This window comes from Actinacidiphila sp. bgisy160 (genome assembly GCF_965342435.1).
Taxonomy (GTDB): Bacteria; Actinomycetota; Actinomycetes; order Streptomycetales; family Streptomycetaceae; genus Actinacidiphila.
This window is the reverse complement of record NZ_CBDRCM010000012.1, coordinates 56,884-149,555: the sequence shown is the minus strand read 5'-3', so window position 1 is coordinate 149,555 and position 92,672 is coordinate 56,884. Positions and strand designations below refer to the sequence as shown.

Genomic DNA, 92,672 nt, shown 5'->3' with positions numbered 1-92,672 from the left:
GGACCCCGCCACCGGTCGCCCGTCGCGGGTCGCGGGTCGCGGGTCGCGGGTCGCGGGTCGCGGCACACTGGCGGCATGGACACAGGCGGCGGGATGCCGATCGTCGGTTTCCTGCCCCCGGCGACCCGCGGATCCGCGCCACCATCGACGCGACCGAGCGGAGGCTCACCGACGACGCAAGGCTGGTCCACCGGTACCGCACCGGGGAGTAAGTGGACGGCCTCGCCGGCGAGGAGGGCGCCTTCCTGCTCCGCACCTTCTGGCCCGGCCCAGGCGCCGGCCCTGGCGGGCCAGGCCGAACGGGCCGGCGAGGTCTCCGCCCGGGCGGCGGCGTACGTCGACGACGTGGGCCTCCTGGCGGGGAGATCGGCCCGGAGACGGGTGAACTGCTCGGCAACTTCCCCCAGGCGTTCGGCCACATCGGTCTCGTCAACGCCGCGTGGGCGATCAGCGCGGCCCGGCAGACCATTGCGGTGTGACGATCCGTCACCATCTTTTCGCCCGCACGGAGCCGGCGGGGGCAGGGCGGGACAGGACGTACGAAGCGGGCCCGGGGCCTTTCATCGGGGGCCACTCCGGGGCCCCGGGCCGCTGCCTTCATCAGACACCCGCCGCCGGGTTCCTGCGAGCCGGACTGACCCACCCGGGCTCAACCGGGCAGGAGGCGGGTGGTGCGACAGAGCGTCCGGAGCCCTTCGCGCCCCGTGAGCCCGTGGGCAGCGCCGTGCCACGGGTCCCACGACCACACGATCGGCGCCGGCCGGGAAGGGGGCCCGGCCGGCGCCGGATCGGAGCGGGGCCGTTCTCCTGCACGGGACTCCCTGGGGGCCGGACCGCTTCGCGGTCCCCATGGAGTCCTGTGGCAGGTCTCCCGCGCCTGATTCAACCGTGAACCGGAAGTCGTCATTCCCCGTCCGGTCCGGAGACCGGGTGACGCCGCTCCCAGTCGGCGGCGAGCAGGCCGAACAGCAGGTCGTCGGTCCACTCACCCTTGATCCAGGTGTGAGCCTGGCGACGACCCTCCGGCCGGAACCCCACACGCCGCAGCAGCCGCGCCGAGGCGGTGTTGCGGGCGTCGCACTCGGCGCAGACGCGGTGCAGACCGCCGTCGGTGAACAGCCGGTCCAGCAGCGCGGTGACGGCCTCGGTGGCGTAGCCGTGGCCCTGGTGCGCCCGGGCGAGGGTGAAGCCCAGGTCGGCCTGTATCCGGTTGTCGTGCAGGCAGACGCCGATGTCGCCGATCAACTCGCCGGTGGCGGTGAGCTCCACCGCGTACTGGAACCAGCCCGGCTCCCGCGGATCCCCCGCGGCGAACCCCGCGATCAGGTGAGCGGCCGCCTCCACGGACACGGGCTCGCTCCAGCTCTGATACCGCGCGACGGCCGGATCGGAACGGTAGGCCGCCAGGGCCGCCGCGTCACCCGGGCGGAACCGGCGCACACGCAGCCGCGAGGTCTCCAGGAACATGCCCGCGATGGTCTCACGGCGGGGCCATGCCTCCATGCGCCCCGCCCGGCGTGGTCCGGCCGTTGCGTTGGTGCTCACCGATCGCAGGCACGATGCTGGTCAGTGGACGTCCTGGCCGAGCCCGGTTCCCGCGCCCCAGCGGGGGGAAAGAACCTAGCGAGGGCGAGATGACAGCCATGGAGCCACTTCCCACCGCCGCCGGTGGACAGCCGGAGTCCCGGGGCACCGACGGCGGCACCGCCTACACCGCCACCGCCACGCTCGACGACCACGGGATCGTCACCGGCTGGAGCGCCCAGGCCCACCATCTGCTCGGCCACACGCCCGCCGAGATCATCGGCCATCCCGCCACGCTGCTGCTCGCCGGACCACCGCCGCACACGCCGCCCACCGCGCCGCGCTGGGCCGGGACCCTCGCGCTCCGGCACCGCGACGGACACACCCTGCGTCTGCGCCTGCTGGCCCACCACCGGGAGTCCGCCGGCACGGGCGGCGGCGCAAGCCCCGGCCACAACGGCGGCGGCCACGGCAGGAGCGGCTGGCTCGTCGTCGCGGCGGTTCCCGGGTCCTTTGGCGACCCGCCGGCGCACGACGCCGTCCGTGGCTGGGCGTTCGGCCAGTCCCCCTGCCCCCAGGCGGTATTCGACACCAACCTGCGCCTGACGCGGGCCAACGCCGCCTTCGAGGACACGCTGGGGCTGCGCGAGGCCGAGATGCGCGGCCTGCGGCTGCCCGACCTCGCCCCCGGTGACACCGCCCGGCAGGCGGAGACCCACATGCGCAGTGTCCTGACCAGCGGCCACCCGCAGCACACCCCGGCCCCCTTCACCGCGGACGGCTCCCTCGCCACCGGACACGACGGCAGCGGCCGGGGCACCGGGCCGGGGGACACCGACCGGTCGCGGGAAGGGGCGGACGCGGCGGAGGGCGCCGACGGGGAACACGCCCTTCGGGCGACGCTGACCCCGCTCGCCGACCCGGCGGGGACCATACGCGGGGTGGTGTTCACCACCCACCCGGCCGCCGAGGACCCCGAGGTCAGGCGCCGTTCGCACCTCCTGCACAGCGCGGCCACCCGCATCGGCACGACCCTGGACACCACCCGCACCGCGCAGGAGCTCACCGACCTCGTGGTGCCCGAGCTCGCCGACTACGCCGCCGTCGACCTGATCGAGCCCTCCACCGGCCGGCACACCGCCGGACCGGACGGCCCGGTGACCGTGACCCGCACCGCCGCCAGGTCCGTCCTGCCCGGCACCCCCGAGGCCCTCATCGCCCTCGGCGACACCGCGACCTATCCCCCGGGCTCCCCGCCCGCCCAGACCCTGGCCACCGGGAAGGCCGCGCTGTACGACATCACCGAGGCCACCCTCGCCCGCTGGGCCGTCCAGGACCCGCGGGCCGCGTGGATCCGCGAAGCGGGCACCCACTCGGTCATCGCGGTCCCCCTCACGGCCGGCGGCAGCACCCTCGGTCTGGCCGTCTTCAGCCGGCACCGCAATCCCATCCCCTTCACCGCCGACGACCTCGCCCTGACCGAGAAGCTCGCCGACCGGGCCGCCGCCGCGATCCACAATGCCCGCCGCTACGCCCGCGAGCGCACGACGACGATGACGCTGCAGCGAAGCCTGCTGCCGCACACCCTGCCCGAACAGGCCGCCCTGGACGTCGCCACCCGCTACCTCCCCGCGACCACGCACGCAGGCGTGGGCGGCGACTGGTTCGACGTGATCCCCCTGTCCGGCACTCGCGTCGCGCTCGTGGTCGGGGACGTCGTCGGGCACGGCATCCGCGCGTCGGCCACGATGGGGCGGCTGCGCACCGCGGTGCGGACCCTCGCCGACGTGGACCTGCCGCCGGACGAACTCCTCACCCACCTCGACGACCTGGTGATCCACCTCTGTTCCGACGACGCCGGGGAGAGCCAGGACGCGGAGACCGCCGGTGGGATCGGCACCACGTGCCTGTACGCCGTGTACGACCCGACCACGCGCCAGTGCAGCCTCGCCCGCGCCGGGCACCCCCCGCCCGCCGTGGTGACCCCCGACCACGCCGTCCACTTCCTGGACGTCCCGGCGGGCCCCCCGCTGGGCCTGGGCGGGCTCCCGTTCGAGACGATGACCACGAACCTCCCCGAGGGAACGGTCCTCGCCCTCTACACCAACGGGCTGCTGGACCCGCACCACCACGACATCGACCAGTCCCTGGACAAGATGTTCACGGCCCTCGCGCACCCGGCCCGGTCGCTGGACACGGTCTGCGACCGGGTGCTGACCACGCTCATCACGCACCGTCCGACGGACGACATCGCCCTCCTGGTCGCCCGCACCCGCACGCTGGCGCCGGACCACATCGCCACCTGGGAGCTCCCCAGCGACCCCGCCACCGTCGCGCGGGCCCGCCACCACACCACGAGCCAGCTCGCCACGTGGGGCCTGGAGGAGACCTCGTTCACCACCGAGCTGCTCGTCAGCGAGCTGGTCACCAACGCCATCCGCTACGGCAAGCCGCCGATCCAGCTGCGTCTGATCCACAACAACACGGCGCTCATCACCGAGGTCACCGACACCAGCAACACCACCCCGCACCTGCGTCGTGCCCGTACGTACGACGAGGGCGGTCGCGGTCTGCTCCTCGTGGCGCAGCTCGCCCAGCAGTGGGGCACCCGTCACCATCCCCGCGGCAAGACGATCTGGACCGAACAGGCCCTGACGCCCGCCTGACGGCGGCTTGACGACCGCCTGTGGGCACGTACCCCCACCCCGTATCGCCGGTGGCCGTCCGCACACCTTGGAAGATACCCCCATGGGGTATAGGTTGGAGCGGCGCGGGCATCCGGCACGCGTCCCTCGGACACGCAACCACGGAGCAGTCTTGAACACCGGAACGAAGATCACCGCCTTCGCCGTCGCCCTGGCGGCCTCGTTCGGCACCGCCTACGGCGTGGGCGCGGCCTTCGACCCGGTCCGTGCCCCGGCGGACGGCGCGAACGCGCCGGGAACGCGGCACGCACACGACACCGCCGACGGCGAGGGCGAGGCACGTCCCGCGGGCGGCCTGGCGATCAGCGAGGCGGGCTACACCCTCGACCTCCTCACGCCACGCGTCGGATCCGGCCGCCCCGCCGAGGTGCGCTTCCTCATACGGGACGCCGACGGCGGGCCGCTCACGTCGTACCGGCGCGCCCACGACAAGGAGCTGCACCTGATCCTCGCCTCACGCGACCTGACCCGATACCGCCATGTCCATCCGGTCAGGTCCGCCGACGGCACGTGGCGTACCTCCGTCAGCCTCCCCCGCGCCGGAGACTACCGGGTCTTCGCCGACTTCACCCCCGCCGCGAAGGGCAGCCGGAACCTCACACTCGGCGCGGACCTCTCCGTGTCCGGCGACTACCGGCCCGCCGTGCCCCCGCCGGTCTCCCGGACGGCGATCGTGGACGGCTACACCGTGACGCTCGACGCCCTGCAGCCCGGCGCCGCACGGGAGTTGCGGCTGACGGTGACGAAGGACGGCCGCGAGGTCACGGACCTGCAGCCCTACCTCGGCGCCTACGGCCACCTGGTCGCCCTGCGCGCCGGCGACCTGGCCTATCTGCACGTGCACCCGGGCGGGGCCCCGGGCGACGGCGAGACCGCGCCCGGGCCGGACGTCTCCTTCACCGCCACGGCCCCGAGCGCGGGCACGTACCGGCTCTTTTTCGACTTCAAGCACGAGGGGAAGGTCCGCACCGCCGCGTTCACGATCACGGCCGGTCCGGCCGGCGGGCACGCAGAAGCGGACGCGGTGAGGGACGGCGGCGGCACCGGCGGCCACGGCCACTGACAGCGGGCGGGGCCGGCGGGCGGGGCCGGCGGCCCCTCAGGCGGAGCGGCGCCGCAGGCGGCGGGCACCCAGGACGGTTCCCGCGCCGGCGATCAGAGCACCCCCGGCGACGCCGGCGAGCGCGGTGACGTCGGGCCGGTGCCCGCCGGACCCGGTGTCCGCCAGCGCCGGGCGGCCGGACTCGGCGGCGGTGGCGGCCTGGAGGATCAGGTCGGCGACGACGTCGGGCCGCGCGATCAGGGACACGTGGCAGGTGTCGATCTCCACGGTGTGGGAGTGGGCGCGCTTCGCCTGGAAGCGCTCCTGGTCGGGGTTGATGGTCATGTCCTGGCGGCCGACGAGGGCCCAGGACGGAATGGTCTTCCATGCCGCGACCCTGGCCTTCTCCGAGAACGCGGTGGTGGCCGCGGGCCGCTGGGTGACCCCCAGCAGGTTCGCCTCGCTCTCCGGCAGGCAGGCGGCGAACACCGGGTGCACCTTGTCGCGCTTGAGGTAGAGGTCGGTACCGCTGACGCCGCCGCCCGCCCGGTACGGCACGGACTTGGTGGCGGTGCCGAGGGCGCTGGGGAACCGCTCGGCCAGCGACATCCCGCTCTCACCGACGTCCGGCATCAGCGCCGAGACGTACACCAGCGACTTCACCTGAGGGTTCCCGGCCGCCGCACTGCTGATCACCGCGCCGCCGTAGGAGTGGCCGGCCAGGACGATGGGGCCCTTGATGCTCGCCAGTTCGGAGGCGATGTAGGTGGCGTCGCTGTACAGCCCGCGCAGCGGGTTGGCGGGGGCGATGACGGGGTAGCCGCGGCGCTCGAGCCGCTCGATCACCCCGTTCCAGCTGGAGGCGTCCGCGAACGCCCCGTGGATGAGGACCACCGTCGGTTTCGTCCCGGTCGTGTCCCCGTCCGCGGCCGCGGGAGCCGCGGCGGACGCGCACAGGGCCAGGGCGCAACCGGCCGCGGCGACGTGGGCGCGGCGTATGTGACGCCGGGAGCGGGAATCCGTTGTTGCCGCCATGCCGTATCTCGCTTTCCTCGGTGCTCAGGGCGGGGGCCCTACGGCACCTGAGTGTTCACGGCTCCGCGGCGACAGGCCCGGCCGTCTGTGCCGTCCGGGTCACGGGCATGGACCGTCGGGGGGAAAACGCCGCCATGGGGGTGTGGGACCCGCGGCGGGCGCCGTGCGGCCGGGCGGCGGGGCGGGCGTCAGGAACGCTTCGTCCGCGCAATGACCGGCAGGAGCGGAGCGGCGCACGCGACCACGCCGCCGACCAGCCGGCCCCCTCCGGGCAGGCCGGCGATGCCGCTGCCCGCGCACGGGACCAGGCCCGCCCCCACGGTGACGGCGCTGCGGCCTACGGCGCTGCCGTCTCGGCGGCGGCGGCCGGCGGTGCTGTCGGGCATGCGGATGTCCCTCCTGTAGTGGGACGTGTGCGCCGATGGCCCGTGCGCCCGGCGGCGAGCGCGGCCAGGCCGGCGGAAAACCTCCGGGACTGCGATGCGGCGGTCCGGCCCCGCGGCGCGGGAGTTCCGCGGGGGCGGCCGAACCCAGGTGCGGCGACGCCGGCCGGCGTCAGTCGTGGTCCAGGGAGCGGTGCGGATGCGCCGGGTAGACGCCCATGATGCGCACCTCGGAGGAGAAGAAGCGTAGTTCCTCCAGGGCCAGTGCCACGCTGCTCTCCTCCGGGTGACCCTCGATCTCGATGTAGAAGCGGCTGGCCTTCAGCCCCGCGCCCACCTGGTAGCTCTCGATCTTGGTGAGGTTCACCGCGTTGCTGGAGAAGCCGCCGAGGGCCTTGTAGAGCGCGCTCGGGATGTTCCGCACGGAGAAGAACAGGCTGGTCATCATCGGCGTGCCCGAGTCCGGCGGGAGCTGGGCGTCGCGGGCGAGGACGACGAAGCGGGTGGTGTTGTCGGAGGTGTCCTCCACCGCGCCGCGCAGCACCTGCAACCCGTACAGGTCCGCCGCTCCCGGCGGGGCGAGCGCCGCGTGCCGCGGATCGCCGAGCTCCGCGACCTCCCGGGCGGCGCCCGCGGTGTCATCGCTCACCAGGGTCTGCCAGCCGCCCTCGCGGATGATCTGCCGGCACTGCCCCAGGGCGTGCACATGGCTTCGGACGCACGCGACGTCCTCCAGCGTTGCTCCGGGCACGCCCATCAGGTCGAAGCGGATCGGCAGGAAGTACTCCGCGATGATCGAGAGGCCCGCCTCCGGCAGCAGATGGTGGACGTCGGCGACACGGCCGGCGGCGGAGTTGTCCACGGGGATCACCGCCAGGTCCGCGGTCTCCAGCGCGACCGCCTCCAGCGCCTGCTCGAAGGTCGTACAGGGCAGTTCACGGCTGTCGGGGTACAGCCTGCGGGCCGCGGCGGCCGAGTTCGATCCGGGTTCTCCCTGGTAGGCGATGGTCACCATGTGCGCGTCGGTATCTCCGGATCGGTGGGCTGTGCGTGCGGCGGGGCCGTCCTCGCATGGTACTGCGCGTCGTGCGAGCAGCCCCTTCCCGTCCGAGGGCCGGACGGCCGCGGCCGGAACGGAACGCCTGCTCACCCGCGGTGCGGGCGGGTGACCCCGGGCGGGCCCCCACCACCTGGGGGATGCCGCGCCGGCCGCGGCGGCCGGCGCGGCGATCACCCGGCAGCGGCGCCGTACGATCGCCGAAGGTGCCGGTCGGGCCGTCCTGGCCGACCGTGCGCCGGTAAGGTCCACGCATGCGCGAAGTTGCGACCGGCGTCTGGCACTGGCGGGCGCCACACCCGGACTGGACGCCCGAGGACCGGTGGCCGCGGGAGGTGTCGTCGTCCGCCGTCGACGACGGCACCCGGCTGCTTCTCCTCGACCCGCTGTCCGTGCCGCCCGCGCTCCTCGCGCTCGCCGCCGACCGCGAGCCGGTGGTGGTGCTCACCGCGCCCTGGCACGAGCGGGACACGCGGAGCCTGGTCGAACGGCTCGGCGCACGGGTGTTCACGCCCCCGCCCGACACCGCCGACGACCTCGTGCGGAAGTTCGGCGTCACCCGCGAACAGGCCGGTGCCGGCAGCCCCGACCTCACCTGGCTGCGCACCGGGGACGACGGCGAGGGCTGCCTGTACGCGGCGGGCGACCGGCTCCCCGTGGGGGTGGAGGCGCTCGCCGGAAGGGAGCACAACGACCTGGTGCTCTGGGACAGCCGTGTGCGGGCGGTCGTCCCGGGCGACACCCTGGTCGACTTCGGCCGCGGCCTGCAGATCAACGACTGGCTGCGGGACGGCGTGACGCGCGAGCAGGTGGTCGAACGGCTGCGGCCGCTGCTCGCGCTCCCGGTCGAGATCGTGCTCCCCGCGCACGGCGCGCCGGCCGACCGGGCGGCGCTGGAGCGTGCGTTGTCGCTTTGAACCCACCGCGGACGGAGCAATAGCCGCATGGTGACTGGGCGTCCGCCTGCTTCGGGCCGGAATTCCCCTGCTGCTCCTGACTCCGTGATCACGGCACGCGGCGCCCCCACCCCGTCCGGCGCAATCGCCACGGCCTCCGGCCTGCGCGGCGATCACGAACGGGGCAGCCTGGGAAGCGGAGCCCGCCCGGTCGCCCTCGCACGCCGACCGGGTGGGCCGCTGCCTCGGAGCGGGATGACCTGGCGGGCCGCGGCGGTTGTATGGGGGGAAGTGCACGTCACGCGAGGGAGCGGCGGACATGACCGCACAGGACGTCGAACGCACCGGCTTCATCGAGCAGTGGGAGCGCTGGCACCGCGGCAAGGAAGAGGTGCTCGCCGGTCCGCACGGCTTCCTGGCGATCACCAGCCTGCGATGGCTCGGCCCGCGACCGGAACGCTTCGACGACGCCCCCGGCGCCTGGTCGGTCGCCGACGACCACGTGGTGGTCGAGCTGGACGACGGCGAGGAGTTGACCGTCGACGGGACGAGGGTGGGCGGCCGGTACGACTTCGGCGTCATCGCCGAGCGCGACAGCGTGTACGCCGGGTTCGGCGACGCGGTCGTCGAGGTCGCCAAGCGCGGCGGGCACGACATCCTGCGGCCGCGCCACCCGGACAGTCCGCTGCGCACCGGCTTCACCGGCACGCCCGCCTACACGCCCGATCCCCACTGGGTCCGCGAGGGCCGGTTCGTGCCGTACGACGCCCCGCGTCCGGTGACCGTGGGCGCGGCGGTCGAGGGCCTGGAGCACGTCTACGACTCCCCCGGCCAGGTGGAGTTCGACGTGGACGGCGCGACGTACCGGCTCACCGTCTTCAACGGCTCCCGGCCGGGCGCCGTGATGGCCCTGTTCACGGACACGACGTCCGGAGTGACCACGTACGCCGCGAACCGCTCCCTGCAGATCGACCCGCCGGACTCCGCGGGCGGGGTGAGCCTGGACTTCAACCGCGCGGCCAACCTGCCCTGCGCGTACACCGACCTCGCCACCTGCCCCCTCCCGCCCGCCGGCAACCGGCTGCCGTTCGCCGTCGAGGCGGGCGAGAGGATCCCCCTGGAACGGGGCGGACAGGCCTGACCCCGGCCGCTCAGCCGCGCAGGACCTCCCGGCCCAGCCGGCGCCGGGCCGGGTCCAGCGCGGCGTCGACCTCCTTGTTCCGCGCGGCGTCCGGCACGATGGCGGCCGGATGGTGCTCCCGGCGCTCCACGGCGGCGCGGCGCCCACTCACCGGGACACCGGGGCACGGACCCCGCGGTTCCAGCACGATGGCGTCGTCGCGGTGCAACCGCGCGTGCCCGGCGGTCACCACGGCGGCACCGGGCAGCTAGGCCGCGCCGACCGGACCCGCGCGGACGACCGCCGGACCACCGGGCACGGCCTGCCGCCGGACTTGCCCGGCGGCCGCATGACGTCGTCGGAGCTCGCCGGAATCCACGCCCCGTACCCTGGCTAGTCGCCGCGCGGCGGGGTGATGTCGTACGAGATGCGCCCGGCGGGCAGGTAGAACAGCGCGATGAGGGCGCCGCCGCGGACCTCGGGGTAGTGGTGGCTGCCGGGGGCGGGGGCGGTCCAGCCCGGACCCTGCCAGCCGCTGGGGCCGGCCAGTTGCGCGCCGCCGTCGACGGGGGCCACGAGGTTGATCTCGCCGTAGGGGTGGGCGTGGTACTGGCCCCGGTAGCGGGCCGCGCTGTTCATGTAGACCGCGGTGATGCTGAAGTACTGCGTCTCCGCCGAGGGCGGCGCGATGAGGCTGCGCCGGTAGTTCGGTCCGTCGACCTCGACGTTCGCCGCCCAGCCCGCCTCGACGCCGAGCCTGATCAGGCGCGCGAGGTGGCCGTACAGCTCGCTGTGCGGACCGTGGGTGTCGTTCAGCCACGCTTCCAGCTCCTTGCCCGCGGTGCGGTTCCTGACCTCGTCCAGGAACGGGATGCTGCGCTCGATGAGCTCTCGCCGGTGGTCCATCGTCCGTCCTCCTCGGCACGCGGGTGGCCGTCGCACCTCTCGGAATCAGCGTGGCAGCGAGTTTCGTTATAGTCAATGGTTGTAACCTAACTACGACCCACGCCGGCGCACGCGGGCGGCGGAATCCCCGCCCACCGACCGTCGTTACGAAACTCCCATCCGTAATGAAATGTCCACCCTGGCCCGTCTCCGACGGCACGGCCGGTGGGTCAGGCGAGGAGGTAAGGCCCGTGCACCAGCGGTTCCGGCGTGTGGAGCGCATCGCTCCGGTCGTGGTCGCCGCGGGGGCGCCCCACGGGCGGGGACGGGCCGGGTCCTGGCCGGCGTGGCGCATGCCCGAGGTGGGTGCCCCCGTCGCACTGGTCCTGATCATCACGGCGATCGGTCTCGTCGCACCCGCCGACGTACATCTGGCGTCGCTCCTCATCGCCGCACCCGCCCTGACAGCGGCGGTCTCGACGGCGCGCGCCACCACCTGGGTGGCCACGCTGTCGCTGGTGGCCGCGGTGATCTGCGACGTCCACGACGGCCTGGCCCGCTCCGCCATCCTGCCGATACACATCGCCGCGCTGCTCGTGGTCTCCGTCTTCCTCATCGCCTTCTGCAGCGCCCGTGACCGCAACCGCCGGGAGACGAGCCAGTTGCGGGCGATCTCCGAGGCGGCGCAGCAGGTCGTCCTGCGGCCCCTCCCGCACCGGATCGAGAACCTGCGCCTCGCCTCGGTGTACCGGGCGGCCGAGACGATGGCCGAGGTCGGGGGCGACCTCTACGCCGCGGCCCGGACGCCGTACGGCACCCGGCTCCTCATCGGCGACGTCAAGGGCAAGGGCCTGAAGGCGTTGGACGACACGGCGGCGCTGCTCGGCGCCTTCCGCGAGGCGGTGCACCAGCACCCCACCCTGCCCGGCCTGGCCGCGGCGCTCGAAGGCAGCGTGCGCCGGCACGTGGCCGAGGCGTCCGAGGCGGACGCGGACGCGCCCGAGCGGTTCATCACCGCGCTGCTGGTGGAGTTCCCGGCCTGCGGGGGCCTCATGCGGACGGTCAGCTGCGGGCACCCCCTGCCGCTGCTGCTGCGCGACGGCCGCATCACCGCGCTCGCGGGCCCGGCGCCCGCGCCGCCGCTCGGGCTGGCCGGCCTCGACCCCGCCGCGTACCGGGAGGGCCGCTACCCGCTCCTCCCGGGCGATCTGTTCCTGCTCCACACCGACGGTCTCACCGAGGCGCGGGACCGCTCGGGCGCCTTCTACTCCGTGACCGACCGCGGGATCCCCCGGTCGGTCACGGCCGCGTGCGACCCGGAGTCCCTGCTCGAGGAAGTCCTGGCGGACCTGCTCCGCCACACGGACGGACAGCTCAACGACGACGTCGCGCTGGTGGCCGTGCAGTGCCCGCCCGCCGCCTGACACGGCGCGGCACCGGCCCCGATCAGGACGCCGTGACGTCGAGTTCGATGCGGGGACCGCCGGTGTCGGGCAGCCACAGGGGCTCGCGCACCCGGGCCCGAACGGCCCGCCCCACCGGTTGCGCGACGAGACCTCGTGGACCGGACGCCGGTCGGCAGCGACCCCCCAGCGGCCCAGCGGACACCCGAAGGCCGGCATCGCGATCATCCGCCGGCCGTCCTCGGTGGGCACGCCCAGCAGCTCGCAGACGGTGCCGGCCTCGTAGCGCGGCACCGCGGTCAGCACTCCGCCGATGCCCCCGGCGCGCGGCCGGCAGCGAACTCCGGATGGCCGGGCAGATGCCGGCGCCGCCATGGTCGTCCACCGCGAAGACGAAGAGGAGCAGCGGGATCTCGGTGAAGTGCCGCGGCGTCCTCGTGCGGTGCCGCACCGAGCCTGCCGGCCGCGATGTCGGCGTACTCCTGCCGCCGGCAGGACGCGTAGAGCGCGGCGAGCCCGCCTTGAGCCCGGGGCCGTCGACGGCGAGGAAGTGCCGGCGTTGCACGTTGCCGCCGTTGGGCACCCGGATCGCCGCGTCCAGGATCCGGCACCGGCTCTCGATCGGGATCGGGTCGGGCTTCATGCGGCGCATGATCCGGGCCGTGCAGAGCGCCTCGTGAACATCCACCGGCCGGCTCCCTGTCACAGAGACCGTCCGTAACACGAACCGCCGTCGCCCGCCCGCTGCCCGGGCCGGGTCAGCAGGAGCCGGACGGGCGCGCCGCGATAGCCGGCCAGAGGGTGTCGGCCACGCGCTCCGCGACGTCCGCACCGGAACCACCGGTGCGCAGGTAGTCCGCGAAGTAGCTGCCGAGGCAGAGGGTCACGACGGTGTCGAGGTCGACGTCCCCGCGAATCTCGCCGCGCTCGCGGAGCCGCAGCAGGATCCGCGCCAGCTCCTCGCACCGGGGGCCCACGCCGTGCTCCCGCATTTGCTCCAGCAGGCCGGGGACGCGTTCGGCCTCCGCCATGAAGTTGCCGTGCAGCGCCATCGCGCCCCTGTTGTGGTAGCGCGGGTCGAGGCGGCGCACGCCCTCCCGGAACGCCTCGGCCGCGGGCAGCGCCTCCATGTCGACGTCCGGGTACGCCTCGCGCTGAGCGCGGAGGCCGTACCGCAGGGCGTCGACGACCAGGTCGTACTTGTTCGCCCAGCGCCGGTACAGCGTGGGCCGGGTGACCCCGGCGTCGGCGACGATGTCCCCGATGGTCATCTGCGAGTACCCGTCGGCGACCAGGCGCTTGCGCGTCGCCTGGATGATCGCCTCCTCGATCGCCGGGTCCCTCGGCCGGCCACCGGCCCGCGAGGCGGCGCCGCGGCCGGTCCCCTTGGCGTCCCCGGCGCTTCCGGCGCGGTCGTTGCCGCTCATGCGCGGTCCTCTTCTCTGCGGACACGCCCCACGCACTCGACAGCGGGGCGTTACATTACATAAGTGTAATGTAACGGTCTCTCGCCTCACCATGGGAACGGCCCTCGTACGGTGATACCGGCCGGAAAGGTCACGGACACCATGTAAGACGCCGGCCGGTCCGCCGCTGGGGGTGCCGGGCGGGAGCGGCGCGGCTATCGTACCGACTGGACGGTATGAGCCGATCCCCCGCGAGCCCTCGAGGAGCCCCGCATGCCGCGCGCGAAGTCCAACGGTATAGAGCTCGAGTACGACACTTTCGGCAGCGCGGGCGATCCGGCGCTGCTGCTCGTCATGGGCCTCGGTGCCCAGATGACGCTGTGGCGGCCGGAGTTCTGCTCCGCGCTCGCGGACCGCGGCTTCTTCGTCGTCCGCTACGACAACCGCGACGCGGGGCTGTCGACCGGTCTTGACGAGCACCCCCTCCCGGACATCGGCGCCATCCTGTCGGGCGACGCCTCCAGCGTCCCCTACCTGCTGGCCGACATGGCGGACGACGCCGTGGGGCTGCTGGACGCGCTGGACATCCCGGCCGCGCACGTCGTCGGCGCCTCGATGGGCGGCATGATCGCCCAGCAACTGGTGATCGACCACCCCGACCGGGTGCTGTCGCTGTGCTCGATCATGTCCACCACCGGCGACCGGTCGGTCGGCCGGGCCTCGGCGGAGGCCATCGCGGCGATGCCCGGCTCGAACGGCGTCCCCCTGACCCGCGAGGACGTCGTCGACGAGGCGGTGCGCCGGGCCGCCGTGATCGGCTCCCCCGCCTACCCGCCGGCTCCGCAGGAGCTGCGCGAGCGCATCACCGCCGCTCACGACCGCGCGTACCGCCCGGAAGGCTACGTGCGCCAGTACGCCGCGATCCTCGCCTCGCCCGACCGCACGCCGGGCCTGCGGCAGGTGACGGTGCCGACGGTGGTCGTGCACGGCGAGCAGGACCCCCTGATCGACCACAGCGGCGGCCGGGCGACGGCGGCCGCGGTCCCCGGCAGCGAACTGCTGCTGATCCCCGGCATGGGCCACGACTTGCCGGAGCAGGTGTGGCCGGCGGTCGTGGACGCGATCGCCCGCAACGCCGCCAGGGGCGCCTGAGCCCGAACACCCCCACCGGGTCCGGCAACGTCGTGGGGGCCGGGCCCGGGGGCTACCGCACCGACGCCGCCGGCGGGCGCTCGCGCAAGGCGCCGTAGCCGATGAAGTACGCGGGCACCCGCTTGAGCCAGGGCGTGGAGTTGAGCAGGCCGGCGAGGCGCCCGGCGCGGTCGGCGTCGCCGAGCGGGGATCGCCCGGCCAGCACCGGGGCGATGAAGCGACGGTGCGCCAGGCGCTGCAGGGCCTGCGTGGCGGCCGTGGTCGGCCACCGGCGGAGCTGGACGGCGCGCACGTCCCGCAGCCCGACCCTGCCGCGGCGCAGCGGCTCCACGAGATGGCGGGCGGTGGCGACGGCGTCCTCGACGGCGAGGTTGATGCCGATCCCGAACACGGGCGACATCGCGTGGGCCGCGTCGCCGATGCACAGCAGCCCCGGGCGGTGCCAGCGCTCCAGCCGGTCGCAGCGCACGTCGAGGAGCTTGATCTCGTCCCAGGAGCGCACCGCTCGCACCCGGTCGCCCAGCCACGGCACGGCGGCCGAGAAAGCGGCGAGGAAGTGGCCGAGGCCCGCGGCCCTGCGGTCGGCGTCGCTGCCCTTGGGGATCAGCGCGGCGCACTGCCAGTACTCGCCGCGGTCGATCATCGCGGTGAGGAAGCGGTCACCGACCCCGGCCACCAGCCCCTGCGGGTCACCCGGGTGCCGCGGCACCCGGAACCACCACGCGTCCATCGGGCAGCCGAACTCCCGCAGGCCCAGTTCCGGCCGCGACCGGGCCAGCGACGCGCGACCGTCGCAGGCCACGGTCAGGGTGGCCCGCAGTTCGCCGCCGCGGCCGTCCCGGGTGCGGTACCGCACGCCCGTGATCCGGCCGCGCTCCTCGATGAAGGAGGTCGCCTCGGTGCCCATGCGCAGCGTGAACGCCGGCTCGCGGCGCGCCTCGTCCGCCAGGAGGTCCAGCAGATCCCACTGCGGCACCATCGCCACGTAGTTGTACGGTCCCCTCAGGGTGCCGACGTCCGAGACGGTCACCAGGGTCCGCCCGGGGCCGATCGGCAACTGGACGGTGGCGACGCGGCGCTGGGGCAGCGCGGCGAAGCGTTCGGCCAGGCCGAGCTCGTCCAGCAGGGCGAGGGTCGAGGGGTGCACGGTGTCGCCGCGGAAGTCGCGCAGGAAGTCGCCGTGCTTCTCCAGGACGGTGACCTCCACCCCCGCCCTGGCCAGCAGCAGGGCGAGCACCATGCCCGCCGGGCCGCCGCCCACCACGCAGCACGTGGTCCGTTCCATCGCAGCCCGCCCTCCGCCGTCGCTCGACCCCGACACAACGGGACATATTATCCTTGAACGGTGCACATTAATGCCGTCATGAGGTGCCACGCACTCCCGGAGGCCTGATGAGCCAGCAGCCGGTCACCCTGCCCTTCACCGATCCGGCCTTCGTCGCCGATCCCTTCCCCCTCTACGAGGAGCTGCGCCGGGAGGGCCCGGTGCGCCGCGCGGTCATCCAGGGCGAGCTCGAGGCCTGGCTGGTCACCCGGTACGAGGACGGCCTGGCGGCCCTGACCGATCCGCGGCTGAGCAGCGACGTCCGCGACGCCGCGGACCCGCGGCTCATGGCACGGCTGCCCACCACCGAGCGCGAGTCGATGATCCGCACGATGCTGCGCGCCGATCCGCCCGACCACACCCGGCTGCGCCGGCTGGTCTCCAAGGCGTTCACCGCCCGCCGCGTGGCCGAGCTGGAGCCGCGCGTCCAGGCCATCACCGACGAACTGCTCGACGCCATCGTCCCGGCCGGGCGCGCCGACCTCGTCGAGGACTTCGCGGTGCCGCTGCCAGTCACGGTCATCAGCGAACTGCTCGGCGTGCCCGTCTCCGACCGCTACGACTTCCAGCGGTGGACCGACGACATGGTCCTCCAAGGGCCCCGGCCACCGGACCCGGCCAAGATCGAGGCGGCCTGGCAGCAGATGCACGGCTACCTCACCGGGCTGCTGGACGCCAAGCGGGCGCACCCCGGGGACGACCTGCTCAGCGCGCTGATCGCCACCCACGACGACGAGCAGCGGCTGGACCGCCACGAACTCATCGCGATGGCCTTCCTGCTCCTGGTCGCCGGGTACATCACCACCGTCAACCTCATCGGGAACGGCATCGCCGCGTTGCTCACCCACCCCGACCAGCTGCGCTTGCTGCGCGAGGACCCGGAGCTGCTGCCCGGCGCGATCGAGGAGTTCCTGCGCTACGACGGACCGGTCAACCCCGGCATCGCGCGCTTCGCCCGCGAGGACCTGACCATCGCGGGGGTGGCGGTCCCGCGCGGCGCGACCGTCGTGGTCGCCTCCGCCATCGCCGACCGCGATCCGGCGCGGTTCGCCGACCCGGACCGCCTGGACATCACGCGGGCCGACAACGCCCACCTCGCCTTCGGCCACGGCATCCACTACTGCCTGGGCGCGCCGCTGGCCCGGCTGGAGGGCAGGATCGCCATCGGTACCGCCCTGCGGCGTCTGCCCGGCCTCGCGCTCGCCGTGCCGGCCGACGAGCTGCGCTGGCGGCCGCGCGTGCTGCGCGGCCCCTCGCGGCTGCCCGTCACCTTCGGTTCCGCCCACGGAGAGCACGTCCCGTAGCCCTCCGGCCCGTAGCCCTCCGAACGCGCCCCGCCGGGCGAGCCGCGAGGGGCTCGCCCGGCGGGGCGGATTCCGGCGGGAGCCGGTCAGATGCGGGAGCCTCCGGTCGGGCCCCTCACGTCCGAGGACTTCCCGCGGCCGACGCCCGGCCGCATCGAGGCCGCCGCCAGCGCGAGCAGCAGCGCGATGACGCCGACCACCACGTTGTTGATGATCGTGCGCATTGTGCTGACGTCGCCCGCGATGCACCACGGCGAGATGATCGTCCAGAGGCCGATGATGGCCGCGGCCCATGCCATCGAGTGAGTGCGCTCGAAGGCCCTGCCCACGCCGCCCATGAGCATGGCGTACGCGATGCCGACGATGAGGTTGCCGACGGCTATCGTCGACAGGCCGTTGAAGCCCACGATCCAGGGGGACGCCGCCAGGTAGGTGCCGGTCACCAGGCCCATGGCCTCGATCGCCTGGCCCCGGTTGGTGGCGGTCGTCCGTTCGTACTCCGCACGCAGCGCCAGCAGGTCGGGGTGCTGCTCGATACTCGGTCGCGTAGAGGCCATCTAAACCATCCCCACTCATTTCGGACGTTTCACCCCACACTTACCCACGATGCGGCGGTCAAGACGTGGAGATTCGCGCCGGACCGTTCAAGCGGCCCGCTCCCCCTGCTCAGGCCTCTCGTCCCGCCGAGCAGTCGACGCACAGCCGGCTCAGGGGCAGGGCCGTCAGGCGCTCCCGTCCGATCGGCTTGCCGCAGGCCTCGCAGGATCCGTAGGTTCCCTCATCGAGACGGCGCAGCGCTTCGGAGGCGTGGCGGATCCGGTCCGCGGATCGCGCGGCCTCGGCATCGAGCCGATCCGCCACCGTCGCCTTGTCCGCGGCGTCCGCGGCGTCCAGAAGGCAGTCGGCGGCAAGACCGGCCCGCGCCCGCTCCGTCCCGGCCAGGGCGTCACGTGCCTCGCGCAGGACGGCCGCCAGCTCGGTACGGATCCGTTGCCGGTCCTGCTCGTCCGGGTCGGATGGACCGGGGCGGTCCCCCGGGGGCTCCGTGGACATCGGCCGTCTCCTCCTCGGAGTTTCAAGAATCCGGTCGGGGATCTGTGGGCGATTCCGGGTACTGGGAGAGTGAGATGCGAACGCCCGCGTTCCGGCCGGCCAGGTACCCGGGGGAGCCGACGGCGACCGTCCCGGGGCTGCGGAGGAACCCGACATGACCGCGGACTGCCTCACCACCATTGTCACGATCACGCACAACCGGCGCGGGCAGCTTCTCGAGACGCTCGGACGGCTGACCTCTCGCCTACGACCTGGCGGCCCGCGGCTGGGCCTGCTGCTACTGCCCCCAGGTGCGGTCGGTCCACCAGCCGTCCCCGGGGCCGCGCCCGGGCCCTGCGGCGCACGTGGCACCTGGCGGCCGATGCCGCGGGCTACCCTGTCGCGCGCGACGCTCTGACCGGCGTGCTCACGCGCCTTCCCGCGGCTCTGCGTGACCGGCGCAGCCTGCCGGCACCGGTGGAGGCCGCGGCCGCGCTGCTGGAGCGTTGAGCACACGCCGGTCAGAGGATCTGCTCGGTGTCGATCCGGGCGTCCACGCGCTTGTAGGCCTCGGGCTGCTGGGTGAGCACCGGCAGTCCGGTGGACAGCGCCAGGTGCGCGGCGTGGGCGGTGGAGATGTCCGTGGCGCGCTCGTGGGCGATCTGCGCGACGGACCAGCAGGTGGCCTCACCGAGCGCCCGGAAGACGAAGCACGGTGCGGCCAGGGCGTCCTGGAGGCGTTCGTACACCTCGCCGAGGACGGACTCGGTCAGGCCCTGGGCGAAGGGGACCGCCGGGACGTACAGCGGCACCGCGGTCTGCGCCGAGCGGATGACCCGGGCGACCATGTACGGGCGCCCCAGGGCGAGGGCCCGGACGGCGGTGTGGTCGAGGATGTACCCGCCGCTCACGCCGCCTGACCCGGGTCGGCAGGAGGAGCGGTCTCGAAGCCGCGCCGCGCGTCGGCGGAGGCGACGGCCTCGAGGGCAACCTCCCACTCACCGGGGTTTTCCTGGCGGGCCCGGGCGGCGAGCCAGTCCACGGCGCGCAGGGCGCGTTCGGTGCGCTGGAGCCGTTCGGTGACGGCCGCCTCGATGAACGCGGACCGGTTGCCGCCGGGGCCGCCGGCCAGCTTGTCGACCGCGGCGACGGTGTCCTCGTCGAGGGTGATGGTGACCTTCTGCTTCGCCATACGGTCACCTTACTGAGGTATGGCCGTGCGGGCGACGATTGTCACCCGCCCGGACGACCGCGTGGCGGACCCCGATGGGACGATGTCCCCCGCACGTACGCACCCAGGGGAGGCTCCACCCGCCATGTCGCTCATCCATCACACGACACTCACGCCGACCAAGCTCGAACTGCTCACGCGATGGCTGCCCCGGCAGACCTGGTACGCGGGCGCGGGGCGGGAGCCGGAGCTCGCGAAGGCCGGCGGCTTCCGCCTGGACGACCCCCTGGGCGAGGTCGGGGTGGAGTTCATGGTGGTCACCGACCAGGACGGCGCCGCCTACCACGTGCCCATGGCCTACCGCGGCGCGCCAGTGGCCGGCGCCGAGGGCGCGCTCATCGGCACCACGGAGCACGGTGTGCTGGGCAGGCGCTGGATCTACGACGGCGCGCACGATCCGGTGGTGGTGGCCCAGTTGATCGCCCTGGTACGCGGTGAGACCGTGGCGCAGGCCCAGAGCGTCAGCGACACGCCCGACCCGACCGTCGCCCGCCACTACGCGGGACCGGCGGACGCCGTCGTGTCCGGCGCCGGAACCGTGGCCGACGGCCCGCAGGCCGCGACCGACGTGACCGTCGACGCCGGCCCGGCCGGCCGCCTGGTCCTCCGCGTGACGCGTGTACTGCGGCCCGGCGCGGGGGGCGGTGTCGCGAACGGCGCGCTGGGGCACGTCGACGCCCGCTGGCAGCAGCCTGACGGCACCGAGGCCCGCTCGGTCTTCGCGAGCCTGCGGAAGGCCGCAGAGGCCTGAGCCGAGGGCAGGGGTCGCCGAACCGCCGTGCGTGGCCGGCGGTTTCGATAACCTCCCGGCATGAGGATCACGGGGGCCCTGGCGGTGGGAGCCGTCTTCGGGATGCTCACCTCGCTCGTCAACGCGCTGTCGTCGCCGTACTCGGAGCTCGGGGCCCGGATCACGGGCACCCCCTGGGGCGGCAGCGCCAAGGTCCTCAGCCTGCTGCTGGACGCGGGCTGGTCCTGGGCCGCCCTCGCGGTGGCCGCGGGCCTGCTCGCCCGGACGCCCGCCGGCGGCGCGCTGGCCGGACCGCTGTCGCTGGTCATCGCCACGGCGACGTACTACGCCACGGACCACCTCCTGGTGGACGCCGGCACGGACGTCCTGGTCTGGGCGGTGGTCGCGGTGTTCCTCGGACCGTTCCTCGGCATGACGGGCGCGGCCGTCCGGCGCCCCGGACTGCCCGGCCTCCTGGCCGCGTTGACGGTTCCGGTCGGTGCCGCCGTCCAGATGGCCGTCCTGCCGCCCCGGCCGCACCTCACGGTGACCCCGGCGATCGCCGTCGCCGAGGCCCTCGTCTGGACGGCCTCGGCGGCAGGCGCGGCATGGGCCCTCCACCGCTTCCTCGCGGAGAGGCGTACCGTCAGGGCACGGTGACGACGGCCCTCGCTCGCCGAGCGGCGGGATGCCGGCTGACGGAGACTGGGTGGAACACGGTCGTGCTGCCGTGATCGTCGACCGGGTCTCCCCAGGGAGCGGACATGCGCATCGACCTCACCGGACGGACCGCCTTGGTGACGGCGTCGACGCAGGGCATCGGCGCGGCCATCGCGGCCGGGCTGGCACGGGCGGGTGCCCGCGTCGGCGTGAACGGCCGCGACCCGGACCGGGTGGACCAGGCCCTCGAGGAACTGCGGGACGAGATACCGGACGGCGAGTTCGTCGCCGTCGCAGCCGACGTGGCCACCGAGGAGGGTGCCGGACGGGCCCGCGAGGCGGTGCCGGACGTCGACATCCTCATCAACAACCTCGGCGTCTACGGCGCCAAGGACGCCCTGGAGATCGACGACGCCGAGTGGCGCCGGTACTTCGAGGTCAACGTCCTGTCCGCCGTCCGCCTCACCAGGATGTACATGCCGCGGATGCTGGACCGGGACTGGGGCCGCATCCAGTACATCTCCAGCGAGTCCGGCGTGGCGATCCCCGTCGAGATGGTCCAGTACGGCATGACGAAGACCGCCATGCTCGCCCTCGGCCGCGGCTTCGCCAAGAAAGCCGCCGGTTCGGGCGTCACGGTGAACTCGGTCCTGGTCGGCCCGACCCGCACCGTGGGCGTGGAGGAGTTCGTCCGGGGGCTCGTCGGAAGCGAGTTGCCCTGGGAGGAGGCGCAGCGCCGCTTCATGCGCGAGCACCGCCCGCAGTCGCTGCTGCAACGCCTCATCGAGCCCGCGGAGATCGCCAACATGGTCGTGTACCTCAGCTCCGACCTCGCCTCGGCCACCACCGGCGGCGCCGTGCGCGTCGACGGGGGCTGCGTGGACGCCGTCATCCCCTGATCCGGCGTCAGCCGAGCGGCCGTGTCATCCGTGCCGTCCGCTCCAGCCAGGAAATCGCCACCGTGCAGCGGCGCGCGACGACTTCCTCCGGCTCGCCGTTGAGGAGGGCGAAGGACACCTGCTCCAGGCCGAAGGTGAGGTACCACGTCCACGCCCGGTGCAGGGCCGCCCGGTCGACGGCCGCCGCCACCTTGTCCCAGCCGTGCCAGGCCAGGCAGGCGGCGTCGACGGCCGGATCGAACGGCTGGGCCAGGTCCCAGTCCAGTACGCCGAGCACGCGGCCGTCACCGCTCCAGTGCAGGTTGTCGCCTGCGAGGTCACCATGGACCAGGGACGGTTCCACCACGGGCAGGTCAACAGCGGCACCCACGCGGCGCAGCGCCTCGGACCGCCACGTGCGCGGCAGCCGGGGAACGACGTCCCGCTCCATCATCTCGGCCCACCGGTCACCGCCCGCGTACTCGTGCGCCGCGCCCAGCAGGCTCCGGAGGTCTCCGCAGTCCACCTCGCGCAGCGCCCGCAGCAGCCGGGCGAGTTCCTCCGGCTCCCCGCCCCCACTCCTCGGGGCGGGCGCTCCCTCAAGCCAGGACAGCGCGACAGCGGTGTGCCCCGCCACCCGGACCACGCCGGACAACGGGCGCGGCACCGCGAAGGGCAGGTCCAGCGCCCCCAGGCGGCGCGGCAGTTCCACGTTCCGGGGCAGTGCCGCGACCGCGGTGGGCTTCCTCGCGACGCGTACGACCGCGGCGCCGGGAAGCAGCACCACATGGTGCGAACCACCGCCCGCGAGGGTCGCGCCGGTCAGGTCCTGTCCCGGCAACAACAGGGCGGCGGCGACGGTCAGCAGTTCCTCGGGCACGACGGTCAGCAGTTCCTCGGGCGCGTGACCGACCATCACCGCAGCGTAGGGCCCCCGCGCGCGGCGCGGTAGCCTTGCGATCATGGCGGACTGGAACATGCGGCCGGCCGCGGCGACGGACGTCGAGGCGGTGGCGGAGCTGCGGGCCGTGGTGCTGCGGGCCGACCTGGAGCGGCTCGGACGGTACGACGAGCACCGCGTGCGGCAGCGCCTGCGGGACGCATTCGTGCCGGAGCACACCTGGGTCGTCGACGTGGACGGCGCGTTCGCCGGCTGCGTCGCGCTGCGGCCGGCCGAGGGCGCCCGCTGGCTGGAGCACTTCTACCTGGCCCCGCGGCTGCAGGGGGGCGGCATCGGCACCGCCGTGCTGCGGGAGCTGTTGCAGCGGTGCGACCGCGACGGCGTCCCGGTCCGGCTCAACGTGCTGCGGGGCAGCGCGGCCCGGCGGCTGTACGAGCGGCACGGGTTCACCGTCGACACCGAGGATCCGGTCGACGTGTTCATGGTGCGCGAGCCCGCCGCCGTGCGCGGCGCCTGATCCCGGGGGCCGCCGCGGCGGCCCGGTCAGCCGCGCAGCCCGATGCGGGGCGGCGTGGCCGTGCCGTGCAGCCTCCTGGCGTAGGCACGGTAGCGGCGGCGGCACCGGATCGGCATGAGCACACGGACTCGCAGCGGGGCGCCCTTCAGGAGTCCCTCGCGCCGACGCGGATGCCAACCCGGCGCGGCCACCAAGAACGGGGCCGCTGTCAGGCCCTCCGCGGTCGCATCAGCGCGAGGTCCTCGCCCCAGGCGTCCAGCACAGCGCCGTGCCCGGCCCGGCGGGCCGCGGCCTCGACGCGGGCGAACAGCCCCCGCTGCGCGGACACGTCCCCGGTCGCCGAGATGGCGTCCGCGGCGTCGAGCAGCACGCGGGTGTCCCAGCCCGGCAGCGGGAACCGGGCGAGTTCCCACTCCAGGTACTTGTTGTAGGGGCGGGGGCGCCGGTCCAGGGCGAAGAGCGTCTCGAGCAGGAGGCCGACACTGTCGGCGGCATCGAGCCGTGCCGCGAGCGCGTGACCGTCGCGGTCGTTCTTCAGCGAGCGGTAGAGCGAGTTGACGTAGGCGTCGAGCCACCGGCCCGCGTCCCTGAACGCCTCATCGGCGTCGAGCCGCGCCTTGGTCGCCACGATCCGGGCGATCCCTCCGTGGAGCCGGTCGAGAACGATCCGGGCGCGGGCGAGGGCGTAGCGCTCGAACCCCGGCATGCCGGCGGCGCGGAACTCCTCCAGGGAGACGATGACGAGGTCGAGTTCGGGACTGCGGTGCCCCGCGAAGCGCGTGAGATCCGTCGTGGCGCCGTCGGCGACCACGACGTACAGGTCGTGGTCGGAGTGTTCGGTGGTCATGCCCTCGTGGGCCCGTGAGCCTTTGAGGACGAGGCCGACGACAGCGGGATCGGCGGTGGCGACGTCGACGAAGGCCTCGTAGGCATGGGGCTGCTGCGAGCTCACTGCGCGGCCCCGCCTCTTCCGTAGCCCGATTGGGCGTCGATCCGGGCCGCCGTCCGCACGCCGCCCTCCGTCCAGTACTGGCCGGGCTTCGGTTTCGCCGCCGAGATGACGTCCACGTGGAGCGCCTCGCTCCAGCCGTCCGGGCCGGGGGTGACGTAGTCGACCTCGATGCGGCGGGGGACGGTGGCGGGCTGCGGAGCGCTGTGCCGGAACCCCTTGCCGGTGAAAAGTTCGGCCTCCCCGGGGCGGGCGGCGGCCGTGGTGGGGCCGGACGCCCACCACACCGCCTTCAGGGCCGCCGGGCCCACGGCGTCGGCGTCGGCGTCCCGGACCACGAGACGTTTCTCCGGCTCACCAGGGCAGCTGGGGCCCTTCACGGTGATCGCCTCGCCGCCTGCCCGGGCGCCGGACAGCGGCGGTCCCGGGTCCGAGCGGCTGAGGGCACACCCCGGGACGAGCACCGGCAGCGCGGCAGGCCCCGCGACCGCTCCGGCCGTTCTTCCGGACATGGGTTGCTCCGTCCCCCTCTGCCGACGGTGATCGCCCGTCGACCGGCGGCCCACTGTACGGACGGTTCGGCCACCATGCCCAGGGGATTACGCCCACGGGTCTCCGCCGACCATTGAGGAGCCGGGCGAACGGGCGTTGCCGGTGCCGGATGTCACGATCGAGGGGTGAGGGACACCGACTTCGACTGGCGGTCCTTCCTCGTGCGCTGGAGCGGGGAGTGGGCCGATGCCCAGGATCCCGGCGCGTCTCCCTCCGAGGAGTACCGCCACCGGTCAGTCCACACCCTGATGTGCGCGGGCCTGGTGCGGCGGTGGGGGCCGGTTCGGCGGTGCGGTGAGGTGCTCGCGGGAAGACGTCGACGCCGCCTCGGTGACCGCGTTCGGCGATCTCGCGGATCAGCCGGGTTCCGGTCCCCGCAGGAGCCTCTGAACGCCGCGCCCGTAGACAGTGTCTCCCCCGCGCGGCGGCGGCTCGCGCTGGTGGCGAGCGTCGCGGGCGCCGCGATCGTCGCCCTGGACGGCGGCGTCCTGCTGGTGGCGCAGCCCAGCCTGCAGCGGGACCTCGGCGCGAGCGTGGCCGAGATCGTCATCCCGGGCACGGGCGATCCGGGGCACCTGGTGAACAACGTGGCGGCGGGCGCGCTGCCGCTGACGGACGAGGAGACGGCGCTCATCGACCGGCCGCCCCGCCCGCTGACCCGGGCGGGGCCGCGCCGGCCCGGCTCGGCCCGGCCCGGCGTGGCGGCGGTCAGTCGTGCGGGACGACGGCCACCGGCGCCTTGGCGTGGTGCAGCACGGCGTGGGTCACCGGACCGATGTGCAGGCCGGCGGCAGAGTGCCGGACGCGGCGGCCGACGACGACGAGTGAGGCGTCGGCCGCCGCCTCGATCAGGTGATGCGCGGCCCCGCCGACCAGGGAGTGCTCCGCGACGTCGACGGCGGGGTACTTGGCCCGCCACGGCGCCAGCGCCTGGGTGAGCGCCTTGGCCTGGGCGTCGGTCAGCTCACGCTCCAGGTCCAGGGCTATGGCGGCGGGGTTGTAACCGTATGAGGCCGGCAGGTTCCAGCCGTGAACGACGCGGAGACCGGTCCCGCGCAGCATGGCGGCCTCGAAGGCGAAGGCCAGCAGGTCGTCGTGGGGGCGGGCCAGGTCGATGCCGAGCACCACGTCACGGAAGGGGGTGTACTGAGAGACCAGCCCGTCGAGGTCCGGGCGGTGCTCGTCCTTGCCCGTCTGACCGGCCCGTACCAGGACGACGGGCCGCACGGCCTGGGCGACGGTCGCCGAGGCCACGGAGCCGACGAGGAACCCGGCGAGCGCGCCGAGGCCGCGGGAGCCCAGCACCAGCAGCTCCGACTCCTCGGCGGCGGCCGCGAGGGCGGCCGCGGGCTGCCCGCTGACGAGCCCCGCGGAGATCTCCAGGTCCGGGTGGCGCAGGGCGAGTTCGGCGGCGGCGTCGCGCGACACGGACTCGGCCCACTGCCGCTGCGCGTCGGGGTCCACCGCGGCCACCGCCCCGGCCAGCGGGGCGTAGACGGAAGAGTACGGCTGCCACTCGTGGACGTGCAGGAGCCTCAGGCTCAGTCCGCGACGCTGGGCCTCGCGGGCGGCCCAGTCCGCGGCGGCCAGGCTCTCGGGCGATCCGTCGAGACCTGCGGTGACCGTACGGGACATGACGTGCCTCCTGGCGAACGTGACGAAGGGCGTGGGCTGTTCACCCCCAGCTTCCCGTCGGCCTTGGGCCTCCGGCAGGGGCCACCGGGCCCGCCCGGGGGCCGATCGGCCCATGGGCGCCGGCACCGCTCGATCAAGCCTACGGGGGCCTGCCCTGGGCCGCGGCGCGGGGTCGGCGCCGCGGCCGGGGCGGCGACAGCGGCCGGGGACATCGCGCCGGGGAGTGCTGGGCGCCGCTGTCCACCCACGGCCTCGGCAGGAACGGGCACTGGCCATCCGCCGACGAACACCCGGTGCGTGTCCGGGGTCGGCCAGGTCGAAGAGGCCCGCGGCAGGCGTCACCAACCCCGCGGCCGTGGGCCGGCCGGTGGAGCGGAGGTACGGCGCGGATCCCCTTCGTCCCGGCAACCGTGACCGGCCGCTCAGGCCCCAGCACCGGCCACGGCCCGCTCCGCCCTTGCCGACCGTGTAGCCCACCGCCTTCCCCACAGCCGGACCGCGCACCACCGGCGACCGGACAGCCCGCCCGGCCCCGACAGCCCGGCCGCCATCCGCACCCGCCCAGGGAACGGCACGTGGCCGGTGGGCAAGCGTGAGCAGACGCCGCGTCACGGCCGCCCACGCTCCGCCTGTGGGGGCACCTCGCAGCGGTGGCCAGGCAGACGTGCGGCGGACCCCGCGCCGAGCGATGCGGGCGCAGACGCGAGTCGCCGCGGGGGTCACCGGCCGAAGGCGGGCGGGCGAACCCGCGCCTCACTGCACCCCGATCGCGCCACCGCCACCCCCACCGACCGGACCCGGCGCCGCATCGTGGCCGGCCGGGCGTCCCCCGCCCTCACCGCCCGGCGGTGGACCCCCGCACCACGACCACCGGGCAATGCGCGTGATGCAGCACCGCCTGACTGACGGAGCCGAGCACCAGTCCGGCGAAGCCGCCTCGTCCACGGGCGCCGACGACGAGGAGCTGGGCGGTCCGGCTCTCCTCGATGAGGGTCTCTCGGGTCCCGCCGTGCACCGTCCTGGTCCGGACCGTGACGCCGGGGTGGCGCTCGCGGCGTCCCGCGATCGCCTCCGCGACCAGGCGTTCCTCGGTACGCGCGAGTTCGCCGGGCTCGCTCGCGTACGGCATCGTGGGGTCCAGCGGTGGCGCGGGAACGGGCGTGTTCCACGGGGTCCACGCGTGCAGGGCGAGGAGTTCTGCGCCCCGCAACGCGGCCTCGGCGAAGGCGAAGTCGACCGCGTCCGCGCCGGCCGGGGACCCGTCGACGCCCAGCAGGACCGGGCCGCCGGCGGCCGGCTGCTCCCGGACCACCATGACCGGGCACTGCCCGTGCGCGGCGAGGTGCACCGCCGTGGAGCCGAGCATCAGACCGACGAAGCCGCCCATGCCGCGGGATCCCACGACCACGAGTTCGGCGGCGCGCGACTGGGCCTCCAGCACGGTGAGGGGCTCGCCGGTCACCACGGCGTGGGAGACCTCCACGTCCGGTGCCACGCTGCCGGCGCGTTCCACGGCCTCCGCCACCACGTGTTGAGCGGCGTTGCGCAGGCCGCCGTCGGACGGGCCCAGACTCGAGGGCCCCAGCGGCACATGCATGGCGGGCCACAGGAAGGCGTGCACCACCCGCAGTCCGGCGCCGCGCCACCGGGCCTCGCGGGCCGCCGTCTCCACCGCGGCGAGGCTCGACGCCGAGCCGTCCGCTCCTACGACCACCAGCCCGCTCACCGCGCCTCCTCGTCCGCCCTGCCCGCCGTCTGCTTCCAGCCTCCCCCGGGGGCGGGCCGGCGTCCCGGTACCGTGCGCCCATCAGGGGTACCGCCGGGGCTCAGGCCCTGCGGTGCCCCCATGAGGGCCCGGTCTCCTCCCACTCGCGGCCCCACGCGGCGGCGCGGTGGCGGTCGATGCGGAGGCGGACGACCCAGCGTCCGGCGAGGACCAGCGCGCAGGCGCCCGCCGCGGCGACCGTGCCGAAGACGACGCCTTGGGCCTCGGCCTGCTCGGGGGTGAGCCGGTTCTGCTGCAGACGGCCGTTCGCGTCCAGCCAGACGAACGTGGTGGATCCCGCGGGGCTGCCCGGTTCGACGCGGGCCTCACCGGTTCGGGTGGAGCCGTCGGGGGCCGTCCACCGGACGGTGGTGAGGACCTTGCCGATGGAGCCCGTGTACGGGTTCTCCACGGCCTTCGCGGCGTCCTCGGTCAGGACGGCCGCCGCCAGGTGGGTGCCCTGGCCGCGCCGGAGCTCGGAGTCCTCCACCGCGGCCGCCGTGGCCACGCCGGCCGCAGGGGCCCCGGCGGCGATCAGCAGCGCCGTCGCCACGCCTGTCCAGGCCTCCACGACATCGGAACGCCGCCGCATCGGATTGCGGCGCCAGCGCCAGAACACCGCCCTGCCGCCCATGGCCGTGCTCCCTTCCCTGTCCGACGACCGTCGCACGCGCCGACGCTCCCGCAGCAGGGGCCACCCGGATCATTTCCGCCGTGGGACGGGGCCGACCGGCCCATCCCCGCGTGCGCGCCCGGCCTCGACGCCCCCGCACCGGGTGTGACGACCGTCACTCGCCGGCGATCGAACTTCCCGCGCCGCCCCGCGTCCTGTCGGTGTCCTCGACACCTTCCGGATACGGAGTACCGATGCCCACCCCTCTGACCGACCCCCTGTCCCCCGGCACCCATACCTTCGAGGTGGACGGAGTGGTCCAGCGCTACCATGTCCACGGCACCGGCCCGGTGTGCATCGCGCACTCCGGCGGGCCGGGCGTCTTCTGGGAGTACCTGCGCATGCCCGAGGTCGAGCGGCACCTCACGGTCGTCTACCCGGAGCCGGTCGGCACCGGTGGCTCGGGCCGGCTCCCCTCGCACCCCCACGGCTACACCCGTGAGCGCTACAGCCGGTTCCTGGACGCACTCGTCGACCACCTGGGCACCCCGCGCGTGCACCTCATGGGGCACTCGCACGGCGGCTTCGTCGTCCAGTACCACGCACTGCGCCGGCCCGCGCGCGTCGCCGGCATCGTCCTCTACGACAGCGCGCCGGTCACCGGCCCCGAGCACGGCGCCGAGGCGATGCGCATGGTCCAGGAGTTCGCCGCCCGGCACGCGGGCCACCCCGGTCTGCCGGAGGTCCTGGGGGCCCTCCAGGGGGTGTCCGCGATCTCCGACGACGTGGAGATGACGGCCGCCCTCAAGGGGCTGCTGCCCGCGTACTTCGCCGACTACTGGGGCAGGGAGGAGGAGTTCGCGCCGCTGCGCGCCGCGGTGGCGGGTACGCACATCTCGGGACTGGATGAGCACCTCGTCCCCGATGCCATCGACGACCGGGGGCAGCTGGGGGCTCTCACCGTGCCGGCGCTGGTCGTTGCCGGCCGGTACGACGTGATCTGCGGGATGCGGTGGGCCGGTGAACTGCACGAGCTGATCCCCCAATCTGAACTCGTGGTCCTGGAGAACAGCGGGCACTTCGGCCACCTCGAGGAGCCCGGGCGCTTCGCGGAGGCGGTCGTGGGCTTCGTGACCGCCCGGGAGCGGGTGGTCCCCGCCTGACGGTCCGGCGGAACGAGAGCGACGCGGGGGGCGCGTGGCTGCCGCGTCGCAAGGCTGATGGGGCTCGCCCGGCCGGCGGGGCCCGGGCCGGCCGGTGACGGAGACGCCGTGGCGTCCCCGGTCACCGCCGGCCCGGACCGTCACCGGGTCACCCGGGCCGCGGTTCAGGTGATGACGTCGTACTCCCCGTAGGAGTGCTGGGGCGTCATCGTGGCGTCGAGCCCGTTGGTGACCCACGTCCCGAGGACCATCTCCGCGGTGATGCCCGGCCCGAAGCCGGCCAGCAGACCTCGGTGCCCGTCCAGGGCGGAGCCCTCCTCGAACATCCGGTACAGGGCGTCGAGGACGACGGCGCTCGCGATGTTGCCGTACTCGGTCAGCGTGGCCCGGCTGAAGCGGAACGACTCCGGGGGGACGCCGAGGAAGCGGCACAGGTCGTCCAGGATCCGGGGGCCGCCGGCGTGGATGATGTAGAAGTCCAGCTTGGCGGCGTTCCACGCGTGGTCCTCGGCGACCTGGCGCAGCACCGGGGCCAGGGGCTCCATGGTGCCGGGCACGCGCTTGTCGAGCTGGAAGTGGAAGCCGGTCTGGCGCACCGCGTAGGAGATCCACTCCTCGGTGTTCGGGATGAGGTAGGAGGCGTTGCGCTCCAGCCGCATCCCGGTGCCGCCGCTGCCCCGGACGACGGCGGCGGCGATGCCGTCGCCGAACAGCCCGTTGGACAGCAGCGTTCCGACGCTGAGGTCCGTGGGTTGGTAGCACAGCGAGCAGAACTCGCATGCCACGATGAGGGCGTTGGCCTCGGGGTACGCCGTGCAGAAGTCGTGGGCGCGGTTGATGGCCGCGCCTCCCGCCGCGCATCCGAGCTGCGCGATCGGCAGCTGACGGGTGTCGTGACGGAAGCCCATCTTGTTGATGAGCCACGCGGTCAGCGACGGCATCATGAAGCCCGTGCACGATACGTACACGATGAGGTCGATGTCCTCGGGCTCCAACTCGGCCTGGTCGAGGGCCTGCCGTATGACGGCCGGTACCCTTGCCTTCGACTCCGCCTCATAGATCTGGCTGCGTACGTCGAAGCCCGGATGTTTGAGCACCTCTTCGATCGGCTGGATCAGGTGCCGCTTCTGAACGCCCGTGTGCTCGATGAGCTTGAGGGTCAGGTCGAGTTGCGGGTGGTCCTTGTGCAGCCGTCGTGCCAGCTCAAGCGTTTGTTCGCAGGTGATAACGTTGTCGGGTACCGAAATCACCGGCTTGCACAGAACAGCCATGGGTGGCTCCATTTCCTGCCCCTCGGCGGGCTATGGTCCCTGTGGTGCGCTGCTCCGGGATTTCCGGAGCAGGCCCGTACCTGTCACGAAAATGCGGTAGGGGGTACGGGCGCATTTCATCTGCGCGCCCAAGGGGCGGCGACTTTCAGGAGGTCCCGGCAAAAGTCGGTTCACAAAGGGGGACCGGCTGTCGTCGCGGTGGAATCATGGCCTGTTCAGATTTGCTTCCACCAGGAAAACGTACGTCACTTGGGCGGATTTCGCATGTCGGAGCGGCCCGCACCCGCCGCCACGAGGGAGAACGGTACGGAACCGGCCCCGCACCCGAAGGGGTGCGGGGCCGGGGCGGGACCGGACGGAACCGGGCCGGACAGGTCACCAGGCGACGTGCAGGGCCACCGGGTAGCGCCAGATCGACGTGGCGCTCCACCGGACCTCGTCGGCCGGCTTGGCCAGCCTCAGGTCCGGGAAGCGGCGCAGCAGCTCCCTGAAGGCCACCTGGAGCTCCATGGTCGCCAGCGGCGCGCCGAGGCAGTGGTGGCCGCCCCAGCCGAAGGTCATGTGGGGCGTGCCGGTCCGGTCCAGGTCCAGCTCGTCGGGGCGGTCGAACTTCTCGGGGTCGCGGTTCGCGGTCAGGTAGGAGACGTGGACGACGTCACCGGCCCGGATCAGCACGCCACCCATCTCCACGTCCTCGGTGGCGATCCGCGGGATGCCGACGCCCTTGCGGAACGGGATGTAGCGCAGCATCTCCTCGATGGCCTGCGGGATGCGGTCCGGCTGCTCGCGCAGCAAGGCCAGCTCGCGCGGGCGGGTGAGCAGGGTGAAGGCCATGTTGCCGATCTCGTTCGACGTGGTGTCCTGGCCCGTGATGAGCAGGACCATGGCCATGACGGCGAGTTCCTTGTCGTTGAGGATCTCGTCGCCGTCACGGGCCGTGGCCAGCACGCTGACCAGGTCGTCGCCCGGGTGGGCTCGCCGCTGCGCGGTGAGCTTCGTGAAGTACTCCCGCAGGTAGGCCTTGGAGCGGACGGCGTTGTCCCGGTTGTCGGGGCTGAAGTCCATCATGGTGCGGGCGTGGCCGCGCAGCTCCCAGCTGTCCTCATCGGGGATGTCGAGCACCTCGCAGATGGCGGCCAGCGGGAGCGGCGCCGCGAGGTGCTCCACGAGATCGGCCGGCGAGCCGCTCTCCTCCATGCCGTCGAGGAGTTCGCCGACGACCCGCTCGATGCTGGGACGCATGTGCTCGACGTTCCGGGGGGTGAAGCCCTTGGAGACCAGCGAGCGCAGCCGGCTGCTGTCCGGCGGGTCCATCACGTTGATGGCCTCGTCCTGGACGATCGGCTCCGGCGTCATGCGCGGGAAGTCCTTGCCGACGACGGCGGCACGGCTGAAACGCCGGTCGGTCGTCACCGTTCGCACGTCCTCGTACCGTGTGACGAGCCAGGCCTCGCCCTCGCCGTGCGGCAGCTTGATGCGGGAGATCTGCTCGTTCTCCATGAAGTACTTGAGCTGCGGGTCGAATTCGAGGGCTTCGGCGAAGTCGAAGGGGCAGTTGTGCGCGGAGGAACCGGATTCCATGCGAATACTCCAGTGCACCTGGGCGTCGGGGGGACATATCACAACCAATCCCCAGCGCGCGCCGGTGACCACCGCAGGCAGCCCATCCGGGCGAACCGCGCCCCACGAGGGCGCCGCGCCCCCGGGAACAGGGCGCGGCGCGTGCTCGGTCCCACCGGCCGTCAGTAGTAGTGGCGGCGCCCCGCGACGGCGTGCCCCATGGCACCCAGCACCCAGAGCACGAGGCCGATGACCACGAGGATGACTCCCAGGGTCCACAGGATGGAGATTCCGGTGAGGAATCCGATGATGAGCAGGATGATACCGAGGATGATCATGATGTAACTCCCTTGCACGGCCCTGGTCGCCGTTGCGCGTCCCGGGCCGGTGGCACCACCGGCGCGGACCCCGGGGCGTCGGCCGCGTGATGCGCGGTGACGCGGGGCCCCGCTCCGACGGGACCGGCCGTCGACGTCGCCGGCTGTTCCTACCTGCGGCGCGAACCCGCCGGCATTCGCGTTCACCCCCATTCGTACACGGATCGGCTACCCAGGTCCTCGCGGTTCATGACCGCGGGATTCGGCCGGAGTGGAGTCGGCCGGTCGCCGGGCTCCGGATGAGAGCGCTCTCAACAGCGCGAACGGCGTCGACGGGATGCTCTGGCCTCGGCGCGAGGCGCCACAACCCCAAGGAAACAACGTCTACTTAACGGTTACGGCTCTGTACGCACCGGCCGCGGCAGCCGGGGCAGCCTCCAAGCAGTGAAGGCAGGAAACCGCGCGCGACTTCTTCTGCTCCATGTATTGACCGCGGTTCGCCCTGGCGAGAAGGTGTTCCCGCCGTATGAGAGCGCTCTCACCACCGAATCGCACCTTCCCCGGCACCGATCCCGAGGAGGCATCACACCCGTGTCCGCGCGTACGACCACCGGCAGGCGGTACGCCGCCAGACCGCTCACCCTGATGGTGGCCGCCGCAGCCACCGTGACCGCGCTCTGCCTGGGCCTGCTCGGCTCGGCCAGGGCCGCCGTCCCCCCGCCGCCGTCCGGCTGGACCACCGTCTGGAGCGACGACTTCAGCGAAGCCGCCAACACCCTCCCGTCCGCAGACAACTGGATCATCGACACCGGTACCAGCTACCCCGGCGGCGCCGCCAACTGGGGCACCGGCGAGGTGCAGACCTACACCTCCGACACCGCCAACCTCCGCCAGGACGGCTCGGGCAACCTGCGCATCACCCCGATCCGGGATTCCGCGGGGAACTGGACCTCCGGGCGCGTCGAGACCCGCCGCAGCGACTTCGAGCCCCCGTCGGGGGGCAAGCTCCGCATCGAGTCCCGCATCCAGATGCCGAACGTCACCGGCGCGGCCGCGGCGGGCTACTGGCCGGCGTTCTGGACGCTGGGCGCGCCGTACCGGGGCAACTACTGGAACTGGCCCTCCATCGGCGAGTTCGACCTGATGGAGAACGTGAACGGCGTCAACCAGGTCTGGGGCACCCTGCACTGCGGCACCAACCCGGGTGGCCCCTGCAACGAGACCATCGGCCTCGGCGCCACCCGTGCCTGCCCCGGCAGCGCCTGCCAGGGCAACTTCCACACCTACGCCTTCGAGTGGGACCGCGGCGTCAGCCCCCAGCAACTGCGCTGGTACGTCGACGGGGTCCAGTTCCACTCGGTGAACGCGGGCCAGATGGACGCCGCCACCTGGAACGCCGCCACGGGCCACGGCCACTTCATCCTGCTGAACGTCGCCATGGGCGGGGCCTTCCCCGACCCCGTGGCCGGCTACAAGACCCCGACGGCCTCCACCGTCTCGGGCGTACCGATGCTGGTCGACTACGTCGCCGTCTACAGCTCCGGCGGTGGCGGCACGCAGCCCCCGACGGACCCCCCACCGACCGGGGACACCGGCAGCGCGTACGGCACCCTCCAGGCCGAGTCGTACACGCAGCAGTCCGGCACCACCGTGGAGACCACGACGGACAGCGGCGGCGGCAAGAACCTCGCGTCGCTCGCGAACGGCGACTGGGCACTGTACTCCGGTGTCGACTTCGGGACGACCACGGCCCGCCAGTTCAAGGCCCGGGTCGCCTCCGGGGCCGCCGGAGGCGTCAGCGGCCTGGTCGAGGTCCGGCTGGACAGCCGGAGCAACGCCCCGATCGGCAGCTTCTCCGTCGCCAACACCGGCGGCTGGCAGAGCTGGACGACCATCCCCGCCAACATCTCGGGCGTCACCGGCAAACACGACGTGTATCTGACCTTCACCAGCGGCCAGCCGGCCGACTTCGTGAACGTCAACTGGTTCACCTTCAGCACCACCTGACACCCCCACCGCCCGCGGCGCCCCGGCCGACCCCTGGCCCGGCCGCCGCGGGCGGCACCTCCCGGTTGTCAAGCCCCGCCCCCGCCGACCAATCCCCGAGGGGTGGTCGCGGTCGGCACCTGGCCGACGCCGCGGGGTGTCGGCATGCTCTCCTCACGTGGATCTTTTCCGACGCCCCTCGTGCTGGTCGTCGCACTCGCCTCCTGGATCCGCGGAGATTCTCGGCGCGCGGGGGGTTGTCCGTCTCTCGGCACGGACCAAGATCTTGCTCAGCCAGGGCCTGGCCTTCGCCGGAAACGTGACCGGCCGCCAGGTCCTCGACGACTGCGCGGCTCCGTCCCACTGCTCGCCGACTCCGGCGCGTGCTGAGGGCCGGCGGTCGACTGATCGTGTCCGCCGCGGCCATCCCTTCGTGATCCACACCATGCGGCGCATGGCCGGGCGGAAGCCCGACTACCCCGGGACCGTCCGGGCGTCCCGGCGTCGGTCCCGGACCTCGGGGCGTGGCCGGAAGCCGGCCGACGTGTAGGTGGCGACGGCTCCGGCATTGGAGCTCGGGGTGCAGACGATCGCGCTCGACGAGCCCAGTTCCCGGAGTGCGGCCGCCGCGGCGACGGTGATCGCCTTGCCGTAGCCGTTGCCGCGGTGTTCCCTGTGCACGCCCATCGGCTCGAGCAGCCCGGGCTTCTGCGGGCCGGCCGACCACACCGTCACCGCCGCCACCGCGTCGCCCCGGTCGTCGTACGCGACCAGGCAACGGGCGTCGGCGTACGGGGACCCGGCCGCCATCGCGTGCCAGCGCTCGTCGGTGAACGTCGACCCGTCGAACGAGGCACGCTGGACGGCGGCCCGCACGTGCGCCTGCTCCGGCCCGATCGCCTCGATCCGCACGCCTGGGTCCTCCACCGGCTCCGTGAGGTCGCGGCGCAGCGGCGTCCACGGCTCGTCGGTGTTCCAGCCGTCCGCGGACAGCACATCCTGCACCAGCGCGGCTATCGGCGCCTCGACATACACCTTCCCGGGTGGCAGTACGCCGCGCTCCGGATCGGCCACGTCGTCAGCCAGCTGCCGCGCCAGCTCCTCGTCCCGCTGGGCGTCGGGCGCGATCGTCAGGCGCAACAGCCCGGGGCCGTCCAGCAGCCCGACGGCGAGAATCCGTCCGCCCCGCCCCCATGTCCGCACCGCCGCGGCCGTCGCCTCCGCACCGAACCGCCAGAACCAGCCCAGGTCGCCCGGATGCAGTTGCATCGGCGCCCCGTCGTACTGCCACTCCCGCAGCACGTCCAAGACCCGGCCCAGCCCGTCAACTTCCGGCCTGCCCAAGACAATCGCCATGCCCCCGATGACACACCACCACACCGCCCTCGCGCATCCGGTTTCCCCGGCGGGCGGTTCAGTGGCGTGGTGAAGGTTCGACCCGCGGCCGGGCACAGGCCGTCACGTATCCCTGGGGCGGGCGATGAGCAGGGCGACGTCGTCGCGGTCGGCGGGGTGTCGGAGCGCGGCGAGGAGGCGGTCGCAGGTTTCCTCGACCGGCTCGTCGGGGGCGTCCAGGAGGCGCAGCAGGTCGTCGAGGCGCTCGTCGATGGCGTGGTCGCGGGTCTCGACCAGACCGTCGGTGTAGAGGACGAGGCGGTCCCCCGGGACGAGGTCGACGGTGGTGCTCTCGAAGGGCACGCCGCCGACGCCCAGGGGGGGTGCCGGTGGGCAGTTCGAGCAGTTCGGGGCCCTTGCCGGCGCGCACCACGACCGGGGGGAGGTGGCCCGCGCCGGCGAGGTGGCAGACGCCGCGGCGGTGGTCGTGGACGGCGTAGACGCAGGTCGCGATGTAGGGGTCGAGACCGTGGGTGATCCGGTCGAGGTGGCCGAGGACCTGGGCCGGGTCGAGGTCGAGACCGGCGAGGGTGGAGGTGGCGGTGCGCAGGCGTCCCATGGTGGTGGCGGCGGGGACACCGCTGCCCATGACGTCGCCGATGACGAGGGCGACCCTGCCGTCGTCGAAGGGGATGACGTCGTACCAGTCGCCGCCCACCTCGCTGCTGGCCTGCGCGGCGCAGTAGCGGGCGGCGAGTTCGAGGCGGGGGTGGGCGGGCGGGAGTTGCGGCAGGAGGCTGCGCTGGAGGGTCTCGGCGGTGCTGCGGAGCTGCTGGTGGAGGCGGGCGTTGTCGATGGACACCGCGGCACGGGAGGCCAGTTCGCAGGCGAGGGTCTGGTCGTCCTCGTCGAAGGGCTGGGGGATGCGGGCGCGGGCGAGGCCGAGGACGCCGAGGATGCGGCCGCGGGCGATGAGCGGGACCGCCATGGCCGTGTGGACGCCCGCCCGGGCCAGCAGCGGGGCGGCGTCGGGGTCGCGGGCGATTCGCACCAGGCTGCGCTCGTCGGCGTGGGTGATCAGGCCGGGGCGGCCGGTGTCCAGGCACCGTGCGGCCAGGTGTTCGGGGCCGTAGGAGACGAGGCGGCCGGGCCCGCCGAAGGCACCGGCGGCGACACCGGCCTCGCTGCACTTGGTGGTGAGCGCTCGGAAGCGGGGGCGGTCGTGGCCGGGCTCGCCGCCGTCGTCGCGCAGCGCGGAGTCGAGGACGTCGACCGCGGCGAAGTCGGCCAGTTCGGGGACGACGACGTCGGCGAGTTCCCGGGCGGTGTCCTCGACCTCCAGGGACATGCCGATGCGAGCCGAGCTGTCGGCGATCACGGCGAGGCGCTGCCGGGCGCGGTCGGCCTCCTGCGCCGAGCGGTGCCGGTCGGTGACGTCCACCACGGAGGTGGCGACGCCCAGGACGTGCCCGTTCCGGTCCTCCAGCCGGAAGTAGGACATCGACCAGGCGTGGTCGGTGCCGGGATCCGCGGGCGTCCGGCCGACGACGTACCGGTCGACGATCGGTGTGCCGGTCCGCAGGACCTGCCGGAGCGCGTCCTCCGCCATGCGGAACCTGGCGCCGGGGAGCACTTCCCGGAAGGGGCGGCCGACGTGCTCGCCCTCGGTCATGCCGTGCATTTCGGCCAGGGCGGGGTTGACGGAGAGGTAGCGCAGGTCCGTGTCGAGCACCCCGAGCCCGATCGGGGACTGGGAGACCAGCCGGAAGGAGAGGGCGAGGCCGCGTTCCAGGCGCTGCAGCACAGGCCGGTCGGTGGCTATGCCCAGGGCGTAGACGCGGCCGCGGCTGTCCGTGAGGCGGACATTGCGGAACTCCGCCAGTCGGGTGCTGCCGTCCTTGTGGCGCACGGGAAACGCTCCCGACCAGCTGCGACCGGTCTCCAGCACCTCCGCGAACAGCCTCATGGCGTCGTCACGGTCCTGGGGCCGGACGAGCAGCGGCGCCGCGTACTGCCCGACCGCCTCGCCCGCGGTGTAGCCGAACAGTTGCTCCGCCTGCGGGCTCCACATGTCGATGCGCCCGTCCGACTCGAGCAGGACCGCGGCGACCCCCAGGAGGTCCATGAGTCCGCTGGGGCCCAGTGCCCTGGCCTCGAGCTGATCGGCGCCGAGCGGCGGCCGCGCTTCGCTCATCGCAGGCTCCCTCTTCGCCCGCCCCTTCGCCGATCTCTTCCTCGCTCTCCGTACGTCCGCCTACCCCGGCTCCGGCGAGCGAGTCCTGCCCGTGGCCGCCGCCCGTGCCGCCGGGGTGACCACGTTTCCCGGGCCCGCTCCCGGGCAGGCGCCCCTGTCGCACGAGAAGAGAAGAGAAGAGAAGAGACGAGAAGAGCCGAGAACAGCACAGAAGGCTCAGAAGACCTGGAAGAGGGGAAAGCGCCATGGCCGCAGAGTTCCCGGGCGGCCGCCGCGTCCTGGCGGTCGTCACCAACTACGGGGTCGAGCAGGACGAGCTGGTCGTCCCCGTCGAGCACCTCCGTGACAGGGGCGCCGACGTCACCGTCGCAGCGACGCGGCACGACGCCGTACAGACCCTGGTCGGGGACAAGGATCCCGGCAAGGTCGTGGAACCGGACACCACCCTCGACGAGGTGGACCCGGCCGGTTTCGATCTGCTCCTCATCCCCGGCGGCACGGTCAACGCCGACAACCTCCGCCTCCAGGGGAAGGCGATGGACGTCGTGCGGGCGTTCGCCTCGTCCGGACGCCCGATCGCGGCGATCTGCCACGGCCCGTGGGCGCTGGCCGAGGCGGGAGTCGTGAAGGGCAAGACGCTGACCTCGTACGCCTCGGTGCGGACCGACTTGCTCAACGCGGGCGCCGCGTCCTGGGTCGACGAACCCGTGGTGCGCGACGCCTCCGCCGGGTACCCGCTGGTCACCTCGCGCACGCCCCAGGACCTGGACGCCTTCCTGGGCGAGGTCGACAAGCTCCTGGTCGGCTCCTGAGCGCGGTCGCCGTCAGGGCTCGATGAGGCCGGCCCGGATCGCGTAGCGCGTGAGTTCCAGGCGGTCGCGCAGACCGAGCTTCTGCAGGAGGTTGGCGCGGTGGCGTTCGACGGTCTTGACGCTGATGAAGAGCACGTCGGCGATCTCCTGGGACGTGTGGCCCTCGGCGACGAGCTTCAGGATTCCTCCTCGCGTTCGGTGACGGCGCGGACGGGCAGGGGCTCGCCCTGGCGGGCGCGTTCGAGGTAGTTGCGGATCAGGGTGGTGACGGCGCCGGGGTAGATGAAGGGTTCGTCGCGCACGGCGGCCCGGCAGGCCTCGACCAGGTCGCGGTCCGCGACGGACTTCAGGACGTAGCCGCCGGCCCCGGTCTTGAGGGCCTCGAAGAAGTACTGCTCGTTGTCGTACATCGTCAGGATGAGGATGCGCAGGCCGGGGCGGAGCCTGCTCAGTTCGCGGGGCGGCCTGCAGGCCGGTCATGCGGGGCATCGCGATGTCCAGGACGGCCAGGTCGACCTGCGCCTCGCGGGCCCTGGCGACGGCTTGGGCGCCGTCGCCGGCCTCGGCGACGGCGGTCAGGTCGGGTTCGCCATTGGGTGCCGGCCCCGATGGTTCCGCAGGCGGGCGCGGGCGACGGTGGAGGAACAGGGCCCACCCGACACCGGGAGGAGGACACCATGCCGCGCCCGCACAAGGCCATCGAGGACATCGAGGCGGAGATCCGGCGTACCGACCCCTGCTTCGCCGAGGGGTTGCGGACCGGGCGTCCGTGCGCGCCGCGGGAGTACCGGCGGAGGCTGGGCCGGCTCCTGCTGGTCGTGGCGCTCGCCTGGATCTTGATCGGCATCATGCTGCCACAAGGGTTGCTGATGGCGGCCGGACTGGTCCTGGACGGCATCGGAGCGGGCGTCCTGGACCCCCGGCACGACACTGTCGGGCGGGGTCGCCGGCGGGTGTGATTCGGGGCGCGGGGCGGGGGGATCCGGGGATGGACGGGTGTCGCGCAGCTCCGAAGGTTGTTCGCGGGGCCCGCGTGTGGCGCCGTTGCGCACGGCTCGGGCGGGCTATTGTGTCGCCGACCGAAAAATTGCGCAAATCGTCACAATTGGGAGCCCTACGTGATCGAAGGCATCGGCAGGCGCCGTTTTCTCGCCGCGGGGGCGGCCGTCGTCGGGGTGGGTGCGGCGAGCAGGGCTTGGGCGGGCACACCGCTGGCCGATGTACCACCGGGTGGGGTCCTGCGGAGCGAGGCCCGGCTCCCCCGCCCGTACCAGGTACCCCTGCCGGTCCCGCCGGTCCTCGAGCCCGCCCTGCGGACCGCGACGACCGACTACTACTACCTGACCCAGCGCGTCGCTGAACTGGAGATCCTCCCGGGACTGCGCACCAACTGCTGGACCTTCGACGGTCTTTTCCCCGGTCCCACGCTCGTCTCCCGCTCGGGGCGCCGCGCTGTCGTCACGCACCGCAACGAACTCCCCCAGCCGACCGTGGTCCACCTGCACGGCGGCCACACCCCCGAGGACAGCGACGGCTACCCGATCGACCTGACGATGCCGGTCGGCAGCCGCATGTCGTACGCCGACGCGATGGCGGGCATGCCGGAGATGCACGACTCACACGGCAAGCTCAGTCACGGCCAGCGCAACTACACCTATCCGATGCTGCAGCGCGCGGCGACGCTCTGGTACCACGACCACCGCATGGGCTACACGGGCCCGGCGGTGTACCGCGGAATGGCCGGGTTCCACCTGGTGACCGACGACGAGGAGGACGGGCTCGACCTGCCGCGCGGCTCCCGCGACATCCCGCTGCTGCTCGCTGACCGGGCGTTCGCCGAGAACGGGGCGCTGATGTACCCCGCCGTCGACCCGGGCATGCGCAAGCCGGGCGTCGTGCACGCGCACCACTTCGGCGTGATGGGCGACGTCATCCTGGTCAACGGCGCCCCCTGGCCCGTGCACCGGGTCAGGCGGCAGCGCTACCGGCTGCGCCTGCTCAACGGCTGCAACGTCCGGGACTTCCGCCTGGAGCTGGACCCGCCGCCGCCGGGCGGCAAGGGCCTGCTCCAGATCGGCAGCGACGGCGGACTGCTGGGCAGCCCGCTGGCCCACGACAGCCTGCGCATCGCCCCCGCCGAACGCTTCGACGTCATCGTGGACTTCGCCCGCTACCGGCCCGGCACCAAGGTGCGCCTGGTCAACCGGTTCGGCAGCGGCAGCACCGCGCGAGTCATGCGCTTCGACGTCTCGCCGTCCTCCCGGAAGCCGCACGACGACACCCACATCCCCAAGCGGCTGTCGCGCTACCCGGCCACCGTCCTGGACCCCCGCAAGGCCGTGGCGCACCGGACCTTCGCCTTCCGGCACTCGCGCGACGGCTGGACGATCAACGGTTTCCCGTACAAGCCCGGCCGCTCACTCGCCGACGTGAGGCTCGGCAAGGTCGAGATCTGGAAGTTCACCTCGGTGTTCTTCCATTCCGTGCACGTGCACCTGGACGCCTTCCGGGTGCTGTCCCGCAACGGCAAGAAGCCGGGCGCGTACGACGCGGGCTGGAAGGACACGGTGGCGACGGGGCCGGGCGAGACCGTGGAGGTGGCGGTCCGCTTCACCGACTACACGGGCAACTTCATGATCCACTGCCACAACCTCGAGCACGAGGACATGGCGATGATGGCCGACTTCACCACGCACTGAGGCACGGCGGCCCAGCTCCGGTCCGGCGCGGCGTCACTACGACGCGGCCGGGCCGGACGGCTGTCCGGGGGCCGTACCGCCGGGCGGGGGACTCTCGCCTCCCGGTGGTCCGGGGGTGCCGGGGGCCGGGCTCTGCGGGGCGGGTCCGGTGCCGGGCGGCGGGGACTGCGGGGCGGTCCCGCCCGGTTCACCCGCCGGCGTGGAGGGGCCCTCCTCCGGGGCGGCCGGTGAGCCGCCCCGCGGCGACCCGGACGGGCTGCCGGGCGGCGCGTTCTCCGGGGGCGTCGTCCGCTGATCCCCGGAGGCCTTGCCGTCACCACTGTTCCGGGTGAACCACTCGCCGGTGTCCGCGTCGCGGACCACGAACTTCTTCACCGGCTCGGACGCCGGGGCCACCACCACGGTCCTCGACGGCTGGTAACCGGGCCACGCGTGGCCGACGGTCGTGGCGCCGTCCTTCTGCTCGACCGGCCGGGTCAGCGGATTTCCGCAGGCACAGCGCACCCGGGGCAGGCCCCGGTCGTCCACCAGGACCGCGGTCCCGGCCTGCAGGACCGACTGGAAGGCGGTGGGCCGGCCGCCGCGGTAGCCGTGGTTGGTGACCCGGGTGTCCGCGCGCAGCTGGAGCGGGGTCAGATCCCTCAGGTACGCCGGGACGCCGGAGGGCGCGAGGCCCAGCACCCTGGCGAACGCCTTGTTCTTCGAGGGGTCCGACGACAGGGCGCTGATCTGCTTCTCCACGTCGCAGCTCGCGGCGTCACGCGTACCGCCGTACAGACCGGGCATGCCGCCGCTGTAGACCTGCCGCACGGTGCCGCCCGTCGTCGACGGGGTCGGCAGGGCCGGTGTCGCGGAGGGAACGGCGGTCTCCTCGGCCGTCGACCGCGTGAACGGGTTCGGTCCCGCGCTGCCCGCCGTCTGCAGGAACAACTCACCCGGCTTCCCGCCCGAGACCCCTCCGGGCCGGGTGAACACCACGGCCAGTGCCACCGCGGCCACCACGACGGCGGTGAGCGCGGCCACCTTCGGCACCGAGCGCCACCAGGGCCGTTCGTGGCCTCCGCCGTCCCCGCCGCCGTCTCCCCCGCCGCCTCCGCCGCCGTCCGGCGGTCCGCCAGGTGGCGGCGGCGAGCCCACGACGACCGTCGGCGTCCGGCGCCGCGGTCCGGACGAGTCCTTGCTGGGGGGCCGCGACTCGTCCGTGCCGTCCGGTCCGGACAGCGGGCCCGCGGGCGGGCCCTCGGGGCGGGCGAGCGAGGGCGGTAGAACGCTCACAGGGCTTTCCTCCACTCGTCCCGCACCGTCACCCCGGCCGGACGGCTCCGCCGGCCGCTTCGCAAGCCCCACCTGCTGACCATTGTGTGCGCCCCCCTCACAGTCCCCGCAAGCCGACGTGTGCCGGGGACGGCAGGCGTGCGCGGTCTCCGCGGCAGCCCCGGGAGGGGTGCGCGGCCGCCTCTTCCGGGGGACCATGGAATCCCGCCGGCAAGGGCGAGCGGGGACGGCGGACCGACCGGCCGGAACGGCAGGCGGAAGAGGCGCCCACCATGAGCGACACGGATCGGTACACGACCGGCCCGGAGCGGCTGGACGGGGTCGCGACGGGCCCGAGCGGGTTGCTGGACCTCCTGGGCGTGGCCGCGGTGCTCCTGGAGGGCGACGGCCGGGTGGACATGTGGAGCCCGCAGGCCGAGGAGCTGTTCGGCTACACCGCGGAGGAGGCGGTCGGCCAGTACGCCGCACGCCTGCTCGTCCACGACACCCACCGCAAGCTCGTCGTCCGGCTGTTCTCCGAGATCATGAGGACCGGCCAGAGCTGGGCGGGGTCCTTCCCGGTGCGCCGCAAGGACGGCACCCGGCTGCTGGTGGAGTTCCGCAACATGCGGCTGATGGACAGCCTCGGGGACTACTACATCCTCGGGCTCGCCACCGACCAGTCCACCCTGCGCGAGGTGGAGCAGGAGGTCGCACTGAGCACACGGCTGATCTCGCAGTCGCCGATCGGCATCGCGGTGCTGGACACCGCGCTGCGCTACCTCACCGTCAATCCCGCGCTCGCGCGGTCCCACGGCCTCTCGGTCCAGGACCACCTGGGGCGGCCGTTCCGCAGCGTCCTGCCCGGCGCGGAGTACCGGGCGGTGGAGACGGAGATGCGGCAGGTACTGACCTCCGGGAAGCCGATGGTCGACCGGTACATCGTCGCGCGTACCCCCTCCGCCCCGCGGAGCGAGCACGCCTGGGCGCTGTCCTTCTACCGGCTGGAGGATCACAGGGGCCACGTACTGGGCCTCGCCGAGGTCGTCGTCGACGTCACCGACCGGCACCGCGCGGCCGCGGAGGCCGACCGGGCCCGGCGCAGGCTGACGATGATCGCCGACGGCTCCGCCCGGATCGGCACCGCCCTGGAGGTGGAGCGCACGGTACGGGAGCTGGTCGAGGTGGTCGTGCCCGACCTGGCGGACCTGGCGGCGGTCGACATCCTCGACGGCGTCCTGGACCAGCGCGCCCCCGCCGCGTCCCTGGACCCGCCGGTGTTCCGCTCCCTCGCCGTCAGGGCCGCCTACCCGACGGACGCGGCCCGGGCCGCCCCCGCCCAGGGAGACGTGGTCACCTACCACGCCGAGCACCTCTCGGCGCTGTGCGTGCGCACGCTCCGCCCGCACCTGATCGCCCACGCCGGTCAGCACGACCTGGAGCGCATCACCCCCGATCCCGAGTCGGCACGGCTCCTCGCCGACGCCGGCGTGCACTCCTGCATGGCGATCCCGCTCATCGCCCGTGGCGAGGTCCTGGGTGTGCTGGGCATGAGCCGTGCCCGTACGCACGCGTCCTTCGACGAGGACGACCTCACCCTCGCGTGCGAGCTGGCCGCGCGTGCGGCCGTGTGCGTCGACAACGCCCGCTGGTACCAGCAGGTGCGCAACATCGCCGAGACCCTGCAGCGCAGCCTCCTCCCGGAGCCCCAGCCGTACCACCCCGGCCTGGAGGTCGCCGCCCGCTACCGGCCCGCGCAGGCCAGGAGCCAGGTCGGCGGCGACTGGTACGACGTCATCCCGCTCGACGACGACCGCACCGCACTCGTCGTCGGCGACGTCATGGGCAGCGGCATCGAAGCCGCCACCACCATGGGCCGGCTGCGCACCGCGACCTCGACGCTGGCCGAGCTCGACCTGGACCCCGCCAAGGTGCTGGGCCACCTCGACAAGATCACACACGGCCTCGACCCGTACATCGCGACCTGCGTGTACGCGCTGTACGACGCGCGCAGCTCCAAGTGCCATCTGGCGACCGCCGGCCACCTGCCGCCGGTCCTGGTGCGCGGCGACGGCTCCCCGGAGCTGCTCGACCTGCCCACGGGGACGCCGCTGGGCGTCGGCGGCGTCCCGTTCGAGAGCACCAGCGTGACGCTCGCGCCCGGCGACCGTCTGGTGCTGTACACCGACGGTCTCGTGGAGACCCGCGACGACCCGATCGACGAGCGCCTGGAACTGCTCCTGTCGCTGCTCGGCACGCCGGACGCCTCGGTGGAGGAGACCTGCGACCGGCTCCTGCGGGAGCTGCGGGGCGCCGACGACCACGACGACGTCGCCCTGCTGATCGCCCGCGCCGACCGCACCGCCGCCCGTGGGAACACCTGTGATCAGGTGCCGCCGGGCGGGTGGTGACCGCGCCCCCGGGTGGGCTCGGCACCGGCAGGGTGGAATGCATGGGGTTCGGCCCCGGCGCACGCCCGGGTCGTACTGCCGCACGGAAAGGCGTGAGGGAATGGGACACGGCGGAAACGTGATCGCTGAGCTGCTGGCCGACCACCGCGAGGTCGAGGAGATCTTCGATCGCATGCAGTCGATGTCGACCGGCGACCCGGCGCTGCGGGAGCTGGTGGACGAGGTGACCATCGAGCTGGTGCGGCACTCGGTGGCGGAGGAGCAGTACCTCTACCCGGCCGTCCGCGAGCACGTCGAGGGCGGTGACCGTATCGCGGACAAGGAGCTCGCGGACCACGCCAGGACCGAGGAACTGCTGAAGGAGCTGGAGCAGCTGCCACCGAACGACGGCCGGTTCCACCCCTTGCTGATGCGGCTGATGGACGAGGTGACCGCGCACGTCCAGGACGAGGAGGGCACGCTCTTCCCCGAGCTCAGCAGCGCCTGCTCGCCCGAGGCGCTCGACGACCTGGGCGACAAGGTGCGCCGCGCCAAGTCCCTCGCCCCTACCCGTCCCCACCCCGCCGCGCCGGACACCCCTCCCGCCAGCAAGATCCTCGCCCCGGGCGCGGGCCTCGTCGACCGTGCCCGCGACTTCGTGACCGGCCGCGGCCGGTCCTGAGCTCGGGGAGCGGCGGCGCAGGGTCCCTGTCCCCCCGGGACCCTGCGCCGGGTCCCCGCGGGACGGGACGTGATGCGGCTCATGTCGCGAAAGCGCCGTTTTGCGTACGCTGGGCGCGCCGCGCACCGGACGGGCGCGGCACCCACGCGCGCGGAGGACGGTTCGTTCGGCATGCACAGTGAGTTCTCGTCGGTCATCGCCGCCGCCACCCGGTGGCTGCTGTCCGCCTATCCGGCGACCGGTGGAGCGCTCAGCCGTGCCCTGGCCGAGGCGCAGGCCCGCCAGGCCGCCATGGTCGCCGCGGCCCTGCGCTACCCGACGGCCGTGGACGCCGCCCTGCTCGGGCTGCTCCCGCCCGGCGGCGCCGACCGGCTGGAGTGGGTCGCCGACGCCGGGGTCGCCGAAGAGGCCGGCGGGCACGCCGCAGACACCGGGGACGGCTGGCGGACCTGGGTGGACGAGGTCGTCGTGAGCTGGGCGGCCTGCCTGCTCTCCGACCCCGGTCTTGCCGCCTCCGCGGTGACGGCGCTAGCGGCCACCGAGCACGGCCCCTCCCTCGCGGGCGACGCCCTCCGGCTCACCGCCCCCCGCGCCCACGACCGCGCCGCGGCCACCCTCCTCCGGCACCCGGACCTGGTGGCCCCGATAGCGGGCCTGCACCGCGCGGAACTGGCGGCACTACTGGCTGCGGAGCCGCTCGACAGCTTCCCGGCGTAGCGACCGCTTTCGCGGCGCCTGACCCGTTCGCCAGCGCACCGGGAGCGGCAATCGCTGTATCCGGGCGCGGCACGGTGGTGAAGACCCGCGGGCGGCTCAGCCGCGCGCGAACTCCAGCAGGTCGGCGTTGAACCGTTCGGCGAACTCGGGCACCATCGCCAGCCCGTGCGGGGCGCCCTCGTACACCTTGTAGACCGCTCCCTTGACCAGCTTCGAACTCTTCGCGCCCGCGGCCACGATGGGCACGATCTGGTCGTCGTCACCGTGCACGATCAGCGTCGGGACGTCGATCTTCTTGAGGTCCTCGGTGGTGTCGGTCTCGGAGAACGCCTTGACGCAGTCGTAGGCACCCTTGATGCCCACCGACATGCTCCACAGCCAGAACTCGTCGCGGGTGCCCTGGCTGACGGTCGACCCGGCGCGGTTCGCGCCGTAGAACGGGCCACTGAGGTCCCGGTAGAACTGGGACCTGTCCTTGGCCACGCCCTCGCGGATCTCGTCGAAGACCTCGATCGGAAGGCCCTCGGGATTGGCCTCGGTCTTCAGCATCAGCGGGGGGATGGCGGCGAGCAGCACCGCCTTGGCGACCCGGCCCGTTCCGTGCCGCCCCATGTAGCGCGTGACCTCGCCACCGCCGGTCGAGTGCCCGACCAGGATGACGTCGCGCAGGTCGAGTTCCTCGATCACGGCGGCCAGGTCGTCGGCGTAGGTGTCGAGGTCGTTGCCCTCCCACGGCTGACCGGAACGCCCGCCGCCACGGCGGTCGTGGGCGACACCCCGGAAACCATTGTCCACCATCCACTTCATCTGCGGGTCCCAGGCGTCCGCGGTCAGCGGCCACCCGTGGGAGAAGACGACCGGCCGGCCCGTCCCCCAGTCCTTGAAGAAGATCCGGGTCCCGTCCTTCGCTGTTGCATACGGCATGATCCTGAGTCCTTCCGGGGGTCGGCCCATTGCTCAAACCGTAATCCGGAGGCGGTGTCCCGGCGCGTCGAGACGGGCCGGGAGAGGAGGGAGGGGCTCGGCCGCCCGGTGCGACGGAGGCGTCCAGCGGCGGGCCGGCTTCGCGGGCCACGGTGGTCAGGGTCTCGCCGGCCGGGGCCCGCTCGGCGCGGACGGCGCCGCGACCGCCGCCGGGCGGGACGCCCATCGCGCGCTGGAGGAGGCCACCGACCGCGCCGCCGGGCGGCCCTGGGAGGCGATGGGCCCCTAAGGCGTGTCGTCAAGTGCCCGCCGGCCCCGCGGCGCCTGGCACGGCACCTGGCTGCGTTGTCGAATCCTCCGAGTAGCCCACTACGAGGACGACTCTCCGCCTTGCGATGCACCGCACCAGACACCGCGGGGCCCGCCCTCCGGGCGGCCGGCGCTCATTCGACGACACGCTCTCTAGGCCGTGGAGCGCCTGGTCAGTCACGGTGTTGTCGGCGCCTGCGCGGGCCTGTGCGGGGCGTTGCCCTACCCGAACCCGATGGGGGTGTCCGAACCCCCGCGAGGGTCTCGGGCCGAGAGGAGCCCGGCGATGCAGGCGTCCCAGTCGATGCGGCTGCCCTCGGTGCCAAGCGGGACGAGTTCCGCAGTGGCGGCCAGGAACCGCGCGAGTGCACCCGTGGCGACCTGCAGGACGGCCGCGCCGCCGGGGCCGGCGAGGGTGATCAGGGTGTGGGCGTGGTCGCCGGGTTCGACGTGGACGTCGCCGTCCCCGGCCGAGGCCGCGAGCCCGGACAGCAGCAGCTCGCGGGAGAGCACCCAATCCGCCTCGCCGGTGCCGTCGCCGTGACTGAAGCGCATCCGCACGGCGTAGGGGTCGTCGGGACGGTACTGGCAGTCCGCCGACAGATCGAGGACCCGCCGGGTCCCGGTGATCAGCCGCAGGGACATTTGCTCCGTGAGTGCTCGCATGGACGCCCCCTCGTGGTCCCGGTTCGGCCGGGTTCGCAGGTCGTTGCCCTGCGCTTGCCCCGTGACGCGTGGTCCGGGCCGGGATGGCGGGGAAGATTTCGTGAAGGCTCGGCGCACCCGCCGCCGGGCGGCGTGAAGCCGAGGTGCCGGTGTGGCAGTGGTCCGCGACGGCGTTCTCCCAGTGCCTGGCCGCGGCCTCCGGCGGCGGTCCACATGGGGGCCGCGCCGCGGGCACGTCGTCGCCGGCGCCGTTGGACGCAGGCGTGCAGGCGGCGGCCGTCCCAGGTGAGGACGGGGTCGGCGGCGCTGCGCGCGTGGGTGTGGGACTCGTGGACGGTGGCGGGGGCGTCCGCGGTCCAGCCGAGGGCGGCGAGGTGGTCGGCGCGTCCAGCGCCCGTCCCCGAGCGGGCTCCTGAGCAGGGCAGGCGAGGAAAACGGCCGTTCGCCCGGGTACCGGGTCGCGAACGCCGGTCCGGAGCCATGCCGTCGACGGCCCGGGAAGTCCGCTGCGGCAGCGGTACCCCGGCGACGGCAGGCGTGCTCGGACGCGGCAGCCCCCGCATCGCGCAGTGGGCCTCAGGTGCCCGTGCGGCTCCCGGGCCGCTCGCACGGCCGCCCACCAGGCCGCGGCCCGGGCGGCGGCGCGGGCCTGCGGGTGGTCCGGTCAGACCTCCGCGGGTGCCTGCGCGTCCTTCAGACGCGCGGCGACCGTCGACAGGAACTCGTCGGACAGCTCGGGATCGGCGACCGCGCGCGAGATCAGCAAGGCGCCGACCAGGGCGCTGAGCGTGAGCATCGCGTCGGCCCGCGCCTCGTCGGGGTCCTCGCCCCGCGCGGTCTCGCCGATGAGCGCGAGGTAGTCGCCGACCTGCTTCTCGTACGCCTCCTTGAACGCCGCGTCGCCGCGACCGGCCGCGGCGCCGAGGGTCACCAATGCGCAGCCGGTACCGGGGGCGTCCCGGTGGCGGGCGCTGAGGTAGGCGTCGATCAGCCCCGAGCGGGGGGCCTCGGGGTCCTTGCGGGCGGCCTCGGCCATCTTGGCCTCGCCGTCGGCGAGGGCGAGCGCCGCCGCCTGACCCATCAGGTCGTCACGCGACGCGAAGTGCTTGTAGAACCCGCCGTGGGTGAGTCCGGCCTCGTTCATGAGGTCGGCGACGCCGGGGCGGGTCATGCCCTCCTCGCGGATCCGGCGGGCGGCGATCCGCAGGACCTTCTCGCGCGACTCGGCCTTCGCTGCCTGCGAGTGACCCATCGCCTGACCTCCCGGGTGTGCGTCGGGCCGCCCCGACCGAATGTGGATGACGGCCATCATACACCCTCCCCGGAGCCCCGCCCGGGGCTTTGACATGCGGGATGACACCCATCATCCTCGAGATGTGGATGACGGTAATCATCCACACACCGGCACGCGCCTCCACCGGAGCAGGCCCGCCGCCTCTCCCCCTCCCGCCCGCGAACCCTCCGCGAGGACCCATGACCACCGCAGCAACCCGCCCGGACGTCAAGCGGGGAACCCTCCCCGTGTTCGCCACGGCGACGGCGATCACGGTCGCCAACATCTACTTCACCCAGCCCCTCCTCGACCAGATCGCCCACGACTTCGGCATCTCCGCCTCCGCCGCCGGGCTCGTGGCCACGGCGGGGCAGATCGGCTACGCGCTGGGCATCGTGGCCGTCGTCCCGCTCGCGGACCGGGCACGGCTGCGCCGGCTGTCCAGGGTCCTGCTCGCGGTGACCGCCGTCGCGCTCCTGGCGGGCGCCGTTGCCCCGTCCGTCGCCCTGCTGGGCCTGGCGACCCTCGCGCTCTCGGCGAGCACCGTGCTGCCGCAGGTGATCATGCCGACGGTCGCGTCCATGGCCGCACCCGGCAGGGCCGGACGGGTCCTGGGGGCGGTCGGCACGGGGCTGACGATGGGCGCCCTGCTCTCCCGCACCGCCTCCGGACTCATCGCCCAGGCCGCGGGAACCTGGCGGGCGGGCTTCCTCGTCGCCGCGGCGGCCACGGCGGCACTGCTGCTGGTCCTTCCCCGGTACATGCCGGCCGGACGACCGGCGGGAGCCGCGACCTCGGGCGGCTACGGGCGATTGCTCGCCTCGCTCCCCCGGCTGCTGGTGGACCACGCCCCGTTGCGCCTGTCGGCCGCGCTGGGAGCGACGGCCTTCGCCTCCTTCTCCGCCTTCTGGTCCACGCTCGCCTTCCACCTCACCGCCCCGCCGATCGGGCTGGGCCCGGCCGTGGTCGGCCTCTTCGGCCTGTGCAGCGTGCCGGGCGCGCTGGCCGCCCGCTACTCGGGGCGGCTCACCGACCGGTGGGGGCCGCTGGCGGTCAACACCGTCGCGGTGGCCTCGGCCGTGGCCGCGTTCGTGCTCTTCGGGGTCGCGGGGCGGTCACTCGTCGCCCTCGCCGTGGGCTGCAACCTGCTCGGCTACGGGGTCACCAGCGGCCAGACAGCCAACCAGGCCCGCATCTTCACCGCGGGGCCGGGGATGCGGGGTCGGCTCAACACGGTGTACATGTTCGCGGTCTTCGGCGGTGGCGCCACCGGTTCGGCCGTCGCCGGAGTGCTCTTCTCATCCTTCGGCTGGCACGGCGTGGTGGCCAGCGGCCTGGGCTTCCTGCTCCTCGCGGCCCTGACGCTCGCCTGGCACGCCCCCCGGGCCCGCCGTGCGGGCACCCGGCGGGGCGACGGCAGCGGACCCACCCGGACGGACGCGGACACCGCCGCGACTCCCGCCGTACGCGGGTGACCGGAGCACGCGCGGAGCGCGGGCCGCACCGCCCGCGCTCCGCGACTCCATGAGGGAGCCGGCCGTCACCGGCCGTCGCCGCGGCGCTCCCAGGTCAGGACACCGGTGCGGAGCGCGCCCCAGAGCCGGACGGGGCCGGGCAGGCTCAGCCGGAGCATTCGGCCGTCCAGGTCGGCGATCCGCGTCTGGGCACCGCCCACCCAGTTGGGGAACAGGCTCAGTTCGACACGGTGCACGACCGTGTCCCCGGCCGGGACCTCGAAGGTGCCGGCGTAGGCGAGGTAGCCCGCGGCCGCCGCGGCCAGTTCCCCGGGCAGCCCTTCCTCGAGCCGCCCATGCCGGAAGTCCGGCCGCCCGGCCCGCATGATCTGGGCCGCCATGTGGCCGTCCCGGCCGTACGTGATCAGGCCCCGGGGCCGCGGCCCGAAGGGCTCGACGACCTCCCCGGTCCCGACGTCGGTGGCCTCGTAGGACACCAGCCGCCAGCCGCCGATCAGGGATTCGCGCAGTTCATCGGGAGACATCGCCGTACCTCGCTGTCGTGCGGGCACCCACTGGGCGCCGTCGATGGCCGCCGGCCCGCATCCCCCGCCCGCGCTGCGCTGCGCGCACCCACTCGGCGGCCCGGCGTCGTTCCTTGACTTTCAGGATGACGAGAGTAATCCTGAATGAGGATGATGCAAATAATCCACACTGGGAAAGGACGCATCATGACCGACACCTACGACCCCACGCGGACGGCGATCCTGCTGGTCGACCCCTACAACGACTTCCTGTCCGAGGGCGGCAAGGTCTGGCCCGCGCTGGAAGGCGTCGCCACCGAGGTCGGCCTGCTGGACAACCTCCGCGCCGTCGTCGGCGCGGGGCGCGCGGCGGGCCAGAAGGTCTTCTTCGTCCCTCACCGCCGCTGGCGGGAGGGCGACTACGAGGACTGGCAGCACCCCAACCCCACGCACCGCATCATCCAGGAGCGGCACACCTTCGCCCTCGGCACCTGGGGCGGCGAGTTCCACCCCGACTTCCGGCCCGCCGAGGGCGACGTGGTCGTCCAGGAGCACTGGTCCCAGAGCGGCTTCGCCAACACCGACCTGGACTTCCGGCTCAAGCAGCACGGGGTCACCCATGTGATCGTCATCGGGCTGCTCGCCAACACCTGCATCGAGTCCACCGGCCGCTACGCCATGGAACTCGGCTACCACGTGACGCTCGTCCGCGACGCCACCGCGGCCTACCGCCCCGAGATGATGCACGCCGCCCACGAGCTCAACGGCCCCACCTACGCCCACTCCATCACCACCACCGCCGACCTGCTGAAGACGCCGGAGAACGGAGACCACTGACATGCGACTGACCGGAGAGATGCTGATCGGCGCCTCGTCCGTCCCTGCGTCCGAGGGCACGATGAAGGCGCTCGACCCGGCGACCGGCGAACTGGTCGGACCGGAGTTCGCGCTCGGCGGGGCGGCCGAGGTCGACCGCGCCGCACGGCTGGCCGACGAGGCCTACGACACCTACAACCGCACCGGCCTCGTGGAGCGCTCCGCGTTCCTCGACTTGATCGCGGACCGGCTTGACGGGATCAAGGGCGAACTGGCCGAGCGGGCGGCCCTGGAGACGGGCCTCCCGGTCGCGCAGTTGGAAGCCGAGGCGGCCAAGTCCGCGGGGCAGTTCAGGCAGTTCGCCGAGGTCGTGCGGCAGGGCCGGTTCCGGCAGGCCGCCGTCGACACGGCCCAGCCGGGACGGCGGCCCAGGCCCCGTATGGACCACCGCCTGCAGAAGATCGCCATCGGACCGGTGGCCGTCTTCGGCGCCAGCAACTTCCCGATCTCCTACTCGGTCGCGGGCGGCGACACCGCCGCCGCGCTCGCGGCGGGCTGCCCGGTGATCCTCAAGGCCCACAACGCCCACCCCGGCGCCTCGGAACTGCAGGGGCGCGTCATCCAGGGCGCCGTCGCCGACTGCGGGCTGCACGAGGGCGTGTTCTCGATGCTCCGGGGGGCGGGCAACGCGATCGGCGAGGCCCTGGTGGAGCATCCACTGGTCAAGGCGGTCACCTTCACCGGTTCCGAGGCCGGCGGCATGGCCCTGTACCGGCGGGCGCAGCTGCGCCCCGATCCGATACCGGTCTTCGCCGAGATGACCAGCGTCAACCCGACCTTCGTCCTGCCGGCGGCGCTGGCGGCGCGCGGCGGCGAGATCGGCGACGGCTTCGCCGAGCGCATGCTCGTGAACGTCGGCCAGGCCTGTCTGAAGCCGGCCGTGCTGCTCGCCGTCGACGGCCCGGGGTACGCCGAGCTGCGCGAGGCGGCCGCGGCGCGGGTCGGTGCCATGGGCGCGCGGACGATGCTCACCCCCGGCATCCACGACGCCTACGGCCGCGGGGAACGGCGCCTGCGCGAGTCCGGGGCCGCGACCGTGGCGGCCGGGCCGGAGCCCAAGGGCGCCTACCAGGGCCGCGCGCAGCTCCTCGAGGTCGACGGCGACCGCTTCCTGGCCGAATCCGCGCTGGCCGAGGAGGTCTTCGGACCGGCCGCGCTGCTCGTCCGGCTGAGCAGCACGGAGCAGATGACGGAGGTGGCCCGCGGCTTCCGCGGCCAGCTGTCGGCGACGATGCACCTGGAGGAGGCGGACCACCCGCAGGCCGCGCGCCTGCTGCCGGTCCTGGAGCGCCGTACCGGCCGGATCGTGGTGAACGCCTTCGCCCACCCGCAGGAAGTCGGCCACGCCACGATCCACGGCGGCCCGTTCCCGGCCACGACCGACAGCCGCTTCACCTCGGTCGGCATGAGCGCGATCGACCGCTTCCTGCGGCCCGTCACCTACCAGGGCTTCCCCGACGCGCTGCTCCCCGAGGCGCTGGCCCCGGCCAACCCGCTGGGGCTGTGGCGGCTGGTCGACGGGCACCTCACCCGCGACTGACCCGCCGGGCGCGGCCCGGTCGCGGGAAGCGCGCGGGTTCCCCCCGGGTGCGGGCGGTCCACGGGTGGTCCTCGCCGAGATGGCGCACCCGGTCCTGGAGGACCTGGCGCAGCAGCCGGGCGGCGCGCGAGGCGGCGCGCGCCTCCCCCACGCACGTCGCGTACCACTGCGGGGGCAGCTGCCCGGGGGCCGCGCCTGCCTTGTCCAAGGCGGCCATGGCGTGGTGCAGGTCGCCGCGCTGGTAGGCGGTCGCGCCGATGTCCAGGGCGCCGCTTACGGCCGCCCGAACAGCGGGGTCAGCGCGGTCCGGGCCAGACCCGCGAACATCCTGACCAGGTAACCCGCCGCGCCCGTGACGTGTCCGCTTCCGGCACCCGTCGCGTACTCCCCCGTTCCCCCGGTCCGCCCTGCGTGGTGTGTTCCCGATGGCGCCAACGGCTACCCGCCGGGGGCGTGGTAGCGGGCGGAGGCCAGTGAGAAGTCGAGGAAGCCGCGGGCCCAGGCGTGGATGCCGTCCGCGTACTGGCTGACCGCCGCCAGTTGCGCCGGGGTGAGGTCGGTCGCGAGGGCGGTGGCGTACAGGTCGCGCGTCGCGGTGCGCAGGGCGGCGACTCGGCGGGCGTGCCACAGCCGTGTCTCGTCGATCGCTTCCTCCAGCGTCAGGCCGTGGTGGTGGCGCAGGACGAGGACCAGGTTGGTGGTCTCCCCCGAGAGCAGCTCCTTCTCCACCGAGAACAGGTCATTGGTCCAGCCGATGACGTCGGCGGCGGCCTCGCGCAGGGCGCGGCAGGCCGGTGAGAACCAGATCGCCGCGGGCAGCTCCGACTCCTGGGCGTACTCGATGAGGTCGAAGCACCAGCCGGTCGCACCGGAGACCCGCCGCCAGGAGACGTACGCCTCCGGGGTGGGCACCTCGTGGTCGGCGCGGATCCGGATCATGTCCTGGTTGGTGCGGATCCACGCGATCAGGTGGCGGCGGAAGCGGTCGCCCCAGGCGGCCCCCATGGCCCCGGTCACCCGCGGCATGATGTCGCCGAGCACGCGGACGGCCGGTGGCGCCGAGGCGGGAACCGCGCGCCCGCAGCCGCCGACGGCACCGGCCATGGCCTCCAGTTCCACGCCGGTACTCGGGGAGGGACCGGCGTCGCTGCCGTCGTCGACGGCGAACATCCACAGCGTGAGCCGGGCCAGTTCCGTCAGGCGGGCCGGCGCCGCCCAGGGCCACACGTGTGCCGCCATGGCCACCTGCCGCTCCCGGCCGGCCTGTCCCGAGGTCAGCGGGGACAACAGCCCGGCCCGCCGGGCCCAGGCCATGACATGCGGCTCCACCTCCCCCAGGCCGGGGTTGAGCCGCGACGGGCCCGGTACGAGGACGGGCCCCGCGGCCCGCCCCCGCGTGACCCCGCTGTGCGCGGCCCGTCCCCCCGGACCGTCGATACGGACGAACGCGGACGTCTTCCCCACCGAGATCCCCCCTTCCCGAGCCGTCGGCGGCCCGGCAAGGACTACGACTTCCAGCCATCCCCGTCCGGGTTCCTACCCAGCCTTCGACGACCGAACGCCAGGAACGCACGGTCGGTTGGCGTCAGGACGCCAACGCGGGCGGCAGGGCGCCGCGGGAACCCGGTCGGCCCACGACGCGTCATGATCCGTTGGGCACCGACCGCCCGCGCAGACCGCCCGTACCGAGCGCCCGCACCGTTCGCGTTCAGTTTCACGTTCTTCGAGGAGACAAGTGCACAGACACCGCCGCCCGTTCACCGCCGCCGTGGCCGTGGCCGCCGCGTGCCTGGCCGCCCTGCTGGGTGCCTGCGCGGGCCCGGATTCCGGGGCCGTGGCCGGATCCGGACCGTCGGCGGCCGCTACCGCCGGCGCTCCGGCCGCGAAAGCGGACCCACGCGTCATCGGGCTGCTGGACGACCACCGGCACGTGGCGCGCAGGACGGCCACCGGGCGGCGCCCGCACATGGTGCAGCGGTGCACCGACCGCACCCGGCGGGTGAAGCACAGCTCCTCGAGCGGTTCCGGAAAGCGCAGGTCGACCCGGACCTGGTACACCACCGAGCACTACAAGGACTGCCGGAAGGTCCGGCAGGGCACCGAGTCCTACACCCGCGTGGTCTCGGCGGAACGCTGGTGCGTCGAACTGGACGACGTCGGCGGCGACCGCACCCGGGACGACGTCTGGTTCACGGTGGACTCCGCCACGTACGACACGGCCGTCGACACCAAGGAGGGCACCCCCACGTCCTTCACCCCCCTGGCGACCGGCTGCTGACGACCCGCGGCGGGCGGCCCGGGCTTTCGATTCCCATGGCGTAATCCGGATGCGCGCCGCGCGGCACGTCTGCCATCCTCGCGCCCATGTCCACTTTCCAAGATCTCCTCGCCGAGGGAGAGGCCGTCCCGACCGAGGGCTGGGACTTCTCCTGGTTCACCGGTCGCGCCACCGAGCAGCGCCCGTCCTGGGGCTACGCCAGGCTCCTCGCGGAGCGGGCCGCGCGGTCCGAGGCCGTCCTCGACATCCAGACCGGCGGCGGGGAGGTCCTGGCGACCGTGCCCACCGCCCCGCCGGTGGTCGCGGCGACGGAGTCCTGGGCGCCCAACCTGGAGATCGCCCGCCGCAACCTGGCCCCCCTGGGCGCCACCGTCGTCGAGGCGGAGGACACGGCCGACCTCCCTTTCCCCGACGGCCACTTCGACCTGGTCGTCAGCCGGCATCCGGTGGTGACCCGCTGGGACGAGGTGCGACGGGTGCTGCGTCCCGGCGGCGCCTACCTGTCCCAGCAGGTCGGCGCGGGCTCGGTGCGGGAACTGACGGACTACCTGATGGGGCCGCAGCCGGTCGCCGCGCACGTGCCGCCGGACCCCTTCACGACCACGGCCGGCTCCAGCGCGATCGAGGCCACCGCCCGCGCGGAGGCGGCGGGCCTGCAGGTCGTGGACCTGCGGCAGGAGGCGCTGCGCATGGAATTCCACGACATCGCCTCGGTGGTCCACTTCCTCCGCAAGGTCATCTGGATCGTGCCCGGCTTCACGGTGGACGCCTACCGTGAGCGGCTCGCGGAGTTGCACGACTTCATGGAGCGGCACGGGTCCTTCGTCGCGTACTCGCAGCGTTATCTGATCGAAGCCCGCAGGGGCTGACATCCGGAAGAAGTACACCCGTGGTGCATGTGCCGAGGACCGGGCCGTTCGCGGCGTCCGACGTCGGTGCCGCGACCGGCCCCCTCGCCGCCCGCCACCGGTCCCGACGCCGCTGACGCGACGGCAGATGACGCAGAACCCGAACTTGTCGGCGTAGAGCCGTCCCAGCGCCTCGACGGCGGCCTTGCTGACCCGGTACGGGCCGTCGGGGGCACCGGTTCCCAACTCCCTCTCACGCGCACGCCCGTTCACTGGCACTCCGAGGCATTCCACGGGCCGAGGCGTCGTTACCTGACGCCACGTCACCCACTTCCCGCTGGCAGGCCGTTCCCGCACGGTTCGGCAAGGTCGGCACGCCGGGGGCGGATTGGCGCCGGTACACGGGTGACCGTTTATGCTCTGGTCCGTCATTGGGATTGTTGTGAACTCAACCACGTTTGGCCGTCGAGGGGACAGCGCGCCATGAACCGTCCGGGGATGTCGATCAATCAAGTGCGGATAGCCGTGGCTTTGCTCAGCCTCGCGCTCTTCGCACAGACGGCGTTCTGGCTGCTCTACGACATCGTTGTCCGCGGTCTGCCCGGTGCCTGGTCGCTGTGGACCACCGGGTGGGTGCCGGGCCTGTCGGCGACCTCCTCGCTCGACCTCGGCCTGGCGGCGCTTCAGCTATGCGCCGGCCTGGCGGCGCTGTTCCGCACGCGCGGCGCGGGCGGCCTGCTGGTGACCTCGTGCACCGTGACCCTCGGCTTCCGGCTCCCCGCGGTCTGGTACCTGCTGCTCGACTCGCCGTCCGACCCGTGGTTCGGCAACCTGAAGGGCGCCTCGCTGAACGCGGTGGGCGGCACCGCCGTCCTCGCGGCGGTGCTCTCCCTCGTCCTGGGCGGACTCCTCCTCCTCGCCCGGCACATGGAGTACGAGGCCGCCGCCGCGGACACGATGACGGGCGGCATCCGCCCGGTGAAGGTGACGGCCACCGCCTCAGGGGTGCTGCTCGCGGTGCTCAACGTCTTCTACATCGGCCGCAACGCGGTGACGGCCGTTCAGGTCGGGCCGGCCGTGCTCACCGACCTGATCGTCGGCAAGGGGAGCGGGCGGTCGATCCTCGCGGTGCCGTCGCCGTACCAGTGGGTGTGCCTGACCGTACTGTGCGGGGCCGGCATGCTGCTCGCGGCCCGGCGGCGGCCCACAGCCCCGGGCTTCTCCGTGGGTCTTTCGCTCTTCATGATGCCGTCGGCCTTCACCGAACTGTGGGGCTACGCGGTCGGCACGATGCCCGTGACCGCCGTGGACGCCTCGCAGAGCCTGCTGGAGTTCGTCGGCTCGGCGGCGGTGGTCGCCCTCATCGTCGGCGACGTCCGCCGCGACCGCCGTCCGGACGACGCCGACCTCGACGTGCTGGCGCCCGCCGTGCCGACGGGGATCGCGCCGGCCGCTGCGCCCGACCGGGACGACGCCGCCGACCAGGCCGGCGAGGCCACCGAGGCCGCGGAAGTCACCGTCCCCGCCCGGCGCGAGACCGACGCGGACCGCCCGGCGCCCGAAGGCGCCGACGTCTGACGCGGGGCGCCCCTGCCGGACCGGCACCGCGGCGAGGAACCTTCGCGCGGGGCCGGTACCGGTACCGGGAGTCACGGCATGCCCACCACCGTGCGGCCGACCGTTCCCGTGGACGTGCCCGTCATCCGCGACAAGCACGGGCACGTGCGCAAGTCGGCGGGGTTCCTCGACGACACCGCCGCCGACCGCTTCGCGTGGCGGCTGTTCCTTGTCGCGGGCGACCCGCCGACCCGTCCACCCACTTCGCGGGCTTCCCGAAGGACGACGTGAGCCCGATCTCGTGCCAGGACAACGTGGCCTTCGACCCGCACGGCAACCCGTGGATCTCCACGGACGGCGCGCCGGGCACCCTGGGCGCCCACGACGCCCTGTTCGGCGTCCCGGTCAAGGGTGCCGAGCGTGGTCAGGTGCGGCGGTTCCCGAGCGTGCCCGAGGGCGCCGAGACCTGCGGCCCGATCGTCCAGGACCAGCGGGTCCTGGACGCCGTGCAGCACCCCGGGCGGACCGACGGCTCCACGTACGAGAGCCCGTCCTCGCACCGGCCGGGGGGCGGCAGGCGGATCCCCCGTCCCTCCCTCGTCGTGGTGGTGTGGAGCAAGGGCGGCCGCGTCGTTCCGTGGGTCAGTGCACGGTGACGGGCAGCTCGTACAGGTCGTTCTGGGTGACCACGGGCTTGTTCCGCAGCTCAGTCGCCGGCACCGCCAGGTCGAGCTTCGGGAAGCGCTCGAAGAGGGCGGGCAGCGCCACCGAGGCCTCCAGCCGGGACAGCGCGGCGCCCGGGCACACGTGCGGGCCGTGGCCGAAGGCGATGTGCCGGATGGGGTGGTCGCGGGTGATGTCGAAGACGCCGGCGCTCGGGCCGTGCTGATTCTCGTCGCCGCCGATCGCCGCGTAGGAGACGATCAGCGCCTCGCCCTTGGCGATGACCTTGTCGCCGACGGGGACGTCCTCGGTGGCGAAGCGGATCAGCACGTGCGAGGTGGGCGTGGAGTGGCGCAGGGTCTCCTCCACCACCGACTCCCAGCTCGCCTTGCCCTCCCGCACCAGCGCGAGCTGGTCGGGGTGGGTGAGCAGGTTGACGACCGCGTTCACGATGAGGGAGATCGTGGTCTCGTGCCCCGCGGCGATCATCAGCTGCAGGGTGCTCTGGATCTCCTCGTCGGTGAGGTGGTCACCGTCCTCGGAGGCCGCGATCAGGGCGCTGGTGAGATCGTCGCCGGGCTCGGCGCGCCGGTCGGCGACGGTCTTGGCCATGAGCTCCGCGAGCTCGCCGAGGGTGGCGATGACCTCCTCGGGCGGGGTCTGGGTGGAGAAGAACTTCTCGAACAGCACCTTCAGCCGAGGCAGGTGTGCCTCGTCGATGCCCATCAGCTCCTGCACGACGTACATGGGCAGCGGGTAGGCGAAGGTGGCCTTGAGGTCCAGCGCCCCGCCCTCGCGTGCCGCCTCCTCGACGCCGTCCAGCAGACCGGCCGTCAACTGCTCGATCCGGGCCCGCATCTGCTCCACGCGGCGCGGGGTGAGCGCCTGGGCGACCAGGGAACGCAGTCGGCGGTGGTCGGCGCCGTCCACGGTCAGCATGGAGCGGCCCGGGTTGGCCAGGCCGATCAGGGCCCAGTCGGCGGGTATCTCACCGCGGTTGAAGGCGTCCCAGTGGGCGATGTCCTTCACCAGCCGCGGGTCGGTCAGCAGCGCGCGGGCCTCGGCGTGGTGCGTCACCGCCCACACCGGCACGCCGCCGGGCAGGACGACCGCGGCCAGCGGGCCTGCCTCGCGCAGCGCGGTGCTCTCGGCGACCAGGTCGCCCACCAGCGGGTCCAGCACGATCGGGGAGGCCGCCTCGTGGCCGGTGACCGGACACTTCATCAGAGTTCTCCTAGCACGGGGGTGGGTGTGAAACGCACGGGGAGCTTGGTCATGCCCCGCAGCCACGGGGACGGACGGCGCACCAGCCCGGCGGGGTCGACCGCCAGTTCGAGGTCGGGCAGCCGGTCCAGCAGCACCTCGATGCCGGTGCGGGCGATGGCCTCGGCGATCTCCTGCGCCGGGAACGGGCAGCGGTGCTCGCCGTGGCCGAAGGAGAACCAGGCGTTGTTGCCGTTGGTGGACGCCCCGGCCTCCAGATGCACCTGGGGGTCGGCGTTGGCCGCGGCGAAGCCGAGGATGAGCAGGTCGCCCGAGGCGATCTGGCGGCCGCCGAGCCGGGTGTCGCGGCTGGCCCACCGGCCGGCGATGTTCTGGGTGGGGGTGTCCTCCCACAGGACCTCGTTCATGGCCTGACCGACGCTGTTCCGGCCGCCGGTGAACGAGGCGGCGAAGCGGTCGTCGGTGAGCATCAGCCGCAGCGAGTTGCCGATCCAGTCCGCGGTGGGCTGGTGGCCGGCCACGGTCATCACCATCAGGTCCTGCACGATCTCCTCGTCGGAGAAGTCGTACCGGTCGGCGAGCATGCGCGAGACCACGTCCGCGCCCGGCTGTTCCTTCTTCGCCTCGAGCAGCTCGGTCATCGCGGAGTAGACGTGCGTCTGGCCGGCGATGGCGTCCGGGCCCCCGTCGACCAGGTCCTTGACCGCCTTCACCAGGAGCGGGCCCTGCTCCTCGGGGAAGCCGTACAGCCGGGCCAGCACGCGGACCGGGAGCAGCATCGCGAACTCTTCGAGGAGGTCGGCCCTGCCGCTGCCGCAGAAGGTGTCGACCAGTTCGTCGGAGTAGCGCTCGGCGTACCGGCGCAGTTCGACCGCGTCGGTGTCCTCCATGGCGTTGCCCATCATCGCGGCGCGCTGCCGGTGCCGCTCGCCCACGGTGTAGAGGATCGACGGCTGTTTGCGCCCGATCATGGGCAGCAGCGGCCAGTCGTCGGGGATGCGGTCCCACTGGTTCCACAGGTCCGAGTCGCGGCTGAAAAGCACCGGGTCGCCGGTGACGTGCAGCAGTTCCCGGTAGCCCAGGACGAGCCAGGCCGGGATGTCGCCGTCGAGTGTCACGGGAGCCAGGGCGCCGTGGTCGCGGCGCAACTCCCGGTACAGAGCGGCGGGTTCGACGTGGAAACGCGGACCGCTGAACGGCACCGCCCCGGCGAAGGGGCAACTGCCGGCGGCCCCGGGGGGCGGCTGACTGGTCACGGGGCGGTCCTCTCCCGGGCCCGCGGGCGGGCGGCGGACAGGGTCTGCAGGTGCTGGACGAGGGTGATCAGGACGTCCTTGGACGACTGCCGGGACCGCGCGTCGCAGTCCACCAGCGGCACCCCGTCCGCCAGCGACAGCGCGTCGCGGACCTGTTCCTCGGTGTGCTTCGGCCCTCCGAAGTCGTTGCGGGCCACCACGAACGGGGTGCCGTGGTGCTCCAGCCGGTCGATGGCGTACCAGGAGTCGTCCAGGCGGCGGGTGTCGACCAGCACCACCGCTCCGAGCGTGCCGGAGAACAGCCGGTCCCACAGGAACCAGAACCGCTCCTGCCCGGGCGCGCCGAACAGGTAGAGCACGGTGCGCGCGTTGATGCTGATCCGGCCGAAGTCGAAGGCCACGGTGGTCGAGGTCTTCGTCGCCACACCGGCGAGGTCGTCGACCCCGGCACCGGCCTGCGTCATGGTCTCCTCGGTGTTCAGCGGACGGATCTCGCTGACCGAGCGGACCATGGTCGTCTTCCCGACGCCGAAACCACCGGTGATGACGATCTTCAGCCCGTTGTCGGCGCTCGCGTCGAGCGGCGCCCGCGGCCCCGGCGGGCCGGGAAGGAGGCCGGGGTCAGAGGTTGCGTAGTCCAACGAGCACCTGCTCCAGGATCTCGGGGTCCGGAAGTTGAGCCGCCGTCCGGGCGGTACGGGGGTGCCGGACGCTGATCCGGCCGGTGTCCAGCAGGTCGCACAGGAGCACCTGGGTGATGCCGACCGGCAGCCCCAGGTCGGCGGCGAGCTCCACGACTGCGGTGGGCCGACGGCAGATCCGCAGGATCGCCGCGTGCTCGGACTGCATCCCCGGTGCCGGCTCGCACTCGGCGACCACCAGGGTCACCAGGTCGAACGCGTCGGACTCGGGCCGGCTGCGGCCCGACGTGAGGGTGTACAGCCGGTCCGGATCCTCCTCCCGGCCCGGGCGGGGTGTCATGCGCTGTCGCCGTCCTCACCGGTCAGCTCGCGCGGGGGCGCGCTCAGGTGCTCGCCGAGCTGTTCGACCAGCTCGTTCATGTTGTGGCCGATCAGACCGACCTCGGCGTCTTCGGAGGCGACGACCGCGAGGTGGGCGCCGTCACCTGCCTCGACGATGAACAGGATCCCGCCGTAGAACTCGGCCATGGCCTGCCGCACGCCGCCGCTGCCGTCGCCGAACTCCATGGACGCGCCCTGGGACAGGCTCTGGATGCCGGCGGAGATCGCGGCGAGCTGGTCCGCCTGGTCCACCGAAAGCTCCGGGGTGCGGCACAGCTTGAGCCCGTCCCGGGACAGGACCAGGGCGTGGCGGGCGCCCGGGGTACGCTCCAGCAAGTTCTCCAGCAGCCAGTTGAGCCGCTCGTCCGTACTGGTGTGGCCGGTGGCCGGTGCGGTCATCGCGCGTCGCTTTCTGGGGATGGGTCCGTCGCGTTCTGCTCGTCGCGGTCCGCGCGGGGCGCGGACGCGGAGGACTCGTGGTCAGGGGTGGGGGCAGGTGCGGGTTCGGCGGGCGTGGTGCCCTGCACCGCGCTGCGGAAGGTGCTGAAGCGCGCGGCGCGCTCGGCCGCCGTTCCGTGGCCGGCGGAGCCGGTACCCGCACGTGCGGCGCGCCGGTCGTGGCCGGCGGAGTGCAGCGTCTGGCCGCGTCGGCGCTTGGGCAGGCCGCTCTCGCCCAGTTCCGGTGCCGTGAGCGGGAGTTCCTCGTCCCGGCCGGACGTCTCGGCGGCGGCGGGGGCGGACGGCTCGGCGGCGGCCGGGGCCTGCGGGGGCAGGACGGGCTCGGCGGCGGGACCGGCGTCCAGGCCGGGGCGCGGGACGGTGAGCAGTTCCTGCGGGATCATCATCACCGCGCCGGTGCCGCCTCGGGCCGAGGGCCGGAAGGACACCGTCAGGCCGTGCTTGCGGGCCAGCCGCCCGACGACCGTCAGGCCGAGCCTGGTCCCGGACAGACCGGTCAGGTCCCCGGACCCGGCGGCGACGGCGCTCTGCGCCCTGCGCAGCGCCACCTCGCCCATGACCAGGCCGCTGTCCTCGACCGTGATGACCGTGCCCGCGGGCACCTCCTCCACGTACACGTGGACCTCGGCCGTGGGCGGGGAGAAGTTGGCGGCGTTGTCCATGAGTTCGGCCAGCGCGTGCATCACTCCCTCGGCGGCGTGGCCGACGACGGCGACCTCGCTGGTGGAGTGGAGCCGCACCCGCTGGTAGCCGGCGATGCGCCCCATCGCGCCGCGCAGGATCGACTCCATCCGGATCGGCTTGGCCCACCGGCGGCCGGAACGGGCCCCGGTCAGCACGGCGATGCTGTCGGCGAGGCGGCCGGCCTGGGCGGTGCGGTGGTCCAGGTGCAGCAGGTCGTGCAGAACGGCCGGGTCGGAGTGGCGGTGCTCCATCTGCCGCAGGTCGGCGAGCATGCCGGTGGCCAGCGCCTGCATGCGCCCGGCGGCGTTGGCGCCGACGGCCATCGCCGCGGCGCGGCGCGACTCGCTCGTGCCCACCCGGTCGGCGACCAGGGCCAGCATGCGGCGCTGCGGGCCGGTCAGCGGCTCCCGCACCCCGGCGAGCACCCGGTCCACCGTCTCCCCGGCGGTGATCCGCCGGACGGCGGCGGGGAGCAACTCGTCGGCGAATCGTTCCGCCTCCGCCCGCAGGGCGTCGAGCTGAGCGGCCAGCCGCCGGGCCCTCCAGCGTTCCTGCGCCGCCAGGGCCACGGCGCAGGCCAGCGCCAGGATCCCGGCGGCCGCGCCGATCACGGCGGGGGCGCGCAGCGACCCGGGGGCGGCGACCACCAGCCACCCTGCCACCGGCACGGTGACCACCAGGGGAACCGCCATGGCCCGCGCCAGGTACGCGAACGGAGCACGCTGCTCACGCCGCCGTGCCGGGATGCGCAAGCGCCCGGTCCGCGGGCGCGGGAGCGCGGTCTGCGCTGTCATCGATCTGGACCTCGGGGCCGTACGGACGGATGGGACAGGCTCAGGGGAATCCGGCAAAAACGGGCACCGCCACGGGCACGAATCGTGCACGGGCTCCGTGTTCGCGGGGAACTCGCGGTCACTATATGCGAGTTGCCGACAGCGTTGATCAACGAGCCCGATGACATTTGTTGGCTCGTGAGGATATGCGAGGTGGCCGCGACACCCGGCCGCCCGAGCGCGGGGGAACCGTCGCCTCCGCTCCGCCAAGGCGCGGCCGGCGCCGCGGCGCCGGCCGGCACGTCTTCGCGGTGCCACTGACCACGTCTTTTGCCGTGCCGTCCGGGCCCGGGGCGCGGCGGCCGGGGAGGGCGCGCGGGGCGTCCCGCGCCGTGGGGGGCGGGTCCGGTCCGGCGGGCGGCCCCGAACATCGGCGGCGTGTCCACTCTGCGACATGTCCCAACCGCGCCACGGCGCCCGGCACGTCAGCCCCGGGCGGACGCTCCTCGGGCACCGGCGACGCCGCTCCGCGCGGCCTCCGCGCCCGCCTCCGCCTCCCCCTCGTCCGCGTTCACGCGGACCAACCTCGCGGCCACACCGACGACCAGCGCCAGCACGAGCGCGGCGGCGCCGATCAGGAACAGCACGCGGTGGTCCTGGCCGGTCCGGGCGAAGACATAGGAGTAGAGGTAGGCGGAGAGGGCGAGTGACAGCGCTCCGGCGACGGTCGCCCCGCCCCAGGCAGCCGACTGCGCCTCGGGGCGCCGCGGTACGAGTTCGTGGACGCGCCCGAGGACGACGGGCACGACACCGGGCGGGAAGGAGCCGATGACGACGCTCAGCACCGCGATCTCGGGCAGGCCGTGCGCCGCGGCGAGCGCGGCGAGCGCCCCCGCCTGCACCAGGGTGATCAGCAGCAGGGTCCTGGCGAAGCCGAGGCGGTCGCCGAGCAGCCCGTAGAGCGTGGGGCCGACGAGGGCGCCGAGTCCGTAGAGGATCCAGACCATGGAGCCGCCCCCGGCATGGAGCGACCTCCATGCAGGACCTGGCGATTGCCACCGGCGTGCAGCGCGGCTCGCTCTACAACGCGTACCGCGACAAGGAGACGCTGTTCCTGCGCGTCTTCGAGGACTACGCGGACGCCTTCGTCGCCGAGGCGGCCGCCACGCTGGACCCGCCCGACGTCCGGCGGGCGCTGGAGGACTTCTTCGACTTCACCATCGTCTCCATGACCCGCGGCACCCCCACCCGCGGCTGCCTGTCGACCAAGACCACCACCGACACCCAGGCGGACGCCGAGCCCATCCGGGCCGCGGTCCGAGGCATGCTGGACCAGCTCGAGGGCGTCATCGCCGAACGGCTCTCCCGCGAGGACGCGGCCGGCCTGCTCACCGTCCCGCCCACCGAGGCCGCGCGGGTCCTGGTCACCATGACTCGCGGCACCGTCGTCATCGAGCGCGTCTACCAGGACGCGGACCGGCTCCGGGCCACCGCGAGGTCCCTGATCGCGATGGTGCTCGGCGCGCACCGGCAGACCGCCGCCTGATCAAAGGGCCCAGTAGGGTGCCCGGATGACCGCCACAGAGGGGAACGAGACCGGCTGGACGGCCACCCGCGCCTGGGTGCACCGCCAGCTCCGCGACGGGGAGCGCATGGAGTCGGCGGAGCGCCTGGCCGGCGGCTGGACCTCGCGGATGCGCCGCCTGCGGGTCACGGGCCCGGAAGGCGGACGCCAGTTGGTGCTGCGCTCCTTCGTGCGGCCCTTCTACCGGCGGCACGCGGAAGGCCTGCTCAGCCGTGAGGCGCGGATCCTGACGCTGCTCGGCCCGACCGCCGTCCCCGCCGCCGAACTCCACGCCGTCGACGCGACGGCGGAGCACTGCGACCACCCCTCACTGCTCATGTCCCTCCTCCCGGGCGGCGTACGCCTGGACGACGCGGAGGCCGGGGCGCGGGCCTGGCTCCTGGCCCGCCAACTCGTCCGTATCCACGGGCTGGACGTCGGAGAGCAGGACCGGCCCCGCGCGTACCAGGCCTGGACGGCGCCCGAGCGTGTGCGCCCGCCCGAGGCCACCGGCCGGCCGGACCTGTGGGCCCGCGCGGTGGACGTCATACGCCGTGACCCGCCCGACCACGAAGGCCGGTTCCTGCACCGCGACTTCCACCCCGGCAACGTGCTGTTCACCGGGCACGGCGGCCACCTGCGCATCACCGGCGTCGTGGACTGGGTCGAGACCTCCTGGGGACCGGCCGACCTCGACGTGGCCCACTGCGCCACGGCACTGGCGCTGCTGCACGGACCCGGGGCCGGGATGCGCTTCGCCGACCTCTACACCGCGGCGGGCGGCCACCTGTCCGATTCCCCCGGCGCGCATCTCTACTGGCGGCTCCTGGACGCCCTCGCCTTCGCACCGGACGCCGAGAAGGTAGCCGTCCCCTGGCGCGAACTCGGCCGCACCGACCTCACCCCGGCGACGCTCGCGACCCGCCTGGAGACCTACGTCGCGGCGCTGCTCGCCCGCTACGGCGAGGCCTGACCGAACCGACCGGCGTTCGGCGCCGGATGCCGTTCCCCTCTGCGCAACTGCGTACGCGTGGACAGGTCCTCCGGTTCCACGCCCAGTCGATTCGGGACCACCGGGGACGGGACGGCGAAGCGGGAACTCCTGATCGTTCAGGTTACGGGCGCGTGCCGCGCCTGTCGTAGCGACAGCACGAAGGAGCAGGCATGACCACTGGGGAGGACGGCCGGACGGATGTCCGCGGCACCGGCGAGGGCGCCCCGGAACCGCCCGCCCGCCGCAAGCGGCCCCGGAAGGCCGCTGGACGGCGTACCTGGTGGCAGGAACTGCCGATTCTCGTCGTCGTGGCGCTGGTGATGGCCCTGGGGATCAAGACCTTCCTCGTCCAGGCCTTCTCGATCCCCTCGGGTTCGATGCAGAACACCCTGCAGGTGGGCGACCGGGTCCTGGTCGACAAGCTCACGCCGTGGTTCGGGGCGACACCGCGGCGCGGCGAGGTGGTCGTCTTCCGTGACCCCGGCGGCTGGCTGGACGACCAGCCCCGGCTGAGCGGCGGGAACGTGATCACGAAGGCGTTCGCGTTCGTCGGGCTGGCGCCCTCCTCCGACGAGCGTGACCTCATCAAGCGCGTCATCGCGGTCGGCGGCGACACGGTGGAGTGCGAGCGCGGCGAGCCGGTCACGGTGAACGGGAAGCCGCTGGACGAGCCCTACATCTACCCTGGCGCCACGCCGTGTGACGACATCCCGGTCGGGACGGTCACCGTCCCCGAGGACCACCTGTGGGTGATGGGCGACCATCGCGACGCCTCCTGGGACTCGCGCGCCCACGTCAACGAACCGGGCGGCGGGTTCGTGCCCTTGGACGACGTGGTCGGCCGCGCCTTCGTCGTCGCCTGGCCGGTGCCCCGGTGGTCCACGCTGCCGGTGCCCGCGACCTTCGACCGGTCGTGACCCGCGGCGGCCCGGCCCCGCACGGCAAGGGCCGCCTTGTTCGACCCCTCGCGGCGCGTCACCGACGGTGGGGAGGTGCCGCGATGCGGGACCGCTTCCCGCCAGGCGAGGACGAGAGAAGGCGATACGGCCATGAGCGCTGATCGCGCCGGCAACGGGACGGCGACCGGTTCCCTCCAGGTGGTCCGGAAGTCGGCACAGATCCTGGACCGCTTCCCCGCGACCACCCCCGCCTCCAGGCGTCCGCGACGCAGAGGCCCGGATGTGGCGGCGCAAGACGGCCAGGCCCCTGGCGTCCCCGCGTCGACCGGGTTGCCTTGACGATGCCCCTTGCGGGTCGCACAGTGGATACCGCATTGCGGCAATGGCTTCCACGATGCGGCAAAGTGAGGACGGTGGAGCCATGATCCAGACGAGTCCGCGCACCGCCGGGCGGCCGGACGCAGCCGGTGCGGGCTCCGCTCACGCGCCCTTGGCACCCGGCGGTGACGCATGCCCCGTCATGTACCGGCGGCTGCCGGTGTTACGCCCGCCCCGCACGGCCCCTCGACGGCGGCCGTGTCCCGGGACCCCCGCACAGGCCGCCCCTGAACGGTCCTGCCGACCGGCCGGACCCCACCGGGCCGGGTGACGTCCCGTCCGTCCGCGGGGACGCGGCCACGCGTTCCCACCGTGCCGGAGGGCGCGCGCACACCGCACGCGTCGCGTCCGCGCACGGCGCACGAACCACCGGCAGGACCCTCCATGAACCTCTTCTCTTCCCCTGTACCGGCGGCAGCGCGGGCAGGGCGTCGCTTCCGCCCATCCGGAACGCGCCTCGCCGGCGCACGGGGGAGGCATCATCGGCTCACCGGCCGGGCCGGCGAACGCGCCAGGTGGGCGGGCATCCGCACCCAGGTGACCCTGCCGGTGGGACTGATCGCGGTGATCACCCTGGCCGGGTCCTTCGCCCCGTTGGCCATCCACCTGTCCCCCCTGCTGGTGGCGGCCCCCACCTCCACGGCCGCGTTCGCCCGCGCCCGGTTCACCGCGTGCGTGGCCCTCGTCGCCAGCGCCGCGATGCTGCTCGTCGACCGCCACGACGGGCTGCTGCACTCGGCCATCCTGCCCATCCACATCGGCGCGCTCCTGGCGGTCTCCGGCTTCGTCATCGCCGCGCGCACCCTGCACGACCGCGACTTGAGAGAGCTCCACGAGGTACGGGCGGTGTCCGAGGCGGCGCAACGGGTGCTGCTGCGGCCGATCCCGCCGCGTCTGGGCCCGCTGCGGGTCGCCTCCGTCTACCGGGCGGCCGCCGCGCACGCCCTGGTGGGAGGGGACCTGTTCGGCGCCGTCCGCACCGAGAGGGTGACGAGATTCCTGATCGGCGACGTGCGCGGCAAGGGACTGCCGGCCGTGGAGGACGCGTCCGTGCTCCTCGGCGCGTTCCGCGAGGCCGCCCACCACCACGCCACACTGCCCGAGCTGGCGGCCTCCCTGGAGCGCAGCGTCGAAAGGCACCTGGCCCAGCTCACCGAGGCCGACCCCGAGGCCGGGGAGCGCTTCATCACGGCCCTCCTGGTGGAGGTGCCCGACGACTCCGCCGTCGTACGGGTCGTCAGCTGCGGGCACCCGCCGCCGCTGGTCCGGCACGGCGGCCGGGTCGCCGCCCTGGAGGCCCACCGGCCCGCACCGCCCTTCGGGCTGGCGGGCGACGCCCCGGACGACTACCACCTCGACACCTTCGTCTTCGGCGCCGGGGACACCCTCCTGCTGTACACCGACGGTGCCATCGAGGCCCGGGACGCGTCGGGCGGCTTCTACCCGATCCACGAGCGGGCCGGCACCTGGAGCTGGGAGGCGCCGGACGTGCTGCTGCGGCACGTCAGCGACGACCTGGACGCCCACACCGGACGGCACCTCGACGACGACCTGGCGATGGTGGCGGTCCAGCGCCCAACCCTGCCATGCGCCGGACAGCGTCCGCCCTGCCCCCGGTCGCCCCAGCCGGCGAAGGCCGCCCCGTGAACGGCGGCTGGACGGCGCCGCCGGGAGGACGCACCGGCCACGAAGGGTCCTGGCGACCGTGTTCGCCCACCGGGTGCCGTGGGGCATCGGTCCCGTGCAGCTCCTCGGCTATCCGGGCGCCGTCTGCGCAGTGCAGCTGGAGGCGTCCAAGGGCGGCCTGATCCGATGGTCGGAGTACTCGGCGTTCGCGCCCCTCGTGGCCGCCGCCCTGCTGCCCGCAGGCGCACCTTCGTCATCGGCGTCGCCACGCTCACCCCCGGCGCGGTGATCCGCGGCTTCGAGATCCACGGGGTGCCGGTGGGCGGCCGGACCGCAGTCATCCCGGCGGCGCGCCGTCCTTCGCCCTCGGCCTCGTCCTGTGCCGGGTCCGGCTGTGGCTGCGGAGCCGGCCGAGCCGGAATGACGACGTACCGCGGGAGCGCTGACATCCGCCTCGCCCGGCTGACAAGATGATCGCAGGGCTACTTCCCGTCAAGTGACGGGAGTACGACACATGAAGGCAGCGCGAAGGCGGACCGCGGACCATGCTCGAATCCATCGGCCTCAACAGGCAGGACGAATCGGTGTACGAGGCCCTCGTGCGACGGGTGCACGCCACGGTCTCGGACCTGGCCCACGACTGCCGGCTGTCCGCTCCCGCGACGCGCCGCAGCGTGCGGTCACTGGTCTCCCTCGGGCTCGCCGTGCGCTCCACCGGACGCCCCGTCACCTACGCCGCGGTCTCCCCGGACAGCGCCCTGGAAGCCGTACTGCGCGACAGGGAACAGGCGTTGAACGAGGTGCGCTCCCATGTCTCCGGCCTGATGGACCTCTACCGCGCGGGGACGCGTTTCGTGAACCCCGGCGAGCTGGTCGAGGTCGTCTCGGGGCGCGACGACGTCAACCGCCGCTGGGCGCAATTGCAGCAGAGCACGCGCACGCAGGTCCGGGGCTTCGACCGGCCGCCGTACGCCTCGGTCGAGGAGCACACCGAGCCCAACCCGATCGAACTCGAGCTACTCAAACGCGGCGTGGCCTACCGCGTCATCTACGACAGCACCGTGCTCGCCCTGCCCGGCTGGCTCGCCGACGTCACCGTCGGCGTCCGGCACGGCGAGCAGGCCCGCGTGGCGGCCGGCCTGCCGATGAAGCTGGCCATCTCCGACGACCGGCTGGCCATCATCCCCCTGCTGCGGCCCGGCGACGACGCGGTGACGGCGTCCTACCTGATCCACCCCTCGCCCCTGCTCGACGCGCTCATCGCCCTCTTCGAGGCGCTGTGGGAACGCAGCGTGCAGGTGCGCCTGCCGGCGAACGGCGGTGCCCCGGTGAGGCTGGAGCAGGCCCCGGACGAACTGACCGCCGAGGAGGCGAAACTGCTGACGCTGCTGGCCGCGGGCGCCACCGACAAATCGGCCGGCCGCGCCCTGGGCTGGAGCGAACGGACCGTCCAGCGCCACCTCACCCGGCTCATGCAGCGCTTCGGAGCCCAGACACGCTTCCAGATCGCCATGGAGGCCACCCGCCGCGGCTGGATCTGAGGATCCACACCCACTCGCGGCGGGCCCGGCGGACGGTCCTACGATCGTGCCGCCGGACAAGCCGGGGGTGCACATGGCATTCGAGCTCGATCTGCCGCTCGTGGCGGACCCGGAGCCGGACGCCGAGGCCGACCGGCTGTCCCGCGCGCTCACCGAGGTCGGCAACGAGCGCTTCCTCCGCGCCGTCGTCCGGGACCCGGCGCGCATCCGCCACAGTGTCGTCCGCACCACCGACGGCGACTGGTACCTCGGCGACCTGATCGGCGACGACGGCGAGATCCAGTGCTGGCAGAACGCCGGCCCCGACCTGAGTGACGCCCTGCGAATCCTGTGAGCGCCGTGTCGCTTCCCGCGGACGGCGTGATCGCGACCCGGACGATCCTGTCCGGGCGCCGGACGAGATCGTGGAGCCGGCGAAGACCAGTCTGCGCGAACCGGGTTTCGACCAGGCCACGGAGCGGGGGGCGCCGCGGGCGCCCGCCGGGCATGGGCACGGCGGGCGCGACGCGTCACGGCTGCGGCCACCAGGGGCTGGAGTGGGCCACACGCCACACACCACGCACCACGTACCACGCACCCGCGGGGCGCCGCTCAGCGGGGCGCGTCCGGCGCCACCAGCGTGCGCACCAACGGGACCCGGACCACCACGAACGCGCCGCCCACCACGAGCAGCGCGCCCAGCGACATGGGCAGCAGCCACCAACCGCCCCGCAGGTGCTCCTCGAACACCGTCACGCCCAGCGCCAGGCTCACGGTCGCGTCCCCCAGCGTCAGCGCGGGCTGGGAGGCCACCAGGGGCCCGGACTGCATGGCGTTCTCCAGGAGGAAGACGGCCGCGACCCCGACGAGGGCGAAGCCGTACGTCTGCCACGCGGTGAAGAAGGCGGCCGCCCCCTCGGTGGCGCACGCATGCGTTGCGTCCTTCAGGAGGCCAGCGGTCAGCGCGTAGCAGACGGCCGCCGCGAGGCCGAAGCAGGCGGCCCGCACCCGGCCCTCGGGGCGCCGCACGGCGGTGCCGACCAGCACCACGACCGCGGCGGCGCAACTGGGCAACGCCATCGCCCACATGCCGGTGCGCGGCCGGTCCACCCCGCCGCTGGGCGAGGCCGCCCACAGCCCCACGCCCAGCCCCACCATCATGGCGGCGACGGCGGCCCAGCCGCGCGGCGGGAGCCGCCTGTGCAGCACGATGCCGCCGATGAACAGGGCGAAGGGCAGTTCCAGGACGAACAGCGGCTGGACGAGCGAGAGGGCGCCGTTCAGCAGGGCCAGCGCCTGGAGCGCGGCCGCCACGATCACCGCGCCGAACCCGGCCAGCCACACGGGCTTGCGCAGCAGTTCGCCCATGAGGGCCGGACGCAACCCCACCGTGAGCGGAACCGTGCGGGCCGCGTAGCGCTGGAGCACGGTGGCCAGGGCGTTGCTGACGGCCGCGAGCAGCGCGAACAGCACGGCAAGGGTGGTCTGCACCAGGGCTCTCCTCCAAATCCCGGCCCACGCTAACCGCTGTGCTCCCCCACCGGGCCGCACGACGCGTCGGAGGGCGAACGGGGCTCCGGCAAATGCGGTTGACGCCGCTCGCCGTGCACCGGTTTCCTGCTGCGATGTCGACCCTTCGCATCGAACGGCCCCGTGGCGACGCCCTGCTCGAAGACTGGCGGTTCGTCCACAACACGATCATCCCGACCGGCCCGCTCTCCCTTGAGGACGTGCGCGAGCGCTCGCAGCGCAACCATCTGGAGGTCGCGTACCTCGGTGACGCCGTCGTGGGCTGCACGACCGTGCGGCCGCCCACCGGCGCGGAGGCCACGGCCACGGTCATCGCCCGGGTGCTGCCCGGCCACCGGGGACAGGGATTCGGCACGCAGCTCTACACCCGGGGATTGGAACGGGCGCGCGAGATGGGCGCGGCGGCGATCGAGACGGTCGTGCTGGCGTCCAACACCGACGGGCTGCGCTTCGCGGAGGCCCGGGGCTTCGTCGAGTTCGAACGCTACGTGCTGCCCGGGGACACCATCGGGTACGTCACGCTGCGGCTGGCCTGAACCCCGAGCCCCTGCGCTGCGCCCTGGCCACGCGGCCTGCGCGACCCACTCGTCGAAGCCGCGCAGCCCCGGGGTCAGGGGGAGGTGGGCAGCAGGGAACCGGTCGCCGGCCCCCGCCCCACCGTCCCCGGCGACCTGGGGGACAACACGGGACGCCGAGCGCCCCGGGCCCGCCGCGGCCGCCTGACCGTGGCCGCCGTGTCGCGCTCCTCGGGGCCGGCCGGTTCGGGGGACACGGCCCGCCGGGTGCGGCGGGGCGGCCCGCCCGAGGGCGTGTGCGACCTGCCTCGCGCCGCGGGGCCGGGAGCGCATGACCGCGGCGGGCCCTTCCGCCACCAGGGCATCGTGACGGCGCTTGCCCTCGTAGTGGCCCAAGCCGGCCCGGCCCACCCCACGATGGACGGCGCGACGTGATGCCCCGCCCCGTTTTCGGTGCGTCGGGCGGCGGGTTCGGGGGCGCCCAAGGCCGGCGGTGACACCGGTAACGCGGTGGCCGCACTGCCGGTGGAGGAGCGGGGCGCGCGTGCCGCGGCGGAGCCCGACGCCCTCCAGGACGCCTTGACGGCCTCCGCGGACCCGCCGGGCGCCGATGCCTCGAAGAAGGCGACGGCCACGTCCGGCCGGTCGTCAGGTGGGCACTCTGGGAGCCGGTGATCACCCCGGGGCCGGCGCCCCGCGGCCTCCCCGGCGGTGACACCCCCTGACATCGCCAGGGTGGCCCCGGCGCGGCCGCTCAGGCGCGGTCCGCGGGGGCGCTGCGGCGCAGGTAGCGCTCCGCCACTTCGCGCAACCGGTCGCGGCCGAAGCTCCGCCCGTGGCCGGGGTGGACGACGGAGACGTCGAGCCCGGCGAGGAAGGCCGCGGTGCGCCGGTATGCCGCCACGTCGGACTCGGGCAGGTCGTCGACCAGATAGCCGTCATAGACGGCGTCGCCGGAGTAGAGCACCCCCGTGCGCTCCTCGAGGAGGGCGACCGAGCCGGGCGTGTGGCCGGGCAGGTGGAGGACGGTGAGGACGCGGTCGCCGAGGTCGATCCGCTCGTCCCCGTTCAGGGAGCGGGTGAGGGTCAGCGGGCCGATGCCGTAGCCGCCGGGGTCGTAAGCGGGGTCCGGCAGGGCGTCCAGGAGGAGCGGCGGGAAGAAGGCGCCCACGTCCTCGGTGCCGAGCCGTTCGGCGAGCTCGGGGCCGTACAGGCTCGCCGGCACGCCGCGCGTCAGAGCCGCGGCGTCCGCGGTATGGGCGGCGCGCTCGGGGAACTCGTGGGCCCCGCCGACATGGTCGAGGTGCGCGTGGGTGAGGAGCAGCAGGGGATTCCTCGCGAAGACGTCCGGGATCTCCCGGCGCAGGGGCACCACACCGAGTCCGGCGTCCACGACGAGGTCGCGTTCGAAGCCGCGCAGCCACCACACGTTGGCCTTCACGATCTCGTGGGCGTGCGGCTCGCTGATGCGGACGAGGCCGTCCTCGACCTCGCGTCGCTCATACCAGTGCGTCATACCGGCCCAGTCTCCTCGCCCCGGGCGCGGGCCCTGCTGCGGGGTCGGCGGGTGGGGCGGGGTCGGCGTGTGGGGCGGGGCCGGAGACGCGACCGGGGTGGCCGGGCCTCCCCGGCAGGCATGTGAGCGCTGCCGGTGGCGACCCGGCCACCCCGGTCGCGGACCGTCAGTTGCGGATGATGTTCTCCGCCTGCGGCCCCTTCTGCCCCTGGGTGACGTCGAACGTCACGGCCTCACCCTCGACCAGTTCGCGGTAGCCGCTGCCGGCGATGTTCGAGTAGTGCGCGAACACGTCGGGGCCACCTCCGTCCTGCGCGATGAAGCCGAAGCCCTTTTCCGAGTTGAACCACTTCACGACGCCTGTCGCCACCGCGTCCATCCTTCACGTGCCAGCTGAAGAGCCACGCCGACTGCGTGACCCGAAGCCACCTCCTGCCGGAGACGGCCACGGAGCCCTCTTTACCCGATGCAGGGCGTTTTTACGCCGGGTCATCGCATCTGTACGCCCCCTGCCGCAATGGACGCTCCCGCGACGGGTGCGCGGGGCGGCACCGGCGGCGGACGCGGGGCGGGACGGCCCTGGGCCGTGCTCGGCGACGACCCGGTGGCCGGGCGGGATGCGCCCCTCCACCGGCCGGAACGGGACCCGCGAGAGCGGTGACCGACTGTGTGCTCTCCGCAACGATCCCATCAAAAGATCTTGACTAAGCGGCCGCACCGGCCGTGAATGGGGTGGCGCGCTGCCCGGCTCCAGGGAGAAGCAGCCGTCGAAACCGGGGAATACCGGGGAATGCGGAAGGTGCGGTGCCGATGCGGGGAGGTACGGGTTGAGGACGCAACGGAAGGTGCGCAGAACGGGAGTGCTCGACGTCGGGTGCCACAGCGCCCTGCTGACGATCGTGGAACGACGCGCCGACTCCCCGCTGGAACCGGTGCTGGCGCGCAAGGTGCGGCTGCGGCTGCACGAGACGCTCGACGCGACGGGACGGCTCGACCGGTCGGGCGTGCGCAGCGTCCAGCACGCGGTGGCACGCACCCTGGCGGCCGACGGGGGGCCGTCGCTGCCCTCGGTGTACGCCTTCGCCACCTCCGTCATCCGGGACGCGCCGAACCGCGACGAGGTCATCGCGCAGGTGGCGCGGACCACCGGCACCCGGCTGCGGGTGCTGTCGGGCGAGGAAGAGGCCCGGCTGGCCTACGTGGCCGCCCGCCAGTGGGCGGGGCAGGACGGACTCCCGCTTCTGGTGCTGGACATCGGCGGCGGCACCGTGGAGATCGCGGACGGCACCGGGGAGCAGCCGCGCGCGGTCCACTCCTTGCCCCTCGGCGCCCGCGCCGTCAACCGGCGTTGGGACCTGCTGGACGCCGTGACGTCCAAGCGGCGGCTGCACGAGGTCCGCGACCGTCTGCGCGACTCGGTCGGCGAGCTGGGCGGCACCCTGCCGCGGGCCACGCGGGACGGACGGGTGCTGGCCTCCTCGAAGACGTTCACCCAACTGGCGCGGCTCGCGGCCGCCCGTGGCACGTCCGGCGAGGGCCCGGACCGTCTGTCGCTGCGACAGGTGCGGGAGATCGTGCCCGTCCTGGCGGCGAAGGGCCCGGCGGGGCGCGCCAAGCTCCCGGGCATCTCACGGCACCGCGCGGGCCAGTCGCTGGCGGGGGCGCTGGTGGCCGAGACCCTGATGGAGCTGTGCGGGGTGGACAGCGTGGAGATCTGCCCCTGGTCCACGCGCGAGGGGTTGCTCCTGGAGCGCCTGGAGTCAGTGGCCCCGGCCGTTCACCGCCGCGCCGGCTGAACCCTCGGTGGGCTCGGCCGCGGCGCCGGCCGCGGCGCCCCAGTCCGGGCGAGGCACCGCCAGGTCGTCCGTGGCGTTCCTCGTCGAGCGCCGGGCATCTCGGTCACCAGCAGGGCGTCGCCCGTGTCGCCCTCGACGAGCAGGACGCGGTGGTGCGGGGCGGGGCCGGGCGACGCGGGCGGTGTCGTCACGACCGGGGCTCCCCCGCCTCCGCCTCGGTGGCCGCGGCGGTGGAGGCGGTCTCCGGCTCGGGCTGCCGAGCGGGAAGGGTGAACGTCATGCGGGTACCGGGGCCGTACTCCGGGTCGATGGCGATGGCGCCGCCGTGGAACTCGACGATCTTCTTGCACATGGCCAGCCCGATCCCGTTGCCCGGATAGGCGTCCTTGGTGTGCAGCCGCTGGAAGATCACGAAGACCTTCTCGGCGAACTCGGGGTCGATGCCGATGCCGTTGTCCGTGACGGAGAACCGCCACAGGTCCCCGTCCCGCCGGGCCGCGACATGGATCCGCGGCGCCCGCTCGGGGCGGCGGAACTTCACCGCGTTGGAGATCAGGTTCTGCCAGAGCATGCCCAGTTGCGTGGCGTCGCCGACGACGGTGGGCAGCGGGTCGCGGGTGATCTCCGCCCCGGACTCCTCCAGCGCGACGCTGAGCGCCTCCTCCGTCGCGTCGGCGATCCGCTCGAGGTCGACGGTGCTCTGCTGGTTGTGGACCCGGCCCACCCGGGAGAAGGCCAGCAGGTCGTTGATGAGGGTCTGCATGCGGTTCGCGCCGTCGACGGCGAAGGCGATGTACTGGTCGGCCCGCTCGTCCAGTTGGTCCCCGTAGCGGCGCTGCAGGAGCTGGGTGAAGCTCGACACCTTCCGCAGCGGCTCCTGCAGGTCGTGCGAGGCGACATAGGCGAACTGCTCCAGCTCGGCGTTGGAGCGCCTCAGCTCGGCGGACTGCTCGGCGAGGAGCTCGCGGGCCCGCTCGGCGAAGGAGAGCTCCTCCACAAGCCTGCGCCGCATGGCCTCCACGTCCCCGCCCAGCCGCCGCAGGTCGGCCGGGCCGGTGACGATGACGGGGTGGTCGAAGCGGCCCCGCGTCACCTGCCGCACCTCGGTGCCCAGCCGTTCCAGGGGGCGGGTGATACCGCGGCGCAGGCCCTCGAAGACGAGCACGGCCAGCAGCACGATGACGGCGGCGATGGCGGTGAACACCCTGTTGCGCAGCCGCACGGCCGCGTCGAGCTCGGTGCCCGCGGTGACGCGGGCCTGCCGCAGGTGCTCCTGCTGGACGCCGAGGGCGTCGCGGACCCGGTCGAAGGAGGCCCTGCCCTCGTCGGCCCGCTCGGTGGCGATCGGCACCGGCTCCCCCGGGGTGGCGGAGGCGGCGGCGACCGGCCGCGCGATCAGCTGCTGCCAGGCGGCGGCCGCCCGCAGCACGGCGTCGAGGTCGGCGGCGGCCCGGGAGTCGCCCCGGACGAGGGGACGCAACCGGCCGAGGGCGGTCCGCTCGTCCGCCGTCCCCTGGGTGTACGGGTCGAGGAACTCCCGCCGGCCGCTGAGTCCGTAGCCCCGGACGCCGGTCTCCTGGTTCACCAGCGCGGCCTCCAGCCGGACGGAGTCGACCAGGGCCGGGGAGCGGACGTCGACCAGCTGGGCGGTCAGGGACGAGCTGCGGTCCAGCGCCCATATGCCGAGCGCGCCGAGCGCGGTGAGCACCGCGAGAGCGAGGCTCACGCCGACCAGGAGCCACCGGCGGGTGGTCCACGCCGAGAACGGGCCCTGGCCGCGGACGTCCTCGGGCACGCGCGCCGCCTCCGGCCCGCCGGCCGCCTGCACGATCGTCTCGCCCGTTGCCACGCCGTACGCCCTCCGCTTCACTCTCACTCGCCGCCGCCGGATGCCCGAGGGCGGAACCACTGTATCGGCCGTACGACAACACTTGTTGTCCTACGATTCGGCAGGACCTAAGGTGGTGGCCATGCCTGGCACCCACTTCGCTCCGCGCCTGCCGGAGGACGAACTCGCCGCACTGGCGACCGGCGCGGTCGACGACCTCGCCCGGCGCCTGGCCCGTCGGGCCCTCCGCCCGCTCACCGTCCCCGGGACCACCGACGCCGGTACCGAAGCGCGCGGGCAGGCCCTGGCGTACCTGCACATGCTCAATCTCCTCCAGCAGGCGGTCGAGGACCTGGAGAACCGCGCGGCCGAGCAGGCGGCCGCCGCAGGTGCCGGATACCCGCAGATCGGCCGCGCCTGCAACATCAGCCGACAGGGCGCCCGCCGCCGCTGGCCCGGCCTGGTGACCGGCGACACCCCCCACCGTGCCCCGCGGCGCACCGACCGGACCCGGAGTCAATGACGATGATCGCCCCCGCCCGCCCCTACGACGTGCTGCTGGTCGAGGACGACCCCGCGGACGCGATGCTCATCGGGGACGCCCTCGCCGAGCGCGGTGCCCGCAACCTCACCCAGGTCGAGGACGGCCTCGCGGCCCTGGAGCACCTGCGCGACCCGGCCCACCGGCACCCCGACCTGATCGTCCTCGACCTCAACATGCCGCGGATGAACGGGCACGAGCTGCTGGCGATCCTCAAGAACGACGAGGAGCTGCGCGCGATCCCGGTGGTCGTCCTCACCACCTCCGCGGCACCCGACGACGTTACCGGCGCCTACCGGCAGCACGCCAACGCGTACGTGACCAAGCCCGTCAACCTGGACGACTTCGAGCGGGCCGTGCGCAGCATCGACGCCTTCTACCTGGACACCGTCACCAAGCTCCCCCGCCAGTGAACGCGGCCGGGAGCCGATGAGCGTCAGCCGCGGAAAAGGGGGTAGACGGACGGCTGGCCGCGCCTGAGCGCGGCCGGCCGGGAAGCAGTACGAAAGGCACCACCATGGAACAGAGGCTGGACGGCCGCCCCGCCCACCCGGCCGACTGGCCGTGCATCCATGCCGGATTCGCACACGAGGGCGATTCCGCGGCGATCTCCGCGGCGCGGCGCTTCACCACCGGTTTCCTCGCCCGTGTCCAGGGCGAGCACGGCGTCCCGGTGCCGGTCGCGACGGTCGAGACCGCGCAGCTCGTCGTGAGCGAGCTGGTCACCAACACCTGCAAGTACGCCCCCGGCCCCGGCCTGCTCGACCTCGAGGTGGTCGCCGGCACGGCGACGCTGCTGGTGTCCGTGTGGGACACCAGCAGCACCCTCCCGCTGGCCCGTGCCGCGGAGCCGGGGCGGATCGGCCAGCACGGTCTGGAGATCATCCTCGCGCTGTGCGAGGGCTACGACGTGCAGCGGCAACCGGTGGGCAAGCGCATCACGGTCCGCATCTCCCTGGAGCCCCGCGCCCGCTGAGGGCGGCACGCCCTGCCCCGACGGCGATCGGGTGAACCCCGGGCCCTGCCGGGTTCACCGGCGGGCGGGCATGGAAGGTGCCTCACGCGCCGGTCCGCCGCCTCCGGCGCCCCGCCCGGCCACCGGAACACAGGACCGTCCAGGAGCAGCACCATGACCAGGATCGCCGTCATCCTCGGCAGCACACGCCCCGGGCGCCTCGGCGAGGCCGTCGCGCAGTGGGTGTACGAGAACGCCGCCCTCCGCGGCGACGCCGAGTACGAACTGGTCGACGTCGCCGACTACGACCTCCCGCTGCTCGACGAACCGTTGCCGCCGTCACTGAGCCGCTACAGCCGGCCGCACACCTTCGCGTGGGCGGAGAAGATCGCGTCCTTCGACGGCTACGTCTTCGTGACTGCCGAGTACAACCACTCGATCCCGGGGGCGCTCAAGAACGCCATCGACTACCTCTTCGCCGAGTGGCACAACAAGGCGGCCGGGTTCGTCGCCTACGGCAGCGTGGGCGGCTCCCGCGCGGTGGAGCACCTGCGGCTGGTGATGGCCGAGTTGCGGGTGGCCACCGTACGCGCGCAGGTGGCGCTCTCCCTCTTCCGGGACTTCGCCGGCATGAGCCGCTTCGAGCCCGGTCCCCACCGGGCGGGCGAACTGGGCGTCGTCCTTGACGAGGTCCTGGCCTGGAGCGGGGCCCTGGCACCGCTGCGCCGCGCGCAGCCCTGACCGGCCCCGGACCCCTCGTACCGCACGGCCCTCGCTAGGGTCGGGCCGTGGACGGACTTCAGGGGGGCGGCGCGCCCGCGTGCGAGCGGTGTGGTGGAACGGTGGCCCCGGACGGCCGCTGCTGGGACTGCGGCCTCGCCCAGCCGGCCTTCCGGTCGCGTGTGGAGGTCACCGCGGGCGGCGCGGCGGGCGTCAGCGACCGGGGGAAGCGACGTGAGGTGAACGCCGACGCGATGGCCCTGACCACCGCCGGCGCGTGGACGATCGGCGTGGTGTGCGACGGGGTGTCCATGTCGCCCCGGTCCGAGCGGGCCGCCCGGCTCGCGGCCGAGGTCGCCTCGGACGCGCTGGCGTCGGCGTTGCGGTCCGGCACCGTGCCGGAGGTGGCGCTCGAGGACGCCACCCGGCGCGCGGGACGCGCCGTCGCCGCGCTCGCCGTCTCCCCGGGCGAGGCGCCGGCCTGCACCTTCGTCGCGGGCGTCACCGGTCCGGAGGGCCTGTGGTGCGCCTGGATCGGTGACAGCCGCGCGTACTGGCTGCCGGACGAGGGCCTGGCCCTCGCGCTGACCGAGGACGACACCGGCGAACTGGACGCCCTGACCGGCTGGCTGGGCGCCGGCAGCGGCGAGCCCGCGCCACGGGTGCGCAGCCGCCGGCCCACCGTCCCCGGCCGCCTGCTGCTGTGCACCGACGGGCTGTGGCGGTACCTCCCCGGCGTGGAGGCACTGCGGGACCGCTCGGCCGCAGCGCCCGCCTCCGCAGGCGGCGGCCCGCTGGAGAGCGCGCGCTCGCTCGTCGGGTACGCGCTGGACTCCGGCGGCCATGACAACGTCACGGCGCTGTTCCTGCCCGTCCCCGCCGACGTCCCGCCACGGGCGGGGTCAGCGGGAGAGGTGTAAGCAGGAGGTATGCGTCTCGCACCACGCACACGCACGTACTGGTCCGCCAAGCGGAACCCCGCCCTGATAGCGGTCCCGGTGCTGCTGATCGTGGCGATCGTCATCAGCGACCTGGTGATCCCCACGGAGGGCCACCTGGGACCCCTCCTGGTGGTGGCACCGGCGCTCACCGCGTCGTTCGGCGGGCTCCGGCTCACCGCCCTCATCGGAGGGCTGGCGGTGGCAGCGGTGACCGTGGTGTCGGTGGCCGACGGGACCATCACCGCGTCGTACCGCCAGAGCGAGATCATCGCGCTCGTCCTCGTGTCGGCCTTCACCGTGCTCTTCTGCCGGCTGCGCGAACGGCACCAGGCCGAGTTGCAGCAGGTACGCTCCGTGGCGGAGGCGGCACAGCAGGTCGTCCTGCAGCCCTTGCCGAAACGCATCGGCCCGCTGCTGATCGCCTTCGACTACCAGGCCGCCGAGGACCAGGCCCGGATCGGCGGCGACCTGTACGCGGCCGTGCGCATTCCCGGCGGCACCCGGCTGCTGGTCGGGGACGTCCGCGGCAAGGGCCTGCCCGCGATCGGCGACGCCTCACTGCTGCTCGGCGCGTTCCGCAGCGTCGCCTACCGCGCCCCACCGCTGCCCGCGATGTACGCGCACCTGGAGGCCACGGTGTGCTGGAAGGAGGCGCAGGCCGGCGGTGACCGCCTGCAGGAGGACACGCCGATCGAGTCGTTCATCACCGCGATCCTGGTGGATTTCCCCGACGACCGTCCCGAGATCCGCATCCTCAACTGCGGCCATCCGCCACCCCTGCGGCTGGCCGCAGACGGCCTCGCGGCGCTCGACCCGAGCCAGCCGGCCCCGCCCATCGGCCTGGGGCTGCTGCAGCCCTCTCACCCGGGCGTGGACACCTTCCCCTTCGCGCCCGGCGACGTGCTGTTGCTGTACACCGACGGCGTCACCGAGGCCCGTGACGCCTCCGGCCGCTTCTACCCGCTCGCCGAGCGGGTCGCGTCGTGGCCGGTCCATGAGACCCCGGAGCACCTGGTGCGGCACGTGCGCGAGGACCTCCTTGCCTACTGCGGCGGACGGCTCGGCGACGACGCCGCCTTGATCACCGTACGGCGGGAGCCGGTGGGCCTCGGGCTGTCGCACGAACCGCGGGTGGTCGGCGGGCCGTCGGCGCTGTCCGGCGGGCCAAAACCCGGTCCTTCCACGAGGCTGCCGCCCTTCAGTCCCGAGCGGGAATGACGCGACCCCGCGCCCCGTCGCCCCCGTCCGGGTTCCGCCGGCGCGGCGCTGATCTACGCTGGGCCCGCCCACCTCCCGGCGGCCCCGCCGCATCGTGCCCAGGGGCCCGCCCGACCGGAAGGACGGTCCATGAACGAGCAGCATCCGATCGGCTGGGACGAGGCCGACTGGCTCAATGCCCCGCAGCGGGCCGAGACGGACGGGTCGGGGTTGCTGGTCACCACCCGCGACCGCAGCGACTTCTGGCGCACCACCGGTTACGGATTCGTCCGCGACGACGGGCACGCCCTGCTCACCGCCTTCCCGGCGGACACCTCGATGGAGGTGACCTTCCGCGCGGACTTCGACACCCTGTACGACCAGGCCGGGCTCATGATCCGCGTCGACGCGGAGAACTGGCTCAAGGCCGGTATCGAGATGTCCGACGGCGTGCCGCACCTCGGCGCGGTCGTCACCCGCGGGGTGTCCGACTGGTCGCTCGCGCCGGTGCCCGACTGGGCCGGCCACTCGGTCACCGTGCGTGCCAGCCGTTCCGGCGACGCCGTCACGATCCGCGCCCGTCGCGACGACGGCCCCTGGCGGCTGGTCCGGCTGGCGCCGCTCGCGCCGGACTCCGTCGCCAGCGCGGGGCCGTTCTGCTGCTCCCCGGAACGCGCGGGACTGCGTGTGATGTTCACCGGCCTCACGCGGGGCGCGGCCGACTCCGCGCTGCACGAAGAGCCGCAGCACTCCGGCACCGAGGGGCACTGAGGACCGGTGAGGGCACGATGGGGTTCGTGGGTGAGACCCGGCGGGTGCTGAGCGGGGGGGGAGCCCGTCGGGGACCTCACGATCGAGGAGGCCGGTTTCCCGTGGCTGTCGGGGCGGTTCACCCCCGCCCCGGCGTTCGCCCGGGTGCGGCCGCTGTTCGCGCGGGAACTCGTCCTGATGCAGGCCGCGATGACCGCGCCGAACGAGGATGACGAGCCCTGGGCGGCGTGGGAGGCGGCGTACGACGAGGTACGGCGCGCGGTCTCGCTGTCCTCGCCCACGGGGCCCGTCCCCGAGTTCCTCCTGCACATCGAGGGCGACCAGGCCTGGTTCCGGTGGGGTGACGAGCCTTCGACGACGACTCGCCGAGCGACTGACTCCCGCGCCCACGACTTCCCTGCCCCTGAGCCTGGTAGTGGCACTACCAGGCTCACTGCTTGACGTCACGCCCTGTGGGTCGGAGCGTGGGGACGTGGACAAATAGTGGCAAAGGCAACATTTCGAACATCACTCTTCGAACGTCACCCCCTGAGGGCCGCACGCACGACCCGCAGCTCGGGTGGGGCAGCGCCGCTCGCAACCGTCCGGCGCAGTGGCCTTTGAACCCGGTCCACACCCAGGAATCGACCTGGTTGGGAGAGTTGTCATGCGTATTTCCAAGTGGCCCCTCGCCGCAGTGGCAGGCCTCGCGCTCGCCCTTGGGGGTGCGGCCACATCGGCCGTCGCGGCACCGACGAGCTCACCGGCCTCAGCGGTCAGCTATGCCGAGCACGGCGGCGGTGGCGGGGGCCACGGCGGCGGCCATGGCGGCGGCGGCTACGGCGGCTACGGCGGATACGGCGGCTGGGGCGGCTACGGCGACTGGGGCGGCGGCCACGGCGGCGGCCACGGCGGCGGCTACGGCGACGGCGGCTACGGCGGCGGCTACGGCGGCGGCGGCCACGGCGGCGGCTACGGCGGCGGCGGCGGTGGCGGCGGCCACGGCGGCGGCGGTGGCGGCCACGGCGGCGGCGGTGGCGGCGGGCGGTAACACGCTCACCGGGGAACTGGTCCCCGACCGGTCCCCGGCACCCGCCGAACATCTGGCGACCGGCCACGGCAGGTCCCAGACCAGCGTCGGCGGTCGCGCACCTCATGAAGCGGAAGCAGCGCCCAAGGGATACCGGTGGGCGCGGCTTCCGCTCCTGACGTTCTCGCGCCCCCGGCACGACCCCGCGCCGCGATCGTCCTGGACGACGCCGACCTCCCGCGGACGGTGCGGGGACTGTTCGCCTCGCTCGGCGACAACGGGAGGATGTGCGCCGCGCGGACCCGCGTCCTCGCTCCGCGCCGCCGGTACGAGGAGGTCGTAGCGGCCGTCGCGGACGCCGTCGGGTCCCTGAGGGTGGGCGACCCGGCCGAGCCGGACACCTCGATCGGGCCGATGGCGGGCCACGCGCGGCAGCAGCGGTTGATGTCGTACATCGAACTCGGCATAGATGAGGGCGCCCGCCTGGTGACCGGCGGTCCCCGCGCCCCCGCCGGCCCGGAGGAGGGCTATTACGTGGCCCCGACGGTACTCGCGGACGTCGACCACCGCATGCGCATCGCCCAGGACGAGATCTCCGGCCCGGTACTCCGAGTCATCGCCCACGACGGCGACGACGACGCCGTACGGATGGCCAACGACTCGGAGTACCGGCTGTCCGGCGGCGTGTGGTCCGCCGACCCCGAACGCGCCGTCGCGCGCAGGCTGCGTACGGGCGCCGCCGTGCCCGTCAACGGGGCCGCGACGGGCCTCGACGGGACGGAGGGCCCCGACGCGTACGTCGTGCACCGGACGATCACCCGGCCCCGCTGACCGTACGACGGACCACCGGTTCACGGCACGACACAGCCGAGGAAGCCGCGCAGGTACCCGGCGACGGCGTCCAGGTGCTCTCCAGGGCGAAGTGCCCGGTACCGGGCAGGTGCACCTCGGCCTCGGGCAGGTCGCCGAGGAAGGGCCGATCCCCGGCCGGGGCGTAGAACTCGTCATGGGCGCCCCACACGTCGCGGGGTCCGGCCTCGCGGTGGAAGACCTCCCGTTCCGCGACGGCGGCGGTGAGGTGGCGGACCGGGACCATCGCTGACCTCCTGGGGGCACGATTTTCCTGTCGCATGCCATGCCGGGCACGGGGATCACGTCAGGCGCGGATTCACGCGGTTGCCGGGGTGCCGTCGGCGTGGCGGTGCCGCGCAGGTGTGCGCGAAGACGCCTCCCCGTGCCCGGTCCCAGCCCCCGCGCACGGTCGCCGATTCGGTCCCCCGGTCCGCGCGGCACCGCACCGGGGCGGGGTGGAGTGAGTAGCGGTACTCATGCCGGTGGGCCGCCCGGGCGGGACGATGGGAGCGACGAACCCCCGGGAGAAGGAGGTCGGTGACGGGCATGGGGAGATTCCTGGGCACGGTGCTGGCGTTGGCGGTGACCGCGGGGGCGCTGGCACTGGTCTACGCGGTGGGCGCGCCGCTGCCGGCGGTCCTGGGCGCGGGCGCCGGGGTGCTGTGCCTGCTGTGGCTGCTCGTCCTGCTCACGGTGCCGTGGAACGTCTACTTCCGGGCGCACGCGGTGCTGGCCGAGATCGCCGTGAGCCGGGAGAAGGGCCTGGTCATCCCGCGGGCACGGGACGACGAGGCCGCGCGGATCGCCCGGACGATGCTGCGGGTCGCGCTGGCGGGCCATCTGCTCACGGCGGCCGGGGTGGTGGCGGTGACGGTGGCGACCGGTCGTATCGCGGGATACGGGATCGCCGCGTTCTTCCTGCTGAGCACGGTCTTCCGCCCGGCGGGCGCGTGGTTCGGACAGCTGAGGAGGCGGCTGGGCACCCTGCTGATGGACGTCGCCTACCCGCGGGACGACGTCCTGGGGCTGAAGAAGCGCGTCGAGCGCACGGACAGCGGCATCACGGTCCTGGAGGAGAAGGCCGAGGAGCAGTACCGGGCCCTGGCGGAGCTGCGGCGCACGGTGGACGCGCTGGGGGCGTCGGTGTACGAGCGGGCCGAGGACGCCGACCGCCGGATCACCGCGCTGGCACGGGAGTTCGAGGCCACGGTCGACCGGCTCACGGACAACGAGGAGATCATCACGGGCCTCAAGGCCTTCCTCCGGCTGCTGCGGGCGGGCGATGCCGCCCCCGGCCGTGCCGCGGCGGACGCCTGACCGAAGCCCGGCGGCCACCCCGTACGGCCGGGTTGCCGCCCGGCGTCCGGGCTCACCCGGCCGGCGCGTCCGGGCCCGCCGCCACGGCGCTGAAGCCGGTGAGCTTGGCCGGGTTGAGCACCCACAAGAGCTGGTCGATGCCCTGCTCGGAGGCGCTGATGGACAGCAGGGCCATGGGCACGCCCGCGTGGGTGACGAGCGCCGCGGTCTGCCCGTTCGCCTCGACCCACGCCACATCCGTGTCGGGCCAGAAGCGCGGGGCGAAGGCGGTGATGACCTTCGCCACCTTGGTGCTGCCGGCCACGGGGATCTTGGCCGCGTTGCGCAAGGCGCCGCCGCTGTCGCCGTAGTTCACCACGTCCGTGGCGAGCAGCTTCTCCAGGCCGGACAGGTCGCCCGCCCTGGCCGCCGCCACGAAGGCCTCGAGGAGCCGGCGGTGCTCCGCCGTGCTCACCTGCTCGCGGCGCCCGGCGGCGATGTGCTTGCGGGCCCGGCTGACCAGCTGGCGGGAGTTCGCCTCGCTCAGGTCCAGCACGGTGGCGATCTCGTGGTACGGGTAGTCGAACGCCTCGCGCAGCACGTACGCCGCCCGCTCGGTGGGGGTGAGCCGCTCCAGCAGGAACAGGACCGCGAGCTCCACCGCCTCTGCGCGTTCGGCGCCGAGCGCGGGGTCGGCGCTCGTGTCGACCGGTTCGGGGAGCCAGGGTCCGACGTAGCCCTCGCGCCGCACTCGGGCGGACTGCGTGACGTTGATCGCCAGCCGGGTCGTCGCGGTGGTCAGGAATGCGGTCGGATTCTCCACGGCGTCGCGATCCGTGGCCTGCCATCTGAGCCAGACGTCCTGGACGATGTCCTCGGCTTCCGCAGCGCTGCCGAGCATGCGGTAGGCGATCCCGAACAATCGTGGGCGCAGGGCCGTGAACACCGCCGCGGCCTCGTCGAGCGCGCCGTCGTGTTCCGCGTCCCCTGGCTGCATCGTCGCGTTTTCCTCCACCGTCACATCCGCCCGACTGCCCCTTCCAGCCTACACAGACGGCGTTTTCCCGCGGGTCGGGGGCGCTCCGGCCGGGCCCGGTCCACGCGGTTCTCCGCGCCGTTCAGGCGCGCCGTCTCCGGTCGGCCGGCATTTCCCGCGCCGCGCGTGAATTGGCGCGGCAGGGCGCCGGACGGGCGTTCCCGCGGGGCGGGGGGAATTACGGTCGCATTCCGCTACCGGCGGCAGGGCGCACGACCCCCCAGTCAATGACCGGGCAGCGGCTCCGTTTGTGACAGCGGGATTCCTCCGGCGATCCCGGCCGGTTCCGCGCGGACCGCTCACAGATCTTCACGGGAGTTCGCACACGCGTTCCAAAAGTGCCGTGGAGCAGGGTAACGTTACGTTTCGCAGCGAGATCCGCACAGGGAGGGACGGGGCATGGAGCCCACCAGGACGACAGTGCGCCGTGGGCGCCCCCAGGGCTCGGACAACCCCGGGCCCGACGGACTGACCAACCGTCAGTCCCGCATCGTCGAGGCGATCCTGAGTTCCGTGGAGAACCGCGGCTTCCCGCCGTCGATGCGCGAGATCGGCGAGGCGGTCGGGCTGGCCAGCACGTCCTCGGTCGCCCACCAACTGGCGGTGCTGCAGCGCAAGGGCGTGCTCGAGCAGGATCCGCACCGGCCCCGCGCCTACCGCGTGCGCTGCTCCTGGCCCTCCCAGCAGGACTCCGGGCCGGACGCGGAGCCGGTCAGCGCCTCCCCGTCCGCGCGCGTGCCCGTGATCGGCCGGATCGCGGCCGGCACGCCGATCCTCGCCGAGGAGCAGGTCGACGAGGTCTTCGTGCTGCCCCGGCAGATCGTCGGAGCGGGCGAGCTGTTCGCCCTCAAGGTCGTCGGCGACTCCATGACGGGTGTGGCCATCTGCGACGGCGACTGGGTCACGGTGCGCAGCCAGGACGCGGCCGACCACGGCGACATCGTGGCCGCGATGATCGACGGCGAGGCGACCGTCAAGCGGCTCAAGCACGAGGGCGACCGGGTCTGGCTCATGCCGCACAACCCCGCCTACGACCCGATCCCCGGCGAGGAGGCGGTCATCCTCGGCAAGGTGGTCGCCGTGCTCCGGCGCCTGTAGGGACCGGGCGCCACCGTCCCGCTCAGTCCGCCGTCCCGGGCAGCACCGACCGGATCCCGCCCAGCAGATGGGCCCGGAACGACGCGTCGTGGTAGGCCTGCGCGGAGTGCCCCAGCGCCGTGTAGAAGACGGGCCCTCCGCCGTACTCGTGGCACCAGACCAGCGGGTGGTCCGCACCCATCGAACCGCCCGTGTACGAGGACTCGTCGGCGCAGGCCAGGACCCGCACCCCGGGACGGGGCTGCGGTCGAAGGCGTACCACTCGTCGGTGACCTGCCACGCCGCGCCCAGGTGCGCGGTGGCCGGATGGGCGGGGTCCTCGACCAGGACCGTACCCGCCTGCAGAGGCGGATGCCCCGCGAAGCGCGCGCCCAGCAGCTCCCCGTAGTAGCGCCAGTCGTACTCCGTGCAGGCGGCGGCGTGCACGCCCATGAACCCGGCGCCGTCCGCGTGGTGTGCCGCGAGGGCGGCCCGGCCCGCGTCCCGCAGCACCTCCCCGCTGGTGGAGAGGAACACCACAGCGTCGTAGGGACGCAGCCCGGCCCCCTCGAAGTCCTCCGGCCGTTCGGTGGCGTCCACCCGGAAGCCGTGCGCGGCCCCCAGCTCGGTAAGGGCCCTGACGCCGTCCGGGATCGAGTCGTGCCGGTAGGCGGTGGTGCGGGTGTAGACGAGCACACGGGGGTCGCGGCGGGACAATCGGCTCTCCCAGGACGGTGACGGCGGCGGCGGACGGCGCCCACCAGTCTCCCCGGCGCCGCCCGGACGTCAACGGCGGCCCGGGGACAGCTCCGGTCAGTGCCCGATGCTGTCGATCAGCTCACGGGCACCCTGCCGCAGCAGGGCCACGGCGACCGACGTCCCGAGGGTGGCGGGGTCCAGGGGTCCGGCCCATTCGTGGGCGTCCAGGACGGTCTTGCCGTCCGGGGAGAAGACCCGGGCGCGGAGCGAGAGGCGGCCGTCGCGTTCGGCGTGGGCGTAGCCGGCGATGGGGCTGTTGCAGTGGCCCTGCAGGACGTGCAGGAACATCCGCTCGGCCGTGGTCTCCCGGTGGGCGTCCGGGTCGCCGAGGTCGCTCACGACGTCGATCGTCTCGGTGTCGCCCTCCCGGCACTGCAGGGCGAGGACGCCCGCGCCGATCGGCGGGATCATCGTCTCGACCGGCAGCACCTCGCTGATCACGTCGGTCCTGCCGATGCGCTCGAGCCCCGACATGGCCAGGAGCAGCGCGTCCGCGTCGCCCGCCGCGAGCTTCTCCAGGCGGCGGTTGGCGTTGCCGCGCATGGGGACGCAGGTGAGGTGCGGGTACGACGCCATGATCTGCGCGATCCGGCGCACCGAGGAGGTGCCGATGCGCGTGCCGGGCGGGAGCCGGTCGAGGGAGAGGCCACCGGGGTGCACCAGGGCGTCGCGGATGTCGTCCCGCTTGAGGAAGGCGGCGAAGACCGTCCCTGCGGGCAGCGGCCGGTCGGCGGGGACGTCCTTCACACAGTGGACGGCCAGGTCGGCCCGGCCCTCCAGCAGCGCGGCGTCGACCTCCTTGGTGAAGGCGCCCTTGCCGCCCAACCGGGCCAGGTCGCCCATCCAGCGGTCACCGGAGGTGGTGACGGGCACGACCTCCGTCCGGATTCCCGGGTGGAGCGCCGCCAACTCAGCGCGGACGCGCTCGACCTGGGCCAGTGCCATCGGGGAGGAGCGGGAGACGATGCGGATCAGCTCGGGGACTGCCATGCGCCCACGGTACGGCGTCCGGCCGGCGTCCCGTGCAACAGCCCCAACCCCACGCGCGGGAGCGGCGGCGCGGCTAACGTGTCCCGCGGCGCCCACCGGTCGGGCGCCGGCGCGGGGACGTGCCGCCACAGGAACGGGCGACGGGGTAAGCGCACCATGACGCAGGAACGGCCCTCGCCCACCGCGGTGTCCCCCGAACCGGCGACGCCCGCCGCCATCACCGCGGTGCCCGTGCGCCGCTTCCCGGCGCCTCCACTGCGGCACCGCCGTCCGCTGTACGTCCTGGCCGTGCTCGCGCTCCTGGCGCAGATGGCGTTCGCCATGGTCACGACGGCCGTCCAGCAGACGCCCACCATCGACGAGCCGGTGTACGTGGGCACCGCGACGGTCTATCTGCGCGAGCACAGCCTGCGCTTCAACCCCGAGCACCCGCCGCTCGGCAAGCTGGTCATCGCCAGTGGTCTGGTGTTCGCCCACCCACGCCTCGACCCTGACTTCGAGGGTGACCAGACGGAACTCGGCCGCAGCGTGCTGTACGAGTCGGGCAACGACCCCTGGCGCCTGATGCCGGCGGCCCGGCTGCCCGTGATCGCGCTGACGCTGCTGTTCGGGCTGGTGGTGCTCGCGTTCGCGCGCGATCTCACCGGGCCCGCCGGGGGGTTGCTCGCGCTCGCCCTGTACGCGTTCTCCCCGGACGTCATCGCGCACGGCTCGCTCGCCACCCTGGACGTCCCGGCGGCCGGTTTCCTGCTGACCTCGGTGTGGGCCCTGTGGCGGGCCCGGAAACGTCCCCGGAGGTATCTGCCGCTCGCCGGTGCGGCGCTGGGCGCGGCGGTCGCCACGCGGATGAGTACGCTCCCAGCGGTGCCGGTCCTGCTGCTCCTGGCCGCGCTGTCGGTGTGGCACGGGGGTGGGCGGGGTGCACAGCGGCCCGGTACCGCCCGGTCGCTGCG

General features: G+C 73.7%; 93 protein-coding genes and 4 pseudogenes (1 of these 97 running past the window's edge). 48 read left to right on the top strand and 49 right to left on the bottom strand.

Annotated features, from left to right (window positions below; genetic code table 11):
* Nucleotides 1-903: 903 nt before the first annotated feature.
* The gene (locus ACRWNP_RS13510) at nt 904-1,545 is read right to left on the bottom strand and encodes a GNAT family N-acetyltransferase (protein WP_431961397.1); all 642 of its coding nucleotides are present in this window, start codon (nt 1,543-1,545) and stop codon (nt 904-906) included.
* Between the two features lie 98 nt (nt 1,546-1,643).
* On the opposite strand from ACRWNP_RS13510, the gene ACRWNP_RS13505 reads away from it, so the two are divergent.
* On the top strand, nt 1,644-4,190 hold the full coding sequence (locus tag ACRWNP_RS13505; RefSeq protein WP_431961395.1) for a SpoIIE family protein phosphatase: 2,547 nt from the start codon (nt 1,644-1,646) through the stop codon (nt 4,188-4,190).
* A 151-nt stretch (nt 4,191-4,341) separates the two neighbouring features.
* Nucleotides 4,342-5,292 carry a hypothetical protein gene (locus ACRWNP_RS13500; RefSeq protein WP_431961394.1) on the top strand — a complete coding sequence of 317 codons (951 nt, stop codon included), beginning with the start codon at nt 4,342-4,344 and terminating at the stop codon, nt 5,290-5,292.
* Nucleotides 5,293-5,328: 36 nt separating this feature from the next.
* Here the strand turns inward: ACRWNP_RS13500 and ACRWNP_RS13495 are convergent, their stop codons facing one another.
* The 3 genes from ACRWNP_RS13495 to ACRWNP_RS13485 all read right to left on the bottom strand — a co-directional run bounded on the left by ACRWNP_RS13495 (nt 5,329) and on the right by ACRWNP_RS13485 (nt 7,704).
* Nucleotides 5,329-6,306, bottom strand: a complete 978-nt coding sequence (locus ACRWNP_RS13495; protein ID WP_431961393.1) for an alpha/beta fold hydrolase — start codon at nt 6,304-6,306, stop codon at nt 5,329-5,331.
* A 188-nt stretch (nt 6,307-6,494) separates the two neighbouring features.
* The gene (locus tag ACRWNP_RS13490) at nt 6,495-6,692 is read right to left on the bottom strand and encodes a hypothetical protein (protein ID WP_431961392.1); all 198 of its coding nucleotides are present in this window, start codon (nt 6,690-6,692) and stop codon (nt 6,495-6,497) included.
* 169 nt (nt 6,693-6,861) lie between these two features.
* The gene (locus tag ACRWNP_RS13485; protein WP_431961391.1) at nt 6,862-7,704 is read right to left on the bottom strand and encodes a prephenate dehydratase; all 843 of its coding nucleotides are present in this window, start codon (nt 7,702-7,704) and stop codon (nt 6,862-6,864) included.
* A 296-nt stretch (nt 7,705-8,000) separates the two neighbouring features.
* Between ACRWNP_RS13485 and ACRWNP_RS13480 the strand changes: the two genes are divergently transcribed.
* Nucleotides 8,001-8,663: a hypothetical protein gene (locus ACRWNP_RS13480; protein WP_431961390.1), complete on the top strand. Its 663-nt coding sequence runs from the start codon at nt 8,001-8,003 to the stop codon at nt 8,661-8,663.
* A 298-nt stretch (nt 8,664-8,961) separates the two neighbouring features.
* Nucleotides 8,962-9,783, top strand: a complete 822-nt coding sequence (locus ACRWNP_RS13475; protein WP_431961388.1) for a DUF1684 domain-containing protein — start codon at nt 8,962-8,964, stop codon at nt 9,781-9,783.
* Nucleotides 9,784-9,793: 10 nt separating this feature from the next.
* Here ACRWNP_RS13475 and ACRWNP_RS13470 read toward each other — a convergent pair whose 3' ends face one another.
* Together ACRWNP_RS13470 and ACRWNP_RS13465 are read right to left on the bottom strand one after the other, a co-directional pair.
* Entirely contained in the window at nt 9,794-10,012 is a 219-nt protein-coding gene (locus ACRWNP_RS13470; RefSeq protein WP_431961387.1) for a hypothetical protein, read from the bottom strand.
* 143 nt (nt 10,013-10,155) lie between these two features.
* Nucleotides 10,156-10,668, bottom strand: a complete 513-nt coding sequence (locus ACRWNP_RS13465) for a DUF4863 family protein (RefSeq protein ID WP_431961386.1) — start codon at nt 10,666-10,668, stop codon at nt 10,156-10,158.
* 230 nt (nt 10,669-10,898) lie between these two features.
* On the opposite strand from ACRWNP_RS13465, the gene ACRWNP_RS13460 reads away from it, so the two are divergent.
* Nucleotides 10,899-12,071, top strand: a complete 1,173-nt coding sequence (locus ACRWNP_RS13460) for a PP2C family protein-serine/threonine phosphatase (RefSeq protein ID WP_431961385.1) — start codon at nt 10,899-10,901, stop codon at nt 12,069-12,071.
* Between the two features lie 22 nt (nt 12,072-12,093).
* Here the strand turns inward: ACRWNP_RS13460 and ACRWNP_RS13455 are convergent, their stop codons facing one another.
* Entirely contained in the window at nt 12,094-12,693 is a 600-nt protein-coding gene (locus ACRWNP_RS13455; protein ID WP_431961384.1) for a hypothetical protein, read from the bottom strand.
* A 115-nt stretch (nt 12,694-12,808) separates the two neighbouring features.
* Entirely contained in the window at nt 12,809-13,477 is a 669-nt protein-coding gene (locus ACRWNP_RS13450; protein WP_431961383.1) for a TetR/AcrR family transcriptional regulator, read from the bottom strand.
* A 252-nt stretch (nt 13,478-13,729) separates the two neighbouring features.
* Between ACRWNP_RS13450 and ACRWNP_RS13445 the strand changes: the two genes are divergently transcribed.
* Nucleotides 13,730-14,608 carry an alpha/beta fold hydrolase gene (locus ACRWNP_RS13445; protein WP_431961381.1) on the top strand — a complete coding sequence of 293 codons (879 nt, stop codon included), beginning with the start codon at nt 13,730-13,732 and terminating at the stop codon, nt 14,606-14,608.
* Between the two features lie 52 nt (nt 14,609-14,660).
* On the opposite strand, the gene ACRWNP_RS13440 is transcribed toward ACRWNP_RS13445, so the two are convergent.
* Nucleotides 14,661-15,893 (bottom strand): FAD-dependent oxidoreductase, encoded by a 1,233-nt coding sequence (locus ACRWNP_RS13440; protein WP_431961380.1) that lies wholly within the window; start codon nt 15,891-15,893, stop codon nt 14,661-14,663.
* A gap of 107 nt (nt 15,894-16,000) precedes the next feature.
* Here ACRWNP_RS13440 and ACRWNP_RS13435 point away from each other — a divergent pair, with 107 nt between their 5' ends.
* Entirely contained in the window at nt 16,001-17,236 is a 1,236-nt protein-coding gene (locus ACRWNP_RS13435; protein ID WP_431961376.1) for a cytochrome P450 family protein, read from the top strand.
* Between the two features lie 86 nt (nt 17,237-17,322).
* On the opposite strand, the gene ACRWNP_RS13430 is transcribed toward ACRWNP_RS13435, so the two are convergent.
* The 4 genes from ACRWNP_RS13430 to ACRWNP_RS13415 form a co-directional block, all read right to left on the bottom strand.
* Nucleotides 17,323-17,793, bottom strand: coding sequence for an SPW repeat protein (locus ACRWNP_RS13430; protein ID WP_431961375.1), 471 nt, complete (start codon nt 17,791-17,793; stop codon nt 17,323-17,325).
* A gap of 109 nt (nt 17,794-17,902) precedes the next feature.
* A complete protein-coding gene (locus ACRWNP_RS13425; protein ID WP_431961374.1) occupies nt 17,903-18,289 on the bottom strand; it encodes a TraR/DksA family transcriptional regulator in 387 nt (128 codons plus the stop codon).
* Between the two features lie 500 nt (nt 18,290-18,789).
* Nucleotides 18,790-19,179, bottom strand: coding sequence for a hypothetical protein (locus ACRWNP_RS13420; RefSeq protein WP_431961373.1), 390 nt, complete (start codon nt 19,177-19,179; stop codon nt 18,790-18,792).
* Nucleotides 19,176-19,460: a ribbon-helix-helix domain-containing protein gene (locus ACRWNP_RS13415; RefSeq protein WP_431961372.1), complete on the bottom strand. Its 285-nt coding sequence runs from the start codon at nt 19,458-19,460 to the stop codon at nt 19,176-19,178. Before ACRWNP_RS13415 ends, ACRWNP_RS13420 begins: the two co-directional genes overlap by 4 nt.
* 124 nt (nt 19,461-19,584) lie before the next feature.
* Here ACRWNP_RS13415 and ACRWNP_RS13410 point away from each other — a divergent pair, with 124 nt between their 5' ends.
* The 3 genes from ACRWNP_RS13410 (at nt 19,585) to ACRWNP_RS13400 (ending at nt 21,788) form a co-directional block, all read left to right on the top strand.
* The gene (locus ACRWNP_RS13410; protein WP_431961371.1) at nt 19,585-20,250 is read left to right on the top strand and encodes a maltokinase N-terminal cap-like domain-containing protein; all 666 of its coding nucleotides are present in this window, start codon (nt 19,585-19,587) and stop codon (nt 20,248-20,250) included.
* A gap of 60 nt (nt 20,251-20,310) precedes the next feature.
* Nucleotides 20,311-20,889 (top strand): hypothetical protein, encoded by a 579-nt coding sequence (locus ACRWNP_RS13405; protein ID WP_431961370.1) that lies wholly within the window; start codon nt 20,311-20,313, stop codon nt 20,887-20,889.
* Nucleotides 20,890-20,993: 104 nt separating this feature from the next.
* On the top strand, nt 20,994-21,788 hold the full coding sequence (locus ACRWNP_RS13400) for an SDR family NAD(P)-dependent oxidoreductase (RefSeq protein ID WP_431961369.1): 795 nt from the start codon (nt 20,994-20,996) through the stop codon (nt 21,786-21,788).
* Nucleotides 21,789-21,795: 7 nt separating this feature from the next.
* Here ACRWNP_RS13400 and ACRWNP_RS13395 read toward each other — a convergent pair whose 3' ends face one another.
* Nucleotides 21,796-22,683: a phosphotransferase family protein gene (locus ACRWNP_RS13395; protein ID WP_431961367.1), complete on the bottom strand. Its 888-nt coding sequence runs from the start codon at nt 22,681-22,683 to the stop codon at nt 21,796-21,798.
* A gap of 46 nt (nt 22,684-22,729) precedes the next feature.
* Here ACRWNP_RS13395 and ACRWNP_RS13390 point away from each other — a divergent pair, with 46 nt between their 5' ends.
* Nucleotides 22,730-23,185 carry an N-acetyltransferase family protein gene (locus tag ACRWNP_RS13390; RefSeq protein ID WP_431961366.1) on the top strand — a complete coding sequence of 152 codons (456 nt, stop codon included), beginning with the start codon at nt 22,730-22,732 and terminating at the stop codon, nt 23,183-23,185.
* A gap of 208 nt (nt 23,186-23,393) precedes the next feature.
* Here ACRWNP_RS13390 and ACRWNP_RS13385 read toward each other — a convergent pair whose 3' ends face one another.
* The 5 genes from ACRWNP_RS13385 to ACRWNP_RS13365 form a co-directional block, all read right to left on the bottom strand.
* The gene (locus ACRWNP_RS13385; RefSeq protein WP_431961365.1) at nt 23,394-24,137 is read right to left on the bottom strand and encodes a hypothetical protein; all 744 of its coding nucleotides are present in this window, start codon (nt 24,135-24,137) and stop codon (nt 23,394-23,396) included.
* Entirely contained in the window at nt 24,134-24,646 is a 513-nt protein-coding gene (locus tag ACRWNP_RS13380) for a hypothetical protein (RefSeq protein ID WP_431961364.1), read from the bottom strand. Before ACRWNP_RS13380 ends, ACRWNP_RS13385 begins: the two co-directional genes overlap by 4 nt.
* 748 nt (nt 24,647-25,394) lie before the next feature.
* Nucleotides 25,395-26,321, bottom strand: coding sequence for a universal stress protein (locus ACRWNP_RS13375; RefSeq protein WP_431961363.1), 927 nt, complete (start codon nt 26,319-26,321; stop codon nt 25,395-25,397).
* Nucleotides 26,322-27,156: 835 nt separating this feature from the next.
* Nucleotides 27,157-28,047, bottom strand: a complete 891-nt coding sequence (locus ACRWNP_RS13370) for a universal stress protein (RefSeq protein ID WP_431961361.1) — start codon at nt 28,045-28,047, stop codon at nt 27,157-27,159.
* Nucleotides 28,048-28,147: 100 nt separating this feature from the next.
* Nucleotides 28,148-28,720, bottom strand: a complete 573-nt coding sequence (locus ACRWNP_RS13365; protein WP_431961360.1) for an Rv1733c family protein — start codon at nt 28,718-28,720, stop codon at nt 28,148-28,150.
* 233 nt (nt 28,721-28,953) lie between these two features.
* On the opposite strand from ACRWNP_RS13365, the gene ACRWNP_RS13360 reads away from it, so the two are divergent.
* The gene (locus ACRWNP_RS13360) at nt 28,954-29,862 is read left to right on the top strand and encodes an alpha/beta fold hydrolase (RefSeq protein ID WP_431961358.1); all 909 of its coding nucleotides are present in this window, start codon (nt 28,954-28,956) and stop codon (nt 29,860-29,862) included.
* A 164-nt stretch (nt 29,863-30,026) separates the two neighbouring features.
* Here the strand turns inward: ACRWNP_RS13360 and ACRWNP_RS13355 are convergent, their stop codons facing one another.
* The 3 genes from ACRWNP_RS13355 to ACRWNP_RS13345 form a co-directional block, all read right to left on the bottom strand.
* A complete protein-coding gene (locus tag ACRWNP_RS13355; RefSeq protein WP_431961357.1) occupies nt 30,027-31,133 on the bottom strand; it encodes a type III polyketide synthase in 1,107 nt (368 codons plus the stop codon).
* Between the two features lie 375 nt (nt 31,134-31,508).
* A complete protein-coding gene (locus ACRWNP_RS13350) occupies nt 31,509-32,714 on the bottom strand; it encodes a cytochrome P450 (RefSeq protein WP_431961355.1) in 1,206 nt (401 codons plus the stop codon).
* Between the two features lie 161 nt (nt 32,715-32,875).
* Nucleotides 32,876-33,031, bottom strand: coding sequence for a DUF6131 family protein (locus tag ACRWNP_RS13345; protein ID WP_018557825.1), 156 nt, complete (start codon nt 33,029-33,031; stop codon nt 32,876-32,878).
* A gap of 624 nt (nt 33,032-33,655) precedes the next feature.
* Here ACRWNP_RS13345 and ACRWNP_RS13340 point away from each other — a divergent pair.
* Complete coding sequence (locus tag ACRWNP_RS13340; protein WP_431961408.1) at nt 33,656-35,017, top strand: glycoside hydrolase family 16 protein; 1,362 nt, start codon at nt 33,656-33,658, stop codon at nt 35,015-35,017.
* Between the two features lie 453 nt (nt 35,018-35,470).
* Here the strand turns inward: ACRWNP_RS13340 and ACRWNP_RS13335 are convergent, their stop codons facing one another.
* A complete protein-coding gene (locus ACRWNP_RS13335) occupies nt 35,471-36,352 on the bottom strand; it encodes a GNAT family N-acetyltransferase (RefSeq protein WP_431961354.1) in 882 nt (293 codons plus the stop codon).
* A gap of 102 nt (nt 36,353-36,454) precedes the next feature.
* Nucleotides 36,455-38,525, bottom strand: a pseudogene (locus ACRWNP_RS13330) (SpoIIE family protein phosphatase).
* 245 nt (nt 38,526-38,770) lie between these two features.
* Here ACRWNP_RS13330 and ACRWNP_RS13325 point away from each other — a divergent pair.
* A complete protein-coding gene (locus ACRWNP_RS13325; protein ID WP_431961353.1) occupies nt 38,771-39,337 on the top strand; it encodes a type 1 glutamine amidotransferase domain-containing protein in 567 nt (188 codons plus the stop codon).
* Nucleotides 39,338-39,349: 12 nt separating this feature from the next.
* On the opposite strand, the gene ACRWNP_RS13320 is transcribed toward ACRWNP_RS13325, so the two are convergent.
* The 3 genes and pseudogenes from ACRWNP_RS13320 to ACRWNP_RS13310 all read right to left on the bottom strand — a co-directional run.
* The gene (locus ACRWNP_RS13320) at nt 39,350-39,472 is read right to left on the bottom strand and encodes a response regulator transcription factor (RefSeq protein WP_431961407.1); all 123 of its coding nucleotides are present in this window, start codon (nt 39,470-39,472) and stop codon (nt 39,350-39,352) included.
* 41 nt (nt 39,473-39,513) lie between these two features.
* Complete coding sequence (locus tag ACRWNP_RS13315; RefSeq protein ID WP_431961412.1) at nt 39,514-39,747, bottom strand: hypothetical protein; 234 nt, start codon at nt 39,745-39,747, stop codon at nt 39,514-39,516.
* A 40-nt stretch (nt 39,748-39,787) separates the two neighbouring features.
* Nucleotides 39,788-39,916, bottom strand: a pseudogene (locus tag ACRWNP_RS13310) (response regulator); the annotation flags it as partial.
* 98 nt (nt 39,917-40,014) lie between these two features.
* On the opposite strand from ACRWNP_RS13310, the gene ACRWNP_RS13305 reads away from it, so the two are divergent.
* A complete protein-coding gene (locus tag ACRWNP_RS13305; RefSeq protein WP_431961352.1) occupies nt 40,015-40,296 on the top strand; it encodes a DUF3040 domain-containing protein in 282 nt (93 codons plus the stop codon).
* A gap of 159 nt (nt 40,297-40,455) precedes the next feature.
* The gene (locus ACRWNP_RS13300) at nt 40,456-42,036 is read left to right on the top strand and encodes a multicopper oxidase family protein (RefSeq protein ID WP_431961351.1); all 1,581 of its coding nucleotides are present in this window, start codon (nt 40,456-40,458) and stop codon (nt 42,034-42,036) included.
* Between the two features lie 36 nt (nt 42,037-42,072).
* Here ACRWNP_RS13300 and ACRWNP_RS13295 read toward each other — a convergent pair whose 3' ends face one another.
* Nucleotides 42,073-43,311, bottom strand: coding sequence for a DUF6777 domain-containing protein (locus ACRWNP_RS13295; protein WP_431961349.1), 1,239 nt, complete (start codon nt 43,309-43,311; stop codon nt 42,073-42,075).
* A 272-nt stretch (nt 43,312-43,583) separates the two neighbouring features.
* Here ACRWNP_RS13295 and ACRWNP_RS13290 point away from each other — a divergent pair, with 272 nt between their 5' ends.
* The 3 genes from ACRWNP_RS13290 (at nt 43,584) to ACRWNP_RS13280 (ending at nt 47,079) form a co-directional block, all read left to right on the top strand.
* Nucleotides 43,584-45,701, top strand: coding sequence for a SpoIIE family protein phosphatase (locus ACRWNP_RS13290; RefSeq protein ID WP_431961348.1), 2,118 nt, complete (start codon nt 43,584-43,586; stop codon nt 45,699-45,701).
* A gap of 100 nt (nt 45,702-45,801) precedes the next feature.
* Nucleotides 45,802-46,362, top strand: coding sequence for a hemerythrin domain-containing protein (locus ACRWNP_RS13285; protein ID WP_431961346.1), 561 nt, complete (start codon nt 45,802-45,804; stop codon nt 46,360-46,362).
* A gap of 171 nt (nt 46,363-46,533) precedes the next feature.
* Nucleotides 46,534-47,079 carry a hypothetical protein gene (locus tag ACRWNP_RS13280; RefSeq protein ID WP_431961345.1) on the top strand — a complete coding sequence of 182 codons (546 nt, stop codon included), beginning with the start codon at nt 46,534-46,536 and terminating at the stop codon, nt 47,077-47,079.
* A 96-nt stretch (nt 47,080-47,175) separates the two neighbouring features.
* Here the strand turns inward: ACRWNP_RS13280 and ACRWNP_RS13275 are convergent, their stop codons facing one another.
* Nucleotides 47,176-48,003 carry an alpha/beta fold hydrolase gene (locus tag ACRWNP_RS13275; RefSeq protein ID WP_431961344.1) on the bottom strand — a complete coding sequence of 276 codons (828 nt, stop codon included), beginning with the start codon at nt 48,001-48,003 and terminating at the stop codon, nt 47,176-47,178.
* Between ACRWNP_RS13275 and ACRWNP_RS13270 the strand changes: the two genes are divergently transcribed.
* A complete protein-coding gene (locus ACRWNP_RS13270; RefSeq protein ID WP_431961343.1) occupies nt 48,002-48,292 on the top strand; it encodes a helix-turn-helix domain-containing protein in 291 nt (96 codons plus the stop codon). The genes ACRWNP_RS13275 and ACRWNP_RS13270 overlap by 2 nt on opposite strands.
* Before the next feature lie 242 nt (nt 48,293-48,534).
* Here the strand turns inward: ACRWNP_RS13270 and ACRWNP_RS13265 are convergent, their stop codons facing one another.
* Together ACRWNP_RS13265 and ACRWNP_RS13260 are read right to left on the bottom strand one after the other, a co-directional pair.
* Nucleotides 48,535-48,978 (bottom strand): SsgA family sporulation/cell division regulator, encoded by a 444-nt coding sequence (locus ACRWNP_RS13265; protein WP_431961342.1) that lies wholly within the window; start codon nt 48,976-48,978, stop codon nt 48,535-48,537.
* 664 nt (nt 48,979-49,642) lie between these two features.
* On the bottom strand, nt 49,643-50,230 hold the full coding sequence (locus ACRWNP_RS13260; RefSeq protein ID WP_431961341.1) for a TetR/AcrR family transcriptional regulator: 588 nt from the start codon (nt 50,228-50,230) through the stop codon (nt 49,643-49,645).
* A 221-nt stretch (nt 50,231-50,451) separates the two neighbouring features.
* Between ACRWNP_RS13260 and ACRWNP_RS13255 the strand changes: the two genes are divergently transcribed.
* The gene (locus tag ACRWNP_RS13255) at nt 50,452-51,726 is read left to right on the top strand and encodes an MFS transporter (protein WP_431961340.1); all 1,275 of its coding nucleotides are present in this window, start codon (nt 50,452-50,454) and stop codon (nt 51,724-51,726) included.
* Between the two features lie 65 nt (nt 51,727-51,791).
* On the opposite strand, the gene ACRWNP_RS13250 is transcribed toward ACRWNP_RS13255, so the two are convergent.
* Nucleotides 51,792-52,250, bottom strand: a complete 459-nt coding sequence (locus ACRWNP_RS13250) for a lipocalin-like domain-containing protein (RefSeq protein WP_431961339.1) — start codon at nt 52,248-52,250, stop codon at nt 51,792-51,794.
* 186 nt (nt 52,251-52,436) lie between these two features.
* Between ACRWNP_RS13250 and ACRWNP_RS13245 the strand changes: the two genes are divergently transcribed.
* Both ACRWNP_RS13245 and ACRWNP_RS13240 read left to right on the top strand, forming a co-directional pair.
* Complete coding sequence (locus ACRWNP_RS13245) at nt 52,437-53,066, top strand: isochorismatase family cysteine hydrolase (protein WP_431961338.1); 630 nt, start codon at nt 52,437-52,439, stop codon at nt 53,064-53,066.
* 1 nt (nt 53,067) lies between these two features.
* Nucleotides 53,068-54,645: an aldehyde dehydrogenase (NADP(+)) gene (locus ACRWNP_RS13240; protein ID WP_431961337.1), complete on the top strand. Its 1,578-nt coding sequence runs from the start codon at nt 53,068-53,070 to the stop codon at nt 54,643-54,645.
* Here the strand turns inward: ACRWNP_RS13240 and ACRWNP_RS13235 are convergent.
* Both ACRWNP_RS13235 and ACRWNP_RS13230 read right to left on the bottom strand, forming a co-directional pair.
* Nucleotides 54,632-54,853 carry a hypothetical protein gene (locus ACRWNP_RS13235; protein WP_431961335.1) on the bottom strand — a complete coding sequence of 74 codons (222 nt, stop codon included), beginning with the start codon at nt 54,851-54,853 and terminating at the stop codon, nt 54,632-54,634. The two genes, ACRWNP_RS13240 and ACRWNP_RS13235, sit on opposite strands and share 14 nt — an antisense overlap.
* Nucleotides 54,854-55,083: 230 nt before the next feature.
* On the bottom strand, nt 55,084-56,109 hold the full coding sequence (locus tag ACRWNP_RS13230) for a terpene synthase family protein (protein WP_431961333.1): 1,026 nt from the start codon (nt 56,107-56,109) through the stop codon (nt 55,084-55,086).
* Between the two features lie 271 nt (nt 56,110-56,380).
* Here ACRWNP_RS13230 and ACRWNP_RS13225 point away from each other — a divergent pair, with 271 nt between their 5' ends.
* From ACRWNP_RS13225 to ACRWNP_RS13205, 5 genes are all read left to right on the top strand, one after another.
* Nucleotides 56,381-56,923 (top strand): hypothetical protein, encoded by a 543-nt coding sequence (locus ACRWNP_RS13225; RefSeq protein ID WP_431961331.1) that lies wholly within the window; start codon nt 56,381-56,383, stop codon nt 56,921-56,923.
* Nucleotides 56,924-57,009: 86 nt separating this feature from the next.
* Nucleotides 57,010-57,792, top strand: coding sequence for a class I SAM-dependent methyltransferase (locus tag ACRWNP_RS13220; protein ID WP_431961330.1), 783 nt, complete (start codon nt 57,010-57,012; stop codon nt 57,790-57,792).
* A 477-nt stretch (nt 57,793-58,269) separates the two neighbouring features.
* The gene (locus ACRWNP_RS13215; RefSeq protein WP_431961329.1) at nt 58,270-59,349 is read left to right on the top strand and encodes a hypothetical protein; all 1,080 of its coding nucleotides are present in this window, start codon (nt 58,270-58,272) and stop codon (nt 59,347-59,349) included.
* Between the two features lie 78 nt (nt 59,350-59,427).
* A complete protein-coding gene (locus tag ACRWNP_RS13210) occupies nt 59,428-59,619 on the top strand; it encodes a hypothetical protein (protein WP_431961411.1) in 192 nt (63 codons plus the stop codon).
* Nucleotides 59,544-59,984, top strand: a complete 441-nt coding sequence (locus tag ACRWNP_RS13205; protein WP_431961328.1) for an alkaline phosphatase PhoX — start codon at nt 59,544-59,546, stop codon at nt 59,982-59,984. The genes ACRWNP_RS13210 and ACRWNP_RS13205 overlap by 76 nt, the downstream gene beginning before the upstream one ends.
* Here the strand turns inward: ACRWNP_RS13205 and ACRWNP_RS13200 are convergent.
* The 7 genes from ACRWNP_RS13200 to ACRWNP_RS13170 form a co-directional block, all read right to left on the bottom strand.
* Nucleotides 59,971-61,215 (bottom strand): cytochrome P450 family protein, encoded by a 1,245-nt coding sequence (locus tag ACRWNP_RS13200; protein WP_431961327.1) that lies wholly within the window; start codon nt 61,213-61,215, stop codon nt 59,971-59,973. The genes ACRWNP_RS13205 and ACRWNP_RS13200 overlap by 14 nt on opposite strands.
* Nucleotides 61,215-62,471: a cytochrome P450 gene (locus ACRWNP_RS13195; protein WP_431961326.1), complete on the bottom strand. Its 1,257-nt coding sequence runs from the start codon at nt 62,469-62,471 to the stop codon at nt 61,215-61,217. Before ACRWNP_RS13195 ends, ACRWNP_RS13200 begins: the two co-directional genes overlap by 1 nt.
* Nucleotides 62,468-63,112 carry a GTP-binding protein gene (locus ACRWNP_RS13190; protein WP_431961325.1) on the bottom strand — a complete coding sequence of 215 codons (645 nt, stop codon included), beginning with the start codon at nt 63,110-63,112 and terminating at the stop codon, nt 62,468-62,470. The genes ACRWNP_RS13195 and ACRWNP_RS13190 overlap by 4 nt, the downstream gene beginning before the upstream one ends.
* Nucleotides 63,093-63,452: a DUF742 domain-containing protein gene (locus ACRWNP_RS13185; protein ID WP_431961323.1), complete on the bottom strand. Its 360-nt coding sequence runs from the start codon at nt 63,450-63,452 to the stop codon at nt 63,093-63,095. Before ACRWNP_RS13185 ends, ACRWNP_RS13190 begins: the two co-directional genes overlap by 20 nt.
* On the bottom strand, nt 63,449-63,892 hold the full coding sequence (locus tag ACRWNP_RS13180; protein ID WP_431961322.1) for a roadblock/LC7 domain-containing protein: 444 nt from the start codon (nt 63,890-63,892) through the stop codon (nt 63,449-63,451). The genes ACRWNP_RS13185 and ACRWNP_RS13180 overlap by 4 nt, the downstream gene beginning before the upstream one ends.
* Nucleotides 63,889-65,430: a sensor histidine kinase gene (locus ACRWNP_RS13175; protein WP_431961321.1), complete on the bottom strand. Its 1,542-nt coding sequence runs from the start codon at nt 65,428-65,430 to the stop codon at nt 63,889-63,891. The genes ACRWNP_RS13180 and ACRWNP_RS13175 overlap by 4 nt, the downstream gene beginning before the upstream one ends.
* 464 nt (nt 65,431-65,894) lie before the next feature.
* The gene (locus ACRWNP_RS13170) at nt 65,895-66,416 is read right to left on the bottom strand and encodes a YbfB/YjiJ family MFS transporter (protein ID WP_431961320.1); all 522 of its coding nucleotides are present in this window, start codon (nt 66,414-66,416) and stop codon (nt 65,895-65,897) included.
* A 29-nt stretch (nt 66,417-66,445) separates the two neighbouring features.
* Here ACRWNP_RS13170 and ACRWNP_RS13165 point away from each other — a divergent pair, with 29 nt between their 5' ends.
* The 6 genes from ACRWNP_RS13165 (at nt 66,446) to ACRWNP_RS13140 (ending at nt 72,745) form a co-directional block, all read left to right on the top strand.
* Complete coding sequence (locus ACRWNP_RS13165; protein ID WP_431961319.1) at nt 66,446-66,955, top strand: TetR/AcrR family transcriptional regulator; 510 nt, start codon at nt 66,446-66,448, stop codon at nt 66,953-66,955.
* A 25-nt stretch (nt 66,956-66,980) separates the two neighbouring features.
* Nucleotides 66,981-67,946, top strand: coding sequence for a phosphotransferase family protein (locus ACRWNP_RS13160; protein ID WP_431961318.1), 966 nt, complete (start codon nt 66,981-66,983; stop codon nt 67,944-67,946).
* Between the two features lie 191 nt (nt 67,947-68,137).
* On the top strand, nt 68,138-68,884 hold the full coding sequence (lepB, locus tag ACRWNP_RS13155) for a signal peptidase I (protein WP_431961317.1): 747 nt from the start codon (nt 68,138-68,140) through the stop codon (nt 68,882-68,884).
* 897 nt (nt 68,885-69,781) lie between these two features.
* Nucleotides 69,782-70,891 carry a PP2C family protein-serine/threonine phosphatase gene (locus ACRWNP_RS13150; RefSeq protein WP_431961316.1) on the top strand — a complete coding sequence of 370 codons (1,110 nt, stop codon included), beginning with the start codon at nt 69,782-69,784 and terminating at the stop codon, nt 70,889-70,891.
* Nucleotides 70,892-71,415: 524 nt separating this feature from the next.
* A complete protein-coding gene (locus ACRWNP_RS13145) occupies nt 71,416-72,411 on the top strand; it encodes a helix-turn-helix transcriptional regulator (protein WP_431961315.1) in 996 nt (331 codons plus the stop codon).
* Between the two features lie 73 nt (nt 72,412-72,484).
* Entirely contained in the window at nt 72,485-72,745 is a 261-nt protein-coding gene (locus tag ACRWNP_RS13140; protein WP_431961314.1) for a hypothetical protein, read from the top strand.
* A gap of 257 nt (nt 72,746-73,002) precedes the next feature.
* Here ACRWNP_RS13140 and ACRWNP_RS13135 read toward each other — a convergent pair whose 3' ends face one another.
* Nucleotides 73,003-73,881, bottom strand: a complete 879-nt coding sequence (locus ACRWNP_RS13135; RefSeq protein WP_431961313.1) for a DMT family transporter — start codon at nt 73,879-73,881, stop codon at nt 73,003-73,005.
* 134 nt (nt 73,882-74,015) lie between these two features.
* On the opposite strand from ACRWNP_RS13135, the gene ACRWNP_RS13130 reads away from it, so the two are divergent.
* A complete protein-coding gene (locus ACRWNP_RS13130) occupies nt 74,016-74,456 on the top strand; it encodes an N-acetyltransferase family protein (RefSeq protein ID WP_431961312.1) in 441 nt (146 codons plus the stop codon).
* Nucleotides 74,457-75,189: 733 nt separating this feature from the next.
* Here the strand turns inward: ACRWNP_RS13130 and ACRWNP_RS13125 are convergent.
* Nucleotides 75,190-75,951 carry an MBL fold metallo-hydrolase gene (locus tag ACRWNP_RS13125; RefSeq protein WP_431961311.1) on the bottom strand — a complete coding sequence of 254 codons (762 nt, stop codon included), beginning with the start codon at nt 75,949-75,951 and terminating at the stop codon, nt 75,190-75,192.
* Nucleotides 75,952-76,117: 166 nt separating this feature from the next.
* Nucleotides 76,118-76,321 carry a cold-shock protein gene (locus ACRWNP_RS13120; protein ID WP_431961310.1) on the bottom strand — a complete coding sequence of 68 codons (204 nt, stop codon included), beginning with the start codon at nt 76,319-76,321 and terminating at the stop codon, nt 76,118-76,120.
* Between the two features lie 475 nt (nt 76,322-76,796).
* Here ACRWNP_RS13120 and ACRWNP_RS13115 point away from each other — a divergent pair, with 475 nt between their 5' ends.
* Entirely contained in the window at nt 76,797-77,747 is a 951-nt protein-coding gene (locus ACRWNP_RS13115; RefSeq protein ID WP_431961309.1) for a Ppx/GppA phosphatase family protein, read from the top strand.
* A 187-nt stretch (nt 77,748-77,934) separates the two neighbouring features.
* Here ACRWNP_RS13115 and ACRWNP_RS13110 read toward each other — a convergent pair whose 3' ends face one another.
* Nucleotides 77,935-79,542, bottom strand: a complete 1,608-nt coding sequence (locus ACRWNP_RS13110; RefSeq protein ID WP_431961406.1) for a sensor histidine kinase — start codon at nt 79,540-79,542, stop codon at nt 77,935-77,937.
* A 175-nt stretch (nt 79,543-79,717) separates the two neighbouring features.
* Here ACRWNP_RS13110 and ACRWNP_RS13105 point away from each other — a divergent pair, with 175 nt between their 5' ends.
* The 9 genes and pseudogenes from ACRWNP_RS13105 to ACRWNP_RS13065 all read left to right on the top strand — a co-directional run.
* Nucleotides 79,718-80,098, top strand: a complete 381-nt coding sequence (locus ACRWNP_RS13105) for a hypothetical protein (protein ID WP_431961308.1) — start codon at nt 79,718-79,720, stop codon at nt 80,096-80,098.
* 2 nt (nt 80,099-80,100) lie between these two features.
* Nucleotides 80,101-80,529, top strand: a complete 429-nt coding sequence (locus ACRWNP_RS13100; RefSeq protein WP_431961404.1) for a response regulator — start codon at nt 80,101-80,103, stop codon at nt 80,527-80,529.
* 104 nt (nt 80,530-80,633) lie between these two features.
* Complete coding sequence (locus ACRWNP_RS13095; RefSeq protein WP_431961307.1) at nt 80,634-81,092, top strand: ATP-binding protein; 459 nt, start codon at nt 80,634-80,636, stop codon at nt 81,090-81,092.
* Between the two features lie 153 nt (nt 81,093-81,245).
* Nucleotides 81,246-81,812 (top strand): NADPH-dependent FMN reductase, encoded by a 567-nt coding sequence (locus ACRWNP_RS13090; protein WP_431961306.1) that lies wholly within the window; start codon nt 81,246-81,248, stop codon nt 81,810-81,812.
* A gap of 47 nt (nt 81,813-81,859) precedes the next feature.
* On the top strand, nt 81,860-82,711 hold the full coding sequence (locus tag ACRWNP_RS13085) for a PP2C family protein-serine/threonine phosphatase (protein WP_431961305.1): 852 nt from the start codon (nt 81,860-81,862) through the stop codon (nt 82,709-82,711).
* A 9-nt stretch (nt 82,712-82,720) separates the two neighbouring features.
* Complete coding sequence (locus ACRWNP_RS13080; RefSeq protein ID WP_431961304.1) at nt 82,721-83,950, top strand: PP2C family protein-serine/threonine phosphatase; 1,230 nt, start codon at nt 82,721-82,723, stop codon at nt 83,948-83,950.
* 129 nt (nt 83,951-84,079) lie between these two features.
* On the top strand, nt 84,080-84,700 hold the full coding sequence (locus ACRWNP_RS13075) for a DUF1349 domain-containing protein (protein ID WP_431961303.1): 621 nt from the start codon (nt 84,080-84,082) through the stop codon (nt 84,698-84,700).
* Nucleotides 84,701-85,346: 646 nt separating this feature from the next.
* Nucleotides 85,347-85,730, top strand: a complete 384-nt coding sequence (locus tag ACRWNP_RS13070) for a hypothetical protein (RefSeq protein WP_431961302.1) — start codon at nt 85,347-85,349, stop codon at nt 85,728-85,730.
* Nucleotides 85,731-85,916: 186 nt separating this feature from the next.
* Nucleotides 85,917-86,540 (top strand): annotated as a pseudogene (locus tag ACRWNP_RS13065) (aldehyde dehydrogenase family protein); the annotation flags it as partial.
* Here the strand turns inward: ACRWNP_RS13065 and ACRWNP_RS13060 are convergent.
* Nucleotides 86,524-86,805, bottom strand: a complete 282-nt coding sequence (locus ACRWNP_RS13060; protein ID WP_431961301.1) for a hypothetical protein — start codon at nt 86,803-86,805, stop codon at nt 86,524-86,526. The pseudogene ACRWNP_RS13065 and the gene ACRWNP_RS13060 overlap by 17 nt on opposite strands.
* 302 nt (nt 86,806-87,107) lie before the next feature.
* Between ACRWNP_RS13060 and ACRWNP_RS13055 the strand changes: the two genes are divergently transcribed.
* Complete coding sequence (locus tag ACRWNP_RS13055; protein ID WP_431961300.1) at nt 87,108-87,878, top strand: hypothetical protein; 771 nt, start codon at nt 87,108-87,110, stop codon at nt 87,876-87,878.
* Nucleotides 87,879-87,930: 52 nt separating this feature from the next.
* On the opposite strand, the gene ACRWNP_RS13050 is transcribed toward ACRWNP_RS13055, so the two are convergent.
* Nucleotides 87,931-88,854, bottom strand: a complete 924-nt coding sequence (locus ACRWNP_RS13050) for an RNA polymerase sigma-70 factor (protein ID WP_431961299.1) — start codon at nt 88,852-88,854, stop codon at nt 87,931-87,933.
* A 438-nt stretch (nt 88,855-89,292) separates the two neighbouring features.
* On the opposite strand from ACRWNP_RS13050, the gene lexA reads away from it, so the two are divergent.
* Nucleotides 89,293-89,991 carry a transcriptional repressor LexA gene (lexA, locus tag ACRWNP_RS13045; protein ID WP_431961298.1) on the top strand — a complete coding sequence of 233 codons (699 nt, stop codon included), beginning with the start codon at nt 89,293-89,295 and terminating at the stop codon, nt 89,989-89,991.
* Between the two features lie 22 nt (nt 89,992-90,013).
* Here the strand turns inward: lexA and ACRWNP_RS13040 are convergent.
* Nucleotides 90,014-90,687: pseudogene (locus tag ACRWNP_RS13040) on the bottom strand (ThuA domain-containing protein).
* A 96-nt stretch (nt 90,688-90,783) separates the two neighbouring features.
* Nucleotides 90,784-91,719, bottom strand: coding sequence for a hydroxymethylbilane synthase (hemC, locus tag ACRWNP_RS13035; RefSeq protein ID WP_431961297.1), 936 nt, complete (start codon nt 91,717-91,719; stop codon nt 90,784-90,786).
* A gap of 156 nt (nt 91,720-91,875) precedes the next feature.
* Between hemC and ACRWNP_RS13030 the strand changes: the two genes are divergently transcribed.
* Nucleotides 91,876-92,672: the 5' portion of an ArnT family glycosyltransferase gene (locus ACRWNP_RS13030; RefSeq protein ID WP_431961296.1), read on the top strand. Its footprint extends 919 nt past the window's final position; 797 of the gene's 1,716 nt are visible here — the first part of the coding sequence; it begins with the start codon at nt 91,876-91,878; the stop codon falls past the right edge of the window.

Bases quoted from the DNA above. Each gene is read 5' to 3' on its own strand.
- ACRWNP_RS13505 (WP_431961395.1), top strand. From the start codon at position 1,644: ATGGAGCCACTTCCCACCGCCGCCGGTGGACAGCCGGAGTCCCGGGGC.
- ACRWNP_RS13495 (WP_431961393.1), bottom strand. From the start codon at position 6,306: ATGGCGGCAACAACGGATTCCCGCTCCCGGCGTCACATACGCCGCGCC.
- ACRWNP_RS13490 (WP_431961392.1), bottom strand. From the start codon at position 6,692: ATGCCCGACAGCACCGCCGGCCGCCGCCGCCGAGACGGCAGCGCCGTA.
- ACRWNP_RS13485 (WP_431961391.1), bottom strand. From the start codon at position 7,704: ATGGTGACCATCGCCTACCAGGGAGAACCCGGATCGAACTCGGCCGCC.
- ACRWNP_RS13480 (WP_431961390.1), top strand. From the start codon at position 8,001: ATGCGCGAAGTTGCGACCGGCGTCTGGCACTGGCGGGCGCCACACCCG.
- ACRWNP_RS13475 (WP_431961388.1), top strand. From the start codon at position 8,962: ATGACCGCACAGGACGTCGAACGCACCGGCTTCATCGAGCAGTGGGAG.
- ACRWNP_RS13465 (WP_431961386.1), bottom strand. From the start codon at position 10,668: ATGGACCACCGGCGAGAGCTCATCGAGCGCAGCATCCCGTTCCTGGAC.
- ACRWNP_RS13455 (WP_431961384.1), bottom strand. From the start codon at position 12,693: ATGAAGCCCGACCCGATCCCGATCGAGAGCCGGTGCCGGATCCTGGAC.
- ACRWNP_RS13450 (WP_431961383.1), bottom strand. From the start codon at position 13,477: ATGAGCGGCAACGACCGCGCCGGAAGCGCCGGGGACGCCAAGGGGACC.
- ACRWNP_RS13445 (WP_431961381.1), top strand. From the start codon at position 13,730: ATGCCGCGCGCGAAGTCCAACGGTATAGAGCTCGAGTACGACACTTTC.
- ACRWNP_RS13440 (WP_431961380.1), bottom strand. From the start codon at position 15,893: ATGGAACGGACCACGTGCTGCGTGGTGGGCGGCGGCCCGGCGGGCATG.
- ACRWNP_RS13435 (WP_431961376.1), top strand. From the start codon at position 16,001: ATGAGCCAGCAGCCGGTCACCCTGCCCTTCACCGATCCGGCCTTCGTC.
- ACRWNP_RS13430 (WP_431961375.1), bottom strand. From the start codon at position 17,793: ATGGCCTCTACGCGACCGAGTATCGAGCAGCACCCCGACCTGCTGGCG.
- ACRWNP_RS13425 (WP_431961374.1), bottom strand. From the start codon at position 18,289: ATGTCCACGGAGCCCCCGGGGGACCGCCCCGGTCCATCCGACCCGGAC.
- ACRWNP_RS13415 (WP_431961372.1), bottom strand. From the start codon at position 19,460: ATGGCGAAGCAGAAGGTCACCATCACCCTCGACGAGGACACCGTCGCC.
- ACRWNP_RS13410 (WP_431961371.1), top strand. From the start codon at position 19,585: ATGTCGCTCATCCATCACACGACACTCACGCCGACCAAGCTCGAACTG.
- ACRWNP_RS13405 (WP_431961370.1), top strand. From the start codon at position 20,311: ATGAGGATCACGGGGGCCCTGGCGGTGGGAGCCGTCTTCGGGATGCTC.
- ACRWNP_RS13400 (WP_431961369.1), top strand. From the start codon at position 20,994: ATGCGCATCGACCTCACCGGACGGACCGCCTTGGTGACGGCGTCGACG.
- ACRWNP_RS13395 (WP_431961367.1), bottom strand. From the start codon at position 22,683: ATGGTCGGTCACGCGCCCGAGGAACTGCTGACCGTCGTGCCCGAGGAA.
- ACRWNP_RS13390 (WP_431961366.1), top strand. From the start codon at position 22,730: ATGGCGGACTGGAACATGCGGCCGGCCGCGGCGACGGACGTCGAGGCG.
- ACRWNP_RS13380 (WP_431961364.1), bottom strand. From the start codon at position 24,646: ATGTCCGGAAGAACGGCCGGAGCGGTCGCGGGGCCTGCCGCGCTGCCG.
- ACRWNP_RS13375 (WP_431961363.1), bottom strand. From the start codon at position 26,321: ATGTCCCGTACGGTCACCGCAGGTCTCGACGGATCGCCCGAGAGCCTG.
- ACRWNP_RS13365 (WP_431961360.1), bottom strand. From the start codon at position 28,720: ATGGGCGGCAGGGCGGTGTTCTGGCGCTGGCGCCGCAATCCGATGCGG.
- ACRWNP_RS13360 (WP_431961358.1), top strand. From the start codon at position 28,954: ATGCCCACCCCTCTGACCGACCCCCTGTCCCCCGGCACCCATACCTTC.
- ACRWNP_RS13355 (WP_431961357.1), bottom strand. From the start codon at position 31,133: ATGGCTGTTCTGTGCAAGCCGGTGATTTCGGTACCCGACAACGTTATC.
- ACRWNP_RS13350 (WP_431961355.1), bottom strand. From the start codon at position 32,714: ATGGAATCCGGTTCCTCCGCGCACAACTGCCCCTTCGACTTCGCCGAA.
- ACRWNP_RS13345 (WP_018557825.1), bottom strand. From the start codon at position 33,031: ATGATCATCCTCGGTATCATCCTGCTCATCATCGGATTCCTCACCGGA.
- ACRWNP_RS13340 (WP_431961408.1), top strand. From the start codon at position 33,656: ATGGTGGCCGCCGCAGCCACCGTGACCGCGCTCTGCCTGGGCCTGCTC.
- ACRWNP_RS13335 (WP_431961354.1), bottom strand. From the start codon at position 36,352: ATGGCGATTGTCTTGGGCAGGCCGGAAGTTGACGGGCTGGGCCGGGTC.
- ACRWNP_RS13325 (WP_431961353.1), top strand. From the start codon at position 38,771: ATGGCCGCAGAGTTCCCGGGCGGCCGCCGCGTCCTGGCGGTCGTCACC.
- ACRWNP_RS13315 (WP_431961412.1), bottom strand. From the start codon at position 39,747: ATGTACGACAACGAGCAGTACTTCTTCGAGGCCCTCAAGACCGGGGCC.
- ACRWNP_RS13305 (WP_431961352.1), top strand. From the start codon at position 40,015: ATGCCGCGCCCGCACAAGGCCATCGAGGACATCGAGGCGGAGATCCGG.
- ACRWNP_RS13290 (WP_431961348.1), top strand. From the start codon at position 43,584: ATGAGCGACACGGATCGGTACACGACCGGCCCGGAGCGGCTGGACGGG.
- ACRWNP_RS13285 (WP_431961346.1), top strand. From the start codon at position 45,802: ATGGGACACGGCGGAAACGTGATCGCTGAGCTGCTGGCCGACCACCGC.
- ACRWNP_RS13280 (WP_431961345.1), top strand. From the start codon at position 46,534: ATGCACAGTGAGTTCTCGTCGGTCATCGCCGCCGCCACCCGGTGGCTG.
- ACRWNP_RS13270 (WP_431961343.1), top strand. From the start codon at position 48,002: ATGATCCTGAGTCCTTCCGGGGGTCGGCCCATTGCTCAAACCGTAATC.
- ACRWNP_RS13275 (WP_431961344.1), bottom strand. From the start codon at position 48,003: ATGCCGTATGCAACAGCGAAGGACGGGACCCGGATCTTCTTCAAGGAC.
- ACRWNP_RS13265 (WP_431961342.1), bottom strand. From the start codon at position 48,978: ATGCGAGCACTCACGGAGCAAATGTCCCTGCGGCTGATCACCGGGACC.
- ACRWNP_RS13260 (WP_431961341.1), bottom strand. From the start codon at position 50,230: ATGGGTCACTCGCAGGCAGCGAAGGCCGAGTCGCGCGAGAAGGTCCTG.
- ACRWNP_RS13255 (WP_431961340.1), top strand. From the start codon at position 50,452: ATGACCACCGCAGCAACCCGCCCGGACGTCAAGCGGGGAACCCTCCCC.
- ACRWNP_RS13250 (WP_431961339.1), bottom strand. From the start codon at position 52,250: ATGTCTCCCGATGAACTGCGCGAATCCCTGATCGGCGGCTGGCGGCTG.
- ACRWNP_RS13245 (WP_431961338.1), top strand. From the start codon at position 52,437: ATGACCGACACCTACGACCCCACGCGGACGGCGATCCTGCTGGTCGAC.
- ACRWNP_RS13240 (WP_431961337.1), top strand. From the start codon at position 53,068: ATGCGACTGACCGGAGAGATGCTGATCGGCGCCTCGTCCGTCCCTGCG.
- ACRWNP_RS13220 (WP_431961330.1), top strand. From the start codon at position 57,010: ATGTCCACTTTCCAAGATCTCCTCGCCGAGGGAGAGGCCGTCCCGACC.
- ACRWNP_RS13215 (WP_431961329.1), top strand. From the start codon at position 58,270: ATGTCGATCAATCAAGTGCGGATAGCCGTGGCTTTGCTCAGCCTCGCG.
- ACRWNP_RS13210 (WP_431961411.1), top strand. From the start codon at position 59,428: ATGCCCACCACCGTGCGGCCGACCGTTCCCGTGGACGTGCCCGTCATC.
- ACRWNP_RS13200 (WP_431961327.1), bottom strand. From the start codon at position 61,215: ATGAAGTGTCCGGTCACCGGCCACGAGGCGGCCTCCCCGATCGTGCTG.
- ACRWNP_RS13185 (WP_431961323.1), bottom strand. From the start codon at position 63,452: ATGACACCCCGCCCGGGCCGGGAGGAGGATCCGGACCGGCTGTACACC.
- ACRWNP_RS13180 (WP_431961322.1), bottom strand. From the start codon at position 63,892: ATGACCGCACCGGCCACCGGCCACACCAGTACGGACGAGCGGCTCAAC.
- ACRWNP_RS13175 (WP_431961321.1), bottom strand. From the start codon at position 65,430: ATGACAGCGCAGACCGCGCTCCCGCGCCCGCGGACCGGGCGCTTGCGC.
- ACRWNP_RS13170 (WP_431961320.1), bottom strand. From the start codon at position 66,416: ATGGTCTGGATCCTCTACGGACTCGGCGCCCTCGTCGGCCCCACGCTC.
- ACRWNP_RS13165 (WP_431961319.1), top strand. From the start codon at position 66,446: ATGCAGGACCTGGCGATTGCCACCGGCGTGCAGCGCGGCTCGCTCTAC.
- ACRWNP_RS13160 (WP_431961318.1), top strand. From the start codon at position 66,981: ATGACCGCCACAGAGGGGAACGAGACCGGCTGGACGGCCACCCGCGCC.
- lepB (WP_431961317.1), top strand. From the start codon at position 68,138: ATGACCACTGGGGAGGACGGCCGGACGGATGTCCGCGGCACCGGCGAG.
- ACRWNP_RS13145 (WP_431961315.1), top strand. From the start codon at position 71,416: ATGCTCGAATCCATCGGCCTCAACAGGCAGGACGAATCGGTGTACGAG.
- ACRWNP_RS13140 (WP_431961314.1), top strand. From the start codon at position 72,485: ATGGCATTCGAGCTCGATCTGCCGCTCGTGGCGGACCCGGAGCCGGAC.
- ACRWNP_RS13130 (WP_431961312.1), top strand. From the start codon at position 74,016: ATGTCGACCCTTCGCATCGAACGGCCCCGTGGCGACGCCCTGCTCGAA.
- ACRWNP_RS13125 (WP_431961311.1), bottom strand. From the start codon at position 75,951: ATGACGCACTGGTATGAGCGACGCGAGGTCGAGGACGGCCTCGTCCGC.
- ACRWNP_RS13105 (WP_431961308.1), top strand. From the start codon at position 79,718: ATGCCTGGCACCCACTTCGCTCCGCGCCTGCCGGAGGACGAACTCGCC.
- ACRWNP_RS13100 (WP_431961404.1), top strand. From the start codon at position 80,101: ATGATCGCCCCCGCCCGCCCCTACGACGTGCTGCTGGTCGAGGACGAC.
- ACRWNP_RS13095 (WP_431961307.1), top strand. From the start codon at position 80,634: ATGGAACAGAGGCTGGACGGCCGCCCCGCCCACCCGGCCGACTGGCCG.
- ACRWNP_RS13090 (WP_431961306.1), top strand. From the start codon at position 81,246: ATGACCAGGATCGCCGTCATCCTCGGCAGCACACGCCCCGGGCGCCTC.
- ACRWNP_RS13080 (WP_431961304.1), top strand. From the start codon at position 82,721: ATGCGTCTCGCACCACGCACACGCACGTACTGGTCCGCCAAGCGGAAC.
- ACRWNP_RS13075 (WP_431961303.1), top strand. From the start codon at position 84,080: ATGAACGAGCAGCATCCGATCGGCTGGGACGAGGCCGACTGGCTCAAT.
- ACRWNP_RS13070 (WP_431961302.1), top strand. From the start codon at position 85,347: ATGCGTATTTCCAAGTGGCCCCTCGCCGCAGTGGCAGGCCTCGCGCTC.
- ACRWNP_RS13060 (WP_431961301.1), bottom strand. From the start codon at position 86,805: ATGGTCCCGGTCCGCCACCTCACCGCCGCCGTCGCGGAACGGGAGGTC.
- ACRWNP_RS13055 (WP_431961300.1), top strand. From the start codon at position 87,108: ATGGGGAGATTCCTGGGCACGGTGCTGGCGTTGGCGGTGACCGCGGGG.
- ACRWNP_RS13050 (WP_431961299.1), bottom strand. From the start codon at position 88,854: ATGCAGCCAGGGGACGCGGAACACGACGGCGCGCTCGACGAGGCCGCG.
- lexA (WP_431961298.1), top strand. From the start codon at position 89,293: ATGGAGCCCACCAGGACGACAGTGCGCCGTGGGCGCCCCCAGGGCTCG.
- hemC (WP_431961297.1), bottom strand. From the start codon at position 91,719: ATGGCAGTCCCCGAGCTGATCCGCATCGTCTCCCGCTCCTCCCCGATG.